125 protein-coding genes (2 of these 125 running past the window's edge) are annotated in these 111,058 nt (G+C 71.7%); 93 read left to right on the top strand and 32 right to left on the bottom strand.

The features are described from left to right. Positions 1-954: the 5' portion of a magnesium/cobalt transporter CorA gene (corA, locus tag FXF68_RS32010; protein WP_187438195.1), read on the bottom strand. Its footprint begins 27 nt before the window's first position; the window shows 954 of its 981 coding nt (coding positions 1-954); its start codon is at positions 952-954; the stop codon falls past the left edge of the window. Between the two features lie 64 nt (positions 955-1,018). On the opposite strand from corA, the gene FXF68_RS32005 reads away from it, so the two are divergent. The 7 genes from FXF68_RS32005 (at position 1,019) to mshC (ending at position 7,517) form a co-directional block, all read left to right on the top strand. Next, on the top strand, positions 1,019-1,732 hold the full coding sequence (locus FXF68_RS32005; RefSeq protein ID WP_148765808.1) for an MSMEG_4193 family putative phosphomutase: 714 nt from the start codon (positions 1,019-1,021) through the stop codon (positions 1,730-1,732). Between the two features lie 10 nt (positions 1,733-1,742). Further along, entirely contained in the window at positions 1,743-2,291 is a 549-nt protein-coding gene (locus FXF68_RS32000; protein ID WP_148765806.1) for a DUF3090 domain-containing protein, read from the top strand. Between the two features lie 53 nt (positions 2,292-2,344). Next, a complete protein-coding gene (locus tag FXF68_RS31995) occupies positions 2,345-3,136 on the top strand; it encodes an SCO1664 family protein (RefSeq protein WP_148349298.1) in 792 nt (263 codons plus the stop codon). 252 nt (positions 3,137-3,388) lie between these two features. Further along, the gene (locus FXF68_RS31990) at positions 3,389-4,153 is read left to right on the top strand and encodes an NRDE family protein (protein WP_148765804.1); all 765 of its coding nucleotides are present in this window, start codon (positions 3,389-3,391) and stop codon (positions 4,151-4,153) included. Between the two features lie 117 nt (positions 4,154-4,270). Then, positions 4,271-5,254: an ABC transporter permease gene (locus FXF68_RS31985; RefSeq protein WP_148765802.1), complete on the top strand. Its 984-nt coding sequence runs from the start codon at positions 4,271-4,273 to the stop codon at positions 5,252-5,254. An 8-nt stretch (positions 5,255-5,262) separates the two neighbouring features. Continuing rightward, positions 5,263-6,207, top strand: a complete 945-nt coding sequence (locus FXF68_RS31980) for an ABC transporter permease (RefSeq protein ID WP_148765800.1) — start codon at positions 5,263-5,265, stop codon at positions 6,205-6,207. Between the two features lie 80 nt (positions 6,208-6,287). After that, positions 6,288-7,517 (top strand): cysteine--1-D-myo-inosityl 2-amino-2-deoxy-alpha-D-glucopyranoside ligase, encoded by a 1,230-nt coding sequence (gene mshC / locus FXF68_RS31975; RefSeq protein WP_148765798.1) that lies wholly within the window; start codon positions 6,288-6,290, stop codon positions 7,515-7,517. 10 nt (positions 7,518-7,527) lie between these two features. On the opposite strand, the gene FXF68_RS43260 is transcribed toward mshC, so the two are convergent. The 3 genes from FXF68_RS43260 to FXF68_RS31960 all read right to left on the bottom strand — a co-directional run bounded on the left by FXF68_RS43260 (position 7,528) and on the right by FXF68_RS31960 (position 10,662). Then, positions 7,528-9,045 (bottom strand): serine/threonine-protein kinase, encoded by a 1,518-nt coding sequence (locus FXF68_RS43260; RefSeq protein ID WP_246179056.1) that lies wholly within the window; start codon positions 9,043-9,045, stop codon positions 7,528-7,530. A gap of 121 nt (positions 9,046-9,166) precedes the next feature. Beyond that, entirely contained in the window at positions 9,167-10,009 is an 843-nt protein-coding gene (locus tag FXF68_RS31965; RefSeq protein ID WP_148765796.1) for a PAC2 family protein, read from the bottom strand. Positions 10,010-10,200: 191 nt separating this feature from the next. Further along, positions 10,201-10,662 (bottom strand): universal stress protein, encoded by a 462-nt coding sequence (locus FXF68_RS31960; RefSeq protein ID WP_148765794.1) that lies wholly within the window; start codon positions 10,660-10,662, stop codon positions 10,201-10,203. 247 nt (positions 10,663-10,909) lie between these two features. Between FXF68_RS31960 and FXF68_RS31955 the strand changes: the two genes are divergently transcribed. The 7 genes from FXF68_RS31955 (at position 10,910) to FXF68_RS31925 (ending at position 18,846) form a co-directional block, all read left to right on the top strand. Continuing rightward, a complete protein-coding gene (locus FXF68_RS31955) occupies positions 10,910-11,581 on the top strand; it encodes an HAD family hydrolase (RefSeq protein ID WP_246179055.1) in 672 nt (223 codons plus the stop codon). 267 nt (positions 11,582-11,848) lie between these two features. Continuing rightward, entirely contained in the window at positions 11,849-12,277 is a 429-nt protein-coding gene (locus FXF68_RS31950) for a hypothetical protein (protein ID WP_148765790.1), read from the top strand. 451 nt (positions 12,278-12,728) lie between these two features. After that, positions 12,729-13,721 carry an ABC transporter permease gene (locus tag FXF68_RS31945; RefSeq protein WP_148765788.1) on the top strand — a complete coding sequence of 331 codons (993 nt, stop codon included), beginning with the start codon at positions 12,729-12,731 and terminating at the stop codon, positions 13,719-13,721. Positions 13,722-13,766: 45 nt separating this feature from the next. After that, positions 13,767-15,530 (top strand): ABC transporter substrate-binding protein, encoded by a 1,764-nt coding sequence (locus tag FXF68_RS31940; protein WP_222870164.1) that lies wholly within the window; start codon positions 13,767-13,769, stop codon positions 15,528-15,530. A 105-nt stretch (positions 15,531-15,635) separates the two neighbouring features. After that, the gene (locus tag FXF68_RS31935) at positions 15,636-16,649 is read left to right on the top strand and encodes an ABC transporter permease (protein WP_148765786.1); all 1,014 of its coding nucleotides are present in this window, start codon (positions 15,636-15,638) and stop codon (positions 16,647-16,649) included. Beyond that, on the top strand, positions 16,649-17,716 hold the full coding sequence (locus tag FXF68_RS31930) for an ABC transporter ATP-binding protein (RefSeq protein ID WP_148765784.1): 1,068 nt from the start codon (positions 16,649-16,651) through the stop codon (positions 17,714-17,716). The genes FXF68_RS31935 and FXF68_RS31930 overlap by 1 nt, the downstream gene beginning before the upstream one ends. A 23-nt stretch (positions 17,717-17,739) precedes the next feature. Then, positions 17,740-18,846, top strand: coding sequence for an ABC transporter ATP-binding protein (locus tag FXF68_RS31925; protein WP_148765782.1), 1,107 nt, complete (start codon positions 17,740-17,742; stop codon positions 18,844-18,846). Between the two features lie 91 nt (positions 18,847-18,937). On the opposite strand, the gene FXF68_RS31920 is transcribed toward FXF68_RS31925, so the two are convergent. The 5 genes from FXF68_RS31920 to FXF68_RS31900 form a co-directional block, all read right to left on the bottom strand. Then, positions 18,938-21,439 (bottom strand): ABC transporter permease, encoded by a 2,502-nt coding sequence (locus FXF68_RS31920; RefSeq protein ID WP_246179053.1) that lies wholly within the window; start codon positions 21,437-21,439, stop codon positions 18,938-18,940. Then, entirely contained in the window at positions 21,436-22,263 is an 828-nt protein-coding gene (locus tag FXF68_RS31915; RefSeq protein WP_148765780.1) for an ABC transporter ATP-binding protein, read from the bottom strand. Before FXF68_RS31915 ends, FXF68_RS31920 begins: the two co-directional genes overlap by 4 nt. 378 nt (positions 22,264-22,641) lie before the next feature. Further along, positions 22,642-23,322, bottom strand: coding sequence for a response regulator (locus FXF68_RS31910; protein ID WP_148765778.1), 681 nt, complete (start codon positions 23,320-23,322; stop codon positions 22,642-22,644). Between the two features lie 165 nt (positions 23,323-23,487). Continuing rightward, entirely contained in the window at positions 23,488-24,711 is a 1,224-nt protein-coding gene (locus FXF68_RS44555; protein WP_148765776.1) for a sensor histidine kinase, read from the bottom strand. Between the two features lie 140 nt (positions 24,712-24,851). Then, complete coding sequence (locus FXF68_RS31900) at positions 24,852-25,808, bottom strand: RecB family exonuclease (RefSeq protein WP_148765774.1); 957 nt, start codon at positions 25,806-25,808, stop codon at positions 24,852-24,854. A gap of 128 nt (positions 25,809-25,936) precedes the next feature. Between FXF68_RS31900 and FXF68_RS31895 the strand changes: the two genes are divergently transcribed. The 12 genes from FXF68_RS31895 to FXF68_RS31840 all read left to right on the top strand — a co-directional run bounded on the left by FXF68_RS31895 (position 25,937) and on the right by FXF68_RS31840 (position 39,191). After that, positions 25,937-27,115, top strand: coding sequence for a site-2 protease family protein (locus FXF68_RS31895; RefSeq protein WP_148765772.1), 1,179 nt, complete (start codon positions 25,937-25,939; stop codon positions 27,113-27,115). A gap of 91 nt (positions 27,116-27,206) precedes the next feature. Next, a complete protein-coding gene (locus FXF68_RS31890) occupies positions 27,207-28,160 on the top strand; it encodes a tRNA (adenine-N1)-methyltransferase (protein ID WP_148765770.1) in 954 nt (317 codons plus the stop codon). 292 nt (positions 28,161-28,452) lie between these two features. Then, a complete protein-coding gene (gene arc / locus FXF68_RS31885; protein WP_148765768.1) occupies positions 28,453-30,216 on the top strand; it encodes a proteasome ATPase in 1,764 nt (587 codons plus the stop codon). A gap of 129 nt (positions 30,217-30,345) precedes the next feature. Beyond that, complete coding sequence (gene dop, locus FXF68_RS31880) at positions 30,346-31,863, top strand: depupylase/deamidase Dop (RefSeq protein WP_148765766.1); 1,518 nt, start codon at positions 30,346-30,348, stop codon at positions 31,861-31,863. A gap of 265 nt (positions 31,864-32,128) precedes the next feature. After that, entirely contained in the window at positions 32,129-32,338 is a 210-nt protein-coding gene (locus tag FXF68_RS31875; protein WP_067886731.1) for a ubiquitin-like protein Pup, read from the top strand. A gap of 314 nt (positions 32,339-32,652) precedes the next feature. After that, a complete protein-coding gene (locus tag FXF68_RS31870) occupies positions 32,653-33,567 on the top strand; it encodes an endonuclease VII domain-containing protein (protein WP_148765764.1) in 915 nt (304 codons plus the stop codon). Positions 33,568-33,718: 151 nt separating this feature from the next. Next, positions 33,719-34,564, top strand: a complete 846-nt coding sequence (gene prcB, locus FXF68_RS31865) for a proteasome subunit beta (protein ID WP_148765762.1) — start codon at positions 33,719-33,721, stop codon at positions 34,562-34,564. A 21-nt stretch (positions 34,565-34,585) separates the two neighbouring features. Then, entirely contained in the window at positions 34,586-35,359 is a 774-nt protein-coding gene (gene prcA, locus FXF68_RS31860; RefSeq protein WP_148766152.1) for a proteasome subunit alpha, read from the top strand. Between the two features lie 157 nt (positions 35,360-35,516). Further along, positions 35,517-36,875, top strand: a complete 1,359-nt coding sequence (gene pafA, locus FXF68_RS31855) for a Pup--protein ligase (RefSeq protein ID WP_021593623.1) — start codon at positions 35,517-35,519, stop codon at positions 36,873-36,875. Positions 36,876-36,994: 119 nt separating this feature from the next. Then, positions 36,995-37,930 carry an FKBP-type peptidyl-prolyl cis-trans isomerase gene (locus tag FXF68_RS31850; RefSeq protein ID WP_187438194.1) on the top strand — a complete coding sequence of 312 codons (936 nt, stop codon included), beginning with the start codon at positions 36,995-36,997 and terminating at the stop codon, positions 37,928-37,930. A gap of 62 nt (positions 37,931-37,992) precedes the next feature. Continuing rightward, complete coding sequence (locus FXF68_RS31845; protein WP_148765758.1) at positions 37,993-38,667, top strand: helix-turn-helix transcriptional regulator; 675 nt, start codon at positions 37,993-37,995, stop codon at positions 38,665-38,667. A 32-nt stretch (positions 38,668-38,699) separates the two neighbouring features. After that, positions 38,700-39,191, top strand: a complete 492-nt coding sequence (locus FXF68_RS31840) for a DUF3291 domain-containing protein (protein WP_148765755.1) — start codon at positions 38,700-38,702, stop codon at positions 39,189-39,191. Between the two features lie 30 nt (positions 39,192-39,221). On the opposite strand, the gene FXF68_RS31835 is transcribed toward FXF68_RS31840, so the two are convergent. After that, on the bottom strand, positions 39,222-40,334 hold the full coding sequence (locus FXF68_RS31835; RefSeq protein ID WP_148765753.1) for a DUF3866 family protein: 1,113 nt from the start codon (positions 40,332-40,334) through the stop codon (positions 39,222-39,224). A gap of 115 nt (positions 40,335-40,449) precedes the next feature. Here FXF68_RS31835 and FXF68_RS31830 point away from each other — a divergent pair, with 115 nt between their 5' ends. The 6 genes from FXF68_RS31830 (at position 40,450) to FXF68_RS31805 (ending at position 47,057) form a co-directional block, all read left to right on the top strand. After that, complete coding sequence (locus tag FXF68_RS31830) at positions 40,450-41,478, top strand: helix-turn-helix transcriptional regulator (RefSeq protein ID WP_148765751.1); 1,029 nt, start codon at positions 40,450-40,452, stop codon at positions 41,476-41,478. Beyond that, positions 41,475-42,509: a helix-turn-helix transcriptional regulator gene (locus FXF68_RS31825; protein ID WP_148765749.1), complete on the top strand. Its 1,035-nt coding sequence runs from the start codon at positions 41,475-41,477 to the stop codon at positions 42,507-42,509. The genes FXF68_RS31830 and FXF68_RS31825 overlap by 4 nt, the downstream gene beginning before the upstream one ends. A gap of 104 nt (positions 42,510-42,613) precedes the next feature. Then, entirely contained in the window at positions 42,614-42,835 is a 222-nt protein-coding gene (locus FXF68_RS31820; protein WP_148349269.1) for a hypothetical protein, read from the top strand. 25 nt (positions 42,836-42,860) lie between these two features. Beyond that, complete coding sequence (tatA, locus tag FXF68_RS31815) at positions 42,861-43,226, top strand: Sec-independent protein translocase subunit TatA (protein ID WP_148765747.1); 366 nt, start codon at positions 42,861-42,863, stop codon at positions 43,224-43,226. Positions 43,227-43,288: 62 nt separating this feature from the next. Then, positions 43,289-44,149 carry a twin-arginine translocase subunit TatC gene (tatC, locus tag FXF68_RS31810; protein WP_148765745.1) on the top strand — a complete coding sequence of 287 codons (861 nt, stop codon included), beginning with the start codon at positions 43,289-43,291 and terminating at the stop codon, positions 44,147-44,149. 115 nt (positions 44,150-44,264) lie between these two features. Beyond that, positions 44,265-47,057, top strand: coding sequence for a DEAD/DEAH box helicase (locus FXF68_RS31805; RefSeq protein ID WP_148765743.1), 2,793 nt, complete (start codon positions 44,265-44,267; stop codon positions 47,055-47,057). Here the strand turns inward: FXF68_RS31805 and FXF68_RS31800 are convergent. Further along, positions 47,039-47,902, bottom strand: a complete 864-nt coding sequence (locus FXF68_RS31800; RefSeq protein ID WP_187438193.1) for an oxygenase MpaB family protein — start codon at positions 47,900-47,902, stop codon at positions 47,039-47,041. The two genes, FXF68_RS31805 and FXF68_RS31800, sit on opposite strands and share 19 nt — an antisense overlap. 249 nt (positions 47,903-48,151) lie before the next feature. Between FXF68_RS31800 and FXF68_RS31795 the strand changes: the two genes are divergently transcribed. The 3 genes from FXF68_RS31795 to FXF68_RS31785 all read left to right on the top strand — a co-directional run bounded on the left by FXF68_RS31795 (position 48,152) and on the right by FXF68_RS31785 (position 50,532). After that, positions 48,152-48,511: a hypothetical protein gene (locus FXF68_RS31795; RefSeq protein ID WP_148765740.1), complete on the top strand. Its 360-nt coding sequence runs from the start codon at positions 48,152-48,154 to the stop codon at positions 48,509-48,511. A 189-nt stretch (positions 48,512-48,700) separates the two neighbouring features. Then, positions 48,701-49,693, top strand: a complete 993-nt coding sequence (locus FXF68_RS31790; RefSeq protein WP_148765738.1) for an ABC transporter ATP-binding protein — start codon at positions 48,701-48,703, stop codon at positions 49,691-49,693. After that, on the top strand, positions 49,690-50,532 hold the full coding sequence (locus FXF68_RS31785; protein WP_148765736.1) for an ABC-2 transporter permease: 843 nt from the start codon (positions 49,690-49,692) through the stop codon (positions 50,530-50,532). Before FXF68_RS31790 ends, FXF68_RS31785 begins: the two co-directional genes overlap by 4 nt. A gap of 70 nt (positions 50,533-50,602) precedes the next feature. On the opposite strand, the gene FXF68_RS31780 is transcribed toward FXF68_RS31785, so the two are convergent. After that, positions 50,603-51,292: a class I SAM-dependent methyltransferase gene (locus tag FXF68_RS31780; RefSeq protein ID WP_222870163.1), complete on the bottom strand. Its 690-nt coding sequence runs from the start codon at positions 51,290-51,292 to the stop codon at positions 50,603-50,605. Between the two features lie 212 nt (positions 51,293-51,504). On the opposite strand from FXF68_RS31780, the gene FXF68_RS31775 reads away from it, so the two are divergent. Both FXF68_RS31775 and FXF68_RS31770 read left to right on the top strand, forming a co-directional pair. Then, positions 51,505-52,011 carry a MarR family winged helix-turn-helix transcriptional regulator gene (locus tag FXF68_RS31775; protein WP_148765734.1) on the top strand — a complete coding sequence of 169 codons (507 nt, stop codon included), beginning with the start codon at positions 51,505-51,507 and terminating at the stop codon, positions 52,009-52,011. 101 nt (positions 52,012-52,112) lie between these two features. Continuing rightward, a complete protein-coding gene (locus tag FXF68_RS31770; protein WP_148765732.1) occupies positions 52,113-52,856 on the top strand; it encodes a DUF4142 domain-containing protein in 744 nt (247 codons plus the stop codon). A gap of 6 nt (positions 52,857-52,862) precedes the next feature. Here FXF68_RS31770 and FXF68_RS31765 read toward each other — a convergent pair whose 3' ends face one another. After that, a complete protein-coding gene (locus FXF68_RS31765; protein ID WP_148765730.1) occupies positions 52,863-53,720 on the bottom strand; it encodes an NAD-dependent protein deacetylase in 858 nt (285 codons plus the stop codon). Between the two features lie 150 nt (positions 53,721-53,870). On the opposite strand from FXF68_RS31765, the gene FXF68_RS31760 reads away from it, so the two are divergent. Both FXF68_RS31760 and FXF68_RS31755 read left to right on the top strand, forming a co-directional pair. Next, positions 53,871-54,164, top strand: a complete 294-nt coding sequence (locus tag FXF68_RS31760; RefSeq protein WP_148765728.1) for a DUF2470 domain-containing protein — start codon at positions 53,871-53,873, stop codon at positions 54,162-54,164. A 124-nt stretch (positions 54,165-54,288) separates the two neighbouring features. After that, entirely contained in the window at positions 54,289-54,948 is a 660-nt protein-coding gene (locus tag FXF68_RS31755; protein WP_148765726.1) for a biliverdin-producing heme oxygenase, read from the top strand. Between the two features lie 13 nt (positions 54,949-54,961). Here FXF68_RS31755 and FXF68_RS31750 read toward each other — a convergent pair whose 3' ends face one another. Then, positions 54,962-55,750, bottom strand: coding sequence for a Crp/Fnr family transcriptional regulator (locus FXF68_RS31750; RefSeq protein ID WP_246179052.1), 789 nt, complete (start codon positions 55,748-55,750; stop codon positions 54,962-54,964). A 258-nt stretch (positions 55,751-56,008) separates the two neighbouring features. Next, positions 56,009-56,929 carry a 5'-3' exonuclease gene (locus tag FXF68_RS31745; protein ID WP_148765724.1) on the bottom strand — a complete coding sequence of 307 codons (921 nt, stop codon included), beginning with the start codon at positions 56,927-56,929 and terminating at the stop codon, positions 56,009-56,011. 111 nt (positions 56,930-57,040) lie between these two features. On the opposite strand from FXF68_RS31745, the gene FXF68_RS31740 reads away from it, so the two are divergent. From FXF68_RS31740 to FXF68_RS31720, 5 genes are all read left to right on the top strand, one after another. Continuing rightward, on the top strand, positions 57,041-58,150 hold the full coding sequence (locus FXF68_RS31740; protein WP_246179051.1) for a M24 family metallopeptidase: 1,110 nt from the start codon (positions 57,041-57,043) through the stop codon (positions 58,148-58,150). 312 nt (positions 58,151-58,462) lie between these two features. Then, positions 58,463-59,701, top strand: a complete 1,239-nt coding sequence (locus FXF68_RS31735; protein WP_148765719.1) for an ABC transporter ATP-binding protein — start codon at positions 58,463-58,465, stop codon at positions 59,699-59,701. Continuing rightward, the gene (locus tag FXF68_RS31730; RefSeq protein ID WP_148765717.1) at positions 59,688-61,013 is read left to right on the top strand and encodes an ABC transporter substrate-binding protein; all 1,326 of its coding nucleotides are present in this window, start codon (positions 59,688-59,690) and stop codon (positions 61,011-61,013) included. The genes FXF68_RS31735 and FXF68_RS31730 overlap by 14 nt, the downstream gene beginning before the upstream one ends. A gap of 10 nt (positions 61,014-61,023) precedes the next feature. Next, positions 61,024-62,403: an ABC transporter permease gene (locus tag FXF68_RS31725; RefSeq protein WP_148765714.1), complete on the top strand. Its 1,380-nt coding sequence runs from the start codon at positions 61,024-61,026 to the stop codon at positions 62,401-62,403. Further along, positions 62,400-63,332: a carbohydrate ABC transporter permease gene (locus FXF68_RS31720; RefSeq protein WP_148765712.1), complete on the top strand. Its 933-nt coding sequence runs from the start codon at positions 62,400-62,402 to the stop codon at positions 63,330-63,332. The genes FXF68_RS31725 and FXF68_RS31720 overlap by 4 nt, the downstream gene beginning before the upstream one ends. 154 nt (positions 63,333-63,486) lie before the next feature. On the opposite strand, the gene FXF68_RS31715 is transcribed toward FXF68_RS31720, so the two are convergent. Then, positions 63,487-64,680 (bottom strand): ABC transporter ATP-binding protein, encoded by a 1,194-nt coding sequence (locus FXF68_RS31715; protein ID WP_148765710.1) that lies wholly within the window; start codon positions 64,678-64,680, stop codon positions 63,487-63,489. A 146-nt stretch (positions 64,681-64,826) separates the two neighbouring features. Here FXF68_RS31715 and FXF68_RS31710 point away from each other — a divergent pair, with 146 nt between their 5' ends. Next, positions 64,827-65,849: a LacI family DNA-binding transcriptional regulator gene (locus FXF68_RS31710; RefSeq protein ID WP_148765708.1), complete on the top strand. Its 1,023-nt coding sequence runs from the start codon at positions 64,827-64,829 to the stop codon at positions 65,847-65,849. Between the two features lie 96 nt (positions 65,850-65,945). Continuing rightward, positions 65,946-66,386 (top strand): Lrp/AsnC family transcriptional regulator, encoded by a 441-nt coding sequence (locus FXF68_RS31705; RefSeq protein ID WP_148349245.1) that lies wholly within the window; start codon positions 65,946-65,948, stop codon positions 66,384-66,386. Between the two features lie 32 nt (positions 66,387-66,418). On the opposite strand, the gene FXF68_RS31700 is transcribed toward FXF68_RS31705, so the two are convergent. The 12 genes from FXF68_RS31700 to FXF68_RS31645 all read right to left on the bottom strand — a co-directional run bounded on the left by FXF68_RS31700 (position 66,419) and on the right by FXF68_RS31645 (position 79,950). Next, complete coding sequence (locus FXF68_RS31700; RefSeq protein ID WP_148765706.1) at positions 66,419-67,327, bottom strand: TIGR03619 family F420-dependent LLM class oxidoreductase; 909 nt, start codon at positions 67,325-67,327, stop codon at positions 66,419-66,421. A 99-nt stretch (positions 67,328-67,426) separates the two neighbouring features. Then, positions 67,427-68,434 (bottom strand): N-acetylglucosamine kinase, encoded by a 1,008-nt coding sequence (locus FXF68_RS31695; protein WP_148766146.1) that lies wholly within the window; start codon positions 68,432-68,434, stop codon positions 67,427-67,429. Further along, on the bottom strand, positions 68,434-69,690 hold the full coding sequence (locus tag FXF68_RS31690) for a 6-phospho-beta-glucosidase (protein ID WP_148765704.1): 1,257 nt from the start codon (positions 69,688-69,690) through the stop codon (positions 68,434-68,436). Before FXF68_RS31690 ends, FXF68_RS31695 begins: the two co-directional genes overlap by 1 nt. After that, positions 69,687-70,547, bottom strand: coding sequence for a carbohydrate ABC transporter permease (locus tag FXF68_RS31685; RefSeq protein WP_148765703.1), 861 nt, complete (start codon positions 70,545-70,547; stop codon positions 69,687-69,689). The genes FXF68_RS31690 and FXF68_RS31685 overlap by 4 nt, the downstream gene beginning before the upstream one ends. Continuing rightward, positions 70,544-71,521, bottom strand: coding sequence for a carbohydrate ABC transporter permease (locus tag FXF68_RS31680; protein ID WP_246179050.1), 978 nt, complete (start codon positions 71,519-71,521; stop codon positions 70,544-70,546). The genes FXF68_RS31685 and FXF68_RS31680 overlap by 4 nt, the downstream gene beginning before the upstream one ends. A 3-nt stretch (positions 71,522-71,524) precedes the next feature. Further along, positions 71,525-72,853 (bottom strand): ABC transporter substrate-binding protein, encoded by a 1,329-nt coding sequence (locus FXF68_RS31675; protein ID WP_148765701.1) that lies wholly within the window; start codon positions 72,851-72,853, stop codon positions 71,525-71,527. Between the two features lie 39 nt (positions 72,854-72,892). Further along, a complete protein-coding gene (locus tag FXF68_RS31670) occupies positions 72,893-74,119 on the bottom strand; it encodes an ROK family transcriptional regulator (protein WP_148765699.1) in 1,227 nt (408 codons plus the stop codon). A 104-nt stretch (positions 74,120-74,223) separates the two neighbouring features. Further along, positions 74,224-74,763: an FHA domain-containing protein gene (locus tag FXF68_RS31665; RefSeq protein WP_148349239.1), complete on the bottom strand. Its 540-nt coding sequence runs from the start codon at positions 74,761-74,763 to the stop codon at positions 74,224-74,226. Between the two features lie 178 nt (positions 74,764-74,941). Further along, positions 74,942-76,129, bottom strand: coding sequence for an acyl-CoA dehydrogenase family protein (locus FXF68_RS31660; RefSeq protein WP_148765697.1), 1,188 nt, complete (start codon positions 76,127-76,129; stop codon positions 74,942-74,944). A 62-nt stretch (positions 76,130-76,191) separates the two neighbouring features. After that, a complete protein-coding gene (locus FXF68_RS31655) occupies positions 76,192-77,271 on the bottom strand; it encodes a DUF3616 domain-containing protein (protein WP_148765695.1) in 1,080 nt (359 codons plus the stop codon). A gap of 25 nt (positions 77,272-77,296) precedes the next feature. Next, entirely contained in the window at positions 77,297-78,481 is a 1,185-nt protein-coding gene (locus tag FXF68_RS31650) for a cytochrome P450 (RefSeq protein WP_148765693.1), read from the bottom strand. Positions 78,482-78,564: 83 nt separating this feature from the next. Beyond that, positions 78,565-79,950, bottom strand: coding sequence for a KamA family radical SAM protein (locus FXF68_RS31645; RefSeq protein WP_148765691.1), 1,386 nt, complete (start codon positions 79,948-79,950; stop codon positions 78,565-78,567). A 137-nt stretch (positions 79,951-80,087) separates the two neighbouring features. On the opposite strand from FXF68_RS31645, the gene kdd reads away from it, so the two are divergent. From kdd to FXF68_RS31630, 3 genes are read left to right on the top strand one after another with little or no spacing between them, the layout of a single operon-like run. Then, positions 80,088-81,167, top strand: coding sequence for an L-erythro-3,5-diaminohexanoate dehydrogenase (gene kdd / locus FXF68_RS31640; RefSeq protein ID WP_148765689.1), 1,080 nt, complete (start codon positions 80,088-80,090; stop codon positions 81,165-81,167). A gap of 52 nt (positions 81,168-81,219) precedes the next feature. Then, positions 81,220-82,566: a DUF2252 domain-containing protein gene (locus FXF68_RS31635; protein ID WP_148765687.1), complete on the top strand. Its 1,347-nt coding sequence runs from the start codon at positions 81,220-81,222 to the stop codon at positions 82,564-82,566. Continuing rightward, entirely contained in the window at positions 82,563-84,170 is a 1,608-nt protein-coding gene (locus tag FXF68_RS31630) for a recombinase family protein (RefSeq protein ID WP_148765685.1), read from the top strand. Before FXF68_RS31635 ends, FXF68_RS31630 begins: the two co-directional genes overlap by 4 nt. On the opposite strand, the gene FXF68_RS31625 is transcribed toward FXF68_RS31630, so the two are convergent. Next, positions 84,147-85,103: a hypothetical protein gene (locus FXF68_RS31625; protein ID WP_148765683.1), complete on the bottom strand. Its 957-nt coding sequence runs from the start codon at positions 85,101-85,103 to the stop codon at positions 84,147-84,149. The two genes, FXF68_RS31630 and FXF68_RS31625, sit on opposite strands and share 24 nt — an antisense overlap. Positions 85,104-85,286: 183 nt before the next feature. Beyond that, positions 85,287-85,826 (bottom strand): helix-turn-helix domain-containing protein, encoded by a 540-nt coding sequence (locus FXF68_RS31620; RefSeq protein ID WP_148765681.1) that lies wholly within the window; start codon positions 85,824-85,826, stop codon positions 85,287-85,289. 203 nt (positions 85,827-86,029) lie between these two features. Between FXF68_RS31620 and FXF68_RS31615 the strand changes: the two genes are divergently transcribed. The 15 genes from FXF68_RS31615 (at position 86,030) to FXF68_RS31545 (ending at position 93,466) form a co-directional block, all read left to right on the top strand. Then, positions 86,030-86,377 carry a hypothetical protein gene (locus FXF68_RS31615; protein WP_148765679.1) on the top strand — a complete coding sequence of 116 codons (348 nt, stop codon included), beginning with the start codon at positions 86,030-86,032 and terminating at the stop codon, positions 86,375-86,377. Further along, positions 86,374-87,066: a phage antirepressor N-terminal domain-containing protein gene (locus FXF68_RS31610; RefSeq protein ID WP_148765677.1), complete on the top strand. Its 693-nt coding sequence runs from the start codon at positions 86,374-86,376 to the stop codon at positions 87,064-87,066. Before FXF68_RS31615 ends, FXF68_RS31610 begins: the two co-directional genes overlap by 4 nt. Next, positions 87,063-87,263, top strand: coding sequence for a hypothetical protein (locus FXF68_RS31605; RefSeq protein ID WP_148765675.1), 201 nt, complete (start codon positions 87,063-87,065; stop codon positions 87,261-87,263). The genes FXF68_RS31610 and FXF68_RS31605 overlap by 4 nt, the downstream gene beginning before the upstream one ends. Before the next feature lie 126 nt (positions 87,264-87,389). Continuing rightward, complete coding sequence (locus FXF68_RS31600) at positions 87,390-87,959, top strand: hypothetical protein (protein WP_148765673.1); 570 nt, start codon at positions 87,390-87,392, stop codon at positions 87,957-87,959. Beyond that, a complete protein-coding gene (locus FXF68_RS31595) occupies positions 87,956-88,276 on the top strand; it encodes a hypothetical protein (RefSeq protein WP_148765671.1) in 321 nt (106 codons plus the stop codon). The genes FXF68_RS31600 and FXF68_RS31595 overlap by 4 nt, the downstream gene beginning before the upstream one ends. Further along, positions 88,273-89,337 carry a hypothetical protein gene (locus FXF68_RS31590; protein WP_148765669.1) on the top strand — a complete coding sequence of 355 codons (1,065 nt, stop codon included), beginning with the start codon at positions 88,273-88,275 and terminating at the stop codon, positions 89,335-89,337. The genes FXF68_RS31595 and FXF68_RS31590 overlap by 4 nt, the downstream gene beginning before the upstream one ends. After that, positions 89,330-89,530 carry a hypothetical protein gene (locus FXF68_RS31585; protein ID WP_148765667.1) on the top strand — a complete coding sequence of 67 codons (201 nt, stop codon included), beginning with the start codon at positions 89,330-89,332 and terminating at the stop codon, positions 89,528-89,530. Before FXF68_RS31590 ends, FXF68_RS31585 begins: the two co-directional genes overlap by 8 nt. Positions 89,531-89,861: 331 nt before the next feature. After that, positions 89,862-90,635 (top strand): Rad52/Rad22 family DNA repair protein, encoded by a 774-nt coding sequence (locus FXF68_RS31580; protein ID WP_148765665.1) that lies wholly within the window; start codon positions 89,862-89,864, stop codon positions 90,633-90,635. Continuing rightward, a complete protein-coding gene (locus FXF68_RS31575) occupies positions 90,635-90,982 on the top strand; it encodes a hypothetical protein (protein ID WP_148765663.1) in 348 nt (115 codons plus the stop codon). The genes FXF68_RS31580 and FXF68_RS31575 overlap by 1 nt, the downstream gene beginning before the upstream one ends. Next, a complete protein-coding gene (locus FXF68_RS31570; RefSeq protein WP_148765661.1) occupies positions 90,979-91,485 on the top strand; it encodes a hypothetical protein in 507 nt (168 codons plus the stop codon). Before FXF68_RS31575 ends, FXF68_RS31570 begins: the two co-directional genes overlap by 4 nt. Next, positions 91,482-91,667, top strand: coding sequence for a hypothetical protein (locus tag FXF68_RS31565; RefSeq protein ID WP_148765659.1), 186 nt, complete (start codon positions 91,482-91,484; stop codon positions 91,665-91,667). The genes FXF68_RS31570 and FXF68_RS31565 overlap by 4 nt, the downstream gene beginning before the upstream one ends. After that, on the top strand, positions 91,664-92,155 hold the full coding sequence (locus FXF68_RS31560) for an HNH endonuclease (RefSeq protein WP_148765657.1): 492 nt from the start codon (positions 91,664-91,666) through the stop codon (positions 92,153-92,155). Before FXF68_RS31565 ends, FXF68_RS31560 begins: the two co-directional genes overlap by 4 nt. Before the next feature lie 65 nt (positions 92,156-92,220). After that, positions 92,221-92,472: a hypothetical protein gene (locus FXF68_RS31555; protein WP_148765655.1), complete on the top strand. Its 252-nt coding sequence runs from the start codon at positions 92,221-92,223 to the stop codon at positions 92,470-92,472. Further along, the gene (locus FXF68_RS31550; RefSeq protein ID WP_148765653.1) at positions 92,469-93,128 is read left to right on the top strand and encodes a hypothetical protein; all 660 of its coding nucleotides are present in this window, start codon (positions 92,469-92,471) and stop codon (positions 93,126-93,128) included. Before FXF68_RS31555 ends, FXF68_RS31550 begins: the two co-directional genes overlap by 4 nt. Continuing rightward, the gene (locus FXF68_RS31545) at positions 93,125-93,466 is read left to right on the top strand and encodes a hypothetical protein (RefSeq protein WP_148765651.1); all 342 of its coding nucleotides are present in this window, start codon (positions 93,125-93,127) and stop codon (positions 93,464-93,466) included. The genes FXF68_RS31550 and FXF68_RS31545 overlap by 4 nt, the downstream gene beginning before the upstream one ends. A gap of 112 nt (positions 93,467-93,578) precedes the next feature. Here FXF68_RS31545 and FXF68_RS31540 read toward each other — a convergent pair whose 3' ends face one another. Continuing rightward, positions 93,579-93,968 carry a hypothetical protein gene (locus FXF68_RS31540; protein ID WP_148765649.1) on the bottom strand — a complete coding sequence of 130 codons (390 nt, stop codon included), beginning with the start codon at positions 93,966-93,968 and terminating at the stop codon, positions 93,579-93,581. Between the two features lie 3 nt (positions 93,969-93,971). Between FXF68_RS31540 and FXF68_RS31535 the strand changes: the two genes are divergently transcribed. Genes FXF68_RS31535 through FXF68_RS31490 form a run of 10 tightly spaced genes read left to right on the top strand, consistent with a single transcriptional unit; the run spans position 93,972 to position 98,960 of the window. Continuing rightward, the gene (locus tag FXF68_RS31535) at positions 93,972-94,160 is read left to right on the top strand and encodes a hypothetical protein (protein WP_148765647.1); all 189 of its coding nucleotides are present in this window, start codon (positions 93,972-93,974) and stop codon (positions 94,158-94,160) included. Continuing rightward, entirely contained in the window at positions 94,157-94,675 is a 519-nt protein-coding gene (locus tag FXF68_RS31530; RefSeq protein ID WP_148765645.1) for a RusA family crossover junction endodeoxyribonuclease, read from the top strand. Before FXF68_RS31535 ends, FXF68_RS31530 begins: the two co-directional genes overlap by 4 nt. Continuing rightward, complete coding sequence (locus FXF68_RS31525; protein WP_148765643.1) at positions 94,672-95,100, top strand: hypothetical protein; 429 nt, start codon at positions 94,672-94,674, stop codon at positions 95,098-95,100. The genes FXF68_RS31530 and FXF68_RS31525 overlap by 4 nt, the downstream gene beginning before the upstream one ends. Further along, complete coding sequence (locus FXF68_RS31520; RefSeq protein ID WP_148765641.1) at positions 95,097-95,468, top strand: hypothetical protein; 372 nt, start codon at positions 95,097-95,099, stop codon at positions 95,466-95,468. Before FXF68_RS31525 ends, FXF68_RS31520 begins: the two co-directional genes overlap by 4 nt. Beyond that, positions 95,465-95,983: a hypothetical protein gene (locus FXF68_RS31515; RefSeq protein WP_148765639.1), complete on the top strand. Its 519-nt coding sequence runs from the start codon at positions 95,465-95,467 to the stop codon at positions 95,981-95,983. Before FXF68_RS31520 ends, FXF68_RS31515 begins: the two co-directional genes overlap by 4 nt. Next, the gene (locus tag FXF68_RS31510) at positions 95,980-96,447 is read left to right on the top strand and encodes a hypothetical protein (protein ID WP_148765637.1); all 468 of its coding nucleotides are present in this window, start codon (positions 95,980-95,982) and stop codon (positions 96,445-96,447) included. Before FXF68_RS31515 ends, FXF68_RS31510 begins: the two co-directional genes overlap by 4 nt. Beyond that, a complete protein-coding gene (locus FXF68_RS31505; protein WP_148765635.1) occupies positions 96,444-96,782 on the top strand; it encodes a hypothetical protein in 339 nt (112 codons plus the stop codon). Before FXF68_RS31510 ends, FXF68_RS31505 begins: the two co-directional genes overlap by 4 nt. Then, complete coding sequence (locus FXF68_RS31500; protein ID WP_148765633.1) at positions 96,779-97,876, top strand: DUF5131 family protein; 1,098 nt, start codon at positions 96,779-96,781, stop codon at positions 97,874-97,876. Before FXF68_RS31505 ends, FXF68_RS31500 begins: the two co-directional genes overlap by 4 nt. Beyond that, positions 97,876-98,535: a WhiB family transcriptional regulator gene (locus tag FXF68_RS44190; RefSeq protein ID WP_246179049.1), complete on the top strand. Its 660-nt coding sequence runs from the start codon at positions 97,876-97,878 to the stop codon at positions 98,533-98,535. The genes FXF68_RS31500 and FXF68_RS44190 overlap by 1 nt, the downstream gene beginning before the upstream one ends. Next, a complete protein-coding gene (locus tag FXF68_RS31490) occupies positions 98,532-98,960 on the top strand; it encodes a hypothetical protein (RefSeq protein WP_148765631.1) in 429 nt (142 codons plus the stop codon). The genes FXF68_RS44190 and FXF68_RS31490 overlap by 4 nt, the downstream gene beginning before the upstream one ends. Before the next feature lie 2 nt (positions 98,961-98,962). Here the strand turns inward: FXF68_RS31490 and FXF68_RS31485 are convergent, their stop codons facing one another. Further along, a complete protein-coding gene (locus FXF68_RS31485; protein WP_148765629.1) occupies positions 98,963-99,187 on the bottom strand; it encodes a hypothetical protein in 225 nt (74 codons plus the stop codon). Between the two features lie 274 nt (positions 99,188-99,461). Here FXF68_RS31485 and FXF68_RS31480 point away from each other — a divergent pair, with 274 nt between their 5' ends. From FXF68_RS31480 to FXF68_RS31390, 19 genes are all read left to right on the top strand, one after another. Continuing rightward, positions 99,462-100,040, top strand: coding sequence for a hypothetical protein (locus FXF68_RS31480; RefSeq protein WP_148765628.1), 579 nt, complete (start codon positions 99,462-99,464; stop codon positions 100,038-100,040). A gap of 1,052 nt (positions 100,041-101,092) precedes the next feature. Then, the gene (locus FXF68_RS31475) at positions 101,093-101,647 is read left to right on the top strand and encodes a helix-turn-helix domain-containing protein (protein ID WP_148765626.1); all 555 of its coding nucleotides are present in this window, start codon (positions 101,093-101,095) and stop codon (positions 101,645-101,647) included. A gap of 83 nt (positions 101,648-101,730) precedes the next feature. Next, positions 101,731-102,660: a hypothetical protein gene (locus FXF68_RS31470; protein ID WP_148765624.1), complete on the top strand. Its 930-nt coding sequence runs from the start codon at positions 101,731-101,733 to the stop codon at positions 102,658-102,660. Next, positions 102,657-103,952 carry a DnaB-like helicase N-terminal domain-containing protein gene (locus FXF68_RS31465; protein ID WP_187438192.1) on the top strand — a complete coding sequence of 432 codons (1,296 nt, stop codon included), beginning with the start codon at positions 102,657-102,659 and terminating at the stop codon, positions 103,950-103,952. The genes FXF68_RS31470 and FXF68_RS31465 overlap by 4 nt, the downstream gene beginning before the upstream one ends. After that, positions 103,949-104,308, top strand: a complete 360-nt coding sequence (locus tag FXF68_RS31460) for a hypothetical protein (protein ID WP_148765620.1) — start codon at positions 103,949-103,951, stop codon at positions 104,306-104,308. The genes FXF68_RS31465 and FXF68_RS31460 overlap by 4 nt, the downstream gene beginning before the upstream one ends. 294 nt (positions 104,309-104,602) lie before the next feature. Continuing rightward, positions 104,603-105,421 carry a DNA adenine methylase gene (locus FXF68_RS31455; RefSeq protein WP_148765618.1) on the top strand — a complete coding sequence of 273 codons (819 nt, stop codon included), beginning with the start codon at positions 104,603-104,605 and terminating at the stop codon, positions 105,419-105,421. Further along, on the top strand, positions 105,418-105,795 hold the full coding sequence (locus FXF68_RS31450; RefSeq protein WP_148765616.1) for a hypothetical protein: 378 nt from the start codon (positions 105,418-105,420) through the stop codon (positions 105,793-105,795). The genes FXF68_RS31455 and FXF68_RS31450 overlap by 4 nt, the downstream gene beginning before the upstream one ends. Beyond that, on the top strand, positions 105,792-106,160 hold the full coding sequence (locus FXF68_RS31445) for a hypothetical protein (RefSeq protein ID WP_148765613.1): 369 nt from the start codon (positions 105,792-105,794) through the stop codon (positions 106,158-106,160). Before FXF68_RS31450 ends, FXF68_RS31445 begins: the two co-directional genes overlap by 4 nt. Next, positions 106,157-106,546 carry a hypothetical protein gene (locus FXF68_RS31440; protein ID WP_148765611.1) on the top strand — a complete coding sequence of 130 codons (390 nt, stop codon included), beginning with the start codon at positions 106,157-106,159 and terminating at the stop codon, positions 106,544-106,546. The genes FXF68_RS31445 and FXF68_RS31440 overlap by 4 nt, the downstream gene beginning before the upstream one ends. Then, positions 106,543-106,803: a hypothetical protein gene (locus tag FXF68_RS31435; RefSeq protein ID WP_148765609.1), complete on the top strand. Its 261-nt coding sequence runs from the start codon at positions 106,543-106,545 to the stop codon at positions 106,801-106,803. Before FXF68_RS31440 ends, FXF68_RS31435 begins: the two co-directional genes overlap by 4 nt. Further along, positions 106,800-107,318: a hypothetical protein gene (locus tag FXF68_RS31430; RefSeq protein ID WP_148765607.1), complete on the top strand. Its 519-nt coding sequence runs from the start codon at positions 106,800-106,802 to the stop codon at positions 107,316-107,318. The genes FXF68_RS31435 and FXF68_RS31430 overlap by 4 nt, the downstream gene beginning before the upstream one ends. Then, complete coding sequence (locus FXF68_RS31425) at positions 107,315-107,530, top strand: hypothetical protein (protein ID WP_148765605.1); 216 nt, start codon at positions 107,315-107,317, stop codon at positions 107,528-107,530. Before FXF68_RS31430 ends, FXF68_RS31425 begins: the two co-directional genes overlap by 4 nt. Continuing rightward, positions 107,527-108,363 carry a sigma-70 RNA polymerase sigma factor region 4 domain-containing protein gene (locus FXF68_RS31420; RefSeq protein ID WP_148765603.1) on the top strand — a complete coding sequence of 279 codons (837 nt, stop codon included), beginning with the start codon at positions 107,527-107,529 and terminating at the stop codon, positions 108,361-108,363. The genes FXF68_RS31425 and FXF68_RS31420 overlap by 4 nt, the downstream gene beginning before the upstream one ends. Next, positions 108,363-108,800: a DUF4326 domain-containing protein gene (locus FXF68_RS31415; protein ID WP_148765601.1), complete on the top strand. Its 438-nt coding sequence runs from the start codon at positions 108,363-108,365 to the stop codon at positions 108,798-108,800. Before FXF68_RS31420 ends, FXF68_RS31415 begins: the two co-directional genes overlap by 1 nt. Positions 108,801-108,828: 28 nt before the next feature. Continuing rightward, a complete protein-coding gene (locus tag FXF68_RS31410) occupies positions 108,829-109,392 on the top strand; it encodes a hypothetical protein (protein ID WP_148765599.1) in 564 nt (187 codons plus the stop codon). A gap of 131 nt (positions 109,393-109,523) precedes the next feature. Then, a complete protein-coding gene (locus FXF68_RS31405; protein ID WP_222870162.1) occupies positions 109,524-109,988 on the top strand; it encodes an HIT family protein in 465 nt (154 codons plus the stop codon). Further along, on the top strand, positions 109,988-110,197 hold the full coding sequence (locus FXF68_RS31400) for a hypothetical protein (protein WP_187438191.1): 210 nt from the start codon (positions 109,988-109,990) through the stop codon (positions 110,195-110,197). The genes FXF68_RS31405 and FXF68_RS31400 overlap by 1 nt, the downstream gene beginning before the upstream one ends. Continuing rightward, positions 110,194-110,439: a hypothetical protein gene (locus tag FXF68_RS31395; RefSeq protein ID WP_148765594.1), complete on the top strand. Its 246-nt coding sequence runs from the start codon at positions 110,194-110,196 to the stop codon at positions 110,437-110,439. The genes FXF68_RS31400 and FXF68_RS31395 overlap by 4 nt, the downstream gene beginning before the upstream one ends. Beyond that, positions 110,432-111,058, top strand: partial view of a hypothetical protein gene (locus tag FXF68_RS31390; RefSeq protein WP_148765592.1) — the 5' portion only. It continues 372 nt past the right edge of the window; the window shows 627 of its 999 coding nt (coding positions 1-627); it begins with the start codon at positions 110,432-110,434; its stop codon lies beyond the right edge, outside the window. The genes FXF68_RS31395 and FXF68_RS31390 overlap by 8 nt, the downstream gene beginning before the upstream one ends.

Here is a 111,058-nt window from a genome sequence, read left to right as displayed (position 1 = left end):
GCGGAACAGCAGCGTGCACGCGACCGCCATCGTCACGATGACCAGCGGGTATCCGTACTTCCAGTGGAGCTCGGGCATCTGGTTGAAGTTCATGCCGTAGATCCCGGCGATCGCGGTCGGCACCGCGATGATCGCCGCCCACGCGGAGATCTTCCGCATGTCCTCGTTCTGCCGCTTGCCGAGCAGCGCGAGATGCGCGGTCAGGACGCTGTTGAGCAGCTCGTTGTGCGCGTCGACCTGCTCGTCCACGCGTAGCAGGTGGTCGAGGACGTCGCGGAAGTACTCGCGGGTCGAGCCGCACTCGGCGACCCGCCCCTTCACGATCTCCGTCAGCACCGGGACCAGCGGGTCCTCCGCGCCGCGGAACTCCAGCACCTCCCGTTTCAGGGAGTAGACGTCCTCGGTGACGTCGCGCGCGGACGGGTCGAACACGGCCCGCTCCAGCCCGATGATGTCGACCTCGACCTCGTGCGCGACGATGCCGTACCGGTCGACGACCTCGTCGCACACCGCGTACAGCACGCTCGTCGCGCCGTGCATGAGCATCTCGGGGGAGTCCTCCAGCCGCTTGCGGACGGGCCCGAGCGGGTTCCCCGCGCCGTGCCGCACGGTGACGACGAAGTCGGGGCCGAGGAACACCATGATCTCGCCGACCTCGATGTCGGACGTCTCGTCGATGTAGGTCAGCGTCTTCAGCACGATGAACAGGGTGTCGTCGTAGCGCTCCAGCTTCGGCCGCTGGTGCGCCGACACGGCGTCCTCGGCGGCCAGCGGATGGAGCTGGAGCTCGTCCTTGACCAGCTCGAACTCCTCCTCGTCGGGTTCGAACAACCCGATCCAGACGAAGCAGTCGCCCTCCTCGCGGGCGAGGTCGAAGGCGTCGCTGATGTCGCCCTCGATGTCGCGGCGGGTCCCGTCGGCGTAGATGGCCTTGTCCACGATCACAGCCCGCATTGTCCCGCATCCGCGGCGCGCCCGGGCCGTGCCGGACGTTCCGTGATCTCTTAGAGTGGCCGGTGTGACCACCCTTCTCCTGGTGCGGCACGGCCTGACCGCGATGACCGGCCCCGTGCTGGCCGGCTGGACGCCCGGCGTCCGCCTCGACGAGCGCGGCCGCGCGCAGGCCGCCGCCCTCGCCGCCCGCCTCGCGCCGCTGCCGCTCGCCGCCGTCGTCGCGAGCCCCCTCGACCGCTGCGCCGAGACCGCCGAGGCCGTCGCCGCCGGCCGGACGGGCCCCGCCGGGAAGGTCGAGACCGACGACCGGTTCGGCGAGGTCCGCTACGGCGACTGGACCGGCCGCCCCCTCAAGGAGCTGGCAGAGGAGCCGCTGTGGCGGGTCGTGCAGGCCCACCCGAGCGCCGTCCGGTTCCCCGGCGAGGACGGGGAGTCGCTCGCGGGCGCGCAGCACCGCGCCGTCACCGCCGTCCGCGACTGGAACCAGCGGATCGCCGCCGAGCACGGGCCCGACGCCCTCTACGCCGTGTGCAGCCACGGCGACATCATCAAGGCGGTCGTCGCGGACGCGCTCGGCCTCCACCTCGACCAGTTCCAGCGGATCCAGGCCGACCCCGCGTCGCTCACCGTCATCCGGTACACCGAGACGCGGCCGTTCGTCGTCCGCGTCAACGACACCGGCGGCGACGTCGCCGCCCTCGTTCCGGAACCGCCGGGGGAGGGCGCCGGAAAAGCCGGACTCGGGCCGGGTGACGCGCCCGTCGGCGGCGGCGCGTAGGGTCGGTGTCATGCCCGTCATCTCCTACGACCCGCCGGAGCGGTTCGTCGCCGGCGCCGTCGGGCGTCCCGGCGACCGGGCCTTCTACCTGCAGGCGCGCTCCGGCCGCCGGGTCACCAGCGTCGGACTGGAGAAGTTCCAGGTCACGCTGCTGGCCGAACGGCTGGAGGAGCTCCTGGACGAGGTGCTGCGGCGCAGCGGCGGCGACGCCCCCGTGCCCGCCGTCACGCCGTCCGAGCTGCTCGACGACGGCCCGCTCGACCAGCCCGTCGAGGAGGAGTTCCGGGTCGGCACCATGGCCCTCGCCTGGGACCCCGACGACGAGCAGGTCGTCATCGAGGCGCAGGAGGTCACCGAGACCGAGGAGGAGGCCGAGGTCGGCGAGGACGACCCCGCCATCGCCGTGCTCCGCGTCCGGATCAGCGCCGCCCAGGCCCGCGCGTTCGCCGAGCGCGCCCTGAAGGTCGTCGCCGCCGGGCGCCCGCCCTGCCCCCTGTGCGGCCTGCCCCTCGACGCCGAGGGCCACGTGTGCCCCCGGCAGAACGGATACCTCGGCTGAGATGACGACCCGTTGTGCTGGATCATGGACGGCGCGGCCGGGAGAATGAGGCCATGACGCAGTCCTCCCGCGACCGGGCCCCCGCCGGCGACGCCGCCGGGCAGGGCGCGTCCGAACGCCCCGTGCACCCCCGGGACGTCGCCGCCGCGGAGGGGCTGCTGTCCGCCGGGCGGATCAGCGTCGAAGGCCGGCTCGTCCAGGCGTCCAACGCCACCCTGTACTGCTCCATCGAGCACGACGGGCGCACCGCCGCCTGCGTCTACAAGCCCGTCGCCGGCGAGCGCCCCCTCTGGGACTTCCCCGACGGCACCCTCGCCGAGCGGGAGGTCGCCGCCTACGAGGTGTCCAAGACGATGGGCTGGGGGACCGTCCCGCCGACCGTCCACCGCGACGGCCCCTACGGGCCCGGCATGGTCCAGCTGTGGGTCGAACCCGACCCCGACATCGACCTCGTCGGCCTGTCGCGCTCCGACGACGACGCCATCCGCCGCATGGCCGTCTTCGACGCCGTCGTCAACAACGCCGACCGCAAGATCGGCCACCTGCTGCCCCCCGGCGACGGCCACGTCTACGGCTGCGACCACGGCGTGTGCTTCTCCGTCGAGTACAAGCTCAGGACCGTCCTGTGGCAGTGGCGCGGCAAACCCCTCACCCCCGAGGCCCTCGACGCGCTCGGCCGCGTCCACGCCGCCCTGCGCGGCGGGCCCCTCGCCGCCCGCCTCTCCGAACTCCTCACCCCCGCCGAGGTCGACGCCACCCGGCGGCGCGTCGAACTGATGCTCAAACACCGCATCCACCCGTACCCGCCCGAGGACTGGCCGGCCATCCCTTGGCCGCCCCTTTAGTGTGGGGGGCGACCCCCCACGCCCCCCGGGCGACGCAGGCGATCCTCACGCCGCTGTTTCCGTCTTTTGCGCCTGTGCGGGTGCCCTTCGCGTCGCTGCGGTCGCCTGCGTCGGCGGGGTGGGCGGCCTCCGGCGCTGGGGCGCCTCCGGCCGCCCACCCCGTGACCCCGGCTGAGGTTTCGTCCGGGGAGGGCGTTCGGCTCGGCGGGACCCGGGGGGTTGGGGAAATGTCGCTGGTGTTGGAATTGGGGGATGTGTACGGCGATCGTTCATGTTGATCCGGGGTCTGTGGTGCCTGTCCTGGTTGTGGGGGTTCGAGACGAGTTCGTTGCTCGGTCCTGGGAGGCGCCTCGGGCTTACTGGGGGGATCGGCCTTCGGTCGTCGGGGGGCGGGATCTGCGGGCCGGGGGGACCTGGCTCGCTGTGGAGCCCGGGGCGCCTCGGGTCGCGACCGTGCTCAACGGGCGGGGGCGGCTGGCTGATGAGGCGGTTCGGGTTTCGCGGGGGGAACTGCCCCTGGTCGCTGCTTCCGAGGGGAAGTTGGGGGAGCTCGATCTTCGCGGGTTCGATCCGTTCCATCTGCTGGTGGCTGAGCCTGGGCGGGTTCGGCTGTGGAGTTGGGACGGGGCCGAGGTCAGCGAGCGGGAGCTGGGGGCCGGGCTCCACATGATCGTCAACAGTGGGCTTGAGGGGGAGGGGCAGCTCGAAGGGGCCACTGAGGACGCCTACATGGCTGCGCGGCTTGATTACTTCCGGCCTCGGCTGGAGGCTGTGGGGCGGCCTTCACCTGGGTTTGGGGACCCGGTCGATGTTGCTTGGGGGGAGTGGCTGCCGTTGCTGAACGGGGGCGGGCTGCCTCGGGCGGATCATCGGGCGCTGCTTCCGCTGCTCGACCTGGGGGACGGGCGGGTCTGGGGGACCACCTCCGTCAGTCTCGTGGCTCTGGGGCGGGACGGGGTGCGGTACGACTTCTCCGCCGCGCCCGGGGACGCCGGGGCCTGGACGCGCGTGCTGTAGCCGTTTTCCGCCGAGTGGGCGCGGGCGCGTGACGCTCGGTGCTAGGTTTGCTACTCATCGCGATCTTCGTGGGGCGGCGGGGACCGCCCGGTCATCGGCAGACGGGGAGTGCGGCGGATGGCAGGTGGGGCACGGGGGCAGGGCGACGTCCTCCCCGTCTTACCGCGGTCGCCGGAACGGGGCGCCGCGCCGCCGCCGGTGCGGGGGCGCACCCCGGTGCAGATCGCCTGGACGCGGTTCCGCCGCGACCGGGCCGCCGTCGCCGCCCTCGCCGTCCTGTTCGCGGTCGGGGTGTTCGCGCTGCTCGCGCCGCTGTGGGCGCACCTGACCGGGCACCCCTACGACGCCACGTTCCCGGCCACCGGGCTCGACGTCGACGGGCAGCCGCGCGGGCCCGGCGCGGAGTTCCCGCTCGGCGCCGACCAGCTCGGCCGCGACGTCCTCGTCCGCGCCGCCTACGGCACCCGGATCTCCCTGGTCGTCGGGGTCTGCGCGGCGCTCCTCGCGTCCGTGGCGGGAACGCTCGCGGGGACGCTCGCCGGGTTCGCCGGGGGGCTCACGGACACCCTTCTCGCCCGGCTGATGGACATGACGCTCGCGCTGCCCTACCTGCTCGTCGCGATCACGCTGGCGACGACGTTCCAGGTGTCCTCCGCGGGCGCGGGGCTCGCCATGACCACTCTGGTGATCGCGTTCTTCTCGTTCGCGGCGTTCGGGCGGGTGATCCGCGGGCAGGTCCTCGCGCTGCGGCGGCGGGAGTTCATCGACGCGGCCCGCGCGGCCGGGTCGTCCAACGCGCGGATCATGCTGGCGGACGTCCTGCCGAACCTGGCCGCCCAGGTCACCGTGCTGACCTCGCTGCAGATCCCGGCGGCGATCGGGTTCGAGGCGACGCTGTCGTTCCTCGGCGCGGGCGTCCGGCCCCCGATGCCGAGCCTCGGGTCGATGCTCGGGGAGGGCGGCGACGTGTTCCGCACGGCGTGGTGGCTGCTCGCCGTCCCCGGGGCGCTGCTGCTGCTGACGACGCTGTCGTTCAACCTGATCGGCGACGGGATCCGCGACGCGCTCGGCCCGGGCGGCCGGGCCCGGCGCGGGAGGTGACCGGGGCGGTGCCGCGCCACGTCCTCCGCCGCCTGCTGTACTCGGTCACCGTGCTGTGGCTCGTGTCCACGCTGGTGTTCGTGTTCCTGCACGTGTCGCCCGTCCCGGTGGAGCGGGTGATCGGCGGGCCGCGGGCGACCGCCGAGACCCTCGCCCGGATCCGCGGCGGCCTCGGGCTGGACCGGCCCGTCCTCGTCCAGTACTGGCGGTTCGCCGAGCGGCTGCTGCGCGGCGACCTCGGCGACTCCTACGTCAACGGGACGCCGGTGTCCGCGCTGATCGCCGAGCGGCTCCCGACGACGCTGTGGCTCGTCGGCGGCGCGGCGTGCCTGTGGTCCGCGGGCGGCGTCGCGCTCGGCGTGCTGAGCGCCACCCGCGCGCGCACCCTGTGGGACCGCGCCGCCACCGTGTTCGTGCTGGTCGGGCTGTCCACGCCGCCGTTCGTGCTGGCGCTCGTGCTGCTGTACGCCTTTGCGACGGGCCTCGGCCAGGCGGGCCTCCACCTGTTCGAGGCGGGCCCGCCGATGCAGGAGCACTTCCTGCGCCGGATGACCCTGCCGTGGATCGCGCTGGCGCTGCTGATGCTCGCGACCTACACCCGCCTCACCCGCGGCGCGATGCTCGACGTCCTCGGCGAGGACTACGTCCGCACCGCCCGCGCCAAGGGGCTGCCGGAGCGGCGGGTCGTCCTGCGGCACGGGCTGCGGGCGGCGCTGACCCCGGTCGTCACCCAGTTCGGCGTCGACCTCGGCGCGCTCGTCGGCTCCACCGTCGTCACCGAGAAGGTGTTCGGGCTGCAGGGCGTCGGCCAGCTCGTCTACCAGTCCATCGCGGCGGGCGACACCCCGGTGATCATCGGGGTGACGCTGACCGTGACGCTGTTCGTGATCGCCGCGAACCTGCTGGTGGACATCGGGTACTCCGTCCTCGACCCGCGCGTCCGGTCCGGCTGAACCCGGCACGCCGGGCGCTACGCGGCGCTTGGTGCGATCTCGCCGCGAACCCGCTGAGAGCGCATGGCTAAGCTTTCGATATGCGATCGTGGTCGGCACCCGAAGTCCCCAGCCTCCCCGCGTCGGGGCTGCCAGCGGCGGCCAGGCCGCTCAGCCTCCACGACACCGGGACGGGGACGACCCGGCCGACGGAGCCCGGCCCGACCGCCCGCATGTACGTGTGCGGCATCACCCCCTACGACGCGACGCACCTCGGCCACGCGAACACCTATCTGGCGTTCGATCTCGTGAACCGCTTCTGGCGGGACCTCGGGCACGGCGTCCACTACGTCCAGAACGCCACCGACGTCGACGACCCCCTGCTGGAACGTGCCCGCGACACCGGGCAGGACTGGCGCGTCCTCGCCGACCGGGAGATCCAGCTCTTCCGCGACGACATGACGGCGCTGCGCGTCCTGCCGCCGGACCACTACGTCGGCGCGGTCGAGGCCATCCCGCTGATCGTCGAGATGATCGAGAAGCTGCGCGGCCGGGACGCCGCCTACGAGCTCGCCGGCGACGTGTACTTCCCCGTCGCGTCCGACCCGTCGTTCGGGCAGGTCAGCCGCCTCACCCGGGACGAGATGGCGCCGCTGTTCGCCGAGCGCGGCGGCGACCCGGACCGCGACGGCAAGCGCGACCCGCTCGACCCGATGCTGTGGATGGCGCGGCGCCCCGGCGAGCCCGGCTGGGAGTCGCCGTTCGGGGAGGGCCGCCCCGGCTGGCACGTGGAATGCTCGGCGATCTCCATCGAGTACCTCGGGATGGCGTTCGACGTGGAGGGCGGCGGCTCCGACCTGGCGTTCCCGCACCACGAGATGAGCGCGTCCCACGCCCAGGTCGCCACCGGCGAGCGCCCGCACGCCCGCGCCTACGTCCACGCGGGCATGGTCGGGCTGGACGGCGAGAAGATGTCCAAGTCGCGCGGCAACCTCGTGTTCGTGTCGAAGCTGCGGAAGTCCGGCACCGACCCGATGGCGATCCGGCTGGCGCTCCTCGCGCACCACTACCGCGCCGACTGGGAATGGACGGACGAGGGGCTCGACGCGGCGGCCGCGCGGCTCGACCGGTGGCGCGCGGCCGTGGGCAGGGCGTCCGGCCCGCCCGCCGCGCCCGTCGCCGACGCCGTCCGCGCCGGGCTCGCCGACGACCTGGACGCCCCGGCCGCCCTCGCCGCCGTCGACGCCTGGGCCGCCGCCGACGGGCCCGACGAGGCGGCGCCGTCGCAGGTCAGAGCCGTCGTCGACGCGCTCCTCGGCGTCGCGCTCTAGCCCCGGCCGGTCATTTCAGGACGTAGCAGTCCCAGTCGGACGGTGTGGCGGCGTCGCCGTTCAGCCGCGCCTCCGCGTCGGGCGCGTACTGCGACGCGCACACCGTCGTCATCGTGATCGGGGTGTCGACGCCGATGTCGCCGTTCCGCGGCACGCAGTACCACTTGCTGACCCGGTAGACGGCGTTCCGGTCGCGCGCCCCGCAGTAGCGGTCCGGGTCGGGGGAGCCGAGCACGACCGGCTTCGGCGGCGGGTCGGAGGACGGCGGCGGCCGCCCGGTCTCGCCCCCGCCGCCGGGGCGCGTCCCTCCGCTCGGGCTCGGACGTGACGGCGCCGTCGTCGTTGACCGACCGGGACTGGGCCGTGCCGAAGAGGGTTTCGACGCCGTGGCGGTGCCGGGGACGGTCACCCGCCCCTCGCCCTGCGGCCCGCCCGCCTCGGCAGGGGCGTCGGGCGGACGGTCCAGCAGCATGTACCCGGCAGCTCCGGCGAGGGCGGCGGCGGCGAACGCGGCGACGGCGGCGGCGACCGCGCGCCCCCGCCTGCGCCGCCGCGCCTCCCCGGGGCCGTCGCGTCCGGTGTCCGGGGAGGTCTCGGTGGGCGCGGGCGGCAGCGTGTCCGAGCCGCCGCCGTCCTCGGGCGGGGGAGGCGGCGGCTGCGGCGCGGGCGGCGCGGGCGGCGCGGGCGGGGCGGCGGCCGCGGCGGTCGTGTCGAAGGCGTCCTCGTGCCCGACGAGCCGCAGCAGGAGCTGCGCCGCCGTCGGCCGCGCCGCCGGGTCCTTGGCGAGGGACGCGCCGACCAGCTCGCGCAGCTCGCCGTCCAGCCGACCGAGGTCGGGCTCGTGGTGCAGCACCCGGTACATCACCGCCGGGATCGAGTCGGACCCGAACGGCGGGCGGCCCGTCGCCGCGAACGTGATCGTCGCGCCCCACGCGAACACGTCGACGGCGGCGCCGACGTCCTCCCCGGACACCTGCTCGGGCGCCATGTAGGCGGGGGTGCCGACGGCGCGGCTGCTGACGGCGCTCGCCGCGTCCAGCACCCGCGACAGCCCGAAGTCGATCACGCGCGGGCCGTCCGGGCCGAGCAGGACGTTGTGCGGCTTCAGGTCGCGGTGCACGACCCCGGCGCGGTGGATGGCGGTGAGCGCGCTCGCGGTGCTGACGGCGAGCCGGTCCAGCGCGCCGCCGGCGAGCGGCCCGTCCCGCGCGACGGCCCGGTTCAGCGCCTCGCCGGGGACGTACTCGCTGACCAGGTACGGGGTGTCGCCGGCGACCTCGGCGTCCAGGAACTGGGCGGTGCAGAACCGGGCGACCTGCTTCGCGACCTCCGCCTCCCGGACGAACCGGGCCCGCGCGGTGGCGTCGTCGTCGAACTGGACCCGCAGCAGCTTGACCGCGACGTGCCCGCCGTCCGCGTCCTCGCCCAGGTAGACGGTGCCCTGCGCGCCCGAGCCGAGCCGTCCGAGCAGCCGGTAGCGGCCGAGCCGCGGCGGGTCGTGCGCACGCAGCGGCTGTGCGTCCGGCACCGGCGCTTCCTCCCCGTTCCCGTCGTGCTGGCGTGGCCCGTCCCGACCTGACGTGAACCGTCAGGGTAGGCCCGCCACCCTATACACGGCCGGCCAGCGAGGACGCCCGCCGCCGGGAAGGTCAGCCGGGGTCGCGGCGGCGCAGGTACCGCTCGAACTCGCGGGCGATGGCGTCGCCGCTCGCCTCGGGAAGCTCGGTCGCGTCCTTCTGCTCCTCCAGCGTCCGGACGTACTCGGCGACCTCGGAGTCCTCCTCGGCGAGCTCGTTGACGCCGTTCTCCCAGGCCCGCGCCTCCTCGGGCAGCTCGCCCAGCGGGACGGTGACGTCCAGGAGGTCCTCGACGCGGCGCAGCAGCGCGAGCGTCGCCTTCGGCGACGGCGGCTGCGCGACGTAGTGCGGCACGGCCGCCCACAGCGACACGGTGTCGAGCCCCGCCTTGGCGCACGCGTCCTGGAGGACGCCGAGGATGCCGGTCGGCCCCTCGTAGCGGGCGGGCTCCAGGTTCAGGGTGTTGACCAGCCCCGCCTCGGACGCGGCCCCGGTCACCGGCACGGGACGCGTGTGCGGCGCGTCCGCGAGCAGCGCCCCCAGCAGCACGACGTTGCGGACGTCCAGCTCCAGCATCAGCCCGACCAGCTCGCGGCAGAACGACCGCCACCGCATGTTCGGCTCGATCCCGTGCAGCAGGACGACGTCCTTGCCGCCGGGCAGCCGCGCCCACGACACGCGGGTCGTGGGCCAGGTGATGCCGCGCGTCTCGCCGTCGGACATCTCCACGATCGGGCGGGTGACCTGGAAGTCGTAGTAGTCGTCGGGGTCGAGCTCGGCGACCGGCACGGCCTCCCAGGCGGCCTCCAGATGCGAGATGACCCCGCTCGCGGCCTCCCCGGCGTCGTTCCATCCCTCAAAGGCGGCCACGAGCACCGGATCGACCAGTTCCGGCAGGTTCTCGATCTCGACCACGCGCTGCCTCCTTTCGACGCCTGGGTACAGCGTCACCGACGGGGGCCGTCATTCCCGGGGGCGGGGGCCCCGCTCATGATCGGTGGCTGTCAGCCTACGTCCTGACGGTGACCTACCCCACCCCCGCCGGACCAGACGCCCGCGCGCTACGCCCGCGGCGGAATACGGCACGGAGCGGACACCCCGCCGGGTCACCTCCCGCGCGGCGTGGTGTGCGCGATCAGCACGTCGCAGGGGGACCGATGCGACAGGTTCGCCGGGACGGACCCGAGGATCCGCCCGGCGAGGCTGTTCAGCCCCCGGTTCCCGACGACGACGAGGTCCGCGCCGCGCTCCTTCGCCAGCCTGCTGATGACGTCGACGGCGTCGCCCTCCACCGCGACCTGGTCGATGTCGCCCGCGCCCGCGGCGACGGCCCGCTCCCGCGCGGCCCGCAGCGCGTCGTCGGCCGGCGTGGACCCCTGCACCTTGTAGGCCAGGTCGCCGAGCCGGTCGGCGGCGCTCGCCCGCTCCCGCTCCGGCATCGGGCTGTAGGCGCTGGCGAGCAGGAGCGTGGCGCCGGTCGCGGCGGCGAGCTGGGCGGCCCGGTCGACGGCGCGGAACGAGGAGTCCGAGCCGTCGGTGCCGACGAGGATGATGCGGTACGCGCTCATGCCGATCCTTACCGGGTAGTAGTTTACTGGTGGCACGGTATCGGTCCGGTGACCCGTCCGTCACCGCCTCTTTGCACACGGCGTCCAAAAGGGAGCGCCGTGACCGGAGCGAAGCGAGGATCAGGGCGCTCCCGTCCCGGGGGTCTGGGGGTCGTCCCCCAGAAAGGACCGTGACCGGAGCGAAGCGAGGATCATGGCGCTCCCATCCGGGGGGCCTGGGGGGCGTCCCCCAGAAAGGAAGGGTGACGTGACTCGAGGTGGCCTGCGGGCGGTCCTGTTCGACATGGACGGGCTGCTCATCGACTCCGAGCGCGTGTGGCTGGAGGTCGAGTCCGAGGTGATGGCCTGGCTCGGCGGCGAGTGGAGCCCCGCCCACCAGGAGCGGCTCGTCGGCGGCTCGCTCGCCATCGCCGTCGAGTACATGCTGGAGCTGACGGGCTCGGACGCCCCGCCCGAGGCGATCGGGAGGCGGATGCTGGACGGTATGGTCGAGCGCCTCAGCGCCTGCGTCCCGATGATGCCCGGCGCGAAGGACCTGCTCGCCGAGGTCCGCGCGGCCGGGGTCCCGGCGGCGCTGGTGTCCTCCAGCCACCGGCGGCTCATCGAGCCGGTGCTGGACGCGATCGGCCGCGAGCACTTCGCGCTCAGCGTCGCGGGCGACGAGGTGTCGCGCACCAAGCCCGACCCCGAGCCGTACCTGACGGCCGCCGCGCGGCTCGGCGTCCCGCCGGGGGAGTGCGTCGTCCTGGAGGACTCCCCGAACGGCGTCGCGGCGGCGGAGGCGGCGGGCTGCGTCACGGTGGCGGTGCCGAACGTCCTGCCGATCCCGCCCGCGCCGGGGCGGACGGTGGTCGCGTCGCTGCGCGAGGTGAGCCTCGCGACGCTGCGGTCGCTGCCCGCGTTCGCCGGCGGAGCGTGACGTCCCGCCGGGCGGCGGAGAGGGCCTCCCGTCGCCCAACCGTTGCGGGAAATTCACCGGTATGCGCTTTTCGCCCGTCTTGTCCCGTGGGTGGGAGATGCATCGGAGGCGGTAGCGGCCCCTGATACCAGCGGGGCGGTCCCCAGGGGACGGGTCCCGCCGGAGGAGGAGGGACGCCTGGGGGCAAACCGTCCGCCGGGAGGATCGGAACCGGCCCCGGACGTGTGACGATGGGAGGAGCACCACCGTGACGAGTGAGGGGCCGGCATGAGCGACGCAGCCATTTTCGCGATCAGCCTCGGGGTGACCGTGCTGGGGCTGGTCATCAGCTGGGGGGCCTACCGCCGTCGGGGCGCGGGCACGGCCGTGCGCGGGGTCGCGCTGTCGCTGGTGCCGCTCGCGGCGGCGCTGACCGGGGTCACCGAGTTCTTCGTCGACCTCGCCTTCAGCCCGGTCAAGTGGGCGGGCGTCGCGCTGGCGGGGCTGGCGGTGGTCCTCTACATGGCGTCCGGGGCGATGCTGAGCCGCCGCGCGGGCGGCGCCCCCGCCGGGAACCGGGCGGCCGAGGACGGCGGCCGCAAGTCCGCCGGGCGGTCCGGCAAGCCGCGGGGCGCGGTGGAGGGCCCGGCCCGGGGCGGCGGCGACCCCGAGATGGCGGAGATCGAGAAGATCCTGCGCGACCGCGGCATCTCCTGACCGCGGCCCGGCGCCTTCGGGCGGCGGGCGGGTCTCCGAACGGCCACGGCGGGCCGGGACGTCCCCACGCGGGGGCGCCCCGGCCCGCCGTTTCTTGTGCGGACGCGGCTGACCTGCGGAGAAACGGTCTCGGAACGGACTCGGTACGGTAAAGCTTTCCGGTCTAGACCGGTTTTCGGTTGCTGGGCATGACGTGGGCGTACGTACTATTCGCACGATTTGTCCGATGCGAAGTCGGCGCGCGTGTTCCCCAGATGACGACGAGATCACAAGTCAGATACGGGTACTGGCGAAGGTCGCTTCACGGATGGACAGTCGTGCCCGAAGGACTACGTTTCCCTTCAGCGAACGCGGCGTAACGGGCACGGGGGCAGCGGATGATCTCCGCGGCCGCCGGTCACACGCCGGCGGCAGGGCCGAACCAGTGGCCGGACGGTAGGAGGTATGGAGCGTGGCCGCACCCATTGAGGTGAGCGGGTCCGACACCGAGGCACAGCCGGAATCGGTACTTGCCGGAGTCGACCGCAAGAAGATCCAGGGGCGCTCCCTAGGCCAGATCGCGTGGATGCGGTTGAAGCGCGACAAGGTCGCCCTCACCGGCGCGGTCGTGGTCGTCGTGCTGATCCTCATCGCGATCGTGGGTCCGTACTTCGTCCAGGACCCCCTCGCGTACCACCAGAACCTGATCGACCCCACCTACAACCGCCCGAAGAGCGGCTTCTGGCACTCGGGCATCAGCGCCGACCACCTGCTCGGCGTGGAGCCGGGCACCGGGCGCGACATGCTCGCCCGCATCGTCCACGGCGCCCGGATCTCGCTGCTCGTCTCGTTCCTCGCCACGCTGATGTCGGTCGTCATCGGCACGATCATGGGCATCACCGCCGGCTACTTCGGCGGCTGGGTCGACACCGTGATCAGCCGCGCAATGGACGCCTTCCTCGCCTTCCCGCTGCTCCTCTTCGCGATCGCCCTGGTCGGCGTCGTCGCGGACGGCGCGTTCGGGCTGAGCGGCAACGGCCTGCGCGTCTCGGTGCTGGTCATAGTCATCGGGTTCTTCAACTGGCCCTACATCGGCCGCATCATCCGCGGGCAGACGCTGTCGCTGCGCGAGCGCGAGTTCGTCGACGCGGCCCGCAGCATGGGCGCCCGCAACTCCTACGTGCTGTTCAAGGAGATCCTGCCGAACCTGGTCGCGCCGATCCTCGTCTACTCGACGCTTTTGATCCCGACCAACATCCTGTTCGAGGCGGCGCTGTCGTTCCTCGGCGTCGGCGTCATCCCGCCGAAGCCGTCGTGGGGCGGGATGCTCACCCTGGCGGTGCCGATCTACTCCTCGGACCCGATGTACATGATCATCCCCGGTATGGCGATCTTCATCACGGTCCTCGCCTTCAACCTGTTCGGTGACGGGTTGCGGGACGCTCTCGACCCTCGGTCAAGGTGACTCGGGTTCCTTCCGACCCGTCTATTTGAAGGGGTGCGCCTGCACATGAACAAGATGAGACCGATCGCGGTCGTCGCGGCCGGTGTGGTCGCGGCCGCGGGGCTCGCCGCCTGCGGCGGCGGGGATTCCGGATCGTCGGGGAGCGGCCCCGGCTACAACGCCGGAGTCAACGCCGTCGTCAACAAGTCGGACAAGAAGGGCGGAACTCTCAAGTTCGCCAGCTCCGACGACTTCGACTCGCCGGACCCGGGCAACACCTACTACGCCTTCTCCCAGAACGTCGCCCGCATCTACGGCCGCGGCCTGACGACGTTCAACCCGGCCGCGGGCGAGGAGAGCCTGAAGGTCGTCCCGGACCTCGCCACCGACCTCGGCCAGTCCAGCGACGGCGGCAAGACCTGGACGTACAAGCTGCGCACCGGCGTGAAGTACGACGACGGCGCCACGGTCACGTCCAAGGACGTGAAGTACGCGGTGGAGCGGAGCAACTACTCCGACGAGCTGCAGCTCGGGCCGAAGTACTTCAAGCAGTACCTGGTCGACAACAAGCCGGCGTACAAGGGTCCGTACAAGGACAAGAGCGACGAGGGCCTCAAGTCCATCGAGACCCCCGACGACCAGACGATCATCTTCCACCTGAACACGCCGTTCCAGGAGTTCGACTACCTGGTCGCGATGTCGCAGACCATGCCCGTGCCGAAGGCCAAGGACACCGGCCTGAAGTACGAGGGAGCGATCGTCTCGTCCGGCCCGTACAAGGTCGACAACTACACGCGCGGCAAGTCCATGTCGCTGTCGCGCAACCCGAACTGGAACGCGAGCACGGACCCGATCCGCAAGGCTCTGCCCGACAAGGTCGAGATCCAGCTCAAGCAGAACGCCGACGACATCGACCAGCGGCTCATCGCGGGCTCGCTGGACATGGACATCGCGGGCGTCGGCGTCCAGTCGGGCACCCAGCCGAAGGTGCTGGCCGCCGACCAGAAGCCGTACGTCGACAACCCCGTCCAGGGCTTCCTGCGGTTCATGTCGCTGAACCAGCACGTCAAGCCGCTGAACAACATCCACTGCCGCATCGCCGTGCAGTACGCGACCGACAAGGTCGCCGCGCAGACCGCCTACGGAGGCCCGCTGGCCGGTGGCGACACCGCCACCACGGTGCTGCCGCCGTCGGTCGCCGGGTACACCAAGTTCGACCTGTACCCGCAGAAGCAGGCCGAGGGAGGCGGGCTCGACCAGGCCACGCTCGGGAAGGCCAAGCAGGAGCTGCAGCAGTGCGGCCAGCCGAACGGCTTCAGCACCAAGATCTCGGCCCGTTCCGACCGGCCGAAGGAAGTCGCGATGGCGCAGGCCATCCAGCAGAGCCTCGCGAAGGTCAACATCAAGACCGAGATCGTGCAGTTCCCGGCCGGTGACTACTTCAACAAGTACGTCGGCGTGCCGAAGTACGTCCACGACCACGGCATCGGCATGATGATCATGGCGTGGGCGGCGGACTGGCCGACCGGCTACGGCTTCCTCGCGCAGATCGTGCACGGCAGCGCCATCAAGCCGTCCGGTGGGAACAACCTCGCCGAGCTCAACGACCCTGCGGTCAACAAGGGCCTGGACGACGCCATCGCCAACCCGGACGAGGCGGCCCGCCTGAAGGCCTACGGCGAGGTCGACAAGCTGGTCATGGGGACCGCCATGGAGGTCCCGCTGGTCTACGCGAAGGCCCTGATGTACCGGCCGAAGCGGGTCACCAACGCGGGCATCACCTACTCCTACGGCGGAATGTACGACTACCTCAACATGGGCGTGGAGTAACACTCCGCCTCGTCCATGCGTCCCTCTGAAGGCAGGTGAAGGCGACGCCCGCCGGCCGGGTCAGGACCCACAGGTCCGCCCGGCCGGCGGGTGGGGCCGCGCAATGTGTTCGCATACATCGTCCGGCGCCTCATCGGCGCCGTCCTCATGTTGCTGCTGGTCAGCCTCGTGACCTTCGGCATCTTCTTCTGGCTGCCGAAGCTGGCCGGCCAGACGACCGACCAGATCGCGGCGGCCTACGTCGGCAAGGCGCCGACCAAAGAGGCCATCATCGACACCAAGGAGCGCCTCGGCCTGGACGAACCGGTCGTCGTCCAGTACGGCAACTACCTGAAGGCGCTCGTCGTCGGCAAGGACTACAAGGCCGGCCCGGTCACCGACCACTGTCCCGCGCCCTGCATGGGGTTCTCGTTCCGCAGCAGCCAGCCCGTCCTGGAGACGCTGCTCGACCGCGCCCCGGCGACGGCGTCGCTCGCGCTCGGCGCCGCGGTCATCTGGCTGGCCGGCGGCATCAGCGTCGGCGTCGTCTCGGCCCTGAAGAGAGGCACGCTCTGGGACAGAGCGGCGATGATCATCGCGTTGAGCGGTGTGTCGCTGCCCATCTACTTCACCGGCCTGGTGTCGTTGGCGCTGTTCTCCTACAGCATCAAGATCTTCCCAGGCGGCGGCAGCTACCTGCCCCTGACCACCGATCCGGTGAAATGGTTCCAGTCGCTGGTGCTGCCATGGGTGACGCTCGCGTTCCTTTACGCGGCGATGTACGCGCGGCTCACCAGAGCGGGCATGCTGGAGACGATGAACGAGGACTACATCCGCACCGCCCGCGCGAAGGGCCTGCCGGAGAAGACCGTCGTCACCAAGCACGCGCTGCGCGCCACGCTGACGCCGATCATGACGGTGTTCGGCCTGGACCTCGGCCTCCTGCTCGGCGGCGCGGTCCTCACCGAGAGCACCTTCGGCATCCCGGGCCTCGGCCGGCTCGCGATCGACTCGATCAACACCGGCGACCTGCCCATGGTGCTCGGCGTCACGCTGATCACCGCCAGTTCCATCGTGGTGATCAACCTGATCGTCGACCTGCTGTACGCCGTCGTCGACCCGAGAGTGAGGCTGGGCTGATGGCCGGGACCGCACCCGTCGCGGACGCCGCGGGCGCCGGCGAGGCCCCCGGCGCGTTCCTCGAAGTCCGCGACCTGAAGATCCACTTCCCGACCGACGACGGCCTGGTGAAGTCGGTGGACGGGCTGACGTTCCAGCTGGAGCGCGGCCGCACCCTCGGCATCGTCGGCGAGTCGGGGTCGGGCAAGAGCGTGACCAGCCTCGGCATCCTCGGCCTGCACAACAAGCGCAACGCCGACGTGTCCGGGGAGATCTGGCTGAACGGCAAGGAGCTCGTCGGCGCCTCGCAGAACGAGGTGCGCCGGCTCCGCGGCCGCGACATGGCGATGATCTTCCAGGACCCGCTGTCCTCGATGCACCCCTTCTACACGGTGGGCAGCCAGATCATCGAGGCGTACCGGGTCCACAACGACGTGTCGAAGCAGGTGGCGCGCAAGCACGCCATCGACATGCTCGGCCGGGTCGGCATCCCGAAGCCGGACAAGCGGGTCGACGACTACCCGCACCAGTTCTCCGGCGGCATGCGGCAGCGCGCGATGATCGCGATGGCGCTGTCCTGCGACCCGGAGCTGCTGATCGCCGACGAGCCGACGACGGCGCTGGACGTGACCGTCCAGGCGCAGATCCTCGACCTCATCCGCGACCTGCAGCAGGAGTTCAACTCCGCCGTCATCATGATCACCCACGACCTCGGGGTGGTCGCCGAGCTGTCCGACGACATCCTGGTGATGTACGCGGGCCGCTGCGTCGAGTACGCCTCGGTGGACGACGCGTTCCACCGTCCGCAGCACCCCTACACGTGGGGGCTGCTCGGCTCGATGCCGCGGCTGGACCGGGAGCGGTCGGAGCGGCTCATGCCGATCCAGGGGTCGCCGCCGAGCCTGATCAACGTGCCGTCCGGGTGCGCGTTCCATCCGCGCTGTCCCTACGCCGAGCTGAACGACGGCAAGAGCGAGACCGAGCGGCCCGAGCTGGTCGAGGTCGAGCCCGGCCACAGGGCCGCGTGCCACCTGCCGCTGGAGAAGCGGCGGGAGATCTGGGCCGACGAGATCAAGCCGAAGCTGTGACGAGCGCGGGTGGGAACGTGAGTGTGAGCACATCGAAGACCCCTGCGGACGAGACCCGTCCGGTGCAGGAGGGCGAGCCGCTGCTCGAGGTCGAGAACCTCGGCAAGCACTTCCCCGTCACCGCGGGGCTGCTGCGCCGGCAGGTCGCGGCGGTGAAGGCCGTGGACGGCGTGTCGTTCTCGGTCCGCAAGGGCGAGACCCTCGGGCTGGTGGGCGAGTCGGGCTGCGGCAAGTCCACCACCGGACGGATGATCATGCGGTTGCTCGACCCGAGCTTCGGCAAGATCGTCTTTGAGGGGCAGGACATCACGAAGCTGTCGCAGGGGCGGCTCCGGCCGTTCCGCCGCGACCTTCAGATGATCTTCCAGGACCCGTACTCGTCGCTGAACCCGCGCAAGACGGTCGGCGCGATCGTCGGGGCCCCGTTCCGGCTGCAGAACATCGAGGCCAAGCAGGGCGTGAAGAAGGCCGTCCAGGAGATCCTGGAGCTCGTCGGCCTGAACCCCGAGCACTACAACCGGTACCCGCACGAGTTCTCCGGCGGGCAGCGGCAGCGCATCGGGATCGCCCGCACCCTCGCCCTGAAGCCGAAGCTGATCGTCGCCGACGAGCCGGTCTCCGCGCTCGACGTGTCGGTGCAGGCGCAGGTGGTGAACCTGCTGGAGGACCTGCAGGACGAGCTCGACCTCACCTACGTGGTGATCGCGCACGACCTGTCGGTGGTCCGGCACATCTCCGACCGCGTCGCCGTCATGTACCTCGGCAAGATCGTCGAGGTGGCGGACCGGTCGGACCTGTACGAGCGGCCGATGCACCCGTACACGAACGCGCTGCTGTCCGCGGTCCCGATCCCGGACCCGGCCGAGCGGGGCGAGCGGCAGCGGATCCGGCTGCAGGGGGACGTGCCGAGCCCCCTCGACCCGCCGCCCGCGTGCCGGTTCCACACGCGCTGCTGGAAGGCGCAGGACATCTGCAAGCAGGTCGAGCCGCCGCTGGTCGAGCTCAGCCCCGGCCACCAGGCCGCCTGCCACTTCCCGGAGAACACCACGGTCAGCGCGACCGACGCGGTCGCGAAGGCCGCGGTGGCGCCGGGCACCGCCCCGGCCGACGACCCCGAGCCGGCGGAGTAGCCTCCGCGGCCTGGGTAGGGCTCCCGCACGACGAAAGACCCGGCCCCCTCCTCCAGGAGGGGGCCGGGTCTTTTCCTTGCGCCTGGTGCGGTCACTCGGTGGCGATGGCCTTCAGGACGTCCATGCGCCCGGCCCGCCACGCAGGCCACAGCGCCGCCAGCACCCCGATCACCGCGGCGACCACCAGGTAGACCACCAGCGTCCCGTACGGGACGGCGAGGACCCCGAGGCCCTTGTCGGCGAGGGCGTTCTGCATCGCCGCGCCGAACGCGACGCCGATGCCCATGCCGAGCAGCGCCCCGAACACCGCGATCATGATCGACTCGACGCGGATCATGCGGCGGAGCTGGCGGCGGCTGATCCCGATCGCGCGGAGCAGCCCGATCTCCCTGGTCCGTTCGATCACCGACAGGGCGAGCGTGTTCACGACGCCGACCGCGGCGATGATCACGGACATGGCGAGCAGGATCGACACGAACTTCACGAGCCCGTCGATCTGCTTGCTGATCTGCTCCTTCAGCGCCGCCTGGTCGGACACGTCCAGCGCCGGGTAGTCCTTCAGCGCGTTCTCGATGCCGGTCTTGGTGGCGGCGTCGGCCGTCGCGGCGTCGACGATGACCGCGTCGATGAACGGGCGGACCGTGTGCTGCCGGTACGCCTGCTCGGCGATGACGTTCGCGCCGATCAGGTCGCTCTTGGTGTAGATGCCGGTGAGCCGCAGCGGCTCGGTCCTGCCGTCGGTGAACTGCACGGGGATCGTCGCCCCGACCGTCCAGCCGTGCTTCTTCGCGGACTTGTCGTCCACCATGATCCCGGCCGCGCCGAGGTCGCTGGAGCCCGCGACCATCTTCAGCCGCGCCGCCTTGGCGATCTCGGCGACGTCGCCGGACATCACCGAGTCCCGCTTCCCGGCGATCTTGGCGTCGGCGGTGTACGTCGGGGATGCGTTCCGCACCCCGGGCACCGCCTTGATCTTCCCGGGGACCTCCGCGCCGATGGAGCCCGCGCCGGTCGGCATGACGAGGTAGTCCGCGCCGAACTGCGCGTCGACCTTCGCGTCCATCGACGCGGAGGTGGACGAGCCGAGCACGTTCACCGTCGTGATCAGCGCCAGGCCGATCATCAGCGCGGCGGCGGTCGCGGCGGTGCGGCGCGGGTTGCGGAGCGCGTTCTGCCGCGCGAGCCGGCCCGGCGACCCCATCAGCCGCGCGAACGGCGCGCCGAGCACCCGCAGCACCGGGAGGCTGATCACCGGGGCGAGCATCGCCACCCCGATGAACACCGCGAAGACCCCCACCCCGACGAGCGCGATGGGGCTGCCGCCGGCGCCCGCGAGGCCGACCGCGATCAGCCCGGCGCCCGCGGCGGTCAGCAGCGAGCCGAGCGCCACCCGGATCCGCAGCGACCGCTGCGGCATCGCCACGTCGTCCCGCATCGCCGCGACCGGCGGGATCTTCGCCGCGCGCCGCGCCGGGAAGTACGCCGACACGACGGTGACGACGATCCCGACCACGTACGACCAGATCACCGGCCGCGCGGTGAACGTCAGCCCGCCCTGCCCGGCGTCGCCCATCTGCGACTGCAGCAGCGACGCGAGCCCCGCGCCGACGAGGAGGCCGAGCGTCGACCCGATCACGCCGACCGCGACCGCCTCGCCGATCACCGCGCGGGTGACCTGGCCGCGGGCCGCGCCGACCGCGCGCAGCAGCGCCAGCTCGCGGGTCCGCTGCGCGACCAGCATCGAGAACGTGTTGAAGATGATGAACGCCCCGACGAAGATCGAGATCAGCGCGAACACCAGCAGGAACGTCTGGAAGAAGTTCATCATCGAGGCGATGTCGCTCTTGGACTCCTCGCGGAGCTTCTCCCCGGTGACGGCCTCCATGCCCTGGGGGAGGACCTTCGCGACCCGGTCGCGCAGCTCCGCCTGCGACGGGCCCGTCGAGCCCATCTCGATGTCGCTGAAGTAGCCGGGCTTCAGCATCAGCGCCTGCGCCGTCGGGGTGTCGAACGCGGTGACCGTCGCGCCCATCAGGTTCCCCGTGTCGATCAGCCCGACGATCTTCATCCGCTGCGGCGGGCCCGCGGTGACGACCCGCGCGGTGTCGCCGACCGACAGCTTGCCCTTCTCGGCGGTCGTCGCGTCGATCACGACCTCGGCGGGGCCCTGCGGCGCCCGCCCCGCCTTCAGGTCGTAGGACCCGCCGGCCGTCCAGTTCGCGCCGATCTGCGGCGGCCCGTTCTGCGGGGTGCCGATGACCTTGCCGTCCTTGCCGACGACCGCCGCGTACCCGGTGACGTTCCCCCTCGGGTCCTTCACCCCTTCGACGCCCCGCAGCGCCGTCAGGACCGACGCCGGGACGGGCTGAGCCGCCATGCCGTCGTCGTCGCCGCCCACGACCTTCTTGGCCCGCACGTCCACGGCCACGTTCTTGCCGACCCGGCTGAACAGGTCGTCGAACTGCTTGTTCATGCTGTCGGTGAAGATCAGCGTGCCGGCCACGAACGCGACGCCGAGGATCACCGCGACACCGGTCAGCACCAGCCTGATCTTGTGCGCCGCGAGGTTGCGGAGCGTGACCTTGCCCATCATCGCGCCACGACCCCCGGCTCGTCACCGGACGGGCGGACGGGCGCGCCGACGGCGTCGAAGCCCTTCATCCGCTCCAGGACCCGCTCGGCGGTCGGCTCCTGCATCGTGTCGACGATCTGCCCGTCCGACAGGAACAGCACCTGGTCGGCGTACGCCGCCGCGGACGGGTCGTGCGTCACCATCACGATCGTCTGGCCCATCCGCCGCACCGAGTCGCGCAGGAACCCGAGCACCTCCGCGCCGGACCGCGAGTCGAGGTTCCCGGTCGGCTCGTCCGCGAAGATGATCTCCGGGCGGGCGGCGAGGGCCCGCGCGCACGCCACCCGCTGCTGCTGCCCGCCGGACAGCTCCGACGGGCGGTGCTTCAGCCGCGGCCGCAGCCCCACCGTGTCGATCACCGAGTCCAGCCACTGCCGGTCCGGCTTGCGCCCGGCGATGTCCATCGGGAGGGTGATGTTCTCCAGCGCCGTCAGCGTCGGCACCAGGTTGAACGCCTGGAAGATGAACCCGACCTTGTCGCGGCGCAGCCGGGTGAGCTGCTTGTCGCGCAGCCGGGTCAGCTCGGTGTCGCCGATGAAGACCTGCCCGGAGTCCACCGAGTCCAGGCCCGCCATGCAGTGCATGAGCGTCGACTTGCCGGACCCGGACGGGCCCATGATCGCGGTGAAGCGGCCGCGGGGAATGCCCACGGTGACCCCGTCCAGCGCGACGACCTGGGCGTCGCCGCGCCCGTACACCTTCGCGATCTGCTGGGTCCGTGCGGCGAAGTCGCCCGCCCCGGGCGCGGTCCGCGCGCCGGCGGTCGATGGGGCGGTGTTCGTCACGAGAAACTCCCGAGTGTGAGTGAGCTGGATTCCACCGAACCGCGCCTTTGCCCCCGGCGATCCGACTCTCAAAACAGTAGGAGTCCGGCACGCTCCTGTGATGCGCCCCAGGAACGGACTTGACCGTCCACCCATGGCAGGAGGCACACCCGGTTGATCGTCCTCCCGGAGTAGGCGCGTCCACCCGGAGGACAGGGGTCCCTCCGGGCCCATCCCTGAGGCCGCGCCCCCGGACCCCGCGCCCCGCCTGCGACGGAACGCCGACGGCGCGTCAGGGACGTCCCTGACGCGCCGTTGTCGCTCACTGTAGCCGTGGCACCGAAGTGCTAGAACCGAGGTGCCAGACCCCGGGTGCCAGGGCAGAGGGCCTGCCGGAGGCTAGCTCTGGCCCGGGCGGCTCAGGCCCGTCTCGTACGCGTACACCACGGCCTGCACCCGGTCGCGCAGCCCCAGCTTCGCCAGGACGTTCCCCACGTGCGTCTTCACCGTCGTCTCGCTGACCACCAGCTCGGCCGCGATCTCCGCGTTCGACTGGCCCCGCGCCACGTGCGACAGCACCTCGCGCTCCCGCTCCGTCAGCGTGTCCAGGCCGGGCGGCGGGGCCGCGTCCCGCACCGCGGGCAGCCGCGTCGCGAACTTGTCCAGCAGCCGCCGCGTCACGCTCGGCGCCACGATCGCGTCGCCCGCCGCGACGATCCGGATCGCCTGCACCAGGTCCTCCGGCGGCGAGTCCTTCAGCAGGAACCCGCTCGCGCCCGCCCGCACCGCCTCGATCACGTACTCGTCCAGGTCGAACGTCGTCAGGATCAGCACCCGCGGATCGTGCGACGCCGCCTCCTCCCGGATGATCCGCCGGGTCGCCTCGATGCCGTCCACCCCGGGCATCCGGATGTCCATCAGCACCACGTCGGGCAGCAGCGAACGGGTCATCTCCACGGCGGCCGCGCCGTCCCCGGCCTCGCCCACCACCGCGATGTCGGACTCGGCCTCCAGGATCAACCGGAACCCCGTGCGCAGCAGCGGCTGGTCGTCCACGAGCAACACCCGCACCGCGCTCATGCCGCTCCGCCCTTCTGGGGGACGACCCCCGGGCCCCCGAGAAGGGGCCGCGATGATCCTCGCTCCGCCGCGGTCATCGCGCCGCCCCGCGTCCCGGTGTGTCCATGGTCCCCGCTCCTCGCCTCACGCCGCCTCCGCCCAACCTACGGCCTCGCGCCGCATGCCTCACGCCTCGAGCGGGAACCGCGCCCGCACACCGAACCCGCCGCCGACCCGCGGCCCGATCTTCAACTCGCCACCGTACAGCGCGACGCGCTCGTACATGCCGACGAGCCCGTGCCCCGGATTGTCGCCGTCGTCCGCCATGATCGTCGCGGTGCCGTGCCCGTCGTCCTCGATCTCCACCGTCAGATCCCGGTCGCCGTAGTACAGCCGCACCCACGCCCGCGCCTGCGGGCCCGCGTGCTTCAGCGTGTTCGTCAGCGCCTCCTGGATCAGCCGGAACGCCGCCACGTCCACCCCCGGCGACGGCGGCCGCGCCTCGCCCTCGATCCACAGCTGCACCGCGAGGCCCGTCTCCCGGACGTGGTCGAGCAGCTCCCCGAGATCGCCGAGCCCCGGCTGCGGCGCCAGCTCCCGGCCCGCCCGCTCCGGGTCGCGGTCGGTCCGCAGGACGCCGACGATCCGCCGCATCTCGCTCAGCGCCGTCCGCCCGACCTCCTCGATCGTCGACATCGCCTCCCGCGCGCTGCCCGGATCCCGGTCGATGATCCGCCGCGCCGCGCCCGCCTGCACCGTCATCACGCTCACATGGTGCGCCACCACGTCGTGCAGCTCCCGCGCGATCCGCGACCGCTCCTCGATCCGCGCCGCCCGCGCGTCCGTGCCCCGCGCCCGCTCCAACCGGGCCGCGCGGTCCTCCAGCTCGGCGAAGTACGCCCGCCGCAGCCGCAGGTTCCGGCCCAGCACCCACACCCCGATGACCAGCGCGCAGTCCGTCAGCAGCGCCCCCGGCGACACCGACACCGGCAGCAAGGCCAGATACGCCACAAAATAGGCGAACGCCGCCGCCCCGCCCAGCGCGCTCTGCGCCAGCCCCCGGTGCGCAGCCACGCTGTACACCGCGATCAGGAACGCCCCGACGTCCGGCAGCGACGGCGGATACCCCGCCACCGCCAGCGCCAGCTCCCCGGCCAGCACCACCACCAGCACCGCCATCGGATGCCGCCGCCGCCACGTCAGCGCCATCGTCACCGCGACGACCAGCAGCCCGTCCCACACGTCGGGGGTCCGGAACTTCTCGAGGTCGGAGTCGGCCGGCAGGTTCTCCAGGAACAACTGCGGCAGCCCCGCCGCCAGCAGCCCGAACGCCAGCAGGGCGTCCGCCGCCTGCGGACGCCCCCGAAGCCAGGCGCGGAGGGAACGAAAACCACGGATGCGGGGTGACACGACTCTCACCCTAGGAGGTCGCGCCAGGTCGTGACCCCTCCTGTACGGGGATCCGCCGTCCTCCCCAAGGAGGACGCGCAGGCCCCGCCCCTACGCCGCTCCGGACCGGCCGACCCAGCGGGCGCGCCGGGGCGTCCCGATCAGAGGTCGTCGCGCTCGCGCGCCGACGGACGCGCCCCTCCCGCCGGCTCCAGATCAGCCGGGGACGGACGCCGCACCGGCGCCTCCGGCAGCGGCGGGGGAGTGCCCCCGAACTCCGGGCACCGCTCCCGGTGGTCGCACCAGTCGCACAGCCGCCCCGCCCGCGGACGCCACTCCCCGGTGTCCATCGCCCGCCGGATCGCCTCCCACAGCGCCTCCACCTTCCGCTGCGTCGCCCGCAGGTCCGCCTCGTCCGGCTCGTACCGCAGCACCTCCCCGTTGCCCAGGTACATGAGCTGCAGCAGCCGCGGAACCCGGCCCTGCCGCCGCCACAGCACCAGCGCGTAGAACTTCATCTGGAACAGCGCCCGCGCCTCGAAGTCCGCGCGCGGCGCCGTGCCCGTCTTGTAGTCGACGATCCGGACGTCGCCGCTCGGCGCCACGTCCACCCGGTCGATGTAACCCCGCAGCTTCAACCCCGAGTCGAGCACCGTCTCGACGAACAGCTCCCGCTCCGCCGGCTCCAGCCGCCGCGGATCCTCCAGCGTGAAGTACCGCTCCACCATGCGGCGCGCCTGCTCAAGCCACACCGCCCGCTCCGCGTCGCCCTCCTCGCCCGCCTCGAACAGCCCCGCCAGCTCCGGCTCCGCCGCCAGCAGCCGCTCCCACTCCGGATCGAGCAGCCCCGCCGCCGCCTCCGCCGTCCGCCCCTCCCGCGGCAGGTCGTACAGCCGCTCCAGCACCGCGTGGACGAGCGTCCCCCGCGCCGCCGCCGCGCTCGGCCGCTCCGGCAGCCGGTCGATCACCCGGAACCGGTACAGCAGCGGACACGTCATGAAATCGCTCGCCCGCGACGGCGACAACGACCCCACCACCTCGACCTCCGGCGCCTCCCCGCCGGACCCGCCGCGCGCGGACGGAACGGACGCCTCACTACCCGCCTCGGTCGTCGTCATGGCACAGCACACTAGGCGACGCCCCCGACGAAATCCCGCAACCCGGCGACCCCGCCCGCGTCCCCTCCCGGCCCTCCCGGCGGACGCCACCGGACCGCCCGCCCCACCGGGGCCGTAGCATCGGTGACGTGACACACAGCGCGCCCCCGACCCAGGGCAAGACGCCCGAAGGCCAGCAAGGCCCCGACCGCGGCCCCGCCGCACGGCCGGGCCTGCTCATGGGCCGCCCCTTCGGCGTCCCCGTCTACGTCTCGCCCAGCTGGTTCCTGGTCGCCGTCCTCGTCACCGTCATGTTCGAAGGACAGGTCCACGACGTCGTCGAACGCCCCCTCAGCTACCTCGTCGCGTTCGCCTACGCCCTCCTGCTCTACGGATCGGTGTTCGTCCACGAGCTCAGCCACGCCGTCACCGCCCGCGCGTTTCGGCTGCCCGTCCGCTCCGTCACCCTCCACGTCCTCGGCGGCGAGACCTCCATCGAACGCGAGGCCCCCACCCCCGGACGCGAGTTCCTCATCGCCTTCGCCGGGCCCCTCGTCAACCTCGTCCTCGCCGGCGCCGGCCTCCTCGCCCACGCCCTCCTCCCGCTCCCCGACGTCGCCGTCCTCCTCGTCGACGCCCTCACCTTCGCCAACCTCCTCGTCGGCGTCTTCAACCTCCTGCCCGGCCTGCCCCTCGACGGCGGACGCCTCGTCCGCGCCGCCGTCTGGAAGGCCACCGGACGCAGCCGCACCGGCGCCATCATCGCCGGCTGGGTCGGCCGCGGCGTCGCCATCGCCACCCTCGTCGGCGGCGCCCTCCTCGCCACCTACGGCACCGGCGCCGACGGCGGCATCGGCTGGCTCGCCCTCCTCTGGTCCGCGCTCGTCGCGTCCTTCATCTGGGTCGGCGCCACCCAGTCCATCCGCGCCGAGTACGTCCGCGACCGCATCCCCCTGCTGTCCGCCCGCCGCCTCGCCCGCCGCGCCACCCTCGTCACCGCCGACACCCCCCTCGCCGAAGCCGTCCGCCGCGCCCGCGACGACCACGCCGGCGCCATCGTCATCGCTGACCACGACGGCAGGCCCCTCGGCCTCGTCAGCGAGAAGGCCGTCACCGCCACGCCCGAGCACCGCCGCCCCTGGGTCACCGCCGGCGACCTCTCCCGCGGCGCCGACGACCTCACCCTCCCCGCCGACCTCACCGGCGAGGACCTCATGGACGCCCTCCGCCGCGCCCCCGCGTCCGAATACCTCCTCGTCGAACCCGACGGCCGCGTCTACGGCGTCCTCGCCACCGCCGACGTCGACCGCGCCTTCGCGGGCATCTGACCCGCGGACGTCCGGGCGCATCGGAACCAGCGGCTCCGCACGCCCCGCGAGCGGCCTGACCTGCCCGCGCCCGCCGCTAGCCTTGACCACCATGAGCGAACCCCAGCCGAACGACCCCCCCACCACCCCCGGCCGCACCCCCCACGGCCCGTTCCGGCCAGGAGACCAGGTTCAGCTCACCGACCCCAAGGGCCGCATCAACACCATCACCCTCCAGCCCGGCAAGCTCTACCACTCCCACAAGGGCTCCGTCCCTCACGACGACATCATCGGCAGCCCCGAAGGAACCGTCTTCCGCTCCACCGGCGGCACCGAATACCTCGCCTTCCGCCCCCTCCTCGCCGACTTCGCCCTCCGCATGCCCCGCGGCGCCGCCGTCGTCTACCCCAAGGACGCCGCCCAGATCGTCGCCATGGCCGACGTCTTCCCCGGCGCCCGCGTCGTCGAGGCGGGCGCCGGATCAGGCGCCCTCAGCTGCTTCCTCCTCCGCGCCGTCGGCGAACACGGCCTCCTCTCCTCCTACGAACGCCGCCCCGACTTCGCCGACATCGCCCGCGCCAACGTCGAGAGGTTCTTCGGCGGACCCCACCCCGCCTGGCGCCTCACCGTCGGCTCCCTCGAACACGCCCTCGCCGAGACCGACGTCGACCGCGTCATCCTCGACATGCTCGCCCCCTGGGAATGCCTCGACGCCGTCGCCAAGGCCCTCGTCCCCGGCGGCATCGTCTGCGCCTACATCGCCACCACCACCCAGATGTCCCGCGTCGTCGAAGACCTCCGCGCCCACGGCAACTTCGCCGAACCCCACGCCTCCGAGACCATGGTCCGCACCTGGCACGTCGACGGCCTCGCCGTCCGCCCCGACCACCGCATGGTCGGCCACACCGGCTTCCTCGTCACCGCCCGCCGCCTCGCCGACGGCGTCACCCCGCCCGCCCGGCGCCGCCGACCCGCCAAGGCCGCCCACCCCGAACCCCCACCCGCCGGGCCTGCCGCGTCGGCGAGCGCGCCGCCCGCCACGCCCGGACACCCCGCCGAGTCGTAGATCACACTCCCCGCGACCCGCCCGGCGCGCCCCTCCCCGCCGCGACACACCCGCCGCCCCTCCCAGACACCCCCGAACTCGGCAAACCCGTCACCACGACACGCCCGGAACCACGAACCCCCAGGTCCAGGCCCCGTAACCCCCCACCCCACCCCGCCCCCACAGCACCCCTCCCAACCCTCCCGGAACACCCCCGCACGACACGAACACCGAATGGGCAGGTTACGGAAGCCCTCCAGATAGGTAGGGTCTCAGTAGGTCGTCGGCTCTCTTCGTGAGGAGGTGACGGGGCGTGGCCGCTCGTGACGATGCCGGGGCGCGCAGGGCGCAGCACGAAAAGGAGGTCAGGGACCTCCAAACGCAGATCTCCTTCCTGGAGGAGGAGATCTCCGTGCTGCGCCGAAAGCTCGCGGAATCCCCGCGCCAAGTACGTGTGCTGGAAGAACGTCTCCATGAGGCACAGGCCAACCTGGCCGCCGTGACAGGTCAGAACGAGCGACTCGTAGCGACCCTCAAAGAGGCTCGCGAACAGATCGTGGCGCTCAAGGAGGAGGTCGACAGGCTCGCACAACCACCATCCGGATTCGGCGTCTTCCTCGAAAGCCGAGACGATGGAACGGTCGACATCTTCACCGGCGGACGCAAACTCCGCGTGAACGTCAGCCCCGCCGTCGACGTCGACGAACTCCAGCGCGGCCAAGAGGTCATGCTGAACGAGGCCCTCAACGTCGTCGAGGCGCTCGCCTTCGAAGAGCAGGGCGAAGTCGTCATGCTCAAGGAACTCTTCGACGACGGCGAACGCGCACTCGTCATCGCGCACGCCGACGAAGAACGCGTGGTCAAGCTCGCCGAGCCGCTCCGCGGAGTCCCCCTCCGCGCCGGCGACTCCCTCATGCTCGAACCACGCTCCGGATACGCCTACGAGAAGATCCACAAGGCGGAGGTCGAAGAACTCGTCCTCGAAGAGGTCCCCGACATCTCCTACGACGAGATCGGCGGCCTCGGCTCACAGATCGAAATGATCCGCGACGCCGTGGAACTTCCCTACCTGCACGCCGACCTCTTCCGCGAACACCAGCTCCGGCCCCCGAAGGGCGTCCTCCTCTACGGACCCCCCGGATGCGGGAAGACCCTCATCGCCAAGGCCGTCGCCAACTCGCTCGCGAAACAGGTCGCCGAGAAGACCGGCCAGGAAGGCAAGAGCTTCTTCCTCAACATCAAGGGCCCCGAACTCCTCAACAAATACGTCGGCGAAACCGAACGGCACATCCGGCTCGTCTTCCAACGCGCCCGCGAAAAGGCGTCCGCCGGAACCCCCGTCATCGTCTTCTTCGACGAAATGGACTCCATCTTCCGCACCCGCGGATCCGGAGTCTCCTCCGACGTCGAGAACACCATCGTCCCGCAGCTCCTCAGCGAGATCGACGGCGTCGAAGGACTGGAGAACGTCATCGTCATCGGCGCGTCCAACCGCGAGGACATGATCGACCCCGCGATCCTGCGTCCCGGCCGCCTCGACGTCAAAATCAAGATCGAACGACCCGACGCCGAAGCCGCCCGCGACATCTTCTCCAAGTACATCCTCGGCGACCTGCCCCTCCACCCCGACGACCTCAAGGAGCACGGCAGCTCCGTCGAGGCCACCGTCGACGCCATGATCCAGCGCACCGTCGAACGCATGTACACCGAAACGGAGGAGAACCGCTTCCTGGAGGTCACCTACGCCAACGGCGACAAGGAAGTCCTCTACTTCAAGGACTTCAACTCCGGAGCGATGATCCAGAACATCGTCGACCGCGCCAAGAAAATGGCCATCAAGCAATTCCTCGACACCGGCCAGAAAGGTCTTCGCGTCAACCACCTCCTCGCCGCCTGCGTCGACGAGTTCAGCGAGAACGAAGACCTGCCCAACACCACCAACCCCGACGACTGGGCCCGCATCTCCGGCAAGAAGGGCGAACGGATCGTCTACATCCGCACGCTCGTCTCCGGAACCAAGGGCGCGGAGGCCGGACGGTCCATCGACACCGTCGCCAACACCGGCCAATACCTGTAAACCGGCACCACACGCCGACCCGCGCGGCGGCCCCCGACCAGGGGCCGCCGCCTCGGCATGCCCGCGACATCCGCCGCCGAACACCCGGCCCCGTGGCTCCACCCCCGCCGCCCCGATAGGCTCGACGATATGAGTGTTCGGCGGGTGATGGGCATCGAGACCGAGTACGGCATCTCCGTACCCGGGCAGCCAGGGGCCAACGCGATGGTGACCTCCTCCCAGGTCGTCAACGCCTACCTCGCGGCGTCCGCCGCGCGCGCCCGCAGAGCGCGCTGGGACTTCGAGGAGGAGAACCCCCTCCGCGACGCCCGCGGCTTCGACCTCGCCCGCGAGGTCGCCGACCCCACCCAGCTCACCGACGAAGACCTCGGCCTCGCCAACGTCATCCTCACCAACGGCGCCCGCCTCTACGTCGACCACGCCCACCCCGAATACTCCGCACCCGAATGCACCAACCCCCGCGACGCCGTCATCTGGGACAAGGCCGGAGAACGCGTCATGGCCGACGCCGCGCAACGCGCCGCCATGGTCCCCGGCACCCACCCCATCCAGCTCTACAAGAACAACACCGACAACAAGGGCGCCTCCTACGGCTGCCATGAGAACTACCTCATGCGCCGCGAGACCCCCTTCGCCGACATCGTCCGCCACCTCACCCCCTTCTTCGTCTCCCGCCAGGTCGTCTGCGGCGCCGGCCGCGTCGGCATCGGCGTCGACGGACGCGGCGACGGCTTCCAGATCAGCCAGCGCGCCGACTTCTTCGAAGTCGAGGTCGGCCTGGAGACCACCCTCAAACGCCCCATCATCAACACGCGCGACGAACCCCACGCCGACCCCGAGAAATACCGGCGGCTGCACGTCATCATCGGCGACGCGAACATGGCCGAGCTCTCCACCTACCTCAAGCTCGGCACCACCTCCCTCGTCCTCGCCATGATCGAAGACGGCTTCCTCACCGTCGACCTCTCCGTCGACATGCCCGTCGCCGCACTCCGCGCCGTGTCCCACGACCCGTCCTGCAAGCACCTGCTCACCCTCCGCGACGGACGCAAGATGACCGCCGTCCAACTGCAGATGGAATACCTCGAGCAGTCCCGTAAGTACGTCGAGGACCGCTTCGGCGCCGACGTCGACGAGATGACCAAGGACGTCCTCGACCGCTGGGAGTCCGTCCTCCACCGCCTCGGCGACGACCCCATGCAGCTCTCCCGCGAACTCGACTGGGTCGCCAAACTCGCCCTCCTGGAGGGCTACCGCACCCGCGACGGCATCGACTGGTCCCACTCGCGCCTGCAGCTCGTCGACCTCCAGTACAGCGACATCAGGCCCGACAAGGGCCTCTACAACCGGCTCGTCGACCGCGACCGCATCGACCGCGTTGTCAGCGAGGCCGAGGTCGAGTCCGCCGTCGAGGACCCGCCCGAGGACACCCGCGCCTACTTCCGCGGCCGCTGCCTGCGCCAGTACGCCGACTCCGTCGCCGCCGCCTCCTGGGACTCCGTCATCTTCGACGTCCCGGGCCGCGAGTCCCTGCAGCGCGTCCCCACCCTGGAGCCCCTGCGCGGCACCAGGCAGCACGTGGGCGCCCTCCTGGACCGCTGCCGGACGGCCGCCGACCTCGTCGCCACCCTGACCGGCCAGAGCTGACCAGAGCCCCGTCCAAACGCTCGGGGCTGGCGGGCGCACCCATTGGATAGCTTTACTATCGAGTGCCTTTCGATGTGCTGACCTGCGGCGACGGATCAGGTCTCGGTTTCGTGACCGGTATGCCCGTTTCAGTGTCCGGTCGGCGGGCGATAACCCGAGCATGCCCCCGGCCCCCGGGCGGAGGCGGCGAAACGGACGCTCAAGATCCGCTCGCCGTCGAAGATCGGAGATAGGGTCGGAGGCACCGGCAGAGCGGAGGTACGGAATGGCCACGAAGGACACCGGCGGTCAGAAGCAGACCACTCGGCGCACGGAAGAGGTCGAGGAGACCGAGGCCACGACGACCGAGGACGTGCAGGAGCGCCAGGAGAAGCTCACCGACGACGTGGACTCAATTCTGGACGAAATAGACGAAGTATTGGAAGAGAACGCAGAAGACTTCGTACGTGCTTATGTCCAAAAGGGGGGTGAGTGATCCCGGTTTGTCCGCTTTATTCAAACCGCGGATCCCATGGGCATAGCCGGACATAGTCCGCACAATCTCAAACAGACTTCAAAAGCATGGGCGAGACCGTTAAGGTCTCGCCCATGCGTTCGAAAAAATGCGGTGACTGCGGCGAGGTCAAGGCAGCCACCGAATTCTGGAAACTCAAAGCGGCCAAGGATGGCCTTGCCTATTACTGCAAGGCTTGCTTCGGTCGGCGCAACGGTCGGTCATACCGGAAGAAGCAGGCAGAGCAGGGAAAAGAGGTGCGGCCTTACCGTAGGCACTCGGATGTCCCGGAGGGGATGAAGTACTGCCCCGCCTGCAAGGAGATCAAGGCGGTCCACGAGTTCGGCAGCAACCGCTCCAACAAGTCAGGGCTCGCCAATCACTGCCGTCCGTGTCATTCGAAGGTCATGGCGGCGGGCAAGCGCCGTAAGCACGGCAGCGAGCGCAACTACCTCCTCAAGCTCCGCTACGGCGTGACCGAGGAGGAGGTGGAGCAGATGATCGCCGAGCAGGGCGGGATCTGCGTCATCTGCCTCAGGGACGAGCCGAAGCACGTCGACCACGACCACATGACGGGGCTCGTCCGGCGAGTCCTGTGCTTCAAGTGCAACGGCGCCCTCGGCCAGTTCGAGGACAACCCGGAGCGCCTCCGCCTCGCCGCGGAGTACCTGGAGCTCGACGGGTCGCACGCGCGACGGCTGGAGTTGGAGACCGGCGCCAGGGTCTTCGGAGGTCCCGACCGTGTGAGCTCTGACCCGAACTGGCGGAAGCCTTCCCCGATGGCCGGGACCGGAAGGCACTACCACCTTCGCCGGAGATACGGGATCAACGACGCGGACGCGCAGTGGCTGCTGAAGATGCAGGTCGGTTACTGCGCGGCCTGTTTCGACTACCCGGCGGAGCACGTCGACCACGATCACAGGACCGGTGCGGTGCGCGGGATCGCCTGCCACGGCTGCAACACCGGCATGGGGCAGCTTCGGGACGATCCGGTGGCGCTGCGGCGGGCGGCCGACTACCTGACGGGTGGGCTGGTGAAGACCGTTCCGGCGGAGGACGGCGGGACGCGCTTGTCGTTCACCGTCCCGGACATCGATCCGCTGAACGTGCCGCCCGGCGGCTGGACGGTGCACTGGGAGGCGGACGGGCGGCACCGCAAGGCGAATCCGGAGTTCGGGGTCCTCATCGGCGGTCCCGCTTGGACGGGGTGACGCGGGACGGCGCGATGGAAGGGTTCGCCGTGGGCTGACTCGGCGGAGGATCATGCGGCATGCGCTTGGGCGACCTTGAACAGTAGGGTCGTAGTCGTCCGCGCCGGTGAGGTTGCTGGAGCCGGTGCAATGGTGGAGGGAAGGGAGTCGCGTGGCGTCCCACGATTCGCACACCGGACGTCTGCCGGGGTTGTTCGCGAACCCGGACACGTCGTCGTTCACGGAGTTCCTGGGGGCGTACTCTCCGGAGTCGCTGCCCGGCAGGCGGACGCCGCCGGCGTCGCGGGCGGGGGACGAGATCCCGCACGGGACGACGATCGTCGCCGTGAGCTTCCCCGGCGGGGTGGTGATGGCGGGGGACCGGCGGGCGACGGCGGGCAACATGATCGCGCAGCGTGACATCGAGAAGGTGTTCCGGGCGGACGAGTTCTCGGCGATCGCGATCGCGGGGACGGCGGGCATCGGGATCGAGATGGTCCGGCTGTTCCAGGTGGAGCTGGAGCATTACGAGAAGCGCGAGGGCCGGACGCTGTCGGTGGAGGGCAAGGCGAACCGGCTGGCGACGATGGTGCGGCAGAACCTGGGCATGGCGATGCAGGGGCTGGCGGTGGTGCCGCTGTTCGCGGGGTACGACGAGGAGCGCGACGAGGGTCGTATCTTCTCCTACGATCCGGCGGGCGGCCGGTACGAGGAGCGGGACTTCTACTCGGTGGGTTCGGGTTCGGTGTTCGCGCGGGGCGCGTTGAAGAAGCTGTACCGGGCGGACCTGCCGGCGGAGGACGCGGCTCTGGTGTGCGTGCAGGCGTTGTACGACGCGGCCGACGACGATTCGGCGACGGGCGGGCCGGACCTGACGCGCGGGATCTTCCCGGTGGTGGCGTCGGTGACGTCGGAGGGGTACCGCCGCCTGGGCGAGGACGAGGTGGGCGCGTTGGCGCGGGCCGTCGTCGATGGTCGTTACGAGTCGCCGGGCGGTCCGACCGCCCCGCTGCGTTAGAAGGGATCCAGATCGGTGTCCATGCCGTTCTACGTGTCGCCCGAACAGCAGATGAAGGACAAGGCGGACTACGCGCGCAAGGGGATCGCGCGTGGCCGCAGCGTGGTCGTGCTGCAGTACGACGACGGGATCCTGTTCGTGGCGGAGAATCCGTCCCGGGCGCTGCACAAGATCAGTGAGATCTATGACCGGATCGCGTTCGCGGCGGTGGGGAAGTACAACGAGTTCGAGAATCTGCGGTTGGGGGGCGTCCGGTACGCGGACATCAACGGTTACCAGTACGACCGTCGTGATGTGACGGCGCGGGGGCTGGCGAACGTGTACGCGCAGTCGCTGGGGACGATCTTCACGGAGACGGCGAAGCCGTACGAGGTGGAGTTGGTCGTCGCGGAGGTGGGCGACGACGCGGAGACGGACCAGATCTACCGGTTGACGTTCGACGGGTCGGTGTCGGACGAGCACGGTTATGTGGCGATGGGCGGGCAGGCCGAGGCGGTGGCGCAGTCGTTGAAGGACGGCTACCGGGAGGGTTCGTCGCTGGCGGCGGCGTTGCAGACGGCGGTGCGGGCGCTGGAGGCGCAGGACGCGGAGCGGCGGCTGGAGGCGAAGTCGCTGGAGGTCGCGGTCCTGGACCGCAACCGTGAGCACCGGTTGTTCAAGCGGTTGACGGCGGCGCGGATCGGTGAGCTGCTGTCGGCGGCGGACGGCGGCGCCGGGTCCGGCGGCGCGTCCGGTGGCGGCAAAGCCGCGGCGGAGCCCGAGGGCACGTCGACCACGGATGACGACGGGGCGTAGCGAGAAGGACGTGCGGGTACGGGCCCGTCGCCGCGGGGTGGCCGTTGGGAGGCCCCGTGGTGGCGGGCCTGCGGCGTGTGCGGGGGTTGTCCGGTTCGTGGGAAGTGGTCGGGTGGAGAGACTGCCAAGTGGGGTCCGCGCCGCATAGGGTCGGGGTGTGGACAGGCGCATCTTCGGGCTTGAGAACGAGTACGGCGTCACCTGTACCTTCCGCGGTCAGCGGCGGTTGTCACCGGACGAGGTGGCGCGCTATCTGTTCCGGCGGGTGGTGTCGTGGGGCCGTAGCAGCAATGTGTTCCTGCGCAACGGGGCGCGGCTCTACCTGGACGTGGGGAGCCACCCGGAGTACGCGACGCCGGAGTGCGACAGTGTCGTGGATCTGGTGACGCATGACAAGGCGGGGGAGCGGATCCTGGAGGGGCTGCTGGTCGATGCCGAGCGGCGGCTCCGCGAGGAGGGCATCGCGGGGGACATCTACCTGTTCAAGAACAACACCGATTCGGCGGGCAACTCGTACGGCTGTCATGAGAACTATCTGGTGGGGCGGCACGGGGAGTTCGGGCGGCTGGCGGACGTGCTGATCCCGTACCTGGTGACGCGGCAGATCATCTGCGGTGCGGGGAAGGTGCTGCAGACGCCGCGGGGTGCGGTGTACTGCGTGTCGCAGCGGGCGGAGCACATCTGGGAGGGCGTGTCGTCGGCGACGACGCGGTCGCGTCCGATCATCAACACGCGGGACGAGCCGCACGCGGACGCGGAGCGGTTCCGGCGGCTGCACGTGATCGTCGGCGACTCGAACATGAGTGAGACGACGATGCTGCTGAAGGTCGGCGCGACTGACCTGGTGCTGCGGATGATCGAGGCCGGGGTGGTGATGCGCGATCTGACGCTGGAGAACCCGATCCGGGCGATCCGCGAGGTGAGCCATGACATGACGGGCCGGCGGAAGGTGCGGCTGGCGAACGGCCGGGAGGCGAGTTCGCTGGAGATCCAGAAGGAGTACTTCGGGAAGGCGCGCGACTTCGTGGACGCGCGCGGCGGGGACGCGACGGCGAAGCGGGTGCTGGAGCTGTGGGAGCGGACGCTCCGCGCGGTGGAGACGGGCGATCTGGATCTGGTGTCGCGTGAGATCGACTGGGTGACGAAGTACAAGCTGATCGAGCGGTATCGGCGGAAGTACGATTTGCCGTTGTCGTCGCCGCGGGTGGCGCAGCTCGATCTGACGTATCACGACGTGCATCGTGACCGGGGCCTGTACTACTTGTTGGAGAAGCGGGGTTCGGTCGATCGGGTGTCGCGGGATCTGGACATCTTCGAGGCGAAGTCGGTGCCGCCGCAGACGACGCGGGCGCGGTTGCGGGGCGAGTTCATCCGGAAGGCGCAGGAGAAGCGCCGTGATTTCACGGTCGACTGGGTGCATCTGAAGTTGAACGATCAGGCGCAGCGGACGGTGTTGTGCAAGGACCCGTTCCGTTCGGTGGACGAGCGGGTCGACAAGCTGATCGCGGGGATGTGAGGGGCTCCTGGGCGACACGCGCGGCGGGGGCTACCGGTGGGTCACCTGGGCGGTAGGGTGAGCGGCCAGGAGCGCTGAGCCACCCCCGGAGGTCCCCGTTGCGTCGTGTGTGCCGCCGTGTGAGCCGTCGTTCGCGGTTGTCGCCGCTGGTGGCGGTGCTGGCGGCGGTGTCGGTGTCGTCCGTGGCGTGTTCGGGCGGGGACGGCGTGGACGTGACGGTGCGCGGCGATTTCGGGAAGCTGCCGGAGGTGCGTTTTCCGAAGGGCGGCCCGTCCGGTTCGCTGGCGGTGGAGACCCTTCGACAGGGCAAGGGTGCGGCGGCGCGCAAGGGCGACCTGGTGGTGGCCGACTATGTGGGTTACCGGTGGGGTGACGACGGGCGGAAGCTGCTGGCGAGCAGTTACGCGCAGGGTCAGCCGGGCGCGTTCCCGACGGGTCAGTTGGTGCCGGGGTTGACGCGGGCGCTGGACGGGGCGCGTCCGGGGTCGCGGGTGGTGGCGCGGATTCCGCCGCGTGACGGTTTCGGGGAGAAGGGCGACCCGAAGCACCAGGTGGGCGCGGACGACACGCTCGTGTACGTCCTGGACGTGCGGGCGGTGTACGCGCGGACGTCGGGCCCGCACGGGAGGCGTGAGGCGCCCCTGGACGATCCGGCGCTGCCCAAGGTCGGAGACGCCCCGGCGGGCAAGGCCCCATCGGTGACGGTGCCGCGCGCGGTGCCGCCGAAGCGGTTGCAGGTTCGGACGCTGACGCGGGGCGACGGCCCGCCCGTCCGGAAGGGGCAGTTGCTGGCGTTGCAGTACGGCGGGTTCTTCTGGCGGGACGGGCGGGCGTTCGACTCGTCCTGGTCGGCGGGGCATCCGTACGGCGTGGTGATCGGCACCGGTCAGGTGATCAGGGGCTGGGACCAGGGGCTCGTCGGGCAGCGGGTCGGGAGCCGGGTGCTGCTGGTGGTGCCGCCGTCGCTCGGGTACGGGCCGAAGGGGCTGGCGCAGTCCGGCATCAAGGGCACGGACACGCTGGTCTTCGTCGTCGACCTCCTCGGCGCGCACTGACTCGACGGCGCGCACTGACCGCCGTCTCTAACTCCGGTCCTCGTTGTTCTTAGAATGGCGGGGTGGAGGACATCGAGGCGGTGGCGCTGCTGCAGGATCCGGTGCGGCGGCGGCTGTACGAGTTCGTGGCGGCGCGGGGCGCCGAGGTGGGGCGGGGCGAGGCCGCGGAGGCGGCGGGCGTGACGCGGACGCTGGCGGCGTTCCATCTGGACCGGCTGGTGGACGCGGGGCTGCTGGAGGCGGGCAGCCGCCGGTTGTCGGGGCGGTCGGGGCCGGGTGCGGGGCGTCCGGCGAAGGTGTACCGGCGGGCGGCGGGAGAGCGCGCCGTGTCGGTCCCGGCGCGGGACTACCGGACGGCGGCGGGCCTGCTGGCGGAGGCGGCGGAGGCTGCGGGCCTGGACCGTGAGGTGCAGGACGCGGCGCGTCGCAGGGGCCGGGCGCTGCGCGGCCCGGCCGAGTCCTGCGGAAACCTCGACGACCTCGCCGACCTCCTGAAGGCGCGCGGTTACGAACCGGTCGTGGACGACGGCGAGGGCGTCCTGCGGATGCGGAACTGCCCGTTCCACGCGGTGGCGGAGATGTTCCCGCCGCTGGTGTGCGGGATGAACCTGGCGCTGCTGGAGGGCTTGGTGGAGGGTTCGGCGGTGCGGGTGCGGATGGACCCGCGGCCAGGCTGGTGCTGCGTCGCCGCGGCGCCGTCCGGCGCCACCCCGGATTCTAAAAACAATGAAGATTGACATAGAAGAAGGCGGCGTGGTGAGCTGATCCCATGACCGATGAGAACGCCCCCGGACGGCACCTGGCCCAGTTCAACGTCGCCACCCTCATCCACCCCCTGGACGACGCGCGCATGGCGGACTTCGTCGCGCTGCTCGACCCCGTGAACGCGCTCGCCGACGCCGCGCCCGGCTTCGTGTGGCGGCTGGTCGAGGAGGGGCGGCCCGACGCGACCGGGATGCGTCCCGCGGGCGCGGACGTGGTGGTCAACTTCTCGGTGTGGGAGTCGGCGGAGGCGCTGTGGGACTTCGTCTACCGCAGCGCGCACCTGGAGACGATGCGGCGGCGCCGCGAGTGGTTCCGGCGGCACGCGGAGGCGCACCTCGTCATGTGGTGGATCCCGGCCGGGCACGTCCCGACGGTGGACGAGGCCCTGGAGCGCCTCGCCCTGCTCCGCGCGGAGGGCCCGACGCCCCGCGCGTTCACGTTCAACTCCGCCTTCACCGCCGAGGAGGCCGAGGAAGCGGCCGTCCAGCGGGCCTAGTCGGGCAGGACGGCTAGGTGATCAGGGCGGCTAGGCGAGCAGGGCGGCGGTGTGGCGGCCCGCGGCGGCGGCGGTGAGGAAGTAGGCGAGGTCCTCGTCGAGGCGGCGCCCCATGGTGGACAGCCGGACGCCCCAGTCCTTCTCCGCGGCGCGGAGAATGTCGTGGAGGCCGTCGACGGCGACGGGGACGAGCCGGTGCCGCTCGCCGAGCGGCGCGGCCCCGGCGGCGACGCGGGCGCCGAACCCGCCGCCGAGCTCGGGGACGGGGACGTCCGCGGCGGCGAGGGCGACGCGCCCGTAGGCGGTGAGGGAGTGGTGGGAGACGCCGAGGTGGCGCTCGCGCAGGTCGCCCTCGCTGACCCGGAGCGACCCGACGGGCCGTCCGCCGAGCACGGCCGCGGCGTTCACGGCCTCGCCCGCCGACACGCCGGAGAAGCCCCACCTGGTGCCGGTGCCGAGGTTGCCGGGGCCCTGGGCGAGGACGACGGCGTCCGCGCCGAGGACGAGCCGCGCCGCGAGCAGCCCGGTGTGGACGGTGACGGCCTCCAGGTCGCCGCCGAACGCCTGCCCGACGGTGACGGTGGCGGCGAGGGCGCCCGCGTCCTTGAGCCGGGCGATGGACATGGAGAACCACGCCGGGAGCGCCCCGCCGTCCGGCATGACGTACACGATCCGCGCGGACGGCCGGTCGGCGAGCAGCGCGGCGAGGATCGGCGGGAGCGCTGAGTGCAGGTCGGCGACGACGACGGGCATGCCGTCGAGGGAGTCGGCGTCGCGGAGGACGTCGTGGTGGGGGGAGTCCTGCTCGTCGGCGCCGAGGACGGTCGCCTGCAGCGGCGTGTAGCGGGCTTTGACGAGGTGCCCGGGGCCGGCCGGGTCGGGCGGCAGCCGGTCGGGGACCGCGACGACCATGGCGTAGCCGCCGGTGCCGAGGCCCATCGCCAAGGCCGTAGTGTTGAGCAGGACGGCGTCCCCCGGCTCGGGCCGTCCCACCAGGGCGGGATAGGCGAGGGCGCGGCAGGTGCCGCCGTCCTCGGTCGGGACGCCCCCGATCGAGTCGTCCTCGATCGAGACGTCCAGCTCGACCGCCCCGGGCCATTCGCGACGGATGCCCTCGACTGTGCCTTTGCGCCATCGGATCACACCGGGAAACGGTAGCGTCCTGAGCGGCGGTCGCGGGCGTGTTCGAGTCCGCGCGCGGGACGGCCGGGACGGGGCGGCGGTCCGGGGGCCGACGGAGCGAAGAGGTGATGGCGAAGTGTCGCGGCGCAAGACCGAGCGTCTGCTCAACCTGGTGGTCTGCCTGCTCGCCACCCGGCGTTATCTGACGGCCGAGCAGATCCGCCGGGCGGTGCCCGGCTACCCCGACTCCGACGAGGCGTTCAAGCGGATGTTCGAGCGGGACAAGGAGGAGCTCCGCGAGCTCGGCGTCCCGCTGGAGGTCGGCAGCGACCAGCAGGGCGGCGGCGGCGAGGAGATCGGCTACCGGATCCCGCCGCAGGCGTACGAGCTGCCCGACGTCCATCTGACGCCGGACGAGGCGGCCGTGCTCGGCCTCGCGGCGCGGGTGTGGCAGCGGGCGAGCATGGCGGAGGCGGCGTCGGGCGCGCTGCTGAAGCTGCGCGCGGCCGGGGTGGAGACCGACGCGCCGACCGCGGTCGGGATCGAGCCGCGCGTCAACACCCAGGACCCGTCGTTCCCGGCGCTGTGGGAGGCGGTGCGGGACGGCCGCCCCGTCGCGTTCGACTACCAGGGCATCGGGCGGACGTCGGTGGCGCGGCGGCACCTGGAGCCGTGGGGCGTGGTGAGCCGCCGGGGCCGCTGGTACGTGGTCGGGTTCGACCGCGACCGCGACGAGCAGCGGGTGTTCCGGCTGAGCCGGATCGTCGGGGACGTGCGGGCGGACGGCCCCGCCGGGTCGGTGACCGTCCCGGACGGCGTGGACGTGCGGCGCATCGCGTTCGACTGGGGCGACCCGCCGAGCGAGCCGCGCCCGGCGACGGTGCGGCTGCGGCGCGGCGCGGCGCAGGGCCCGCGCCGCTGGGCCCGCGACGTCCGCCCCGCCGAGGGGGACGGGCCTGAAGGGGACGGCGGGGCGTGGGACGAGGCGGTCCTGACGTTCCGCGACGCCGAGCGGTTCGCGCCGTACCTGGCGCGGTTCGCCGCCGACGTCGTGGTGCTCGATCCGCCCGATCTGCGGGAGGCGGTGATCCAGCACCTGAAGTCGGTGCTGGCGTGCGCCGGGCGCCCGGCGGCCGAGCCGGACGGGACGGTGAGCCCCCGATGACCGCGAAGACCGGCGGCGCGCGCGGCGCGGCCAGGTCGGCCGCGGCGAAGGCGGCGACGACGTCGACGGACCGGCTCGGGCGGCTGCTCGCGCTCGTCCCGTACGTGGTGAACCGCGACTCGGTGGCGCTCGGCGAGGCCGCCGCCGCGTTCGGCGTGACCGAGAAGCAGCTGATCGACGACCTGAACCTGCTGTGGTGCGTGGAGCTGCGCGCCCCCGACCCGTACTGCCCGATCGACCTGTCCTACGAGGGCGGGGAGATCACGGTGGCGGAGGCGGAGTCGATCGCGCGGCCGCTGCGGCTGAAGGTGGACGAGGCGTCCGCGCTGCTGGTGGCGCTGCGGATGCTCGCCGGGATCCCCGGTCTGGACGACCGCGACGCGCTCAGCCGCGTCATCGCGAAGCTGGAGGGCGCGGCGGGCGCCGCGGCGGCGGCGGTGTCCAGCCAGGTGTCGGTGGAGGTCGACGCGTGGGGCCGGTCGCCGGACCCGGACCGCTCGGCCGTGGAGCTGCTGCGGGAGGCGATCGCGGCGGGCCGCCGCGTCCACCTGACGTACTACGTGCCCGCGCGGGACGAGAACACCGAGCGCGACGTCGACCCGATGCGCCTGCTCGTCGTGGAGGGCACCACCTACCTGGAGGGGTGGTGCCGCCGGGCGGAGGCGGTCCGGCTGTTCAAGCTGGACCGGATCGCCGACCTCGCCGTGCTGGACGTCGCCGCCGAGGTCCCCGACGACGCCGAGCCGATCGACGTGGACGCGGGCCTGTTCCGCCCGTCGCCGCAGGACGAGGCCGTCACGCTGGAGCTGACGGCCCGCGGCCGGTGGGTCGCCGACTACTACCCGTGCGAGTCGGTGGAGGAGCTCGGGGAGGGGCGGCTCCGCGTCGTGCTGCGGACGCCGGACACCCGGTGGGTGCGGGGCCTCGCGATGCGGCTCGGCGACCAGGGGCGCGTCGTCGCGCCGGACCACCTCGCGGCCGGGATCCGCGACGACGCGGCCCGCGCGCTGGCCCTGTACGGGATGGGCTGAGCCCGCCGCCCGGATACGGGACGGCCTGAAACCGGGCGCGCCTTGCGCGGGTTCAGGCACGGTCCGCACAGACGGGGGTTGATCCAATCGGCTACCGTGGCGGGATGGCGTGGGTCGCGGTGTCGGTGTGTCTGGGATTCGCCGGCCTCGCCGTGCTCGCCTTCTGCGCGTTCAAGGTGTGGCTCGGCGTGCGGCGATTCGGTCGTGAACTGGAGCGCACCAGGCGGCGGCTCGAACCGAAACACTCGACGCTGCGCAGTGAACTGTCCCGGCTCGAACGAACGCGTGCGTCACAACGGCCCGGGGACGGCGTACGATCGTCCTGATGGACCCCTGCTGAGAAGGATTGTCATGGCTGGACTTGGCACGACCGAGATTCTGATCATCCTTGCGGTCGTCTTGCTCCTGTTCGGGTCGGCGAAGCTTCCGCAGCTCGCGCGGTCCTTGGGCAAGTCGGCACGGATTCTGAAGGCCGAGACCCAGGGCCTCCACGACAACGAGAGCTCCACCGCGAAGGCGCAGCCCGAGGCGACGGGTCAGGGCGCCGGTCAGGGCGCGGAGGACGCGCGCGAGAAGGCCGCCCGCCTGCGTGAGGAGGCCGCCCGGCTGGAGCGCGAGGCCGCCGACGGCGCGCAGCGCCCGCGCGGGGCGATCGGCTCCGGCGAGCCGATCCAGGGTGTTCCGGTGTCGGACCCGTCCCAGGTCCGCAAGGGCTGACCGCGGCCGCGAACCGGTTCCGGCCGGCCACCATCCCCCGCCCCCTAGCCTGAATGTCCACGATGAAGCTGAGCAGCCGCGACGCCGTCCCCGACGGCCGCATGTCCCTCATGGAACACCTCCGTGAGCTGCGGAACCGGTTGATCAAGGCGATCCTCGGGCTGGCGCTCGGTGGAGTCGTCGGGTGGATCCTCTTCCCCACGATCTGGGACTTCATAACGGAGCCCTACACGCGGATCCCGCCCGACCACTGCCTGGACGGCAAGTGCAGCCTGGTCGTCCACGGGATCTTCGACGGCTTCTTCATCCACCTGAAGGTCGCCCTGATCTTCGGCGCGATCCTGTCGTCGCCGATCTGGCTCTACCAGCTCTGGGCGTTCGTCGCGCCGGGCCTGTACCGGCGCGAGCGCCGCTGGACGTACACGTTCATGGCGGCGGCCGTGCCGCTGTTCGTGCTCGGCGGCGCCCTCGCCTACCTCACGATGGACAAGGGCCTGAAGATCTTCATCGGGCTCGCGCCGGGCGACACGCCCGTCCTGGTCGGCATCCAGGAGTACCTCGGCTACGCGCAGGCGATGCTGTTCATCTTCGGGCTGACGTTCGAGCTCCCGCTGTTCGTCATCATGCTGAACATGATGGGCGTGCTGAGCCACCAGCGGCTCCGCAGGTCGCGGCGCCTCCTGATCTTCGGGGTGTTCGTGTTCGCGGCGGTCGCCACGCCCAGCCAGGACCCGTTCACCATGCTGGCGCTCGCGCTCCCCACGATCGTGCTGTTCGAGATCGCCGAGCTGATCGCGTTCTTCCACGACCGGCGCAAGGCCCGGCAGCCCGACCCCTACGCGGGGCTGTCGGACGACGAGGCGTCCCCGCTCGACCTGGACGCCATGGACGCCGAACTGGAGAAGGGCGACCGCGCCCGCTGACCCGCCGCCCCGCCCCGCCGAGGCCCGCCCCGCCGAGGCCCGCCCCGGCCGGGACCCGGCGGGGGATCGCCACCGGATTGGGAATCGGGCCGGTCGAAACCGTAGGCTCGAAGACATGACCACCCCCGACACCGACACCGGCGCAGGCGCCGACACCGGATCGGCCGGGCAGACGCCGGCCCAGCGGTACGCCGCCTACCGCGCGCGCACCGCCGGGAACGGCCCCGCCCTGCTGGACTTCCGCACCCTGTACGACTTCGAGCTGGACGCGTTCCAGATCGAGGCGTGCCAGGCGCTGGAGGACGGCAGCGGCGTCCTCGTCGCCGCGCCGACCGGGTCCGGCAAGACGGTGGTGGGGGAGTTCGCCGTCCACCTCGCCCTCACCGGCGGCGGCAAGTGCTTCTACACCACGCCGATCAAGGCGCTGTCGAACCAGAAGTACGCCGACCTCGTCCGCCGCTACGGCGCCGACAAGGTCGGCCTCCTCACCGGCGACAACAGCGTCAACGGGGAGGCCCCGATCGTCGTCATGACGACCGAGGTGCTCCGCAACATGCTGTACGCGGGGTCGCAGACCCTCGCCGGGCTCGCGTTCGTCGTGATGGACGAGGTGCACTACCTCGCCGACCGGTTCCGCGGCGCCGTCTGGGAAGAGGTGATCATCCACGTCCCCGACTCGGTGCGGATCGTCGCGCTGTCCGCGACGGTCAGCAACGCCGAGGAGTTCGGGGAGTGGCTGCAGGAGGTGCGCGGCGAGACCGCGGTGATCGTGGACGAGCACCGTCCCGTCCCGCTGTTCCAGCACATGCTGGTCGGCACCCGCCTGTACGACCTGTTCGTCGACACCGGCAAGGGCAAGGACCGGCAGGCCCGGCTGAACCCGCAGCTCACCCGCATGGCGGTGGACGAGGTCCGGCGCGCCAAGGTCAACCAGGGCCGGCGCACCGGGCGGCGCCGCGCGCCCCGCCCGCAGCGGTTCCGGCCGCCCGCCCGGCCCGACGTGATCGAGCGCCTCGACCGCGCCGGGCTGCTCCCGGCGATCACGTTCATCTTCTCCCGGGCCGGGTGCGACGCGGCCGTCCTGCAGTGCCTGCACGCCGGGATCCGGCTGACGTCCAAGGAGGAGGCCGAGGAGATCCGCGCGCACGTCGAGCTGCGCACCGCCGACATCTCCCCGGACGACCTGCGCGTCCTCGGCTACGCCGACTTCCTCGGCGCGCTGGAGCGCGGCGTCGCCGCCCACCACGCCGGGATGCTGCCGACGTTCAAGGAGATCGTCGAGGAGCTGTTCACCCGCGGGATGATCAAGGCGGTGTTCGCGACGGAGACGCTCGCGCTCGGCATCAACATGCCGGCCCGCACCGTCGTGATCGAGAAGCTCGACAAGTGGAACGGCGAGGCCCACGTCGACCTCACCCCCGGCGAGTACACGCAGCTCACCGGGCGCGCCGGGCGGCGCGGCATCGACGTGGAGGGCCACGCCGTCGTGGTGTGGGGGCCGAACGTGGAACCCGCGTCCGTCGCGGGCCTCGCCGGGGCGCGCACCTACCCGCTGAACTCCAGCTTCCGGCCGTCGTACAACATGGCCGTGAACCTGGTCGGCGCGGTCGGCGCCGAACGGGCCCGGACGCTGCTGGAGGAGTCGTTCGCGCAGTTCCAGGCCGACCGCGCCGTCGTCGGCCTGGCCCGGCAGGTGCACAAGAACGAGGAGGCGCTCGACGGGTACGCCAAGGCCGCCGAGTGCCATCTCGGCGACTTCATGGAGTACGCGGCGATGCGGCGGCGGCTGTCGGACCGGGAGGCCGAGCTGTCCCGGGAGCGGGCGGGCGCGCGCCGCGCCGAGGCCGCGCGGTCGCTGGAGCACCTGCGGCCGGGGGACGTGGTGGTCGTGCCGTCCGGGCGGCGGTCCGGGCTCGCCGTCGTCCTCGACCCGGGGCTCGGCCGCCGCTCGGACGGGCCCGCGCCGCTCGTCCTCACCGTGAACCGGTCGGTGCAGCGCCTGTCGATCCAGGACTTCCCGCGCGCCGTGGAGCCGGTCGAGCGGATCCGCATCCCGAAGTCGTTCAGCCCCCGCAACCCGCAGGACCGCCGCGACCTCGCCGCGACGCTGCGCAACAAGGTCCCCGACGACGTCCGGGCGCGCAAGCGGACCCGCGGCGACTCCGCCGCCCCCGACGACGCCGAGATCGCCGAACTGCGCGCCGAGCTGCGCCGCCACCCCGTGCACGGCTGCGACAAGCGCGAGGAGCACGCCCGCTGGGCCGAGCGGTACCACCGCCTCGACCGCGAGACCGAGCAGCTCCGCCGCCGCGTCGAGGGCCGCTCGCAGGTCATCGCCCGCACCTTCGACCGGGTCTGCGGCGTCCTGGAGCAGCTCGGTTACCTCGCCGACGGGTCCGTCACCGAGGAGGGCCGCCGCCTCGGCCGCATCTACAACGAGCTCGACCTCCTCACGGCGGAGAGCCTGCGCGAGGGGCTGTGGGACAAGCTCGGCCACGCCGAGCTGGCCGCGTGCGTGTCCGCGCTGGTCTACGAGTCGCGGCAGCCCGACGACGCGACCCCGCCCCGCACCCCGGCCGGGCCCGCGCAGGACGCCCTCGCCGCGATGGTGCGGCTGTGGGGCGAGCTGGAGGCCGTCGAGCGCGACAACCGGGTGTCGTTCCTGCGCGAGCCCGACCTCGGGTTCGCGTGGACGGCCTACCGGTGGGCGCGCGGCGACGACCTCGACGCGGTCCTGCTGGAGAGCGACCTTACGGCGGGCGACTTCGTCCGCGCCGTGAAGCAGCTCCTCGACCTGCTCGGCCAGGTCGCCGACGCCGCGCCGCGCAACGGCCACATCCGCAAGACCGCGCGCCGCGCCATGGACGCGATGCGCCGCGGCGTCGTCGCCTACTCGTCCGTCGCCTGACCCGCGCGCCCCCGCGCCCGGCGGGCGCGGCGGGACGACAGGGTCCGGTCCACCCGGTGCGCCGCCAGCCTGACCAGGACGAACTCCGGCGGGCGGCGTAGCGGCCGCGGCGTGACGCGGTGCATGGCGCCCGCCGTCCGGAGCAGCGCGGCCGCGGTCCGCCGCCGCCGCTCGTCCCACGGCAGCCCGTACTGGGCGCGCAGCTCGTCGGGCAGCAGCGCGGCCGTGACGAGCCGGAACACGGCGAGGGCGGGGAACAGGACGCGGAGCCCGCGCGGCCACAGCACGGCCGCCGCGACCTCGCGGGCCGTGTCGGTGACCTCCAGCGCGGCGAGCGTCTCGGCCATGTAGGCGCGGAACGCGGCGAGGTCGGGCGGCTGCGCGTCGAGGGGGCAGCCGAGGACCTCGGCGACGACCCGGGCCTGCCGGTAGTACTCCGCGGACAGGGCGCGGTCGTCGCCGCGCGGCGGCATCACCCGCTCGTACATGTGCAGGGCCGTGTCGATGAGGGTCGCGTTCACCCACATCTGCAGGTCCGGGTCCGCGCCGGAGTAGCCGTCGCCGCGGACGGCGGTGTGGACGCCGCGGACCTTCGCGGCGATGCGCGCGACCTGCTCCGGCGTCCCGAACGTCACGACGAGCAGGAAGTCGAGGGTCCCGAACAGGCGGGCCAGCGGACGGTCGGCGAAGTCGCTGTGCTCGGCGACGCCGCGCGCGACGGCCGGGTGCGCGAGCTGCATCAGCAGGGCCCGTCCCGCGCCGAGGCCGACGAGCGGCTCGGCGGCCAGCGCGCGCAGCACGTCCCGGTCGGCGAGTCGCGTCGGGGTGGTGGGTGTGGCGGGCATGGCGCCTCCGGGCAGGTCGGGGTCCCGCCCGGACATCCTCCCCCTTTATTGACGGATGGTCAATAAGCGTCTGTGATCGGAAATGCACCGATGGTGGGGAAAACGTCGTGAACAGTGCGCTGAGGTGCCACAATCGGGAGGCCCTAAACCGATCAGGGCCGTGGGAAGCACGGTGCACGAGCGGCGCCCCCCGGGCCGGGTGAGGAGAGACCCCGGCCGCCCACGTCTCACACGAGAAAGGTCCCGACCGTGGCCATCCGCGACAAGATGCGCGCCAACGCGGCCCACGTCCTGCAGCCGGGCGAGAACATCCAGGCGGTGTTCGGCGCCCAGACGACCAGCCAGTACTTCGCGCTGCTGTCCATCTGGATCATCATCTTCTCCAACGCCTACCGCGTCGTCGTCGTGACCGACCGGCGCATCCTCGTGTGCCGGTCGGGGCGGATGCGGATGACCCCGGTCAACGAGGTCCTGCGGGAGCTCCCGCGCGGCACCCGCATCGGCCCGCCGAGCGGCCTGTGGTGGCGGTGCGAGACGCTCGGCGAGAAGCTCTACGTCCACAAGCGGTTCCACAAGGACGTCAACGCCGCCGACGGCGTCGCCGCCTGACGGCCGTCCGGGAGGGGCCCCGCCGCGCACGCGGGCGGGGCCCCTCCCGGCACTTCCGGACACTTTCGACAGCGCCGGGCCCCCTCCCGAGGTCGGAGGCATATCCGCTTCGCGGAGGAGTCGGGCATCCCCGGCCGGGCGCTAGTGTGATCACGATCACGGCTTCCGACGAAACCGCAGGATGTGTGCATGATCGAGGCGGAGAACCTCACCAAGCGCTACGGCGACAAGACCGCCGTCGACGACCTGACCTTCACGGTCCAGCCCGGCCGGGTGACGGGGTTCCTCGGCCCGAACGGCGCCGGGAAGTCCACCACGATGCGGCTGCTCCTCGGCCTCGACCGGCCGAACCGCGGCGACGCCCGGATCGCCGGCGTCCACTACACCGACCTGCCCGCGCCGCTGCGCGTCGTCGGGGCGCTGCTGGAGGCGCGTGCCGTGCACACCGGCCGCAGCGCCTACAACCACCTGCTGGCCCTCGCGCAGACGCAGGGCATCGGCCGCAAGCGCGTCGACGAGGTCATCGACCTGGTCGGGCTCACCGGCGTCGCGCGCAGGCGCGCGGGCGGCTTCTCGCTCGGCATGGGGCAGCGGCTCGGCATCGCCGCGGCGCTGCTCGGCGACCCGGCCGTGCTGATCCTGGACGAGCCCGTCAACGGCCTCGACCCCGAGGGCATCGTCTGGATCCGCACCCTGATGCAGCACCTCGCCCGCGAGGGGCGGACCGTGTTCGTCTCCAGCCACCTCATGAACGAGATGGCCGTCACCGCCGAGCACCTCATCGTCATCGGCCGCGGGCGGCTGATCGCCGACTGCTCCACCGAGGAGTTCATCGAGCGCAGCACCGAGAAGATGGTGGTCGTCCGCAGCCCCGAGGCCGACCGGCTCTCCGACGTCCTCACCGCCGAGGGCGCGAAGGTCGCCCCGTCCCCGGACGGGCTGCTCACCGTCACCCACATGGAGGCGCCGCGGGTCGGGGAACTCGCCGCCGCCGAGGGGGTCGTGCTGCACGAGCTGACCCCGAAGCGCGGCTCGCTGGAGGCCGCGTTCATGGAACTGACCCGCGAGAGCGTCGAGTACGGCGCGGGCGACGCGCCCGCCGCGCCCGGAGCCCCGCCGGGGGCCGCCGTCCCGGTGGCCGCCCCGCCCGCGGGTCCCGCCGGAGAGGGGGAGAACCGATGACCGCCGCCACGCAGCCCGCCGCCCGGCCCGCGGGCGGGCCCACCGCCCACGAGCGGCCCGGCTTCACCCGGCTGATGGTCGCCGAGTGGACGAAGATCCGCACCGTCCGGTCGACGCTGTGGTCGCTGATCCTGCTCGTCGTCCTCAGCATCGGGTTCACCGCCCTGTTCGTCGGGCTGACCGCAGGGACCTGGAAGGACATGGACGCCGGCGACCGCGCCCAGGTCGCCGCCGACCCCGTCAGCTTCATCCTCGGCAGCGGGTTCTTCCTCAGCCAGCTCACCGTCTGCGTGCTCGGCGTCCTCGTCATCGCGTCCGAGTACTCCACCGGCATGATCCGCGCCAGCCTGCTCGCCGTGCCGCGGCGGCTGCCGATGCTGTGGGCCAAGGCCCTGGTGTTCGCGATCATCGTGCTGGTCATCGGCGTCGCGGTGTCGTTCGCGTCCTACTTCATCGGCGTGGCGATCATGGGCGACAAGGTGCACGTCTCGCTCGGCGACGACGGCGTGCTGCGCGCCGTCCTCGGCGGCGGCCTGTACCTCGCGATGCTCGGCCTGTTCGCGCTGGCCGTCGGCGCCATCGTCCGGCACCCGGCGGGCGGCATCACCGGCGTGATCGGGTTCGTGCTCGTCCTCGCGCCGCTCGCCCAGCTGCTGCCCGGCAGCATCGGCGACCACGTGCACGCCTACCTGCCGTCCGAGGCGGGCGTCCTGATCGCCAAGGCCCACCAGGGGGAGGACGACCTGCTCACCCCCTGGCAGGGGTACGGCGTGTTCGCCCTCTGGACGGCCGCGCTCCTCGCCGTCGGCGCGTACCTGCTCAAGCGCCGCGACGCCTGACGTCCGCCGCGCGTGACGCGCCCGCCCCCGCGCTCCGGCGCGCGGGCGGGCGCTTCCGCGTCCGAGCCGGTCAGGCGGGGCGGGCGGCGACCCACGCGCGGTCGTCGTCGAGGAACCGGACGAGGCGCAGCCCGGACTCGGCCAGCACATCGGGCAGCTCGTCGTCCCCGAGCCGCCGGGACGTGAACGCGTGCGTCCAGCGCCGCCCGCCCGTCCGGTACTCGATCGTCACGGCGGCGGCGTCCGGCCCGGCTGGCTCGGCCCGCACGACCTCGAAGTCGACGCCGTCGTGCGACCACGCGCGCGGCGCGTCCGGGCCGAGCCAGGGGCGCGTCTCCCGCTGGAGCAGGACGAGGCCGCCGGGCGCGGCGTGCCGGCGGCACGCGTCCAGCAGCGCCGCCCGGTCGCCGTAGTTGACCAGGTACGACATCAGCAGCACGCAGCCGAACCGCTCGCCGAGGTCCAGGTCCTGGATGGCGGAGCGGACGGTCCGCGCGCCCTCGATCCGGGCGAGCATCTCCGCCGAGTCGTCCACCGCCGTCACCGGGTGGCCGAGGGCGAGCAGCGCGCGGGTGACCCGGCCCGCGCCCGCGCCGAGCTCCAGGACCGGCGTGCCCGCCGGGACGGCCGCGTGGACCAGCGCCGCGCGCGCCTCGTCCGGCGCCATGGCCGCGTAGAACTCGACGGCCGATCCGTCCGGCGCGATCGCGCCGGGCCCGCTTCCGGCGGTGCCGTCCCGGCTCCGTCCCGTGCCCGCCACCGGCCGGCCTCCCCGTCCCGCGCCTTCAAGATCAAGCGCATCGTCGGACGGGACGTCCCCGCCCGTCAAGCCCCCCACGCTCGCATAGGGCTTCCTCTCGGGGGAGCGAGGTCAGGAGACCGGGAACGTCTCCACCCGCGCGTCCGCCGCCCGCGCAACCGCGGTGGTGCTGACATTGGCATGGGCGGCTCCGCGCGCGGTAGAAAGTCGTCATGAGCGAGCACGCCGGGTCCTGCGCCGACGCCACCGATTCGGGTGACGACGTCGACGCGGTCACCTCGGCCGTGCTGACCGCGTCCCGGCTGCTCGTGGCGATCTCCGTGCGGTCCCTCGCCGCCGTCGAGGACGCCGTGACGCCGCCGCAGTTCCGGCTGCTCGTCGTGCTGTCCGCGCAGGGCCCGGCCAAGCTCGTGACGCTCGCCGGGCTGCTCGGGGTCAACCCGTCCACCGCGCTGCGGATGCTGGACCGGCTCGCCGCCGCCGGGCTCGTCGACCGGCGGGCCAGCCCGGACAGCGGGCGCGAGGTCCGGATCCAGCTCACCGCCGCCGGGCGCGGCCTCGTCGACGACGTCACCGCCCGCCGCCGCGCCGGGATCGCCGAGATCGTCGCGCGGATGCCCGCCGGGGAGCGGCGCGCCCTCGTCGCCGCGCTGCGCGCGTTCACCGACGCGGGCGGGGAGCCGCCGGTGCCGACGCTCGTCCCGCTCGGCTGGACCTGACCGCCGAGAACGCCGTCCGAAATTCCGCCGCGCGGGCGAACCAGGCGGTACGCCGATGCGTACCGCCTGGCAGCGTCCCCTCACGGAAAGGACGGCGGAGGATGCGACCACCCCGACCGGCATCCCGACCGGCCTCCGCACCGCAACACCGGAGGGCGTCGGCCGCGCTCGCCGCCGCCCTCCTCCTCGGCGTCCCGCTCGGCGGCTGCGCGCCGATGGGCGGCCAGGCCGCGGACGGAGCCGCGCAGCCCCCGCGCGTCGCGGCCGAGGCCGCCGAGCAGGCCACCGTGCCCACGCAGTGGGGGCCGCTCGGCCCCGCCGACCGCCTGCTCGTGGTGAAGGTCCGGCAGGCCGGGCTGTGGGAGATCCCCGTCGGGCGGGAGGCGGCGACGCGCGCGTCCCGTCCCGCGACCCGGCGGAACCTCGCCGAGATCGCCCGCCAGCACGAGCGGCTCGACGACCTCGACCGCCGGATCGCCGCGCAGCTCGGCGTCCCGCTGCCGGACGGGCCGACCGCGGAGCAGCAGAGCTGGATGTCGGAGATCACCGGCAAGTCCGGCACCGACTACGACAAGACGGCCGTGGCGCGGCTGCGGATGGCGCACGGGCAGATCTACCCGCAGGTCGCCGCGGTCCGCGCCAGCACCCGCAACACCCTGGTCCGCGACTTCGCGGAGCGGTGCGAGACGTTCGTCAGCACCCACATGCGCCTGCTGGAGGGGACGGGGTTCGTCACCGGCGACACGCTGCCCGACCCGCCGCCGGTCACCGGCGCGCCCGCGCCCGGCGGACCGGACCACGGCCACTCGCCCGCGCCCGCCGCGACGTCCCTGGTGCAGGGCTGAGGCGGGCTAGGCGGGCAGTCCGGCGAGGAGCGCCTGGAGCGTCGCGCCGAGCGGCGCGTCCAGCGTGACGAGCGCGTGCTCGTCGCCCCTGGTCGCGCCGTGGTTCACGATCGCGACGGGCACCCCGTGCCGGTCGGCGTGCCGGACGAACCGGTACCCCGACAGCACCGTCAGCGACGACCCCAGCACCAGCAGCGCGCCCGCGCCCTCGGTCAGTGCGTAGCAGTCCCGGACGCGGGGCGGCGGCACGTTCTCGCCGAAGAAGATCACGTCGGGTTTGAGGACGCCGCCGCAGCGCTCGCAGTCCACGACGCGGAACGCCTCGACGTCGGAGTCGGCGAGGACGGCGTCGCCGTCCGGGTTGACCGCGGCGGCGCGGGCGTCGAAGCCCGGGTTCGCGGCGCGCAGCCGCGCGTCCAGCCGGGTTCGCGGCGTCCGCTCGCCGCACCCGAGGCAGACGACCCGGTCGAGCGCGCCGTGCAGCTCGATCACGCCGTCCGCCCCGGCGGCCTGGTGCAGGCCGTCCACGTTCTGGGTGATGATCCCGGTGACCAGGCCGCGCCGCCGCAGCTCGGCGACCGCGCGGTGCCCGGCGTTCGGCCGCGCCGCCGCGATGTGCCGCCAGCCGAGGTGGCTGCGCGCCCAGTACCGCCGCCGCGCCGCCGCCGACCCGGTGAACGCCTGGTAGGTCATCGGGTCGGCGCGGCGGCGGCGTCCCGTCTCGCCGCGGTAGTCGGGGATGCCCGACTCGGTCGAGAGGCCCGCGCCGCTCAGCACCACCACGCCGCCGTCCGCGACGAGGGCGGCGAGCGCCCGCAGCCGGGCGCCGGCGTCCGCGGACCGGTCTTCAGCTACCTGCGTCACCCCTCCATGGTGCACGACGTGCCGCGATGCCGGGCGCGGCGCGCCGGGTATCGTCGGCGTCCACGCTGGACGGACGCCACGCCGGCGACGTCCCGCGGATCTTCGAGAACCGCACGCCGGGACCGGCGCCCCGATCGAAAGGAACGTTCCATGACCGACGCGGGCCCCTTCACCGAGGACGTCGTGCGCCAGATCGCGCGCCACATGAACGACGACCACGCCGCCGACTGCCTCACGATCTGCCGCGCGCTCGGCGGCCGCCCCGGCGCCACCTCGGCCCGGATGACCGGCCTGGACGCCGACGGCATCGACTTCGCCGTGATGGACGGGGGCGTCGAGCACGACGTCCGGATCCCGTTCGGCCGACGGCTCACCGAGCGTGCGCAGGTGCGGCTGGAGGTCGTCCGGATGACCGAGGAGGCCCGCGCCGCGCTCAGCGCCTGACCGGACTCTTCCCGACGTGACGTCGGAAAAGTAACCGACGTCACGTCGGGAACCTTGCGGCGCCGCCTTCCCAGGTGATTTAGGTAAAGCTAACCTAAATTCTCCTGGAATAAGGAGGGCCGTAATGGACACCACCCCGACGGACGAGCCGTTCTCCGCGCGGCTGCGGGCCGCCACCCGGAGCGACCACGGCGCCAACGAGACCTCGGCCTACATGAGCGCGCTCGTCGAGGGACGCCTCGGCCGCGACGAGTACGCCGTCCTCGTGGCGCAGCTCCACCCCGTCTACGACCTCCTCGAAGAGGCCGCCGACCGGATGGCGGCCGACCCGGTCGCGGGGCCGTTCGACCTCCCCGGCCTGCGCCGCCGCGAGGCGCTGGAGGCCGACCTCGCCTACTTCTACGGCCCGCGCTGGCGGGACAGGATCGAGCCGGGCGAGGCCGCGTCCCGGTACTGCGCCCGGCTCCGCGAGGTGTGCTTCGACTGGGCGGGTGGCTTCGTCGCGCACGGCTACACCCGCTACCTGGGCGACCTGTCGGGCGGCCAGTACATCGGCCTCCAGGTCCGCAAGGCGCTGGACCTCGGCGCCGAGGACGACGGCGTCCGCTTCTACCGCTTCACGGGCAGGCCCAAGGCGTACAAGGACCGCTACCGCGCCCTCCTGGACGCCGCCCCCTGGGACGACGACGAGCGGCTCCGTGTCGTCGACGAGGTGAAGACGGCCTACCGGCACAACGCCGCCCTCGCCGAGGAGCTCGGCGAGGTCCTCCGGCCCGCAGCCTGACCCTCCTTGTGATCTACATTGTAAAGGCGGTGGGCCGCGGCCGCTCCGGCGAGCGCGCGAACTCGCGCAGCCGTGCCACGTCCACCACGGTGATCCGCCGCCGGCCGGTGCGCACCAGGCCCTCCGTGCGGAGCGTGCCGAGCGCCCGCGCGACGGTCTCGCGGGAGGCGTCCATCCAACTGCCGAGCTCCTCCTGGGAGAGCGGCGGGCCGATCGCGACGCCGCCGCCGGGGGCGGGCGCGCCGTGCCGGGCGGACAGCTCGGCGAGCTCGGTCAGCAGGATCGCCAGCCGCCGCGCGCCGTGCGCGGACACGTGCGCCCGCAGCCGCCGGTCGGCGTCGTCCAGGCGGCGGACGAACGTCTCGCTGACCAGCAGCCACACGCGGGAGTGCGCGTCGAGGAACCCGGTGAACCGGGCGGCGGGCACGACCAGCGCGGGGATCGGGCTGAGCGCCGTGACCGTCGCCGACCGCTCCCGGCGGCCGAGCACCGCGCTCTCGCAGACGAGGTCGCCCGGCCCGCGCACGGCGAGCACGACCTCGCGGCCCTCCTCGCTGGTGGACGTCACCTTCGCCCAGCCCGACTCGATGATGATGATGTGGTCGGAGTCGTCGCCCTGGTAGCACAGCGGCGTCCGGGGCGAGAACCGGCGCGGCCGCGCCACGGCGCGCAGCGCCGCCCGCTCGGCCGGGCGGAGCGCGTCCCAGAAGCCGCGGCCGGGATCGGACTCGGGATCGGAGCCGGGGTCCGGGTCGGGAGCGGCGCCGGGCGCGCTCCGCCGGATCTGCGGTCGGTGGTTCACGGGTGCGCGTCTCCGCTTCCGGGGTTCGGGTGAACCGGTACCCACGGCAGATGGGGGGAGTGGGGCGTTGAGGCCCAGTGCCGCGGATACCGGTCGCTCATGCGGGCGCCGCCCGGACGTCCGTCCTCGTCCGTCCCGCGGCGGTGCACTGCCTTTCACCCCTATGAGAGCGCCTCACTGATCCCGATGCTGCACGCGGGGGGACGGGCCGTCTGCGTCATCCGACACTTTTGCCGAAAATTGCAGCGGTATGACCCGTCAGCGGGTGAGGGCGTTCAGCAGCCGGTTGACCGGGCCGCCGAGGTTCCAGCGGTCGGCGAGCGCGACGAGCTTCTCCGGGTCGCGGGCGCCGGCGGGGAGCCGGTCGTCCAGCGCGGCGAGCTCCGGCGCGTCGATGTCGGTGACGACCCGGACCACCGTCTCGGCGGCGGCGAGGTACTCGCGGGCCGCCTCCATCCGGCGCCGCGCGCCCGCCGGGAACCCCTCGTCGGTCCCGGCGTCGAGCGCGGCGAGGATCCCCTCGACCGACCCGAACCGGGTGACCAGCGCCGCCGCGGTCTTGTCGCCGACGCCGGGGACGCCGGGCAGCCCGTCGCTAGGGTCGCCGCGCAGCGTCGCGTAGTCGCCGTAGCCGCGGCCCGGGATGCCGTACTTGGCCGCGACCTCCTTCTCGCCCATGATCTGGAGGTTCCGGATGCCCCGCGCGGTATACAGGACGCACACCGGGCCGCCGTCGTCGACGAGCTGGAACAGGTCGCGGTCGCCGGTGACGATGTCGACCGGGCCGTCCGCCGCGCCCCGCACCGCGAGGGTGCCGATGACGTCGTCGGCCTCGTAGCCGGGGACGCCCGCCCGGGCCAGCCCGAATGCGTCCAGGACCTCGTCGATGACCGGGAGCTGCGCCTCCAGCGCGTCGGGCGTCTGGTCGCCGCCGTCGTCGGCCACCCGGTGCGCCTTGTAGGACGGCAGCGCCGCGACCCGGAACGCGGGCCGCCAGTCGGCGTCCATGCAGCAGACGAGCCGGTCGGGGGAGCGGTCCTGGACGAGCCGCGCGATCATGTCGATGAGCCCGCGCACCGCGTTCACCGGCGTCCCGTCGTCGGCGGTGACGGACTCGGGCACGCCGAAGAAGGCGCGGAAGTACAACGACGGCGTGTCCAGCAGCATCAGCCCGCTCATGGGGCACATCGTGCCACGCGGGCGGCGTCGTCGGCGCGCCGCCGCTCTGCGATCCTGGTAGCCGCACGGACGACCGGTCCGGAAGCGGACGACCGGAGAATGGAGACGGGTGTGACAACGGAGTTGTATCCGCGCGAGCGCGTCGGCCTGGTGCGGGAGGCGGCCGCGAAGGCGGGCCTCGGGGCGGTGCTGCTGACGCCCGGCCCGGACCTGCGCTACGTGACCGGCTACGACGCCAAGGAGCTTGAGCGGCTCACCTGCCTGGTCGTGCCGGCCGAGGGGGAGGCGTTCCTGGTCGTCCCGCGCCTCGAGCTGCCCGCCGCGGAGGTGTCGCCCGCCGGGTCGCTCGGCGTCGAGCTGGTGCCCTGGGACGAGACCGACGACCCCTACGCCCTCGTCGCCCGGCGGCTGCCGTCCGGCCTGCCGAAGGTCGGCGTGGCCGACCGGATGTGGGCGGTGATGGCGCTGCGGTTCCGCGCCGCGATGCCCGCCGCCGAGCAGGTCGCCGCCGGGGGAGTGCTGCGCGGGCTGCGGATCCGCAAGAGCGCCGCCGAGGTCGCGGCGCTGCGCGAGGCGGGCGAGGCGATCGACCGGGTGCACCGCCGTGTCCCGGGCCTCCTCGCGGCCGGGCGCACCGAGCGGGAGGTCGCCCGCGACATCGCCGACGCGATCGTCGCCGAGGGCCACTCCCGCGTCGACTTCGTGATCGTCGGGTCGGGCCCGAACGGCGCGAATCCGCACGCCGAGCCGTCCGACCGGGTGATCCGCGCGGGCGAGCCGGTCGTGGTCGACATCGGCGGGACGATGCCGAGCGGCTACTGCTCCGACTCCACCCGCAACTACTGCGTCGGCGAGCCGCCCGCCGAGTACCTGGCGTACTACGCGGTGCTGGAGGAGGCGCAGCGCGCGTCGAGCGCGGCCGTCCGCCCGGGGACGACGCCCGAGGCCGTCGACGCCGCCGGGCGCGACGTGATCGCCGCCGCCGGGTACGGCGAGCACTTCTTCCACCGCACCGGCCACGGCATCGGCCTGGAGTCGCACGAGGACCCCTACATCGTCTCGGGCAACCGGGAGCCGCTGGAGCCGGGCATGGCGTTCTCCATCGAGCCGGGCATCTACCCCGGCCCGCACGGCGCCCGCATCGAGGACATCGTCGTCTGCACCGAGGACGGCTTCGACCCGCTGAACGTGACCGAGCGCGGCCTGGTGATCGTCGGCTGAATTCCCAGGTCACGGCCCGAAAAGCACGGTGATGAGGGCGCGGACGGATTTCCGTCCGCGCCCTCGCCTATTTTCGGACGCCTGAAAATCGCGCGGAATGCGGGTGAAAAACGGCCCGGTAACGATCTCTGCACCAAAACCGTCAGCGTTCTCCCCGCGTATTGCAACGCGGCCGATCCGCCCTGTAGCTAGTCATAGCTACGCGGGAGTAAGTCACGTTTCCTCCGCATCGCGGGGCCTGGCCTCGCCGGGGCGGGGAGGCGCGTGCCGCGACGAGGGCGTGACGTGGAGCGACGGGAAAGAGGGGACGCCGTGGCAGAGGTCGACCTGACCAGCGTCGGGAAGGTCTATCCCGACGGCACGCGGGCCGTGACCGACCTGAGCCTGCACATCGCCGACGGGGAGTTCCTCGTGCTCGTCGGGCCGTCCGGCTGCGGGAAGACGACCGCGCTGCGGATGGTCGCCGGGCTGGAGGAGATCTCCGAGGGCGAGGTCGCGATCGGCGGGCGGGTCGTCAACCGCGTCCCCGCCCGCGACCGCGACGTCGCCATGGTGTTCCAGAGCTACGCGCTCTACCCGCACCTGTCCGTCCGCGACAACATCGGGTTCGGGCTGTCGCTGCGCAAGCTCCCGAAGGCCGAGATCAGGGAGAAGGTCGACCGGGCGGCGGAGATCCTCGGGCTGACCGAGCACCTGTCGCGCAAGCCGCGCAACCTGTCCGGCGGGCAGCGGCAGCGGGTCGCGATGGGCCGCGCGATCGTCCGGGAGCCGCAGGCGTTCCTGATGGACGAGCCGCTGTCCAACCTCGACGCCAAGCTCCGCGTCCAGATGCGCGCCGAGATCGCCCGGATCCAGCGCGACCTCGGCGTCACGACGATCTACGTCACGCACGACCAGACCGAGGCGATGACGCTCGGCGACCGCGTCGCGGTGATGAAGAAGGGCGAGCTGCAGCAGGTCGCGCCGCCGCAGGAGCTCTACGACCGGCCCGCGAACCTGTTCGTCGCGGGGTTCATCGGCTCGCCCGCCATGAACCTGCTGAAGGCGACCCTGGCCGGGGACGCGGGCGACGCGCGGCTGGAGATCGGCGGGCAGACGCTGGCGCTCCCGCCCGGGGTGCTGGCCGAACGGCCGGACCTCGCGTCCCGGCTCGGCGGCGAGGTCGTCGTCGGGATCCGTCCCGAGGACATGCAGGACGCCGACCTAGTCGAGGCCCCCGCCGGCTCCGCGCTCACCTCCACGGCCGACCTGGTCGAGGCCATGGGCTCGGACGTGCTCGTCCACTTCGCGCTGGAGGCCGACCAGGTCGTCACCGAGGACACCAAGGAGCTCGCCCGCGACGCGGGCACCGACGTGCTGGGGCATCTGGAGCGGCCCCGCACGGACCTCGTCGCGCGGTTCAGCCCGCGCACCCGCGTGAAGGTCGGCGACCCGGTGACGGCCCGCGTCGACACCGGCCGCCTGCACTTCTTCGATATCGAGTCCGGCGCGGCGATCTGGGGATCGGACGCCGCCGGACCGTCCAGGGAGGATGAGAATGAGGGTCAGTAGGCGTGTGCTAGGCGCGGCCGTGGCGGCCGGGCTGGTGGTGTCCGGCGCGGCCGCGTGCGGCGGGGACGACGACGGCGGAGACGGCGGTTCGACCCCGTCCGGCGGGGGAGCGCTGAAGGGCACCACGATCGAGGTCGCCGCCAAGTGGACCGGCCCGGAGGAGGCCAACTTCCGCAAGGTGCTCCAGGCGTTCGAGAAGAAGACCGGCGCGAAGGTCAACTACGCGTCGACCGGCGAGAACACCGACGCCTACCTCGGCCCGCGCATCTCGGCGAAGAACCCGCCGGACGTGGCGCTGCTGCCGCAGCCCGGCCTCATGCAGCAGTACGCGAAGAAGGGCGCGCTGAAGCCCCTCGCCCCCGACGTCGTCACCGAGGTCGGCAACAACTTCTCGCCGTACTGGAAGGAGCTCGGCTCCGCCGACGGCAAGCCCTACGGCGTCATGGTCAAGGCCGCCTACAAGTCGATCCTGTGGTACCGGCCGCAGGTGTTCTCCGACGCGGGCGTCCAGCCGCCCGCGTCGTGGGCGGACCTCGTCAAGGCCGCGGGCACCCTCCAGGACGCGGGCACGACCCCGTTCACGCTGGCCGCGGGCCCGCAGGACTCCTGGACGCTCACCGACTGGTTCGAGAACGTCTACCTGTCGCAGGCCGGGCCGGACAACTACGACAAGCTCGCCAAGCACGAGATCAAGTGGACCGATCCGACCGTCGGGAAGGCGCTGGAGACCCTCGCGCAGATCTGGGGCAAGGGCGACTTCCTCAACGGCGGCGTCGCCACCGCGACCAAGACCAAGTTCGACGAGTCGGTCACCCAGGTGTTCGGCCAGGAGAAGGCCGCGATGGTGTACGGCGGCGACTTCGCGGCCGCGAACATCGCCACCACCAAGGCCAAGGTCGGCACGGACGCGCAGGTCTTCGCGTTCCCGGCGGCCGGGACCACGCCCCCGGCGATCCTCGGCGGCGACGTCGCCGTCGCGCTCAAGGACGGCAAGGGCGCGCAGGAGTTGATGAAGTTCCTCGCGTCGCCGGAGGCCGGGAAGGTGTGGGCGGGGCTCGGCGGCTACCTGACGCCGAACAAGAACGTCCCGTCCAGCGCGTACTCCGACCCGATCGCCAAGCAGCTCATCGAGCAGATCCAGAAGTCCGGCGACGCCGCCCGCTACGACATGTCCGACCTCGCGCCCGCCGCGTTCGGCGCGACGCCCGGCAAGGGCGAGTGGGAGGCGCTGCGCGCGTTCGTGCAGCACCCGACGGACGTGAAGGGCACGCAGGCCAAGCTGGAGGCCGAGGCCGCCAAGGCGTACAAGTAGGAGACCCCGCATGAAGGCTCCGAACGAGGAGGCTCCGAAAGAGGGTGCGCCGCCCGTGGTCACGGGCGGCGCCGCCCCCGGCCCGCGCGGCCGCCCGGCCCGGGAGCGGCTGAACCCGCCGTCCTGGCTGGCGCTGACGTTCCTGCTGCCCGCGCTGCTGCTGCTCGGCTTCCTGGTGGTCTACCCGATCGTCTACTCGGTGATCCGCAGCTTCTTCGACGCCTCCGGCGACGGGTTCGCCGGCGTCGACAACTACACCGGGGTCTTCAAGGGGCACGACAACCTCGTCGCCGTGCGCAACACCGCCATCTGGGTGGTGGTCGCGCCGACCGTGGTGACGATCGTCGGGCTGGTGTTCGCCGTCCTCACCGAGCGGATCCGGTGGGGGACGGTGTTCAAGCTCGTCGTGTTCATGCCGATGGCGATCTCGTTCCTCGCGTCCGGCGTGATCTTCCGGCTGGTGTACCAGCAGGACCCGGACAAGGGCGTCGCCAACGCGGCGCTGGTCGCGATCCACGACACGTTCGCGCAGGGCACCACCTATCCGGGCGCGGGGCCGCGCAACGGCGGGAACCAGCCCGTCCGCGCGGAGGGCGGCGGCGTGGTCACGGTGAACCAGGTCGCGGCGGGGCAGAGCGCGCTCGTCCCGCTGCTGAAGGTCAAGCCGGAGTACCTGCCGAAGGACGCGAAGCCCGCCGCGCAGGCGCCGCCGGCGAAGCCGGGCCGGCTCACCGGGACGGTCTGGTTCGACTTCACCAGGGGCGGCGGCGGCCGGCCGAACGCCCCGAACGCGGGCGAGTCCGGGCTGCCCGGCATCAAGGTCGAGGCGGTCAAGGACGGCAAGGTCGTCGCGAAGGCCACCACCGGGGCCGACGGCACGTTCACGATGAAGAAGGTCCCGGACGGCAGCTACACGATCCGGCTGCCCGCCGGGAACTTCACCGCCGCCTACAACGGCGCGGAATGGCTCGGCGGGACGCTGATCACGCCCGCGATCATCGGGTCGTACCTGTGGGTGTGGGCCGGGTTCGCGATGGTGCTGATCGCCGCCGGGCTCGCCGCCATCCCCCGGGACGCGCTGGAGGCGGCCCGCGTGGACGGCGCCACCGAGTGGCAGGTGTTCCGGCGGGTGACGATCCCGCTGCTCGCGCCCGTCCTCGTCGTGGTGCTGGTGACGCTCGTCATCAACGTGCTGAAGGTGTTCGACCTCGTCTACATCATCGGCGGCGGCGACCCGGACGCGAGCGTCCTCGCCCTCCAGATGTGGACCGAGTCGTTCGGCGGCGGCGACGACCAGGGCGCGGGCAGCGCGATCGCGGTGCTGCTGTTCGTCCTGGTGCTGCCCGCCATGCTGTTCAACGTCCGGCGAATCCGGCAGGAGCGCTCATGAGCACCGCGGAAGAGGCCGCCACCACCCCGGCACCGGCCCGGAACGGGGCGGCGGGCGCGCCCCGCCGCAACCTGGCCGCCCGCCTCGTCGGACGGCTCGGCGGCGGCGCCGCGCAGACGCTGCTGGTCCTGGTCGCGCTGTTCTGGCTGGTGCCGACCTTGGGGCTGCTGGTCGCGTCGCTGCGCTCCAACGCCGACAACAACGCGAGCGGCTGGTGGACGGTCTTCACCGAGCCCGCCCAGCTCACCGCCGGCTCGTACTCCGCCCTGCTCGACAAGGGCGACTTCGTCGACTCGTTCTGGAACACCGTGCTGATCACCGTCCCCGCGACGGTGCTGGTCGTGGTGATCGCCTCGCTCGCCGCCTACGCGTTCGCGTGGATGGAGTTCCCCGGCCGGGACTGGCTGTTCCTCGCCGTGGTCGCGCTGCTGGTGGTGCCTGTCCAGGTGGCGCTGATCCCGGTCGCCAAGCTGTACGGGCACGTCGAGTTCGGCGGCTTCCACATGTTCGGGTCGATCACCGGCGTGGTGCTGTTCCACGTCGCGTTCGGCCTGCCGTTCGCGATCTTCCTGCTGCGCAACTTCTTCGCCGCGATCCCGCGCGACCTCCTGGAAGCGGCGCGGATGGACGGCGGCTCCGAGTGGACGATCTTCCGCCGGGTGATCTTCCCGCTGGGCGGCCCGGCGATCGCCTCGCTCGGCATCTTCCAGTTCCTCTGGGTGTGGAACGACCTGCTCGTCGCGCTGGTGTTCGCCGACACCGAGTCCCAGCCGATGACCAAGTGGCTCCAGTCGCAGATGCGCCAGTTCACCGGGAACATCGACATCCTGGCCCCCGGCGCGTTCCTGTCCCTGATCGTCCCCCTGGCCGTCTTCTTCGCCTTCCAGCGCTACTTCGTGGAAGGCGTCCTAGCAGGCTCCGTGAAGTAGGAACCTGAACCGGCGTCACGGGTCGGGCGGCCGTAGGCCGCCAAGGCCGCAGGTCGCCCGACCCGACGAGCGAGGGGCCGTTTCCCGAGAGCGAACGCGATTCGGGAAACGGCCCCTCGCTCGCTGACGGGGGTTCCAGGGGGTCGCCCCTGGGTTAGACAGCTAGGCCGCTTGCCGGGTCGAAGAAGTGGAGGCGGCGGGTGTCCACCGCGAGTTCCACCTGCTGGCCCGGGCGGACGTGGGAGCGGGAGTTGACGCGGGCCGTCCACAGGGCGCGGTTGTCGGTGAGGGGGATCGCCATGTCGCCGTCGCCCTCGGCGGCGTCCTCGGCGAGGTCGGCGGTGTCCTTGTGCTCGACCGGCGGGGCGTCGATCGTGAAGATGACGTTGATCTCGCTGCCGAGCTCCTCGGTGACGGTGCTGCGGACGGACATCGGCGCCCAGTCGGGCTGGGCGTGCGCGGCGTCCTCGAAGTCGGACGGGCGGATGCCGAGGATGATCTGGCGGCCGATGTAGTTCTGCAGGTGCGGCCGCTCGTTCAGCGTGGCGGCGGGGACGGGCAGCGTGTACCCGGCGAACGACACGCGCGCGCCGCCGTCGCCGGCCGACAGGTCGGCGGACACGAAGTTCATCGAGGGCGAGCCGATGAAGCCCGCCACGAACAGGTTGACGGGGTGGTCGAACAGCCGCTGCGGCGTGTCGACCTGCTGGAGCCTGCCCTCGCGCAGCACGCACACCCGCGACCCGAGGGTCATGGCCTCGACCTGGTCGTGGGTGACGTAGACGGTGGTGACGCCGAGCCGCTCGTGCAGCTGGCTGAGGGAGGCGCGCATGGAGACGCGGAGCTTGGCGTCGAGGTTGGACAGCGGCTCGTCCATCAGGAACGCCTGCGGCTGGCGGACGATCGCGCGGCCCATCGCGACCCGCTGCCGCTGGCCGCCGGACAGCGCGGCGGGCTTGCGGGACAGGAACTGCTCGAGGCCGAGCATCTTCGCCGCCTCGCGGACCTTCTGCTTGATCTCCGCCTTCGGCGTGCCGCGCAGCTTGAGGCCGAAGGCGAGGTTCTGCTCGACGGTCATGTGCGGGTACAGCGCGTAGTTCTGGAAGACCATCGCGATGTCGCGGTCCTTGGGCGCGAGGTCGTTGACGACCTGGTCGCCGATGGAGATCTTCCCGGCGGAGATCTCCTCAAGGCCGGCGATCATCCGCAGCGCGGTGGACTTGCCGCAGCCGGACGGCCCGACCAGCACCATGAACTCGCCGTCGTGGATCTCCAGGTCGAGGCCGTCCACGGCCTTGACCCCGCCGGAGTACACCTTGTCGACCTTGTCGAGAACGATCTTCGCCATTCGGACCCCTCGCTGGAAACGTTTCCATAGCCCCCCTGTCGAGCAGGGGTTTTGCGGTACAAACTGGAGTAAACCTCATGGAAACGTTTCCAGGGGAGTCGAGATCGTGAGAAGCTGCCCGGAACCGGGCGAATGGGGTGGAACGGATGGCGGAGCGGCGACCGGCCACGGTCAAGGACGTGGCGGCCTCGGCGGGCGTCGGCGTCGCGACGGTGTCGCGGGTCTTCTCCGGGACGGGCTCGGTCAGCGCCCCCACTCGCGAGCGGGTGCTCGCCGCCGCCCGCGCCCTGGACTACCGGCCGAGCGCCCTCGGCCGCGGCCTCAAGCTGCGCCGCAGCGGCGGCATCGGGCTCATCGTCCCGGACGTCACCGACCCGTTCTGCGCCGAGCTCGTCGCCGGGGTGCTCGCCTGCGCCCGCACCCTCGGCGAGCACGTGATCGTGGACGCGGCGGGCGGCGACCCGGCCCGCGAGGCCGAGATCGTCGAGCGGCTCGTCGAGCAGCGGGTGGACGGGATCATCGCCCTGCCCGCCGGGGACGAGGCCGACTGGCGCGGCGCGGCGCGGGTGTGCTCCAGCGTCGTTTTCGCGGGCCGCACCCTGCCGGGGATGCCGGACGTGCCGGCCGTCCTCGCCGACGACGCGGGCGGCGTCCGGTCCCTCACCGAGTACCTGGCGGGGCTCGGGCACCGCCGCATCGGGTTCCTCGGCGCCACGCCCGGCGGGCCGTCCCGGGTGCGGGAGCGGGCCTTCCGCGGCACGCTCGGGCGGCTCGGCGTCCCGGTCGAGGAGGACCTCGTCGTCGCCGCGCGCCCCGCCCGCGACGCCGCCTACGCGGCCGCCGCCGGGCTGCTGCAGCGCCGCGCCGACGTCACCGCCGTGCTGGCCGCCGGGCACATCCTCGGCGAGGCCGCCGTCCTCGTGGCCCGCGAGCTGGACCTGCGTGTCCCCGCGGACGTGTCGATCGCGATGGTCGACGACGTGGCGTGGGCCGAGCTGTGCGACCCGCCGCTCACCGCCGTCGCCCGGCCCGGCCGCGACATCGGCTACCGGGCCTGCGAGCTGCTGCTGCGCGAGCCCGCGCGGCGCGGCCGGGGCGGGCCGGTGCTGCTGCCGACCGAGCTGGTCGTGCGGGGCAGCTGCGGCCCGCTGCGCGCCCCGCGCCGCTGATCATCGCGGGCGGTGCCGGGGCCGATATCGCGGTGGATCGCGCGGAATGAGCCGATCGGTGATCTGATCGGGGTCCAGTCGCGCTAGATTTCCCGCGTGGAGGAGATCGATCGTCAGATCCTGGCGCTGCTCGCCGACGACGGGCGGATGAGTTTCACCGACCTCGCCAAGGAGACCGGCCTGTCGGTGTCGGCCGTGCACCAGCGCGTGCGGCGGCTGCAGAAGCGCGGGGTCATCACCGGGTTCGCCGCCCAGCTCGACAGCCGGGAGATCGGGCTGCCGCTGACCGCGTTCATCTCGATCAAACCGATCGACCCGGCCGCGCCGGACGACGCGCCGGAGCGGCTCGCCCATCTCCAGGCGATCGAGGCGTGCCACTCGGTCGCGGGGGACGAGAGCTACATCCTCAAGGTGCGGGTCGCGTCCCCGAACGAGCTGGAGGACCTGCTGCAGAAGATCCGCGCCGCCGCGAACGTCGCGACGCGGACGACGGTCGTGCTGAGCACGCCGTGGGAGGCGCGCCGCCCGCCCCTCTGACCCGCCCTTCCGGCCCGCCCTTCCGGCCCGGCTCAGCGGCCGGGGGCGAGGGCGCCGAGGGCCTCCATGGCGCGGTCCAGCGAGGCGCGCGGGTCGGCGTCCGGTCCGGTGATCTCGGGGTCGAAGTTCAGGTCGGCGAACACCTCGGTGACCCCCTGGCCCGCGAGGTCGCGCAGGTCGGCGCGGATCTCGTCGAACGACCCGGTGAGCGGGCGCCGTCCCGCCGCCCCGGCGGGCCTGACCCGCACGGCGCCCCGGCACACGAACCGGAGCGCGGACGGGTCGCGCCCGGCCCGCTCGGCGGCGTCCCGGACGATCCCGATCGACCGTCCGATGGCGCCGAGGTCGGCGCGGCTGGAGCTGACCCAGCCGTCCGCGAGCCGCCCGGCCCGGCGCAGCGCGGCCTCCGCGCCGCCGCCGAGCAGCACCGGCGGCCCCGGCGACCGGACCGGGCGCGGCTCCATGACGACCGGCGGGACGTCGTAGAACTCGCCGTGGAACTCGGCGGGCCCGCCGCTCCAGAGCGCCCGCAGCACCGCGAGGTACTCCTCGGCGCGTGCCCCGCGCCGCTCCATCGGCGCGCCGACCGCCGCGAACTCCTCGCGCATCCAGCCGAGGCCGAGCCCGAGGTCGAGCCGCCCGCCGCTGACGCGGTCGAGGGAGGCGGCCTGCTTGGCGAGGATCGGCGGCGCGTAGAACGGCAGGTTCACCACGGCGACGCCGAGCCGCACGCGCGAGGTGTGCGCGGCGAGGTAGGCGAGCGTGATGAACGGGTCGGTGACGCTGCGGTACGTCGCGTCGGACGACCCCGCCGGGTTCAGGACGCGCTGCAGCGTCCACACCGAGTGGTAGCCGAGATCCTCGGCGCGCCGCGCGACGAGCGCCTGCGCCTCCGGGGTGGCCCAAGCGCCCGTCGTCGGAACGCCGAACCCGATCTCCACGGCCCGCTCCCTCCCAGCCCCGACCAGCGCGACCTTACAACGTCAAGGCCACCGGCCGGTGGCCCGATGATCCATCCAACCATCCGGCGGGAGGAGCGATCAGCGGGGGCGGCGGAACGCTGCGCGCAGCGCGTCGTGGGCGGCGGCCGGGACGCCGAGGTGGTCGAGCCCGAGGAGCGCGGCGCCGAGCAGCGGCGGGTCCGCGGGGACGATGAGCCGCGCGCGCGGGGCGAGCGCGGCGTAGCGTTCGGCGACGGCGTCCATGAGGAGCGGGCGGCGGGCGGCGAGGACGCCGCCGCCGAGGACGACGTCGGCGGGCGCGTCCAGCAGGTCGAGGCGGCGCAGCGCCACCGAGCCGAGCAGCGCGACCTCCTCCGCCAGCCGGGACACGACCTCACGGGCCACCTCGTCGCCCGCCTCCGCGACGTCCAGCAGGACGGGCGCGAGCGCGGTGAGGTCCCCCTTGGAGAACTCGCCGTGGTGGATGCCGAGGCCGACGTCCAGGGCCCGGGCGACGCCGAAGTGGGCCGCGACCGCCGCGGACAGCGCGGTCTCCGGGCCCCGGCCGTCCTCGCCGCGGATGCCGTGCCACAGCGCCGAGCGGCCGAGCGAGGAGCCGCCGCCCCAGTCGCCGGTGTGCGGGCCGAGGGACGGGAACCGCGCGGTCCGCCCGTCCGGGCCGACGCCCGCGCAGTTGATGCCCGCGCCGCACACGACGGCGACGCCCCACCCGGCGGTGACGGCGCTGCGCAGCAGCGCGAACGTGTCGTTCCCGGCGGTGACGCTCGCCGCCGTGCCCCGGTTGAGCAGGAGCTTCTCCAGCCGCTCCTCCTCGCCGGGAAGGTCCACGTTGGCGGTGTAGACGGCGAGGTGGGCGACCGGGCCGGGCGCGGCGCCCGCGCCGCGCAGCGCTTCGGCGATCACGGCGGTGAGGGAGTCGACGGCGGCGTCCAGCCCCACGGCGTGCGGCCGGAACCCGTCGCCGCGGACCGTGGCGAGCAGCTCGCCGCCGGTCCCGACGACGGCCGCGTCGATCTTGCTGTTGCCGCCGTCGACGGCGACGAGCACGCCGCCCTCCGGCGCGGGGACGTTCCCGGGAGCGGCCATCACGCGGCCCAGGGGAGGTGGGCGCGGTTGGCGGCCACCAGGTCGCGGGCGAGCCGGTCGGCGATGTCGGCCTGCCCGACGAGGGGGTGGGCGAGCAGCGCGGTCGCGACGCGGTCCACGCCGCCGCGCAGCGCGGCGTCGAGCGCGAGCTCCTCGTAGGCGGACACGTGCGCGATCAGCCCGGCGAACAGCGGCTCGAACGCCGGGACGGGCAGCGGCACCGCGCCCGCCGAGGTGATCCGGGCGGGGACCTCGATGACGGCGCGGTCGTCCAGGAACGGCAGCGTGCCGTGGTTGCGGACGTTCACGACCTGCGCGTCGCCCCGCCCGGTCAGCAGGGACGCGGCGAGCTGCACGGCGGCCTCGGAGTAGAACGCGCCGCCGCGCTCCTCCAGCCGGGCGGGCTTGGTGTCGAGCGTCGGGTCGGCGTAGAGGTCGAGGAGGTCGCGTTCCAGCGCGGCGACCTGCTCCGCCCGGGTCTCCGCCCCGCGCAGCTCCTCGACGACCTGGTCGTGCTGGTAGAAGTACCGCAGGTAGTACGACGGGACGGCGCCGAGCCGCCGGACGAACGACGCCGGGAGCCCGGACGCCTTGGCCAGCTCGTCGGGGTGCTCGTCGAGCAGGCGGGGGAGCACCTCCTGGCCGTCCAGCAGCACCGACCGCACCCAGGTGAGGTGGTTGAGCCCGGCGTGGCCGAGGCTGATCCGGTCGGGCGGGACGTCCAGCAGCGCGGCGGCGCGCCGCTGCACCCCGATCGCGACGTTGCACAGGCCGACGGCGCGGTGCCCGGCGTCCAGCAGCGCGCGGGTGACGATGCCGACCGGGTTGGTGAAGTCGACGATCCACGCGTTGGGCGCGAGGGCGGCGACCCGGGCGGCGAGGTCCAGCACGACGGGGACGGTGCGCAGCGCCTTCGCGAGCCCGCCCGCGCCGGTCGTCTCCTGCCCGACGCACCCGCATTCGAGCGGGATCGTCTCGTCGAGGTGCCGCGCGGCCTGGCCGCCGACGCGCAGCTGCAGCAGGACGACGGTCGCGTCGGCGACGGCCTTGTCGAGGTCGGCGGTCGTCGTCACGGTGGCGGGGTGCCCGGCGCGCGACAGCATCCGCGCGGCGAGGCCGCCGACGAGGTCCAGCCGCTCGGCGTCCGGGTCGTGCAGGACCAGCTCGGACACCGGCAGCGCGGTGTGGGCCCGCGCGAGCCCGTCGACGAGTTCCGGGGTGTAGGTGGACCCACCCCCGATGACAGTCAGCTTCAACCCTTCACTCCCGTCAAGGTCACACCCTGGATGAACACTCGCTGGGCGAGGAAGAACACGATGAGCACGGGCAGGATCGTCAGCAGCGTCGCCGCCATGGTGAGGTTCCACTCGACGCGGTGCGCCTGGCGGAACGTGGCGACGCCGATGGCGAGCGTCCAGTGGTCGGGGTCGGCGTAGACGAGCGGCCGGAAGTAGTCGTTCCAGCAGTAGAAGAACTGGAACAGCGCGACCGCGGCCAGCGCCGGCTTCGCCATCGGCAGGATGACCCGCAGCATGGTGCGCAGCTCCCCGCAGCCGTCCACGCGGGCCGCGTCGGCGTACTCGCGGGGGATCGTCACGAGGAACTGGCGGAGCAGGAAGATGGAGAACGCGTCCCCGAACAGCTGCGGGATGATCAGCGGCCAGAGCGTCCCGGTCAGCTCGAACCGCGACCAGACGATGTACAGCGGCACCATCGTGACCTGCGGCGGCAGCATCATCGCGGAGATCACCACGACCAGCGCGGCGTTGCGGCCCCGGAACCGGAACCGGGCCAGCGCGTACGCCGCGGGGACGCTCGACACCAGCATGAACACCGTCGACAGGGACGCGTAGACGAGGCTGTTGACCGTCCAGCGGACCATGTCGCCGCTGAACACGTCCACGAAGTTGCCGAACTCCCAGTCCCGCGGCCACAGGTCGCCGGTCAGCGCCTGGCGATCGGTCATCACGGCGGTCAGCGCCATGAACGCCAGCGGCGCGAGGAACATCACGCCGATCGCGACGGCGGTCGCGTGCACCGCCACCCACAGCAGCGCCCGCCGCGCCCTGCTCCCCGACTTCGGCATCCGCCGGGACGTAGCGGCGGCGGTCATGAAGCCTCCTCACCGGCGAACGCGCGGAACTGGCGCAGCAGGAACATGGTGAACACCATCGCGGTGGCGAACATGACCAGCGCGAGGACGCAGGCGTATCCCATGTTGAACTGGCGGAACCCCTGGTCGTAGAGCCATTGGGGGAAGGTGAGCGTGGAGCCGTCCGGGTAGCCGGGGGAGTACTGCGTGCCGGGCAGGTCGGCCCGCCCGGACGCGACCTTCCCCGCCACCATCGGCTGCGTGAAGTACTGGAGCGTCTCGATCACGCCGGTGACGGCGGAGAAGGCGAGGACGGGCGAGATCGTCGGCAGTGTGATGTGCCGGAACCGCGACCATGCCCCGGCGCCGTCGATCGCGGCGGCCTCGTACAGCGACTGGGGCACGTTCAGCAGCGCCGCCAGCATGATGATCATGACGTCGCCGACCGCCCACAGGCCGAGCAGGGTCAGTCCGGGCTTGGCCCAGGGGGCGTCGTTGAAGAAGTCCGGGAGCGGGACGCCGAGCCGGTCGGTGATGGTGTGGAACGGCCCGGTGCCGGGGTTCATGAGGAACACGAACGCGACCGTCGCCGACACCGGCGGGATCAGGTACGGCACGTACAGCACGGACCGCAGCACGCCGCCGCCCCGCTTGATCTTGGTGAGGAGCTGGGCGGCGCCGAGCCCGAACAGCACCTTCAGCGGCACGAGGACGGCGACCAGCCACAGCGTGTTGCGCATGGCCGTCCAGGCCTCGCCGTCGTGCAGCAGGTACTTGTAGTTGTCCAGGCCGATGTACTCCAGCGTGAACAGGTTGTACCGGGTGAAGGAGAAGTAGACGGTCGCGGCGAGGGGGTAGGCGAAGAACAGCGCGAAGCCGACCAGCCACGGGGACAGGAACGCGAGGACCCGGAGGCGTCGGCGGCGGCGCGCCCGCGCCGCCGCCGTCCCGGTCCGCGTCCCGGTGAAGGGGACGCGCAGTGAACCGGGTGCCACGGGTCAGCCTCCGGCGAGCTTCAGCGCGCCGTCGACGTCGCCGTCGAGCTTCTTCAGCGCCGCACCGGGGTCGCCGACCTTGCCGGGCTCCCACTCCTCCTGGACGAACTTCTGGAACCGGACGACGTAGTCGTTGCCGTTCGGCGTGGGCGGCGTGGTGCTGCTGGCCGGGTTCTTGAAGACGTCCAGGAACGTGTGGAACTGCGGCGGCAGCGTCAGCTTCGTCGACGACAGCGACGGGATGGTGGACGGCACGTTGCCGAGCGCGTTGGCGAACGTGACCAGCGCCTCGGTGTTCGTGGTGAGGTACTGGACGAACTCCCACGCGGCCTGCGCGTGCTTGGCGCCGCGCGGGACGCCGATGACGGTGCCGGTGACGAACCCGCCGCCGTAGGAGGACGCGCGGTCGTCGGAGACCGGCGCGGGCGCGGTGCCGTAGTCGAGGCCGGACGCCTCCTCCTGGATGAACTTGGTGCGCCATTCACCGTCGATCGCCATCGCGACCTTCCCCTTCTGGAAGGGGTTGGACGACTCGAATTCCTGCCCGAGCGAGCGCAGGAACTTCTTCACGTTCTTGTAGCCGTACCAGTCGATGAGCTCTTTGTTCCATTTCAGGTACGCCTGGAACTGGGGGTCGCCCGCGAAGTTGGCCTTTCCGTCGTCGGTCAGCCATTTCACGCCGAACTGCGGTGCGAGGTGCTGGACCTGGTGCTCGTAGTACTGCGCGGACGGCATGAACCCGGCGACCTTGATGGTCCCGTCGGGGTCGCGGACGGTGAGCTTCTTGGCGAGTGCGGTCAGCTCGCTCATCGTCTTCGGCGGCTGCTCGCCCTTCATCAGCTTCTTGTTGTAGTACAGGCCGTAGGCGTCGGCGAGCAGCGGCATCGCGCAGCGGACGCCCTTGAACTCGGTGTACTTGCGGACCGCCGCGGGGAACTGGTTCAGGTCCAGCTTCGACTTGGTGATGTAGGGCGACAGGTTCTGCCAGGCGCCGCTCTGGCACCACTGGCCGACGCTGTCGGTGGTGAAGGACGACACCACGTCCGGCGGGTTCCCGCCCCGGATGGCGTTGGTGATCCGGTCGTCGGTCTGCCCCCCGACGAGCTTGACGGTGATGTTCGGGTGCTGCTTGTTGAACCCGGCGACGGCGTCCTGGAACGCCTTCACCTCGTGCGGGGCGTTCCACCCGTGCCAGACCTGGATCGTCTGCTTCTCGTCGGCCTTCGGGCCGTCGTCGGTCTTGTCTCCGCCGGCCGTGCAGGCGGCGGTGAGGCCGAGCCCGGCGGCGGTCAGGGCCGCCACGAGCCGGCGCGTGCTGATGATGGTGGCCACTCCGGTTCTCCTTATGGGGGGTCGGGGTTTCCGGGGTCGTCAGGGGACGGTGCTGGAGAAGACCTCGTCGCGGGTCTCCCGGAGGGCCTGCTGGAGCGCCCCGGCCAGGACCGGGTTCCCCTGGACGGAGCTGAGCCGCACCTCGGGACGGGGGATCGTCAGGCTGTGCAGGTGCTGCTCGACGCGGGCGCGCAGCGGCTCCCCGCCGGCGCGCAGCACCTCGCCGTTCAGGACGACGAGGGCGGGGTCGAGGACGCCCACCACGGTGGCGAGCGTGACGCCGAGCCGGGACGCGAGCTCGGTCAGGGCGCGTTCGGCGCGGGCGCCCGCGTCGGTCGCGGTGCGGGCCCCGGCGGCGCGCGCGGCGCCGACGTCGGCGGCGGCGCGGCCGAGCGCGGTGACGGCGTCGCGGCCGCGGAAGCCGTGCTCGCGCATCAGCTTCAGCACGGCGAGGCCGCCGACGAGGCTGTGCACGCCGCCGGTGTGGGTGCGGCGGACGTCCCGCATCAGCGGCGCGCCGATCGCGGGCATGTAGCCGATCTCGCCCGCGCCGCCGGTCGCGCCCCGGTGCAGCGCGCCGTTCAGCACGACGGCCATGCCGACGCCGTCGGCGACCCACAGCAGGACGAAGTCGCCCGCGCCCGCGGCCTGCCCGCCCGCCCGTTCGGCGAGCGCGGCGAGGTTGACGTCGTTCTCGATCGCGACCCGCACGCCGAGCCCGTCGCTGAGCGTCGCGACCAGGTCGGGGATGTGCCAGCCGGGGATGTGGGAGGCGTAGCCGAGCCGTCCGGTGGCGGGGTCGACGGCGCCCTGGATGCCGATGACGGCGAGGCCGAGGGCGCCGCGGTCCAGCCCGGCGGCCGCGGCGGCGCCGTCGAGGGCGGCGGCCATGCGGGCGACGACGTCGACGCCGGTGCGGGCGGGCGTCGGGAGGGTGTGCTCGCCGACGACCGTCCCGGCGAGGTCGGCGACGCTGACCCTGATCCGGGCGGGGGTGACGTCGGCGCCCGCGACGTGCGCGGCGGACCCGTTGATCCGGTACAGCTCGGCGGTGCGTCCCGGGAGGCCCTCGCGGATGCCGTCCCGGACGACGAGCCCGGCGTCCTCCAGCCGGGCGAGGAGTTGCGACGCGGTCGGCTTGGAGATGCCGGTGAGGTCGGAGATCTGCGGCCGGGTCAGCGGCCCCCGGTCGAGCAGCGCCTCCAGCGCCGCGCGGTCGTTGATCGCCCGCAGCAGGCTCGGGGTCCCGGGCACGGGCGTGGACACGGCGGCGCCTCCGCGTTAAGAAGGTTTCCTAACTTGGAGGAGAAAGTAAGGACTCTTAACGAAAGCGTCAAGACCTTCGCGGGGCGCTTCTCAGGCGGCGGTCCTCAGGGGGCGGCGACGATGAAGCTGGAGTTGCCGAAGCCGACCTCGTCGCCGGGACGGACGCGGGCGGGCCCGGTCAGCCGCCAGCCGTTGACCCGCGTCCCGTTCATGGACCCGAGGTCGGAGATCATCCAGCCCTCGTCCGCGCGGTAGATCTCGGCGTGGAACCGCGACACGGTCAGGTCGGTGAGGATGAACTGGCAGGCCGGGGCGCGGCCGACGACGATGCGCCCGAGGTCCTTCGGCGGCAGCGTGAAGCGCGGCAGCCGCGGCGCCCGCCAGGCCGCCTCGAACCGCGCGGTGGCCTGCGAGACCGAGGAGACGATGCCGGTCAGCCGGTTCAGCACCCGGTTCCCGGACGGCAGGTCGTGCACGATGTCGGCCAGCTCGGCCTGGCTGCGGGCGCGCAGCACCTGGTCGACGCGCCGCTCGAAGGTCTCGTGCGACATGCGGCCCTCGGCCACGCGGTCGCTCAGGGCCCGCAGCACGCGGTCCCGCTCGGTGTCGGACGCTCTCACCGGGAATGAGGGCTGACCGTCCATGTCGTTGAGTATCCAGTCCCCATCGTCGGCTTGTCCATCTGTGGCCGTCAGGCGAGGGAGGGCGATCGCCCTCACCCACCCTCCCCCTCTTCGATGCGGTCCGTCCGCCGGAAGTTCGCGGCGTGTTCGCCGCGGAACGCCCGCCCGGACGGGGCTCTGGGACCGGTTCCCGGACGGTTCAGCGCGACAGCAGGTCACGGGCGATATGGGTGACCTGGATCTCGTCGGTGCCCGCGTAGATCTGGAACGACCTGGCGTCCCGGGCGAGCTGCTCGACCCGGAACTCGCTCATGTAGCCGTTGCCGCCGAACAGCTGCACGGCCTCCTGCGCGGCCTCGCTCGCGGCCTGCGCCGCGTACAGCTTCATCGCCGACGCCTCGGCGAGCGTGGGCGTCCGCCCGGCCCGCTGCATCTCGATGTGCCGGAACACCAGGTTCTGGACGTTCAGCCGCGCGACCTCCATCTTGGCGAGCTTGAGCTGGATGAGCTGGAAGTCGCCGATCCGCTGCCCCCACAGCTCGCGCGCCTTCGCGTACTCGACGGACAGGTGCAGGCACTCCTCGATGACGCCGAGCGCCATCGCCGCGACGCCCGCGCGCTCGGTGACGAAGTTCTGCCGCGCCGACTCCCGGCCGCCGCCCTCGCCCGCCGCGAGGAGCCGGTCGGCGCCCGCGCGGACGTCGGTGAGCGACAGCTCGCCGGTGGGGGAGGAGTGCAGGCCCATCTTGCGCAGCGGCCGGCTCTGCTCCAGGCCCGGCATGCCCTTGTCCAGGACGAACGCGAGGATCTCCCGGTCGCGCGGGGCGCGCCCGTCGTCGAGTTTGCAGTAGAAGACGATGGTGTCGGCGTAGGGGCCGTTGGTGATGAACGTCTTGGCGCCGTTGATGACGTACTCGTCGCCGACCTTGCGCGCGGTGGCCTGCATGCCGCCGAAGGCGTCCGACCCGGAGTTCGGCTCGGTGATGGCCCACGCGCCGATCTTCTCCATGGTGAGCAGGGGGAGGGCCCAGCGCTCCCTCTGCTCGGGCGTGCCGCGCTTCATGATCGTCCCGGCGGCGAGGCCGAGGCCGACGCCCATCGCGGCGACCAGCCCGGGCGCGACCCGGCACAGCTCGATGACGGGGATCATCGTCATCGCCGCGCTGCCGCCGCCCGACTCCCCGGCGTCCCCGTCCTTCCGCGTGCGGGACCGGAAGGACGAGCGGGCCAGCTCGTCCATCCCGAACGTCTTGTAGAGGTTGCGCAGCAGGTCGTAGGGGGGCAGGTCGCCGGACTCCAGCGCGTCCAGGTTCGGCCTGACCTCGGCGTCGATCCAGCCGCGCACCGCGTCCCGGATCATCAGGTCTTCGTCGGACCACTCGATCATGCTCGTCCCGCCCTCCGCCGGATGCCTGCGGGACCATCCAAGCAGAAGACGAAAGCGAGCGCTTACTCGGGGAGTCTGATCACGTCGGCGACGACCCCGCCCCGGTCGGTGAGCCGGTCGGGGGACGGGCTGTCGTACACGACGAGCAGGCGGGTGCCGGGCGCGCCGGGCTCGTCCAGGACGGCGATCCCCTCGGCGTGGTCGTCGCCGTCGCCGTAGGGCAGTTCGCCGAGGACTTCCAGCTCGTCCGCGGTGACGATCTCCGCCGCGTCCGCCCTGGCCGCGCCCGGCCAGCGGACGAGCCGCACCGGGCCGTCCAGGTCCATGCTGGGACCGGTGAGGACGAGCAGGTCGTCGCCGTGCGGGCACAGGTCGCGGATGCCGAGGCCGCCGAGGTCGAGGAAGTGGGTGCGGTACCGGTCGCCGCCGTCGCCGACGGGCAGCGCGCGCAGCCGGCGCGGGTCGTCGGGGTGGGTGTCCGGGCGGATCTCGACCAGCACCGCCCAGCCGCGCAGCACCGGCCCGCGCAGCCCGATGTAGAGCCGGTCGCCGTGCGCGGCGACGCCCTCGATGTCGAGGCCGTTGTCCTTGCTCGGGATGGCCAGGAACGGCGCGAGGTGCGGGTCGCCGGCGAGCAGGTCGGTGATCGAGTCCTTGTCGAGGCCGAGGACGGCGGCGGTGCGTCCGCCGTCCTCGCGGACGACGTGCGGCAGCCCGTCCGCGCCGGTCGCCAGCGGCAGCCGCACGAGGACGAAGCGGTTGTCCTCGCGGACGACGGTCGCGAGCCGCTTGCGCGCCTTCGCGTCGCGCTGCCCCGGCTTGATCTTCTTGCGCTTGAGGCTGTGCGAGCCGATCGCCCACAGCCAGCCGTTGGCGCGGGCGAGGCCCTCGATGTCGGCCTCCTCGTCCGGCCCGGCGGGCAGCGGGACGAGGTCGGCGAGCGCGACGGTCTCCTGCGCCGCGTAGCCGGTCACCCGGCCGTCGCCGTCGAGTTCGGCGGTGAGCCGCTCGATGGTGGCGGTCTCGTCCCCCGCGACCCACAGGCAGCGTCCGTCCTGGCGGACGGCGGACAGGTTGGTGTGCGTCTCGGCCTCACGGCTTTCCCGCCCGAAGCGCAGCTCGACCCGGCGTTCCACGATCATTCGGAAATGCTCCCATATGCGGGGCTCAGACGTCCCACCGGACATGCAGGTGGGGCGGCTTTCGGAACACCAGTCCGCGCGGCCGGGCGGGGCGCGACGGGTCGAGCTGCAGCCCCGGCAGCCGCTCCAGCAGCGCGGCGAGAGCGGTGCGCGCCTCCAGCCGGGCGAGGTGGGCGCCGAAGCAGAAGTGCGGGCCGCGCGCGAACGCGAGGTGGTCGGCGGCGTTGCCCCGCCGCACGTCGAAGCGGTCGGGGTCGGGGAACACGGACGGGTCGCGGTTGGCCCCCGCGATCGACACCCGCACCAGGTCCCCCTTGCGGATCTGCGCCGCTTCGAGGACGGCGTCGCGGGTGGCGTACCGGTCGACGACCGACGCGGACGGCTCCAGCCGCAGCGACTCCTCGATCGCGGCGTCCAGCAGTCCGGGGTCCTCGTGGACGAGTTGAAGCTGGCCGGGGTGGCCGAGCAGATGCAGCGCCGCGTTGGCGATCATGCCCTCGGTGGTGTCGATGCCGCCGAACATCAGGATCGCGGCGTTCGCGACGACCTCGGCGGTGGTGAGCCCGGCCTCGTCCCGCGCGGCCCCGGCGAGCAGCGAGCCGGGGCGGGACGCCCGGATCGCGTCCTCGACCGCCGCGGTGAGCAGCCGGTACGCCTCGTCCGCCGCGGTCGGCGCGGCGCCGCCCGCCGTGATCGCGGACACGGCGTCGACGAACGCGCCGTACCAGGAGCGGACGGTCGCCGCGTCCACGCCGTCCAGCCCGAGGGCCTCGGCGACGACCGCGACGGCGAGCGGACCGGCGAGGTCGCCGCGCAGCTCGGCCCGTCCGGCGGGCGCGATCCCGCCGACGAGCCGGTCGACCTCGGCCGCGACGAACGCGGTGAACCGCTCCCGCGTCGGCGCGGGCCGGAACGGGCGGGCGAACGGGTCGCGGTGCCGGGTGTGGACGGGCCCGTCCAGCGACAGCATGCTCGGCCCGACGACCTGCGCGGTGGAGAAGCGCGGGTCGTCCACGGTGAACGCGGCGGCGTCGCGCAGCACCCGCTGCGCCGGGTCGCGGGCGGTGACCAGCCAGCCGCCGAGCGCGGGGAGCCAGGAGACCGGCTCGCGCTCCCGCAGCCGCGCGAGGCTCGGGTGCGGGTCGTCGTCCAGTTCGGCCGTCGTGACGGCGGCGCCGAGCGGGAAACGGGAGGTCAGGTCGGTCGTCATCCGTCCGAGCATAGATCGCCGAGCTAATGATCTACAACGTAAAGGTATCGAGCGGTGCGACTGATCAAGCGCGACACGACCGGTCAGGCGGCGTCAGCCTGCCGCCGCCACCATTCCCGGCCCGGCTCCGGCAGCGTGTAGATCGGGTCGTGGTACTCGTACCGCCGGGTCAGCGCGTCGGGGTCGGACGCCTCCAGGGCGGTGCGGTAGTTCTTCGTCCAGTAGGAGATCCCGCGCTCGCGGTCGTAGTCGGCGAGCTGGTGCACCCAGCGCTTGCCGACGTAGGGGACGTCGCAGACGATCCGCGGGGTGGCGAAGCCGGGGAGGTAGCCCATGATCGCGTGCTGCAGCTCCTGCGCCTCCCAGACGGCGAGGCGCCAGTGCTCGCTGTAGGGGATCATGTCGCACATGTACAGGTAGTAGGGCATGATCCCGGCCTCGTCGAGCAGCGCGAACGACAGGTCGAGCAGCGCGGCGGGGGTGTCGTTCACGCCGCGCAGCAGAACGCCCTGGTTGCGGACGTCGCGGACGCCGGTGTCGAGCATCGCCCGCGCGGCCTTCGCGACGAGCGGCGTCACCGAGCCGGCGGCGTTGACGTGGGTGTGGATCGCGATCTGCGCGCCGCGCTCGCGGGCCTTGGTGGCGAGGCGCTCCATGCCGGCGCGGACGTCGTCCTGGAGCCAGTGCTGCGGCAGGCCCATGAGCGCCTTGCTGGCGAGGCGGATGTCGCGGATGTTGTCGATGTCGAGCAGGTCGCCGACGAACGACTCCAGCCTTGGCCAGGGCATGTTGGCGACGTCGCCGCCGGACACGACCACGTCGCGGACGCCGGGCGTGCGGCGCAGGTAGTCGAGCATAGCGCCGAGGCGGTCCGGCGGCCTGACGGTGAACTTGTGCTTGTCGACGTTCGGGGTGGAGTTGCCGACGAGGTCCATGCGGGTGCAGTGGCCGCAGTACTGCGGGCACGTCGGCAGGATCTCGGCCAGGACCTTGGTGGGGTAGCGGTGCGTGAGGCCCTCGACGGCCCACATCTCGGCCTCGTGCAGCGAGTCGCGCTCGGCGAGCGGGTGGGACGGCCAGTCGGCGCGCCGGTCGCTGAACACCGGGAGCATGTAGCGGCGGACGGGGTCGGCGTAGAAGGCGCCGGTGGACGAGGTGTCCATCGTGTTGAGCATCTGCGGGGGCAGCAGCATCGACATCGTGGCGCGCTCGGCCTGGTCGCGTTCCAGGTCGGCGTAGAAGGACTCGTCCAGCAGGCCGCCCATGACCGAGCGGAGCTGGCGCAGGTTCTTCACGCAGTGGGCGCGCTGCCACTGCGCGGACTCCCACTCCTCGCGGGTGACGTCGCGCCAGCCGGGCAGGCGCCGCCAGTCCGGCTCCTCCAGGGGCCGGCGCCGGTACTCGTACGGCTGGGCGGTCTCGGCGGACCGGGCCCCGCGGCCCGGCTCCGGATGCAGGGCAGTGGTCATCGTCGACCGCCTCCTCGCCTCACGGGTGTTCGCATAAAACTCTTGTACGAGGCCGACGTTACGGGAAGACTTTCGATGAAACCAGTGGTACCCGGTACATCTTGCGGAAACACATCCGGTCGAGGGCGGGAGGCGCGATGAGCGAGGGCGGCGGCGCGGGCGCGGGGACGGACACGGGGACGGGGACGGGTACGGCGGTGGGGCTGCACCGGGTGCTGGAGCCCGCGGGGGTGCTGCCGCAGGCGGCGCTGCGGCTGGACGCCGACCCGCGGATCCGCCCGGACGAGGTGCGCGTCGCCGTCGAGCGGCTCAACCTGGACGCCGCGTCCTTCCGGCAGCTGCGGACCGCGCACGGCGGCGACCCGGACGCGGTCCGCGCCGAGGTGCTGCGGATCGTCGCCGAGCGCGGCAAGATGCACAACCCGGTCACCGGGTCGGGCGGCATGCTGGTCGGCACCGTCGCCGAGGCGGGCCCGGAGTCGCCGCTCGGGCTGAAGCCCGGCGACCGGATCGCGACGCTCGTGTCGCTCACGCTGACCCCGCTGGCGATCACCGACGGGCTCGCCCGCTGGGACGGGCTGTCGGAGCAGGTGCCCGCCGAGGGGCACGCGATCCTGTTCGCCCGATCGATCGCCGCCGTGCTGCCCGGCGACCTGCCCGTCCCGCTGGCCCTCGCGGTCATGGACGTGTGCGGCGCGCCCGCCCTGACCGCCCGCGTCGTCGCGTCCCGGGAGCGCGCGCCGGTGGTGGCGGTGCTGGGCGCGGCCGGGAAGAGCGGCTCCCTGGCGATGGCGGCGGCGCGGCGGGCCGGGGCGTCCCGCGTGATCGGGCTGGTGCCGACTGAGGCGGAGGAGGAGCTTCTGGCCGGGACCAGCCTCGCCGACGCCGTCGTCCGCGCCGACGCCCGCGACCCGGTCGCGGTCGCCGCGGCGGTCGGGGAGCCGGTGGACGTCACCGTCGTGTGCGTGGACGTCCCCGGCTGCGAGCACGGCGCGATCCTCGCGACCGCGCCCGGCGGCGTCGTGGTGTTCTTCTCGATGGCGACGTCGTTCCCCGCCGCCGCGCTCGGCGCGGAGGGCCTCGCCGCCGACGTCACGATGCTCATCGGGAACGGGTACGTGCCCGGCCACGCCGAGACGGCGCTCGACCTGGTGCGGACCGAGCCCGCGATTCGCGCGTTGTTCACCGCCCGGACGGGGGCTGATTCGGCAGAATGACCGGAACGCCCCGGAAGCGGGCGGGGAGCACCCGGACATCGAGGGAGACGGCATGGGGAGCATCACCGAGGAGCTGCGCGGGCGGGACGCGAAGGAACGCCAGGCGCAGATCGTCGACGTCCTGGTCGACGCGTTCTCGGACCTGATGGAGCGCAGCCCCGCCGAGTTCCGCCGCCGGTTCCGCAAGATGGCCTCCGACCCGTTCGCGTTCTACCGGGGCAGCGCGTGCCTGTTCTACGCCGACATCGTCCACGACGACGACCCGTGGGCCGACGAGCGCACGTCCCGCGTGTGGATCCAGGGCGACCTGCACGCGCAGAACTTCGGCACCTACATGAACGACGACGGCGTTTTCGTGTTCGACGTCAACGACTACGACGAGGCGTACGTCGGGCACTTCACCTGGGACGTCAAGCGCCTCGTCGCGAGCCTGGCGCTGCTGGCCTGGCAGAAGGCGATCTCCGACGCCGACATCAGGCGGCTGATCGAGACGTACGTGCGCGCCTACGTCGACCAGGTCCGCAAGTTCGCGGCGCACGACGGCGACGAGCGGTTCGCGCTGACGCTCGACACGACCGACGGGTACGTCCGGGACGTGCTGGTCGCCGCGATGGGCGGCACCCGCATCGGGCTGCTGCAGGGCATGACGGTCGTGGACGGCCCCGACCGCCGGTTCCGCGACCGCGCCGGCGTCCGCCGCCTGGATGCCGCCGAGCGCGCCAAGGTCGAGGCCGCCTACCACGAGTACCTGACGACGATCCCGGTGGAGAAGCGGTTCGGCAGCCTCACCTACGGCGTCAAGGACATCGTCGGCGCGTCCGGGTTCGGGATCGGGTCGGCCGGGCTGTCGGCGTACAACATCCTGGTCGAGGGCAACACGCAGGCGCTGGAGAACGACGTCATCCTGTCGATGAAGCAGGGCAACGTCGCCGCGCCGAGCCGGGTCGTCGACGACGCGCGGATCCGCGAGTACTTCAAGCACCACGGGCACCGGACGGCGGTGTCGCGGCGGGCGCTGCAGGCCAACAGCGACCCGTGGCTCGGGCACACCCAGATCGACGGGGTGGGGTTCGTCGTCCAGGAGCTGTCGCCCTACGAGGAGGACCTCGACTGGAGCGGTCTCACCGAGCCGGACGAGATGCTGTCGGTCCTGGACGACCTCGGCCGCGCCACCGCGAAGGTGCACTGCGTGTCCGACACCGACTCCGACCACAGCCTGGTCGGCTTCCAGGTCGAGGACGCGATCGACGCGGTGATCGGCCCCGACGAGACCGCGTTCGTCGAGGCGATGGTCGCGTTCGGCATGAGCTACGCCGAGATCGTCCGCGATGATCACGAATATTTCGTTGACGCCTTCCGTTCTCGTCAAGGCAAGTTGTCTGTACTTTTGACGACGTGACCAAAGACGGACTTGCGCACGCCGCGCTGAAGGCCGGACAGCCGCTGGTCGCTGCGCTGTACTCCCGGGTCAGCAAGGACGACCGCAACGACCAAAGGTCCGTGTCAGATCAGGACGGCGAGAACCGTGACGTCTGCGAGGACGAGGGCTGGGAGGTTGGCGAGGCGTACTGCGACAACGACAAGTCGGCGTCGCGGTTCGCCACAAAGCAACGTGAAGATTGGGACCGGTTGTTGGAGGACGTGGCCATCGGCCGGTTCCATGTCGTGGTGCTGTGGGAGTCCTCGCGTGGGGACCGGCGGTTGGCGCATTGGATCGCGTTCTTGGACACCTGCCGGGACCTGGGTGTGCTGATCCATATCACCTCCCACGAGCGGACCTACGATCCGGGGAAGCGCCGCGACTACAAGACCCTCGCCGAGGAGGGCATGGATTCGGCGGACGACTCGGAGAAGACGTCGGAGCGAGTGAGACGAGACAAGCGGAACGCCGCGAGGAAGGGCCTGCCTGCGGGCCGGATGCTGTACGGGTACCAGCGGATCTACGAGGTTGCGCCGAACGGGAAGAAGAAGCTTGCCAAGGTCGTGTTCGACGAGGAGGTCCACACTGCGGTCGGTCAGGATGGCAAGGAGTACGAGTACACGCGTGCTGGGCTGGTCCGGGAGATCGTGGAGAGGATCGCGTCGGGTGACTCGCTGCGGTCGGTGGCCGTTGATTTGAACCGGCGGGGTATCCCGACGTCGCGGAACGGGCGGTGGGGGTGGACCCCGACCCGTATACGTGAGATCTCGGTGAATCCCGCGTATGTCGGGCAGCGGGTCCATCAGGGGGTGGTGTTGCCCGGGGTGCAGACGGTGTGGGAGCCGCTCGTTCCGATGGAGCAGTTCCATGCGTGCGTGGCGAGGTTCAACCGTACGAGTCGGAGTTCGCCTCGCGAGGGTGCGGTGTCGCGGTTGTTGACGGGGTTGGCGACGTGCGGGGTGTGCGGTCGGGTGGTGCGGCGGATGGGTTCCACGCGGGCCCCGACGTATGTGTGCGCGCCGGACAGCCGGTCGGGGTTTGGGCCGACGACGGGGTATTGCGTGTCGCGGAAGATCTCCGCGGTGGATGGGTACGTGGAGCGGTCGGTGTGTCTGCGGTTGAGCCAGCCGGATCTGTTGGAGGTGTTGCAGCAGGACAGGTGGGCGGATGAGCGGCTGGCCCGGTTGAGTAGGGAACTGGCGGAGAAGCAGGCGCTGCTGGAGGATGCGCGGGGTAGGTGCGCGCAGGGCACCTTGTCGCTGGACAGTTTGGCGAGCTTGGAGGGTCTGCTGTTGCCGCAGATCGAGAAGGCGCGGCAGCAGATGTCGGAGACCCGGGTGGCGCCGGTGCTGCGGGGCCTGGCCGGTGGTGCGCTCGATGATGTGGTGGCCGAGTGGGAGCGCCGGAGTATCCCGCAGCGGCGTGAGGTCATCCGGGCTCTGTGCGAGAAGATCGAGATTCTTCCGCTGGGGGGCGGCGCGAAGAGGTACCGGCCGGAGGAGTCGGTTCGGATCGTGTGGCGGCAGCCGAACCGTCCGGCCGGCGACGGCGATGCGGGGTCAGTGGCGTCCGCGTCCGCGTAGCGGGCGGGGCTTGTGGTGCTTCCCGTGCCGGTGGGCGTGCGGGTTCGGGGCCGCCGTGGGTGACGCCTCAGGTGCGGGCGGCGGCTGGTCGGGGACGATCGAGGTCACGGGTTCGTCCTGACCGGTCGGCGCGGGCGTAGGCGTGGACATGGCGGGCGGCGTCGTGGACGGCGCGGGTGCGCGAGCGGGTTCACGGGCGGGCTTGGGCCCGGCAGGCTGCCTGGGTGCCGTACGCCTGGTCGGCGTCACGGCGGGCGGGGACACGGTGTCGACCGCGGGTGTGTCCTTCGGCTCGGGCAGCGCGGGGGGCGTGGGCGGGGTGAGGATGCCGTGTTCGGGGTGGGACGCGCCGAGCCACGGCAACGGTGGCCGGGCGATCTCTCCGTTCATTTCCCGCACGACCGGCGGGGCAGGTGGCGGCGAGTGTGGAGGGATCGGCGGGATGGGGGCGATGGCGATACCGACCGCGGTCGCGGACCCGGCCACGGGCTGGAGGAGTGTCCCGAGGAGCGGCAGCGGGGACAGCGCGGTGAGGCGGCGGCGGAGGCGTTCGCGGGCGCGGCGAAGGTCTAGCGCGGTACCAGGCCGACAGAGGAGGATCTCGCGGCCGTCGTGCTGCCGGACGGCCATGGTGAATTCGCAGGGGAGCTCGGGCTGGATGCCGTCAAGGGTGGCGTCGCGCATGGCCACGCGGAGCTGCTGCCAGATGGCGCGTTCCCGGTCCGGGTTGTAGGGCGGGGCGCCGGCCCGGGCGACGGCGACGTGGACGGCGTGCTCGTCGTGGGTGACTTGGTAGCGGACGCCGGGTGTGCCTGTGCGGAGCGCGGTGATGAACGCGGCGGGAACGTCGGAGTTTGCGGAGCCGGCGTTCCAGTCGTGGACGGCGGCGGCAAGGAGGTCGTGGTCTCCGGTGTCATCGGCGCTGATCGACATGAAGGCACACTCTTCTAGTCCGTGCCGCGCAGGTGCGCAGCGGTGTTATGTGTGCCAGCCCCGTGTGTCGATGAGACGTCGGTCGGTGGTGTTTTGGTGACGTTTCAACGAACACGTTATGTATCCGTTACATGACATTTGGTGTCAGAAACGTGCGATCACAGTCGATGCGACGGTAGGGACCTACCCGGCGGCGGGCGGGTCCTCCAACTCCTTCAGGTTCTTCCTCAGGTGGCGGGCGACGACCTGGTTCAACGCGTCCGACAGCTTCAAGAGTGAGGCAAGGTCGTCGGTGAGTTCACCGCGCTCTAGCCGTGCGAAGCGGATGAGACCGCGGCGCTGCTCGACGGTCATGTCGGGCGTGAACCAGATGTGCTGCTCCCAGGGTTCGAGGGCTGAGAGGTGCACGTCGCCTGGGATGTGGACTGAATGGGCGGCGGTGTTGCCGTTGGGGGCGATCATGCGGGTCGCGTCGGCGTAGCCACCTGCGGCGAGGATCTCTTCTCGCTTGATGCTGAGGTTGGGGTGGTGTTCCTCGATGGCTCGCGCGAACGCGAGGAGGCTCTCGTACCTGGGGCGGCTGCCGCCGGACTTCCAGCGGCTGAATTGGGACTGATCCATGGGTACGAGTGCGGCGAGTTCGACTTGGGAGAGGCCGGTCTCTTTGATGACACGGTCGAGGGTGTCGATGAAGCGCTCCACCGGCCAGTCGCTCTTGGCCATGTACATGAGCCTACTGGGTGCAGTTCGCGCCCGTCCACTTGCATGAACGTCAAGACGCCTGCTCGCAGGGCGTGTCGCGAATCTACCCCCAGGTAGGCGCGGTTCTTCGAACGCATGATCCACAAGGATTGGGCCCCTTGCGGCCTTGCATTGCGCTAGGTGCATAGCTAACTTGGCCTTGCACATATCGCAAGGAGCGTGCCGTGTCAGCCCACACCCGACGCATCAATGCGCCGACCGTTCGGCTCCGCCACGGAGCCAACGACATCCTCCGCGAGATCTTCGAGGCCCGGACCGACGGCGAGGTCGCCGGCTACATCGGCGTCGACGCCTCCACCTACAGCCGCATGCAGAACTGGGCGTCCCATCCCGGGCCGCTGTTCACCGCCCGGCTGATCCTCGCCGCGCGCAACGTTGTTGAACTGAAGGGCGACGAACTCAACCTCTCCGACCTGTTCGAGATCGTCACCGAGGACGGCACCACCGTGCCGCTCTGCCTCAACTGCCCGGAGCACACCCCCGGGCCGCTCCTCACCCGGCAGGCGTCATGACCCGGGCGCAGAGCTTCGACTTCTACGGCGACCGTCTCCTACTCGTCGACGTGCAGGGTCAGCCGGAGATCGTGCTCCGCACAGCGCTCGATGCCTTGGGAGTCGACTACTGGCGCCAGGTCGAGAAGCTTCGCCGCCGCTCGTGGGCTGTGACCCACTTGAGTGGGGTGCAGGTCTCTGAACAGGCACAACGCAGGGAAATGTTGACCTGCACTGTGCGGACGTTCTTGATGCTGCTCGCCACGATCGACGAAGCCAAGGTCTCCGAGCGGATCCGGCCCAAGCTCATCGCCTACCAGGCCGAGGTCGCAGATGCGATCCACGAGTACTGGACTGCGGGACGGGCGACCAACCCGCGCGCTATGGCGAAGCAGGAACCGCTGACGTTCACCTGGGAAGAACTTGCGACGGTTCTGAGCCAGCGGCATTTCATCAGCCTGTCCGTCACCTCCCTGACGCGGGCGCTCCGCTCGGCTGGTGTGTTGAAGCAGAACGGGTCGCCGCGTAAGGACTTCGCGCACCTGTTCTGGTTCTCCGGGACCGCGTGGCTGATCAACCCCACTGCCGTCGCGTTCCTGGCGGCGAAGGTCTACGACACGATCACCCGTCTCGAAGCTCGCGGGTTTCTGCAGATCGGGATGTCTGAGGTCGATGCCGCTGCGGCTCAGCTTGAGCTGGAGGCGACATGACCGCGCCGCGCGAGTCGCGGCCTTGGTGGACGCCCGGCATGCCCGCTGGGGAGGTCGCGATCTGGGAGGCCGCCGAGCGCGCCGCCGAGTCCGCTCCGACGCTCGGCCCGGGCGACGACGTGTACCAGCAGATCCGGCAGTCCATGGGCGGATGCCTTGCCCCTTCGGCTCGACGTGAGGAACGCGGAGCCGCATGAACAACGAGCCCCGGCCGGATTCCGCCCGACCGGGACTCACCGCCAACCGACAAACCCCAACTCGAAATCAAGGAGTCGGCCAGCAATGACAGAGCCTAACGGGACGACGCCCACGAGGTGCGCGTCATGACCCTCGACACCACGGTCTACGTCCTCGACCGAATCCCGCACCGCGACGTGTTCGTGAAGTGCAACCAGATCCTCGGCGCAACCGAGGCCACACTGTCCCACGATGAGCAGCTCAGGACGTGGCGGAGGGGCGTCTGCAAGCCCGAGCCTGGCAACGCCTGGCACATCGGCAATGACATCAACCAAGGGCTGTGCGCCCTCTTGGACGTCTACTACCGGCCGGACATGCCGCTCCGCGCGGCCGACAACGGCTGCGAGTGGTACTGCGACCCCGGCTGCGGCGACGAGCACAGCAACCCGGCGTGCTGGCTGGAGGTGTCCTTTGACACCACGTACGGCTACCGCGACGAGCAGGGCCGGGGCTGCGGTGACCTGCACGCCTCTATCGTCGCCGACCTCGGGCGATGGCTGGACGAGCGCGGCGTGCGTTGGCTCTGGCAGAACGAGTTCACCGGCGAGATCCACTCCGGCTACGAACGGCTGATCGACCTGTGCACGGGTGGCTTCGAGGCCACCGCATGGTTCCAGACCACAGTGCTTCCCGCGATCAACGGGGGCCGGTCGTGACCGCCTCCAAGCACGCCGACCAGAACGCCTGCGGGACCTGCCGAGCGCTGACCGCCGACGGCAAGCCTGTCGAGCACGAGGAGTGCGCTGCCCGCGCCCACCTCATCGAGCCCCCGGACATGCCCGACTACGAGGACCTCAGCGCCTTGACGCTGGAGGAGAGGGCCAAGCTGCCCGCCCGCTTCCACCTGCCCCGGTTCGACGACCTCGGCAGCCCGAACCTGTGGTACTGCGCCGTGTGCTGGGACGAGGGCATCGTGTCCGGCTGGCCGTGCGCCACCGCTTCCGAGAAGGGAGCGGAGGTGTTCACGCAATGACCGACGAGCGCCAGCGGTGTGGGATGCCGTGCCTGATCCACGACCACGACTGTGACCGCAGCCCGCGCCACACCGGTGTGCACCGTGACGTCCAGCAGAAGGGCGACCACTCCTGTGAGTGGGGCCCGCCGGGTCCGGAGGACGTGCCCACGCTGCTGGCCGTGGTGGCGCGTCTCCGCGCCGAGTTGACCGACGCCACGGGCGTCGCGTTCAAGTGCGCCAACTGCGGCCTCTGGCATCACGACGACGAGCCCGGCAACCAAGACGCGCGCTGCGACGAGTGCGGTCACGCCCAGCCGCGAGGCGAGGCCGAGTTCCTGCCCGCGCTCGCCGCCCTCAAGGCCCAGCGGGACACGTTTCGGCTGGAGGCGGTCGCCACCGCCGGGAAGCTCGCCGAGGCCGAGGCCCGCATCCAGGAGCTGGAAGACGGATGGGAGCAGGACGCCAAGCGGCTCCGCGCCGAGCTGGCCAAGCGGTGTGACCTCGACGACTGCGAGCGGTTCCGCGAGTGGCTGGCCGGTGAGAAGGCCGAGGCGGACAAGCGGGCGCGGCGGGCCGAGACCGAGCGGGACAAGGCGCGCGCCGACCTCGTGGAGGAGCAGGCGCGGCACGGCGAGTTGATCGCCGCGATGCAACGCCTCCAGCATGCCGCGGAGCAGGCGCGGGTCGACCGCGACGCTGCACGCGCCGAAGCGGACCGCATCACGCAACAGGTGCGCACTTTCGCTTCGGAGTTGGATCCGGGCCCCGACTGCGCCCCGGAAGACCGCTGGGACCGCGGCTGGGACGCCGCCATGCGGCGGGTCGCCAGAAGGCTTCGCGCCCTCGGGGGCGAGGAAGAGGCGCCCAACGAGCGCGCCGGGCTCAAGGCCGAAGCGATCAAGACCCTTCGCGACGCCATCGAGGTGCTGGAGCAGCAGCCCTGCGTGTTCTGGGCCTGCAAGGGCCCAGATGCGCCGTTCGAGGACATGGTCACTTGCCAGCTCTGCGCAGCGGTCCAGGACCTTCGCAAGGTCCTCGCCACCGCCGGTGACGGTGAGGAGGCGACCCGCGATGTCTGAGGCCGTCCTGTCTGCCCCGGTGTGGGGTGTGGAGTTCGGGGGTTCTCCGTCCCCGGATCACGTGGACGTCCGCTCGGATGAGGTGGACGCGCGCTGGTGGCTGCGCGCCCTGGCGTTCTGCGGCAACCAGGACGCCCGGCTGGTCGTGGATGAGGGGCGCGGCTGGCGTGCCGCTGAGGCGGTGGCCCGATGATCACGGGACTCCTCATCGCCGCCGGGGCCGTCGGCGTAGCCACGGTGCTGGGGGAGGCGCTGGCCATGGCGGACCGGCAGGCGCCTGCACGGCCGGTCCCGCCCCGCCACCGTGGCGCCCTGACCGTCACATGGACCGACCCGTGCCCGGTCGACTCGGCCGCGGAGTGGAACGACCCGGAACACCCGGACTCCGCTCCTGACGGTGACTCGGTCCCAGGGCCGGACGGCCCTGACCACACCACCCCCGCAGACACCACCGCGAGCATCCCTGACACCTCTTCGCCCGACCACCTTCCCCAGGTCGCCGAGGCACTCCAAGGAGGCACCCGATGACCGCGTTCTCCCGGCAGCAGGTCGAGCAACTCCTCCGCCCGATCAACCGCAACCGCGTCCTCCGGGACGGCAAAGGCCACTCCCACGTCTCCCAGCAAGACGTCACCGCCCACCTGATCCGCATGTTCGGGTTCGGGTCGTTCGACACCGACGTCGTCTCCGTGGAGTGCGTGTTCGAGCAGGAACGCATCAACCGCAACACGGGAGAGCCGAGCGGCCGGTGGGACTGCTGCTACCGCGCCCTCATCCGGTTGACGATCAAGGACCAGGACGGCAAGGAGATCTGCCACTTCGAGGACGGGTCGACCGCGACCGCGCAGAACCAGACCCGCGGGGACGCACACGACCTGGCCTACAAGTCCGCGCTGTCGCTGTCGAAGAAGCGCGCCGCGATCAACCTCGGGGACCAGTTCGGCCTCTCGCTCTACAACAAAGGTCAGCTCGAGGCTCTGGTGAGGGGGACTCTCGTCGTGCCGGAGGGAGAGCCCGCCGCAGCCGACGTCCAGGACGGCGTCCCGCAGCAGGTGTCGCTCGGCAACGACGAGATCGACCGCGACCTGGACGGCGGGGCGCCCGGTGATGGCGCCGCCGACTGGTTCACCGATGTCGAAGGCCGGATCAAGAGGGCCGGGGACCTCGACGTACTGGAGACCCTCGCCAATGAGGTCGAGGAGAAGAAAGCCACTGGCCAGTGCAGCCAAGCCCAGTACGACCATCTGTACACGGTCGGGGCCCAGCGGCACGCGGAACTGTCGGGGGTGGCTGCCTGATGCTTCCTGCCGTCATCGCCCAGCAGCTCGGCCAACTCGGTGTCGACCTGGACGCCGCGGTCCGCCGTCTCGGTGAACTCGAAGCGACCGCGGTCGACGCCGAGGCTACCTACAAGACCAAGTTCTCCCGGATCTTTCGCGATAGTTCCGGGTCGGTGGAGGACCGCAAGCAGCAGGCCGTCGCCGAATGCGACTCCGAGTGGCGGCAGTGGTCGCTGGCCGCGTCCGCGGTCCACATCCAGAAAGAGCACATCAAGGCGCTGCACGCCCGTATTGACGTGGGTCGGACGTTGGCGTCCACGGCCCGCGCGGAGGCGTCCCTCGCCGGATCGGGAATCACACCATGACCGCCCTGTCGCCGCGTGAAGCCCGGCTGGCGTTCGCGCTGCTGAAGCTGCAGCAGCGCCGCCTCGCCGCCGCGCTGAAGAGGTTCGAGCCGTTCATCGACCAGGAGCCCGGCGACAAGAACACCGCCCGGCTCGGTGAGGCACGCCTTGGGAAGGTCGCCAAGACCGAGCCCGTCGAGAAGCCCGTCGTTGCGGACCGGGACGCATTCACCAAGCACGTCGCCGCGCTGTGGTCGACGGAGGTGGAACAGGTCGAGCAGGTCCGGCCGGCGTTCGAACGGAAGCTGCTCGGCGAGATGCAGGCCCGCGGCTGCGCGGTCGATGAGAACGGCGAGGTCGTTCCCGGGATCCGGTTCGAGACGTCGACACCGCAGCAGCGGTTCTACCCAGAGGACGGCGCCGAGGATCTCCTGACCGTCATCGACGCGGAGGACCTCCCAACGGTCGATGGCGTGGACTGGCGGCAACTCCTCCCGGTCCGGCCCGTGGCGGGTGAGTCATGACCCGCACCCACGCCGCGGCGTACTCCTCCCCGTCGGACCCGTACGCGCCGCTCCGCTGCCCGGACTGCCGGCACCTCCGCTACGCCGACGAAAAGCCGGGTGACCCGTGCCGGATCTGCGGGGACTCGTGCCCGAACCACGAGACGCAGATCGAGCGGGCCCGCCGAGAGGAAGCGTCGTGAAGCGGGCCGGGCGGCTGCAGCGCCGCACCCCGCTCACCGCGAGGACCCCTCTCGCCCGCCGGGTGCCGCTGCGTGAGGTGTCCGCCAAGCGCGCCGCCGCGACCGGGAAGCCGACCCGGCCGCGGGACACGGGACCGGACCGCACCACACGTGAGCTCGTCCTCGAACGCGACGACTGGGCCTGCTTCTGCTGCGGCGCGACGATCATCGGCCAGCAGTACAGCCTGCAGCATCGCCTTGCGCGACGCCTCGGAGGCACGTCTGACCCGCTGATCAACTCTCCGGCGAACCTCGTCACGCTGCTGGGCTCGGCCACGACCGAATGCCACGGCCGTGTCGAGGGACGACACTCCGCCGACCACGTGGCGGGCTACCGCCTGAAGACCGGCCAGGACCCGGCGAACACCCCGGTCCTGCACTGGCGGTACGGGCCTGTGTTGCTCGGCCACGACGGCTCCATCGAGCCGGTCGGGAGGGCTGCCGCGTGACCGCTCTCGAACCTTCGCTCCCTGTCCCTGCCGCGCCTCCCGCCATCGATGCAGAGGAGAGCACCGTGCTGAACGGCCTCGTCGAAACGGACCTGCCGCTGACGGTGGACGTCCCGCAGATCACCGTCGCGATCGGCGACAAGATCGTCCGTCATCCCGTCGACGGTTCAGAGGTGGCGTGGAAGGTTACCGCCCGCCGGACCGATGAGGACGGCCGCCTGGTCGTCGAGTTCCGCGACGGTGACGGCGGCGGCGAGTTCACGTTCCTAGACCCGGATGTGTGGCCGCGGGTCGAGGTCGGGCAGGTGCTCCAGTGAGCGGCCGACACCGGGTTCAGCGGCGCCGCCGGGTGCGGCTGACGCTCGTCATCGTCCCGTCCCGGCTGGTGTGGCGGAGTGCGCGGGCCGCCTGGTCGCCGGTCGGACGGTCGTGGCGACGGCTGGTCGAGCGGGCGCAAGCCAGGTTCGAGCGACGGGATCCGTTCGCTGAGGTGCGGCTCGCCCCGCAGCGGACGTCCCCGGACCCCGTGCCCGCTCTCGCCGCCGCCCCGGTTCCGCCAACGGCCGCGCCGGTCGAGCAGCCGTCGACGCCGGAGCAGGCGGTGCGCGCCCTGCACGGCCAGCATCCGCACCTGCCCGGCGCCAAGCTCCATTGGCGGTTCGGTGTCAACGCCGTGGCAGGCGAGGTGAACGCGCTCGACGCAGACGAGGCCGGGCAACGGGACATCGTCACCGCGTATGCCGGAGTACTCGCCGCCCCGGTGGACGAGGTCGCCGAGGGCGCGCACGTGACCGTGTCCACGACGGGTGCGTTCGCGAGCGTCGCATTCACCATCACCGCGGTGCTGCTACTCGACGACACGATGCCGCTGCCCGTGTTCGAGGAGGCCGCAGCCGATCCCACGGTGGGCGACGACACTCTGTCGACGCAGGCGATCCCGGACAAGGTGCTGGCCGAGGTGGTGTCGGCGTGAGCATCCGCATCCCGACCCGCGTTAACAAGGCACTGGACGCAGCCGAGCGGCACCAGTGGGCTGCGGTCGCCGCGGTGATCGCCTACGCCGTGACCGTCCTCGTGGTCGCGGTGATCGTTGGCCATCTCACCGCCGGGTTCACCGCTATGGCACTGGGCGCGATGGCGTTCATCGTCCTGCACGACCGGGCACGTGAGGCCCGGCTGCGGGAGCAGCTCCGCCAGCGGGACTACGACCTGGCCGCTGAGCGGCGGGAGATCGAACGTCTGCGCGCGGGCGACCCATCCGCGCCGACCGCGCAGCTCCGTCCGATCGGCGAGAGCGGTGAGGCAACGTGAGCGCCGAGACGGACCGGACGGACATCATCCCGGGCCTGCGCCCCGACGACACCCCGCCGCTGGGCCTGCCTGGCCCGACGGGCCGTCACCGCGCCCGCCGTCGCTCTGTCCCTCAGGCGGCGCTGGTGGTTCTGCTCGGCGCTCCTACCGCCGCGGCGGGGCTCGCGGTCGGGCAGATGATCCCTGGCCTCTTCGACGGCGGCGCCCCGCAGGTGGCCGTGTCTCCGTCGCCGCGCGCCGCGGACCCGACGACCGCGGAGCCGGTCCCGTCGCTGCCGTCCCCGGTGCCATCCCGCGCGGACCGGTCCCGCCCGCGTGAGACCCGCCGCCCGGTGGGCGCCCCGTCGACATCCGCGACGCCGTCTCCGACGCGGACGACACCGACCCCGGAGCCCACGACCTCGACGCCCTCCGCGTCGTCGTCGCCGACCGAGTCGAGCGAGCCTTCAACCGAACCCTCGCCGTCGCCGTCGATCAGCGGCCTGCCGACCGCGGAGGCCACCCCATGACCGAGCTCGAACAGCTCCGCGAGGAGAACCGGCGGCTTCGCCTGCAGCAGTTGGCCCTGCGGAACGCCGCGAACGTGGCGGTGTCGCTCCTGGAGAACGGTGCGCCCCGGCAAGAAGTGATCAGCCACCTGGAAGCCGGGTTCACACAGGCCCCTTCCCGGGTGGAGAAGGCGGGGCAGTCGTGAGTCCCCGCCCCGTGTCGTCCCGCTCGCCGCGTGCCGCCTTCACCGCGGCGGGCGGGGCCTCCAACGTCGGGCAGGCGGGGCCGCCGGCCCCCGATGGTGACACCCCGCCTGCCCGGCCCACGTTCCTCGACCGCGCGTGGCGCGTGGAGATGCCGCCCGGGCAGGACCTGCTGAACGCCAATGACCGGATCCACTGGTCGAAACGGAACCGCATCACCCGGCAGCTCCGCTCCGACGCGCACGTCATGGCCCGCTACCTGAAGATCCCCGGGCTCGAACGCGCCCGCATCGACGCGATCTACGAGCCGCCGGACTCCCGCCGCCGCGACGCAGGCAACTGGTACCCGACCTACAAAGCGCTGATCGACGGTTTCGTGGACGCCGGTGTCTTCGCCGACGACGACCACACCCGTGTCGACGGCCCGCACATGAGCATCGGTGCCCCGTTTCCGAAGGGCCGCGTCGTCTTGATCATCACCGAACTCGAACCCCTCAACCCGGAGAACCCCTCATGAGTGTGCATACCCTCCGCGAGTACGACGGCATGGTCCAGATCGGCGCCGCTGTAACCAAGGCCGAAGCGCTCGCCGCTGGTCCGCAGATCCTCAAGTTCTGCTACGAGGTCAACGACCAGACGCCGCCGATCGTGTTGGAGCGGCTCAACTGGCACGGCGCCGACCGCACCGTGCACCACGTCAACGGTGTCAAGGTGAACCGCATCCGTGGAACTATCCACCTCTTCGGCTGCGAACTGAACGCGACGACGGCGCGACTCCTCGCACGGGTCCTCGCGGAGATGGCGGAGGACGCGGAGAACGAGCCCGACCCTGCGCAGGTCGAGATGCTCGCTGAGTTCTTCGACGACGAGATGGACGCCAGCCCAGAGGAGCTTGCCCGGCAGGTGCTCCGCCGCTTCAACGTCGAGGAGCGCGCGTCGTGATCACCGAGACGATCGTGTGCGTCATCCTCCACTGCTCGCGCTGTAACAAGCCGTTCCGCGACGACGTCGAGGACGACTACTCCGGCGTCGTCCACTGGCCGAACACCGAGTCCATCACCGAGGAGTTCAACAAGGGACTCGGGGAGCACGGCGGCTGGCGCCGCTTCGGTGACCGGTTCGTCTGCTCGCGCTGCCAGGTCTCCGGCGGCGACAACGAAGGCTTCGCCGACGACCTGGACGCCCGCGAGAACCCGCACCCGCTGCCCCCGGCCGAGGCCGACAAGGTGGCGCGGACACAGGCCGGTTACGTGTCGTACGCGGCAGTCGCGCGGGTCCTCCACAACGTGGGCGCGGCGGGGGCGTCGTGAAGATCGTTTACCGGAGCACTCACCCGGACGTCCTCGATCACTGGCGCAACACCGGTTCGGCCGAGGCGCAGCAGGCGTGGCGTGCCCGCGTCGAGGAGACCCTGACCGATCTCGGTCTTGCGGGCTGCCGCCTGGTGCTGAAGGGCGAGACCCGCGTCGTCGGCGTGGAGTACGACGGCGAACCGCCGGAGGGCTGGCGCCGCAACCGCGACCTCGCCGGGTCGATCGCCCCGGCCCGCCGCACCGCCGTTGGTAAGGAGATCGGGAAACGCCTGGACGACCTGCGCCGTCCTGACCCGCGCCGCGACCTGCCCGGCGGCATGCCTGACGTCGCATTCGCCAAGCACACGTTCATGCGCTGCGGGATCGCCCCGCACGGCGACGCCGTGTACGTCACCTGGCCCGATGAGATCGACAAGGGCGACGGCTCCTACATCGACCCCAACGTGTGGGACCGGATCAAGTTGTCGGAGTACTACGCGCTCCTCGAAGCCGAGGAGGCGAACGCGTCGTGACCGTCCCGTACTCCTACGCCGACCCGGACGGCGACTCCCTCCAGATCCTTCCCGCGCAGGCAGGTGGGGTCCGCGTCGTCTCCTACGACGCGTTCGACGGCAACTCCATCGCCGTGCGTGTCCTTCCGGACGCCGTGCCGGAGATGGTCGCTGCTTTGTATCGGGCGGCTGGCCAGACGACCCCGGTGTTGATCAATCCGGGTGAGGTCGCGGACGACTGGGCGCACGTCACCGGGACGGGCGGTACCGCGCCCACACAGGTGCTACGCGCCGCCGTCCACCTGTTGCGCAACCCCTACAACTGCCTGCCCGGCAAGGACCAGCTGGCCGACCTCCTCGACGCGGTCGCCGAGGGCACCCCGGCCCGTGTCTGGACGGCTGCTCTCGCCATCGCCCGCGCCCAGTACGGCATCGATGACGTCCTCGCCCGTTCCGTGAACGACACCACGGGAGACCCGGCATGACCGCTGCCGAGGAACTGCGCACCGCCGCCCGGCTGGTGCGCGAGACGGCGAGCAAGGCCACCGAGGGCCACCCCGCGCCGTGGCACATCGAGCCCGAGTTCAACGGATGGTGGCTCGTCGGCACGCCCGCGCCCCACCTCGTCACCAGTGCGGCCAGGAAGCCGGTCGCGGACTGGATCGCGCTGATGGGCCCCGACAAGGCCGAGCCCCTCGCCGACGCGCTCGACGACCACGCCGACGCCCACAGCGCCTACGACTGCACGTGGCCTGAGGACGAGTGCCCGCATGTCCGTCTTGCCCGCTCCATCACCGGCACCACGGGAGACCCCTCATGAGCGACAACACCTCTATCGAATGGGCGGACACCACCTGGGGCCCTGTCCTCGGCTGCGACCGGGTCTCGCCCGGGTGCGACCACTGCTACGCGATCACCCAGGCCCACATCCGCGCTGCCAACCCGCACCCTCGTGTCGCCGAAGCGTTCGCTGGCCTGACCGAACGAACCGAGCAGGGCACCGACTGGACGGGAAGGATCAACCTCCTGCCCGAGCGACTTGCCCAGCCGCTCCGCTGGCGCAAACCCCGCAAGGTGTTCGTCAACAGTCTCGCCGACTTGTTCCACGACGGTGTCTCTGAGAACTTCATCGCCCGCGTGTTCGCGGTCATGGCGGCCACGCCGCAGCACACGTACCAAATCCTCACCAAGCGCCACGGGCGGATGCGGTCGCTGCTGAACTCCCCGGACTTCGTCGAGAGTTTCCAGGACGCCGTCGACGCACTCGTCGGGGACGAGCGCGACTTCATTCCGCAGTGGCCGCTTCCGAATCTGTGGCTGGGTGTCTCGGTAGAGGACCAGAAGCGCGCAAACCTCCGCATCCCTGCACTGCTCGACACCCCGGCCGCCGTCCGGTGGATCTCGGCAGAGCCGCTCCTCGGGCCGGTCGACCTGACGCGGATCGGCCGCCCGAACAAGCAGCAGCCCGAACTGGTCTGGGACGTCCTCAACCAGCGGTACGGAGTGCCCGGCCGCTGGCAGGTGCCGATGAAGGCGGAGGCGCGCCTGGACTGGGTTGTGGTGGGCGGCGAGTCCGGTCCCGGCGCCCGGCCCATGCACCCCGACTGGGCGCGCGACCTCCGCGACCAGTGCACCGCCGCCGGTGTCTCGTTCTTCTTCAAGCAGTGGGGTGCCTGGGGACTCGGCGCCGGGCATCCCGAGGGCGAGGAGGGCCCCGGCGACACGTTCATAAACCCGGACGGCGAGACCGGCCACGTCTGGTTCAACGAGGACCTCGGCTACCCCACGAACTACGCCGGTCCGTGGGGCGAGGGCTCGCAGATCGTGTTCCGGCTCGGGAAGAAGCGCGCGGGCCGCGAACTCGACGGCCGCACTTGGACCGAGTTCCCCGACACCCGCACGGCGGTGGCCTGATGAGGACCCGCACGGGGCCGGTGGACGCCCAGGTCGCTACTGTTCACGCCGTTCGCCAGGCCGAGGCGAAACCTCTCGCGGGCAAGCACCTGGACATGGCGACTCCGCTGCTGACGATGCCAGCGGTGGAGGACACGGTCGAGGCCGCCGAGCGTCGGGAGGCCGCGACGAAGGCTGCGGACCTGGCGTTGCAGCACCCGTGCGAACTCGACCCCGCCAACAACGTCACCGTGTGCACGCACCCCGACCACGGGCGGGACGCCGACTGGCTCCGCGTCGCGCTGGACGTCCTCGCGCTCCCCGGCCACGACCCGTACACCGACGAACCCGCCACGGCGCCCACACCGCCGCCGCGGAAGCCCGCACCCCGCCCGGCCGCCAGTCCGGGACGGCCGAGCTTCTCCTGGCACGACCAAGCCGCGTGCCGGCGCATGGACCTCCTCCTGTTCTTCGGTCCTGTCGGCGAACGCAACTACGAGCGCGCCGCCCGGGAGCGTGAGGCCGCCGAGGTGTGCATGTACTGCCCGGTCCGCGACGAGTGTTTGGAGTGGGCGTTCACCAACAACGAGGCCCACGGCGTATGGGGCGGGCTCGGTGAAGAGGTGCGCCAGGAAGCGCGCCGCAAGTGGCTGCGCCGACGGCAGAGGAATGCGGCGTGACCGCCCCACACGAGCTCGACGCCCTCGTCGAGGAACTCCTACCGACGGCGATGCGCCTGGCGATCGTCGTCCACGACCGCGACCAAGAAGGCGCCGCAGAAGTCCTCGCCCCACTCGCCGAAGCCGGTGACTGGACCCGCGTCATGGCCTTGTGCGTTGCTCTCGCCGCGATGACCCCCGTCGACGTCCCCGCGACAGACCTTCTCGCGTGGTCGTTCGGACCACACGTCACCCCAGAGCAGTACGCCCAGATCCTCCGCATCATCCCCGAGGGCATGAAGCGCTGCACGTCATGCCGTGAGGTGTTGCCGCTGCGGGTGTTCCACCGGGACGCGACCAAGCCGGACGGCCGCAAGGCCCGCTGCCAGTACTGCATCTCCGAGACCCGCCTCGCCTCGCTCGGCAGGGGAGAGGGGGCGGCGTGAGGTCAAGACTCAGAGGAGGGGCGTCGTCCGCGCTTGCGGGGACCGCGGTACTTACGGATCAGCCGGCCCACGTAGTCGGGCGAGTAGGTCAGGTCGATCTCAACGGCGATCTCAGCGTCGGTCGCCCCGTCGTCGGCGGCTTCGAGGATGGCGTCTCGCAGCTCAATAGGTGCGGCCTTGTATGCCACAGCGGCCTCCCGCAGTCGTGTCTTCACCCTTTCCTCCACGGGTCCGAGGTTGCCAGATCGTGTCCCTTGTACCCGATTCTACGCCCTGTATCTTATTCCTGTTCTATAAACCTGTACTCAGATCAGATTAACGAGTACTCTCGATCCGTCTGCGGAGTCACCCCTGGACAAGCACGTCGCATGACAGGGCGGTGCTGGCTGGTGCGCGGAGTGGCATGGCCTGCCCGGGTTCGGCGCGGCAGGGAGCTCAACAAGTGAAAACGGGACCCCGGAATGTCCGGGGTCCCGCTCCATCGACAGGAGGAATCATCGCATGAAGGTTCGGCTCACGGCGACGGGCACTCGCCCTCTGCTGCTGCACAACGTGCAGTTGGCCTCGCCCCTCAACCCGTACGCCAAGCGGCTGAAGGCGCTCAACTCCAAGCGGACCAAGACCGACGAGGACCGCATGGAGATCGCCCGCGTCGAGTTCGAGGGGTCCCTGTACTTCGACGACGTGGTCGGCCCGTACATCCCCGGCCAGAACCTCTTCCGTTCCCTCGTCGGCGGGGCCCGGCTGAACAAGGCCGGCAAGAAGGTCGAGCGGGGCGTGTCCATCGCGGACTTCCAGTGCCCGTTGATCTACGACGGCCCCCGGACCGTGGACGGGCTGTGGGGCGGCGGCGAGTCGGAGTACGTCGACATCCGCCCCGTGACGGTGCAGCGGAACAAGGTCGACCGGTGCCGTCCGATCTTCCGGGAGTGGGCGATCGAGGCAGAGATCGTGATCGACCCGAAGGCCATCGACCCGGACGAGTTCAAGGAGGTCGCACGCCTGGCTGGCGAACTCGAAGGTCTCGGCGATTTCAGGTCGATGTACGGGCGCTTCGCGGCTGAGGTCGAGGAGATCTGATCATGGCGAGGCGGGGTCTGGTGGGGCGAGGGTTGGCCGGGCTTGGCATGCCTTGGCACGGCATGGACTCCTCTTCGTCTCCCGTCTCGGACGACACAACGCCTGCTCGTGGCATGGCGAGCCTGGGTCGGGCGCGGCAGCGCACGGCAAGGCGTGGCGAGCTTCCGGGGACGGCGGCTGGCTCCGGGCACGTCCCGGGGCTTCCCGCCATCCCCGGATGGTCTGGGCAGGGCAACGGCAGTGCTGGCTCCGGCATGGCTCGGTTGGGCGCGGCAGTCCCTGGCAAGCCCGGGCAAGGAACGGGTGACAGGCAGGCCCCGGGGTTCGAGCCCCCGGCACCCGCTCATCGGGGCGAGGCCTGGTCTGGAGCGGATGGGCACTGTCGGGCCAGGCGAGGTCAGGCGAGGTGTGGCGCGGATCCGGTGACGGAGGTTGGTCGGGGGCTTCGGGCCCGGACCTTCCCCTGCCTCCGGGCAGCTTCGACAAGGCACGGCCGGGTGCGGCAGTTCTGGGTTTGGCATGGCCAGGCAGGTCAGTGCATGGCCAGGCGCGGCTCAATTGGGCTTGGAGGGCCGACGGTCTTCGGTGAGGTTCGACTCCTCGCGGCCCGCCTTGTACGGCGGGGCAAGGTTCGGCTGGGCAGCGCCTGGTTGGGCAAGGCTCGGCGTGGTGAGGCAGGGCGCGCGGTCGCAGCGCGGGTTCGACTCCCGCGCCGCCCTCTCCTCAGGGTGAGGCTCGGCAAGGCGAGGCATGGAAATGCCGGGCTCCGTCTGGCTAGGCCGGGATGGGCGCGGCAAGGCAGGGATTCACGGGCGATCGGCAACCACTGGGGTTCGAGGCCCGAGCGCCCACGTCCTTGGCGGGGCCAGGCCGGGCGCGGTCTGGCGCGGCCGGGCTCGGCGAGGCGAGGCAGGGAACTCAGGGCGACCGGCAGACACCACGGTTCGGGTCCGTGGCGCCCACGCACGGCTCCGCACGGCCCGGATGGGCTCAGCAAGGCATGGCGAGGTCGGGCCAGGCGAGGCAGGGATCTACGACCATCGGGAGGAACAGTGAAGCCGTTCGAACCCAAGGGTGATCTGCCCGAGTGGCGGCTCATCTACCAGCGCGTGTCGGCCCTCGATGAGGGGACCGTGCTGACGTACGACGACCTGGACGAGATCCTCGGCCGCGACTTCCGCGACGACCGGTCGCCCGTCTACCGGTGCATCAGCGAGCTGGAGAAGTGCGACCACCGGACGCTCGCCACGGTCCGCGGTTCCGGGTACAGGATCGCCGCCGCGAACGAGCACGAGCGTCTCGCGGTCGGACACCACCGCCGGTCCCGGAAGCAGATGCGCAAGGCCGTCTCCAAGGCCGCCAGCGCGGACCGGTCGAAGCTCACCCCGGAGGAGCGGAAGCGGATCGACGGGCTGGAGATGAGCCTCCGTCAGCACGCCGACATGATCCGTCGGTTGGAGGCCCGGGACGAGCAGCGGCAGGCCGAGATCAAGGCGCTCCGCCGGGACACCTCGGCGGACGTCGCGGAGATCTCCGAGCGCGTCGACCGGCTGGCCGAACTCCTGGAGCGCCACGGGGTCACGGCGCCGTCGAACCCGGCCGCATAACGCAGGACTTCACGCGGCCGGGCCGGAATGGCATGGCAGTGGCTGGCTGCGGTTCGGCCTGGTCCGGAGTGGCTTGGCATGGCTTGGACCTCGACATCTCTATCCGCGATCTCACTGGAGGGACGCCTCATCTGATGGCTCGTATCCGCAGCGTCAAACCAGAGCTCCGGACGTCGTTGACGGCGGCCGAGTGGCCGCGTGAGGTCCGCTACTTCTGGGTGCTGCTCTGGGGGTATCTCGATGACACGGGCCGGGGTGTGGACGAGGCGCGCCTGATCAAGGCGGATTGCCTTCCGCTCGATGATGACCTGACCGCGGGTGACATTGACAAGTGGATCGGGTTGATCGCCGACTCCGGGTCGCTGTGCCGGTACTCGGTGGGGAACCGGCGGTACCTGCACGCTCCGGAGTGGCGGAGTCATCAGAAGCCGCAGCATCCGAGGCCGTCGAAGATCCCTCCGTGCAATCGGACTGATTGCGGAGCATCCCGGAGCGATCTTCATGAGGACTTCATGAACGCCTCCGGAGGGCCTCACGAGTCTCTCTCCGGTAACGGCATTTCCAACACTCCCTCTCCCTCTTCTGTAGGTGAAGAAGGAGAGGGAGAAGGAGAGGGAGCGTCGGACGACGCCTCATCGGAAGCTGCTTCGCAGCGTTCCGACCTCAACGAGGGACGAGAAGACGTCGAACGACTCTGCACTCACCTCGCTGACCGTGTTGAGCAGCACGGCTCCAAGCGTCCGTCGATCACGAAGAAGTGGCGTGACTCCGCCCGTCTGTTGATCGACAGCGACAAGCGCTCGGAAGAACAGATCCACCGCGCCATCGACTGGTGCCAGGACGACGAGTTCTGGCGCGGCAACGTCATGTCGATGCCCAAGCTTCGCGAGCAGTACGACAAGTTGCGGCTCCAAGCCCAGGCCCAGGCGCAGAAGGGGCGCGCATCGCCCAACGGGAGTGGTTCAACGCAGCCGAAGATCAACCCCCGGGATGAATGGATGTACCGCTCATGACCACACACCACGACCTGCCGCCCCCCGTCGCTGATGACGAGTTGGACACTCTCCAGCCGTGCGATATCGCTGCTGAACAGGCGGTGCTCGGCGCGATGATGCTGTCGGTCAACGCGACGGAGAAGGCGATCTCCGCGTTGTCGGCGGGGGATTTCTACCGGCCCGCGCACGGGACGATCTTCACGGCGTGTGCGGCGGCGCACCGCGACAACCAGGCGCCCGACGCGATCACGGTGAAGGACCGCCTCGAAAGCGTCGGCGCGCTGGGGCAGGTGGGCGGGCCGCCGTACCTATTCCGGCTGATCGAGCAGGTCCCGTCGGCGGCGAACGTGGAGCACTACGCCGCGATCGTGCGTGAGCGTGCCGTACGGCGCCGCCTGGTTGCTGCCGGGCAGCGGGTGGTGCAGATGGCGCGGCAGCAGGGCGTGGAGGCGCACGGCATCGCGGAGCGGGCGGTCCGGGAGATCGAGGCGGTCCGGGACTTCGACGCGGACGAGGACATCACCACCCCGACGATCAAGGAGTTCCTCGCCGTGCCCGACGAAGACTACGACTGGGTTGTCCCGGGCCTGCTAGAGCGCGGTGACCGGATGATCCTCACCGGGCAGGAAGGCGCCGGGAAGACGACGCTGTTCCGCCAGCTCGGCGTGACGATCGCCGCGGGCATCCACCCGTTCACGGGTGCGCACATCGCGCCGAAGCGGGTCCTGATCGTGGACTGCGAGAACGGACCCGCGCACACCCGCCGAAAGGTCCGACCGCTGGTGGTGCAGGCTGGCGCGCAGGGCCGGCCGGTCGACGAGGCGAACCTGTGGCTGGAGATCCGCCCCGAGGGCCTGGACCTGGCGTTGGACCGGGACGTGTCGTGGCTGATGCGCAGGGTCGCGCTGATCCAGCCGGACGTGGTGATGGTCGGTCCGCTGTACCGGATGGTGCCGCGGGCGTTGAACACCGACGACGATGTCGCGCCGATCATCGCCGTGTTGAACATGATCCGGGCGAGGGGCGCGTGCGTGCTGGTCGAGGCGCACGCCGGTCACTCCCTCGGCGTGGGCGGGCGCCGGGACCTGCGTCCGCGGGGTTCGTCGGCGCTGCTCGGGTGGCCGGAGTTCGGGTACGGGATCCGGTTCTCCGACAACGCGCAGGCCAAGCAGAAGCGCACGGTGGACCTGGTGCCGTGGCGCGGTGACCGCGACGAGCGGGACTGGCCGGAGTGCCTGACGGCGGGCGGGGACTGGCCCTGGACGGACTACGTCCCCGGCCTGGATGACGTTCCCGGGGGGCAGTGGTGACCGCCTCGCACGAGAACCCCACGGGCATCAGGTCGTTCGACCATCACGAGTTCGCGTCCCGGCCGGAGTACTGGCAGACGTCCCGCGCGATCGTCAGGCTGCGCCGAGCGCTGATCGAGGTGAAGGCGGACCTGCCGCAGGACGACTGGCTGCAGATCCTTCACGACATGGCGTGCGCGGTGCATTTCGTGGACGGCTGTCCGGGCTGCATCGAGCGCCGGGAAGTCCCGTACGCCGCCGCCGTCGACGGCGGGAGCGTCACGGGCGGCTACCAGTGCCAGCGGTGCGGGCACCGGTGGACGTGCACGTGGTCGGCACGGTCGCCGCTGACCTGGTTCGACGGTGATGCCGCATGAACCGCCGCCGGTCGCCTAAGCCTCGCCACGTCCCGCTGGCCGAGTTGGAGCAGCCGTGTGGCCGCTGCGGCCACCAGAACGCGGTGCACACGGGCGGGGCGAAGAAGGAGGGGTGGGCGATCTACGACCCGGTGTGGGCGACTGCGTCCGGCTGGTGCAACGAGGTGGGGTGCGACTGCCCGGGGCGGGTGTCGGTTGCCGTGGAGCGGCCCAAGCCGTCGGGGGACGCGCCTGTGAGGTGGTCCGCGTGACGGGCGGGTGGCGTTGCGACTCCCACAGGCCAGGGAGGCGAACGTGAAACCCCCGATCGCCTACTACGGCGGAAAGACCCAGATCGCAGGCCAGATCGTGTCGCTGCTTCCCGAACACAAGCACTACGTGGAGCCGTTCGCGGGGTCGTTGGCGGTGCTTCTGGCGAAGCGTCCGTCGCGGATGGAGACCGTGAACGACTTGGACGGCGACATCGTCGCGTTCTGGCGGGTGCTGCGGTCCCGGCCGGCGGAGTTCGAGCGGGTGTGTGCGTTGACACCGCACGCCCGCGCTGAGCACGCCGCCGCGTACGAGGCCGCGGCGGATGAGCTGGAGCAGGCCCGCCGGGTGTGGGTGAAGCTTACCCAGGGCCGCGCCGGGACGCTCCGGACGACGGGGTGGCGGCATTACGTCCGCCCGGTCGGAACGACGGGGATGCCGGACTACCTGGCCGGCTACGTGAACCGGATCGCGGCCGCGGCCGAGCGCCTCAAGCGCGTCTCCCTCGAATGCCGTCCCGCCCTGGACGTCATCGCCCGATACGGGCAGCACGCCGAAGTGCTGCTGTACGTCGACCCGCCGTACCTGGCAGAGACCCGCACGTCCACGAACTACAAGCACGAGATGCCGCGACCAGACCAGCACATCGAGGTGGCGGAAGCGCTGACGGACTGCGCCGCCTCGGTGGTGCTGTCGGGGTATGCGTCGCCGCTGTACGACGACCTGTACCGCGACTGGCATCGGTGTGAGATCGACACGTTCACGGGCCAGGCGGCGCAGCGGTCCCCGCGCACGGAGGTGCTGTGGTCGAACCGTCCGTTCCCAGCGTTGCATGACGCGCTGTTCGAGGACGTGATCGCGTGACCGACGAGACGCTCGCCAGGTTGCGGGATCAGGTGGCGGGGCTGCTGTCGCAGATCGACACCGCCGCGAAGCCCCGCCCGACCGTGATCACCCGGGCGCCGGAGCGGAACGCCGGGGCGGCGTGGCACCCGGTGAAGGACTGGACGGTCCGCACGATTAACGACGAGCTGCTTGAGCCGTGCTTCGTGTACGTCACCTACCCCGAGCACGTCCGGACTGAGGTGAGCGGCGACTTCGATGCGCTCACCACCGACGATGCCCGCCGTCTGGCGATGGCTCTATTGGCTGCCGCGGACTGGGCGGACGGCCTCGCGGCCGATGTGACGCCGCTGGACGGTCAGCGGCCCGACTACCCCTCGAAGGAGATCTCATGAGCAACCCCCTGAACGACATCGCCCCGTACCCGCGCCGTGAGTCGGAGGTGACCGCAGAGTCGCTGGCCCGATCGCTGATGGTGCAGGCCCAGGCGAACCGACACCGCATGGTCCACGGCCGAGACGCCGACGACGCCGTGGCGGGCGGGAACCGGCTGGTCGACGTGTACGGCCTGGTGAAGCTGCTGAAGGTCCTGCAGACGGTCGCACCTGACGCGGCGGACCAGGTGGCGCGGGATCTGTGGCGTGACTGGCACGACGGTGCCGCGGTCTGGGAGTGGCTGGACTCGTGGCTGAGGGCTGCGGGGATCGCTCCCGAGCGGGTGGACGCCGCGGCGGCTGACCTGATGCGGGCCGCGGCGTGAGTGCGCTGGCGGCCGAGCGGTCCGTGATCCGCTGCCAGAACTGCCCCCGCACCTTCGACAACCCCCGGGCCGGTTCCCATTCGCTGCCCGCCCCCGACGCCGCACGCGTCGCCGGATGGACGGTCTGGTCAGGAACCACCCTCGGCGGTGAGCAGGTAAAGCGGGTGTTCTGCCCTCGCTGCGCTGGGCGTGTTCCCGAGCCGGAAGAGGACGACCCCACCTGGGACGCGGTGTGCCACACCTGCGACGCCCGGGCCACGGAGGAGTGGGAGGACGAGGTTCCGCTTTCCGAGGAGGACGTGTGCGCCTGGAGAGACGACCACCGGTGTGAGCCGGACGTGGAAAAGATCCGTCCGGAGACGACGAGCCGTGGGGAGGCGGCGTGAGCGCCCCCGAGCCGAGGACTGGTACCTGCCACCGGTGCGGGCAGACCCGCCCGCTGTTCCGAGCCGACCCGAAGTGGGGCGAGACCCCGGTGTGGCTGTGCTCGCCGGACTGGCAGGTGTTCGCCGAGGCGCGAGCGAACGGCACGTTCGTCGACTGGGACGACGCCTTCGACAACGCGACCGACGAGCAGATGAACGAGGCGCTTGACGGGCGCGTGCCCGGCGGCGGCCTGGCCCGGGGCGGTGCCGTGGCATGAACAACGGCGACGTGTTCTGCATCCTCGCCACAGGGTCCCGCCACCACGAGGACGCGGGCCTCATAGGCGAAAGCCTGTACGAGGTGATCGCCGGAACGGGAGCCCGGAACATCGTGATCCGGCACGGCGCGTGCCCCGGCGGCGCCGACCAGATCTTCCAGGAGTTCTGCGAGTCGGAGGCGGCTTGGTTCGACCGGGAGGGCCGGAGCCTGATCGTGGACCCGGTGCCCGCGGACTGGGACTTCTGCGGCCCGGACTGTCCGCCTCGCCGTCACCGGGTTCGGAAGAAGCCGGGCGACGTGTTCCACCCGGGCGTACTCGACGACTACTGCCCGGGGGCGGGGCCGCGGAGGAACCTGGCGATGGTGGAGAAGCTGCCGCGTCCGGATGTGGCGGTCGGGTTCCCGCTCGGGCGGTCGTCCGGCACGGAGAACTGCCTGCGCGCGGCGAAGGCCGCCGGGATTCCGGTGCGTCGGTTCACGACACGCGCCCGCCGGGGCGGTGATGCCGCGTGATCACGGGCGACATCCATTCCCTTGAGGATGGCATGCGCGAGGTCGCCGCAATGATGCGGGCCCACCACGTGTGCGGGGCGTGGGCAGGGGTGGCGGAGCGGATCGAGCGGGTGGCCGCTGATCCGGGCGCGTGCCCTGTGGCCCGGGATGACGCGATGCGGGCGGTGCTGGCCTACCTGGGCGGGCGCGAGCTGGTGGAGGCCGCAGCATGAGGTACGAGCACGGAACGCTCGGCGCGGCCAAGATCGACGGCTGCAACTGCGACGCATGCCGCGCAGCCGACCGCCGCTACATGAACCGCCGCTACCGGCTCATGGCCTACGGGCAGTGGCAACCGTACGTTGACGCCGCCCCGGTACGTGATCATGTCCGTCGGCTTCAGGAGTTCGGCGTCGGGTGGATGACGGTCGCGAGACTCTCCGGTGTCCCGCGGGGGTCGATGTCGAAGCTCCTGTACGGCGACGGGCCTCGCGGGATGGCACCGTCAAAGCGCGTCCGTCCCGCGACCGCGGCGGCGCTGTTGGCGATCGAACCCTCGATGGACGTCCTCGCAGACGGCGCCATGGTCGACGGGACAGGCACCCGTCGGCGGATGCAGGCGCTCGTCGCTATCGGGTGGCCGCAAGCGCGGCTGGCGGAACGGCTCGGCGTGGACAGGACGAACCTGAACAAGGCGCTCCGGGGAGACATGCCGGTCCGCTGCCGCACGGCTCGGGCCGCCCGCGCCCTCTACGACGAACTGTGGGACGAGCCGCCGCCGGCCGACGGGCACCGGGAGAAGATCGCGTCGAACCGTGCGCGGAACTATGCCCGGGACCGCGGCTGGGTTCCGCCGTTGGCATGGGACGACGACACCATCGACGACCCTGCCGCCGTCCCTGATGTGGGTGCGGAGACGTCCAGGCAGGACGCTCTCTTCGAGAACTGCGAGGAACTACTCAGGCAGGGCTTCACCCTGCGTCAGGTGGCGGAGCGGCTTGGTGTCGCCGAGTCCTACTTGCAGCGGGTTCGGGTCCGTGGCCGCCGGAACCTGGAGGCTGCGTGATGCCGCGCCGTGTGAAGGTGCAGGGCGACTTGTTCCACGGCTCAGTTCCGGTCGGTGCCGTGTACGTGGGCCGTGCCGCGCCGGGCCTGCGCCAGTCGCCGTTCCGGAACCAGCACAGGGTGGGGAAGCCGTGCCGGGAGTGCGGCGGTGAGGTGCACACGCTGCGGGAGGCGCTCGACTTGTTCGAGGAGGACTTCCTCGGCGACGAGACGCTACTCACCCGAGCCCGCGCCGAGTTGGCGGGCTGGGATCTCGCGTGCTGGTGCCGTCTCCCGGAGCCCGGTGAACCGGATCTTTGTCACGCGGCGCTGATGCTCGGGCCGGTGAACGAGCCGCGTCCCCGTGCCGTGTACCCGCCGGGCCCGAAGCCGTACGGGTGGCCGGTGCCGTGTCATGTGCCCGCCGCTGACGTCACCGTTCAAGGAGGACTGCTGTGACCACGCTCGACGCCGTGCGGGAGGCAGGATGAAGCCCAGCGAAGTGCCCGCCGAGTTCGAGGGGTGTGCGCGTGAATGCCGTAAGGCGGGCGAGCACACGCTCGTCTGGGGACGTTGCGGACACGCCCCTGAACCGGTCCCGCCGAGCAAGGACGACCTGCGCGGTCTCCTGGTCGCGGCTGGCCTCACGTCCCACACGGTGACCGCCGATGACGGCTATCCGGCTGTGGTGCTCCACTCGGCCGACGAGGCCGCTGATCGCGCCCTCCAAGTGTTCCAACGATGGATGTTCGGAACGCCGGAGGAGATCGCCGACCGGGAGACCGAGGCCGCCCAGCGGACACCGGACGACACGGTCCGGCTGTGTGAGATGGCGAGGCCTGGCGAGCACGAGCGGCGAGTCCGCGAGCGTGTGGCCGCCGCACAGGTCGCGAGGCTCGAAGCGACCATGCGCGAGTGGTCCGCTCCGGAGCCCCAGGAGGTGAACCCGTGCGACGCCGGTGACGAGCACAACTGCCACCGCGTCGCCGGTGAGGCGGCGTTCAACGAGGCGATCCGGCAGGCCCGGGAGATCGGGCGGGGCGAGTCATGACGGGGGACCGCATGCCCAGCAGGCGCTGGCCTCCCGAGGAGAACTGCTACTGCGGCGGTCCGGAGTCGGCTCTCTACCCGCACCGCAGGGGCTCTGGTCGCCACTGCCGACGCGATACGACCGGAACGGCGGTGACCGTCGACCGCACGGGCGAGCCCACGGCAAGGGCTCAGCACGGCTGCCTGTTCTGCGACCGCTCCGCGCACACCATCCTCGGCGAGTCCGCCTCCTGGTACATCCGCCTCGACGCCTACCCGGCCAACCCGGGGCACGTCGAGCTGGTCACCAAGCGGCACGTCGTCTCGACCTTCGACCTGGACGGCGCCGAGTCCGCCGAGCTGTACGGCGTCCTCTGCTACGCCCGCAACCTGGTCGAGGCCAAGGTCGGCCGCCCAGACGGTTGGACGATCGGGATCAACGACGGTGAGGCCGCCGGGCGCAGCATCGACCACCTGCACGTTCACCTGATCCCGCGCCACAACGGCGACGTCCTCGACCCGCGCGGTGGGATCCGTCAGTGCGCCCCGAACTGCGACCCGGACGCGTGGACGGGCGGGGACCTGACCGCACACCGCGACGTCCACCTGGAGGGATGATGAAGCGCCTTCGCATCATCCGCATCGTGACCATGGTCGTCGCGGTCAGCGTCGTCGGCTGGGCCGCCAGGGACCCGCTCCACGCGAGCATCGGCGCGGTGGCGACCGGCCTCGCCGCGATCATCTACGCCGAGATGGCCGAGCTGGAGATCGACCGCCGCACGACGAAGGCCCCATGCGCGCCTCAAAGCCACCGGGAGACGCGGTGACCGACTCCCGTACACCAGGCACCGGCCCAGCGCGCACAGCGCCGAGCGACATCTGCGCAGCCGACGGTTGCAAGAAGCCGCGTGGCCGACGCCTCGTCATCCTCCTCGACCCCGATGGGGGCGACGGCAACACCTTCGGCCCGTACTGCGACGACGAGACCGACCGGCTGATCAAGAACCTGATCCCGCGCTACAGCGACGGTCGCCCGACCTACCGTGTCGAGGAGATCCCTTATGCCTGAACCGACTGTACCCGAGCCGGACAGTGACCAGCTCTGCGACAACTCGGACTGCATTTGCCACCGGATCAGCGAACCCGAACCCGAGGTCCAGCCGCTCGCGTCAACGTCAGACACAGCGCTCCGCGATCGGCTGGCAGAGGCGCTCAACAAGTGGACGCTCAACGCGGCGGGGACGGCCCGCACGTCCCCGCCGGTCCACCCGCGCACCCTGGAGAACCTCCACGCGAACTCCCTCGCCCGCGCCGACGCCGTCCTGCCCGTCGTTGAGGCCGAGATCGCCGACCTGCGCCGAGCGCTCGCCACCCAGATCGGCCTGTACAAGTCCGCCGAAGAGGACGTCGACAAGGCCGAGGCCGCGCTCGCCGAGCAGACCCAGCGCGCCGAGCAGGCCGAAGCCGAAGCGGCGTCCGCGTGGCAGAACGCAGAGGACTGGAACGAGATAGCCAACGGTGCGCGCCTCGGACGACAGCAGGCCGAGGATGCGATCGCACGCGTGCGCAACGTCATGGCCTACAAGACCATGCTCGCCGGACCGGACGCCGAGCAGGTCGTCCGAGTTGCGGACCTTGAAGCCGCCCTCGACCGGGGGGCTAGTAGCACCTGGCAGGCCCGCGCCGAG

The organism is Actinomadura decatromicini (assembly GCF_008121305.1).
GTDB lineage: Bacteria > Actinomycetota > Actinomycetes > Streptosporangiales > Streptosporangiaceae > Spirillospora > Spirillospora syzygii.
The sequence above is the reverse complement of the archived record's forward strand: the minus strand, read 5'-3'. Positions and strand labels throughout refer to the sequence as shown.

Bases quoted from the DNA above. Each gene is read 5' to 3' on its own strand.
- FXF68_RS31920 (WP_246179053.1), bottom strand. From the start codon at position 21,439: ATGATGGGCAAGGTCACGCTCCGCAACCTCGCGGCGCACAAGATCAGG.
- kdd (WP_148765689.1), top strand. From the start codon at position 80,088: ATGAGCGAGGGCGGCGGCGCGGGCGCGGGGACGGACACGGGGACGGGG.
- FXF68_RS31580 (WP_148765665.1), top strand. From the start codon at position 89,862: ATGACCGCGTTCTCCCGGCAGCAGGTCGAGCAACTCCTCCGCCCGATC.
- prcA (WP_148766152.1), top strand. From the start codon at position 34,586: ATGCCGTTCTACGTGTCGCCCGAACAGCAGATGAAGGACAAGGCGGAC.
- FXF68_RS31620 (WP_148765681.1), bottom strand. From the start codon at position 85,826: ATGGCCAAGAGCGACTGGCCGGTGGAGCGCTTCATCGACACCCTCGAC.
- FXF68_RS31635 (WP_148765687.1), top strand. From the start codon at position 81,220: ATGGGGAGCATCACCGAGGAGCTGCGCGGGCGGGACGCGAAGGAACGC.
- FXF68_RS31480 (WP_148765628.1), top strand. From the start codon at position 99,462: ATGAAGGTTCGGCTCACGGCGACGGGCACTCGCCCTCTGCTGCTGCAC.
- FXF68_RS31960 (WP_148765794.1), bottom strand. From the start codon at position 10,662: ATGAGCGCGTACCGCATCATCCTCGTCGGCACCGACGGCTCGGACTCC.
- FXF68_RS31890 (WP_148765770.1), top strand. From the start codon at position 27,207: ATGAGCGAACCCCAGCCGAACGACCCCCCCACCACCCCCGGCCGCACC.
- FXF68_RS31770 (WP_148765732.1), top strand. From the start codon at position 52,113: ATGCGACCACCCCGACCGGCATCCCGACCGGCCTCCGCACCGCAACAC.
- FXF68_RS31715 (WP_148765710.1), bottom strand. From the start codon at position 64,680: ATGGCGAAGATCGTTCTCGACAAGGTCGACAAGGTGTACTCCGGCGGG.
- FXF68_RS31600 (WP_148765673.1), top strand. From the start codon at position 87,390: ATGACCCTCGACACCACGGTCTACGTCCTCGACCGAATCCCGCACCGC.
- FXF68_RS31930 (WP_148765784.1), top strand. From the start codon at position 16,649: ATGGCCGGGACCGCACCCGTCGCGGACGCCGCGGGCGCCGGCGAGGCC.
- FXF68_RS31605 (WP_148765675.1), top strand. From the start codon at position 87,063: ATGACCGCGCCGCGCGAGTCGCGGCCTTGGTGGACGCCCGGCATGCCC.
- FXF68_RS31910 (WP_148765778.1), bottom strand. From the start codon at position 23,322: ATGAGCGCGGTGCGGGTGTTGCTCGTGGACGACCAGCCGCTGCTGCGC.
- FXF68_RS31400 (WP_187438191.1), top strand. From the start codon at position 109,988: ATGAAGCGCCTTCGCATCATCCGCATCGTGACCATGGTCGTCGCGGTC.
- FXF68_RS31800 (WP_187438193.1), bottom strand. From the start codon at position 47,902: ATGCCCGCCACACCCACCACCCCGACGCGACTCGCCGACCGGGACGTG.
- FXF68_RS31500 (WP_148765633.1), top strand. From the start codon at position 96,779: ATGAGCGACAACACCTCTATCGAATGGGCGGACACCACCTGGGGCCCT.
- FXF68_RS31645 (WP_148765691.1), bottom strand. From the start codon at position 79,950: ATGACCACTGCCCTGCATCCGGAGCCGGGCCGCGGGGCCCGGTCCGCC.
- FXF68_RS31820 (WP_148349269.1), top strand. From the start codon at position 42,614: ATGGCGTGGGTCGCGGTGTCGGTGTGTCTGGGATTCGCCGGCCTCGCC.
- tatC (WP_148765745.1), top strand. From the start codon at position 43,289: ATGAAGCTGAGCAGCCGCGACGCCGTCCCCGACGGCCGCATGTCCCTC.
- FXF68_RS31660 (WP_148765697.1), bottom strand. From the start codon at position 76,129: ATGATCGAGTGGTCCGACGAAGACCTGATGATCCGGGACGCGGTGCGC.
- FXF68_RS31655 (WP_148765695.1), bottom strand. From the start codon at position 77,271: ATGATCGTGGAACGCCGGGTCGAGCTGCGCTTCGGGCGGGAAAGCCGT.
- FXF68_RS31585 (WP_148765667.1), top strand. From the start codon at position 89,330: ATGTCTGAGGCCGTCCTGTCTGCCCCGGTGTGGGGTGTGGAGTTCGGG.
- FXF68_RS31625 (WP_148765683.1), bottom strand. From the start codon at position 85,103: ATGTCGATCAGCGCCGATGACACCGGAGACCACGACCTCCTTGCCGCC.
- FXF68_RS31760 (WP_148765728.1), top strand. From the start codon at position 53,871: ATGACCGACGCGGGCCCCTTCACCGAGGACGTCGTGCGCCAGATCGCG.
- FXF68_RS31985 (WP_148765802.1), top strand. From the start codon at position 4,271: ATGGCAGGTGGGGCACGGGGGCAGGGCGACGTCCTCCCCGTCTTACCG.
- FXF68_RS31685 (WP_148765703.1), bottom strand. From the start codon at position 70,547: ATGACCGCCGCCGCTACGTCCCGGCGGATGCCGAAGTCGGGGAGCAGG.
- FXF68_RS31535 (WP_148765647.1), top strand. From the start codon at position 93,972: ATGACCGAGCTCGAACAGCTCCGCGAGGAGAACCGGCGGCTTCGCCTG.
- FXF68_RS31990 (WP_148765804.1), top strand. From the start codon at position 3,389: ATGTGTACGGCGATCGTTCATGTTGATCCGGGGTCTGTGGTGCCTGTC.
- FXF68_RS31420 (WP_148765603.1), top strand. From the start codon at position 107,527: ATGAGGTACGAGCACGGAACGCTCGGCGCGGCCAAGATCGACGGCTGC.
- dop (WP_148765766.1), top strand. From the start codon at position 30,346: ATGAGTGTTCGGCGGGTGATGGGCATCGAGACCGAGTACGGCATCTCC.
- FXF68_RS31525 (WP_148765643.1), top strand. From the start codon at position 94,672: ATGAGTGTGCATACCCTCCGCGAGTACGACGGCATGGTCCAGATCGGC.
- FXF68_RS31790 (WP_148765738.1), top strand. From the start codon at position 48,701: ATGATCGAGGCGGAGAACCTCACCAAGCGCTACGGCGACAAGACCGCC.
- FXF68_RS31650 (WP_148765693.1), bottom strand. From the start codon at position 78,481: ATGACGACCGACCTGACCTCCCGTTTCCCGCTCGGCGCCGCCGTCACG.
- FXF68_RS31590 (WP_148765669.1), top strand. From the start codon at position 88,273: ATGACCGACGAGCGCCAGCGGTGTGGGATGCCGTGCCTGATCCACGAC.
- FXF68_RS31415 (WP_148765601.1), top strand. From the start codon at position 108,363: ATGCCGCGCCGTGTGAAGGTGCAGGGCGACTTGTTCCACGGCTCAGTT.
- FXF68_RS31445 (WP_148765613.1), top strand. From the start codon at position 105,792: ATGAGCAACCCCCTGAACGACATCGCCCCGTACCCGCGCCGTGAGTCG.
- FXF68_RS31430 (WP_148765607.1), top strand. From the start codon at position 106,800: ATGAACAACGGCGACGTGTTCTGCATCCTCGCCACAGGGTCCCGCCAC.
- FXF68_RS31410 (WP_148765599.1), top strand. From the start codon at position 108,829: ATGAAGCCCAGCGAAGTGCCCGCCGAGTTCGAGGGGTGTGCGCGTGAA.
- FXF68_RS31745 (WP_148765724.1), bottom strand. From the start codon at position 56,929: ATGAGCGGGCTGATGCTGCTGGACACGCCGTCGTTGTACTTCCGCGCC.
- FXF68_RS31870 (WP_148765764.1), top strand. From the start codon at position 32,653: ATGAAGTACTGCCCCGCCTGCAAGGAGATCAAGGCGGTCCACGAGTTC.
- FXF68_RS31805 (WP_148765743.1), top strand. From the start codon at position 44,265: ATGACCACCCCCGACACCGACACCGGCGCAGGCGCCGACACCGGATCG.
- FXF68_RS31775 (WP_148765734.1), top strand. From the start codon at position 51,505: ATGAGCGAGCACGCCGGGTCCTGCGCCGACGCCACCGATTCGGGTGAC.
- FXF68_RS31720 (WP_148765712.1), top strand. From the start codon at position 62,400: ATGAGCACCGCGGAAGAGGCCGCCACCACCCCGGCACCGGCCCGGAAC.
- FXF68_RS31465 (WP_187438192.1), top strand. From the start codon at position 102,657: ATGACCACACACCACGACCTGCCGCCCCCCGTCGCTGATGACGAGTTG.
- FXF68_RS31505 (WP_148765635.1), top strand. From the start codon at position 96,444: ATGACCGCTGCCGAGGAACTGCGCACCGCCGCCCGGCTGGTGCGCGAG.
- FXF68_RS31575 (WP_148765663.1), top strand. From the start codon at position 90,635: ATGCTTCCTGCCGTCATCGCCCAGCAGCTCGGCCAACTCGGTGTCGAC.
- tatA (WP_148765747.1), top strand. From the start codon at position 42,861: ATGGCTGGACTTGGCACGACCGAGATTCTGATCATCCTTGCGGTCGTC.
- FXF68_RS31825 (WP_148765749.1), top strand. From the start codon at position 41,475: ATGACCGCGAAGACCGGCGGCGCGCGCGGCGCGGCCAGGTCGGCCGCG.
- FXF68_RS31725 (WP_148765714.1), top strand. From the start codon at position 61,024: ATGAAGGCTCCGAACGAGGAGGCTCCGAAAGAGGGTGCGCCGCCCGTG.
- FXF68_RS31695 (WP_148766146.1), bottom strand. From the start codon at position 68,434: ATGGCCGCTCCCGGGAACGTCCCCGCGCCGGAGGGCGGCGTGCTCGTC.
- FXF68_RS32000 (WP_148765806.1), top strand. From the start codon at position 1,743: ATGCCCGTCATCTCCTACGACCCGCCGGAGCGGTTCGTCGCCGGCGCC.
- FXF68_RS31940 (WP_222870164.1), top strand. From the start codon at position 13,767: ATGAACAAGATGAGACCGATCGCGGTCGTCGCGGCCGGTGTGGTCGCG.
- FXF68_RS31730 (WP_148765717.1), top strand. From the start codon at position 59,688: ATGAGGGTCAGTAGGCGTGTGCTAGGCGCGGCCGTGGCGGCCGGGCTG.
- FXF68_RS31710 (WP_148765708.1), top strand. From the start codon at position 64,827: ATGGCGGAGCGGCGACCGGCCACGGTCAAGGACGTGGCGGCCTCGGCG.
- FXF68_RS31755 (WP_148765726.1), top strand. From the start codon at position 54,289: ATGGACACCACCCCGACGGACGAGCCGTTCTCCGCGCGGCTGCGGGCC.
- FXF68_RS31570 (WP_148765661.1), top strand. From the start codon at position 90,979: ATGACCGCCCTGTCGCCGCGTGAAGCCCGGCTGGCGTTCGCGCTGCTG.
- FXF68_RS31565 (WP_148765659.1), top strand. From the start codon at position 91,482: ATGACCCGCACCCACGCCGCGGCGTACTCCTCCCCGTCGGACCCGTAC.
- mshC (WP_148765798.1), top strand. From the start codon at position 6,288: ATGCGATCGTGGTCGGCACCCGAAGTCCCCAGCCTCCCCGCGTCGGGG.
- FXF68_RS31995 (WP_148349298.1), top strand. From the start codon at position 2,345: ATGACGCAGTCCTCCCGCGACCGGGCCCCCGCCGGCGACGCCGCCGGG.
- FXF68_RS31875 (WP_067886731.1), top strand. From the start codon at position 32,129: ATGGCCACGAAGGACACCGGCGGTCAGAAGCAGACCACTCGGCGCACG.
- FXF68_RS31900 (WP_148765774.1), bottom strand. From the start codon at position 25,808: ATGACGACGACCGAGGCGGGTAGTGAGGCGTCCGTTCCGTCCGCGCGC.
- FXF68_RS31665 (WP_148349239.1), bottom strand. From the start codon at position 74,763: ATGGACGGTCAGCCCTCATTCCCGGTGAGAGCGTCCGACACCGAGCGG.
- FXF68_RS31610 (WP_148765677.1), top strand. From the start codon at position 86,374: ATGACCCGGGCGCAGAGCTTCGACTTCTACGGCGACCGTCTCCTACTC.
- FXF68_RS31840 (WP_148765755.1), top strand. From the start codon at position 38,700: ATGACCGATGAGAACGCCCCCGGACGGCACCTGGCCCAGTTCAACGTC.
- FXF68_RS31950 (WP_148765790.1), top strand. From the start codon at position 11,849: ATGAGCGACGCAGCCATTTTCGCGATCAGCCTCGGGGTGACCGTGCTG.
- FXF68_RS44190 (WP_246179049.1), top strand. From the start codon at position 97,876: ATGAGGACCCGCACGGGGCCGGTGGACGCCCAGGTCGCTACTGTTCAC.
- FXF68_RS31785 (WP_148765736.1), top strand. From the start codon at position 49,690: ATGACCGCCGCCACGCAGCCCGCCGCCCGGCCCGCGGGCGGGCCCACC.